Raw genomic sequence first — 81,735 nt, 5'->3', positions numbered from 1 at the left:
GGATGTCAACATATCTGGCGTTGACTTTTGGCACGCTGTTGAGTTCTCAAGGAACGGACACTTCCTTCGGACCGCCTTCCAGCGGGCCCTCCGGGCGCTTCGTTCTTTCGTGTTCCCAGCTTACCAGATGTTTTCCGCTCCGTTTTCCGGAGTTTCATTCATCCGACCTGGCTGGTCAGGTCCGCTTTTCTGCGGCGACCTCCACATTAGCGCATTTCGAGACTTGCTCGAAATTCCCCGCTTTCACTGGTCGACGAAAATGCCAACCGACCCAACCGAATGGGCATCGAGTGAAAGTTAGGACTTGCTGAGTGTGATGGCCGCTCCGGCCGGTCCGCGGTGGCCTCTCGGCCTCTCCGTGCACCTGCCCGCTTCAAGCGACTCGTCCAACACTAGGCCAGCCGGACGGCCGCGTCAAACACCGAGGGCCGGATCTGTCCAGATCCGGCCCTCGGTGTTCAGAACCGCAGGTCAGCGGTCATGCGGTTTCAGCCACCCTCAGCCGGCCGCGACCAGCTCAGCCGCGGCGAGGTTGCGCTTGCCGCGGCGCAGCACGAGCCAGCGGCCGTGCAGCAGGTCGGCCTCGGTGGGCACGGCCTCCTCGTCCGTCACCTTGACGTTGTTGAGGTAGGCACCGCCCTCCTTGATCGTCCGGCGGGCCGCGGAGCGGCTGGGCGCCAGGCCGACGGCGACCAACAGGTCGACCACGGGCTGGAGTTCGGCGACCTCGGCCTTGGGGACCTCGGCCAGCGAGGCGGCCAGGGTCGGCGCCTCCAGGTCGGCGAGGTCGCCCTGGCCGAACAGTGCCTTCGAGGCGGCGACGGCGCGCTCGTACTGATCGGCGCCGTGGACCAGCGTGGTGAGCTCCTCGGCCAGCGCACGCTGCGCGAGGCGGGCGGCCGGGCGCTCGGCGGTCTCGCGCTCCAGCTCCTCGATCTCCTCCTTCGAGCGGAAGCTGAAGATCCGCAGGAAGTTGGGGACGTCCCGGTCGTCGGCGTTCAGCCAGAACTGGTAGAAGGCGTACGGGGTGGTCAGCTCGGGGTCGAGCCAGACCGTGCCGGACTCCGTCTTGCCGAACTTGGTGCCGTCGGCCTTGACGATCAGCGGGGTGGCCAGCGCGTGCACCGACTTGCCGTCCGCCTTGCGGATGAGGTCCGTGCCGGCGGTGAGGTTGCCCCACTGGTCGCTGCCGCCGGTCTGCAGGGCGCAGCCGTAGCGGCGGTTCAGCTCCAGGTAGTCCATGCCCTGGAGGATCTGGTAGCTGAACTCGGTGTAGCTGATACCCGCGTCGGAGTTGAGCCGCCGCGCGACGGCCTCCTTCGCGATCATGTTGTTGACGCGGAAGTACTTGCCCACGTCGCGCAGCAGGCTGATGGCCGACATCCCGGAGGTCCAGTCCAGGTTGTTGACCATGCGCGCGGCGTAGGGGCCCTCGAAGTCGAGGAAGCGCGAGATCTGGCCACGCAGGCGCTCGACCCAGCCGGCCACCGTCTCGGGGTCGTTGAGCACGCGCTCGGCGGTGGGCTTCGGGTCGCCGATCAGGCCGGTGGCGCCGCCGACCAGGCCGAGCGGGAGGTTCCCCGCCTGCTGGATGCGGCGCATGGTCAGGATCTGCACCAGGTTCCCGAGGTGCAGGCTGGGGGCCGTCGGGTCGAAGCCGCAATAGAACGTGACCGGGCCGTCCGCGAACGCCTTGCGCAGTGCGTCCTCGTCAGTGGAAAGGGCGATCAGCCCGCGCCACTGCAGCTCGTCGACGATGTCCGTCACGGTCACGCTTCTCCTTCGGTCGGGCGTCCGCCCGGTGCGGACCCGGTTCTGTCGGGCCCCGGTGCGGAACGGCTCCAGCGTTGTAGAGCCTACGCGGTCCCGGCCAGCGGGTTTTCGCCGAGGCGGCCCGCGGGGAGGGTGCCGCCGACCGCCACGCCCCTGTCCGACACCGGAAATTCCGTTGTTCGTCGGCCCCGGGCCCCTTCAGAGTGGTTCCACCGCCGTGCGGCGGCAGTGACGTGTGTGGAGACGGTCGTGCCGCCGTGGCACGCCTCTGGAAAGGGTGGGCCGAGGTGCGCAGCACGCTGGTTCTGAACGCAAGCTACGAGCCCCTGACGACGGTGTCCCTCCAGCGTGCCGTGGTCCTGGTACTCCAGGACAAGGCCGTGGTGGAGCAGGCCCACCCGCTGCGGAGCGTCCGCGGGACGGGCATCACCGTCCCGGTGCCCCGGGTGATCAGACTGCAACGGTACGTACGGGTGCCGTTCCGACAACAGGCTCCGTGGTCGCGTCGTGGCGTGCTGGTCCGGGACCAGCACCTGTGCGCCTACTGCGGGCGCCGGGCGACCACCGTGGACCACCTGCAGCCCCGGTCGCGCGGCGGGGCGGACAGTTGGATGAACACCGTGGCCGCGTGTGCCGAGGACAACCAGCGCAAGGCGGACCGGACGCCGGAGCAGGCCGGGATGAAGCTGCTGCGGAAGCCTTTCGTACCGACGCCGCAGGCCACCCTCATGATGGCCCTGGGCCTGCGCGGCTCGGACGTCCGTGAACTGGCCGAGTGGCTGCCGACGGTGGCCCCGGCGCCCTCCGCCGCGTAGCCGGGGCGGGGCCGGGCCGGGGCAAAGGACCGGGCCGGAGCAAGGGACCGGGCCGGGGCAGGGACTGGAGCTGCCGACCGCCCTCGGCGCGCGCTCAGCCCTTGGCCTGGTACCCGGCCGCCGTGCCGAAGGTGGCCGCGTGCTCGGGCACCGCGACGACCTGGCCGCCGCCGATCAGCACCCGGCCGGAGACCAGGAGCGAGCCGGTGCCGGCCGGGAAGTTGCCGCCGACCGCCTCCTGGCCGTTCGCCAGGGCGAAGCGGCTGAGGTGGGCCGGCTGGTCACGGCGTTCGTCGGCGGCGAGCACCAGCGCGCCGCCGTCGACGCCCACCGCCCGGACGACGCCCTTCTCGCCGGCGGCCGTCTTCCAGCGCTGCCGACCGGTGTCCAGGTCGTAGCCGACGACGGAGACCGCACCGCCACCGCTCGCCGGTGCCAGCGTGGTGACCATCGTCCGGTCCTGGAAGAAGACATCGGGGGTGGCCGAGAACGTGCCGTGCGCGACGTCCAACCGGCCCTCCGCCGCCCGCACGGGGATCTCGGCGGCCGGGTCACCGGTCGGGCCCCAGGCGAACACCTTGTCGTCCTCGGGCTTCTCACCGGTGGTGAGGACGACGGACGGCTCGGCGGAGAGCACCGTCACCGTCTTCGGCTGGTTGTTCAGACCCCGCCACCAGCTCACCTTGCCGTCGGCGGTGCCGATCGAGACGGCCTGGTCGACGGGGGTTGAGTCCGCGCAGGAGCTGGCAACCATGACGGTCTTGCCCGCGACACCGCCGGAGAGCGTGCAGAACTTGCCCTGACCGGTGTACTGCCAGACGTCCTTGCCGTCGGCGGACTCCCAGGCGACGGCGCGGTCGTCGCCGACCGCGATCACCTTGTCGTCGGTGACGCCGACGTGGGCGTTGTAGGTGCCTTTGGCGTCGGAGACGGTCTTGGTCCAGGCGTTCTTGCCGGTCTTGGTGTCCACGGCGGCCACCAGTGTGCACGGGCTCTTCGGGTCCGCCTGGGTGCGGAACAGGGCGGCGCCGAGGCCGGCCTGGTTGACGTTCGGCGAGAGGCCGCAGGGGACGGCGCCGGCGGCCGGCGGCTCGACCGACCAGGTCGGCTTGCCGTCCGTGCGGTCGTAGGCGTGGACGCCGGTCGCGTCCGCGCGCACCACGGCGTCGGCCAGCGCCCAGCTGCCGACCAGGGTGTCGTCGGCGCCCGACTGGAGCGCGGCGGCGGGCTGGGCGGACCAGGCCTTGGCGTGGGCGACGGCGAAGCCGGGCTCACCGCCGGCGTTGTCGGCGGAGGCACTGCCGCCGCCCTCGACACCGACCATCAGTGCGGCCACCACCAGCACGCCGAGTGCGGCGACACCGGCGCCGGCGCGGATCGTCAGGGCGCGGCGGCTGGGCGCGTGCTCGGCGGAGACCACCGCGTCGGCGGCGGCCCGGGCCCTTGCCGCGAGCCCGCTCCGCGCGGACCCGTCCCCGTCGCGACCGGCGTCCCCGTCGCGACCGGCCTTGCCGTCACGACCGCCGGCGTTCGCGTCTCCGTCGCCGTTCCCGGCGGGAGCGCCGCCCCGGCGCCCGGACGCCCGGCGGGCGGGCGGTTCCGTCCCTGCGACCGGTGCGAGCGGTTCGGGTGCCGGGTCGCGGTCCGCCTCCCGGTCCGGCTCGGGATCGAGCTGCACGTACCCGTCGGCGGAGTACGCGGCACCCACCGGGGCGTACAGCTCCTCACCGGCCGGCTGCTGCGGGACGGCGTACGGGGCGTACTGCTGCTGCTCGTGCTCGGCGTACTGGTGGTACGGCTGGTACTGCCCGTCCGGGTAGCCGCTGCCCTGCGCGTACCCGGTCTCCCCGTACCCGGCCTGGGCGTACCCGGTCTCCCCGTACCCGGCCTGGGCGTAGCCGCTCTGGCCGTGGCCGGTCTCGCCGTAACCACCCTGGCCGTAACCGCTCTGGCCGTAGTCGCTCCGGGCATGACCGGTCCGGTCGTAGCCCTGGGCGTCGTGCCCGTCGGCGGTACCGGTGGTGGATCCGTACCCCTGGGCGACCTGCCACTGCTGCTGCTCCGGGTACCCGGCGGGCCACTCCTGCTGTGCCTGCTGCGGGTACCACGGCTGCTGCTGGGCGTCTCCGAGGGGATCCTGAGCCATCCGTTCCGTCCCTCCCGACCGCCAGCAGTGCGGCAGTCAGCATCTCACGCCGCTCCGGGAGCCTCCCGGGTGCCCCGGAACGCCCCCTTCCGGCCTCGACGCGGACGCGACACGGACGCGGCACGGACGCGGCACGAGCGCGGCACGGACACCCCCCCGGGCGCGGCCCGGGGTGAACGCCGCTCAGGCGGTCTCGGCGCTCAACGCGGTGTCGATCCGGGCGGCGAGGGTGAAGTCGAGGGTGGTGAGACCGCCGGCGCTGTGGGTGGAGAGCGCGAAGCGGAGGGTGCGCCAGCGGATGTCGATGTCGGGGTGGTGGTCCAGCGCCTCGGCCTGCTCGGCGACCGCGACGACGACCCGGATCGCCGCCGGGAAGTCCCGGGCGTCGGCGGTGCGGACGATGGTGTCTCCGCCCTCGCGGGTCCACTGCGGCAGGCCGGCCAGCGCGGCCGTGATCTCGTCCTCGGTCAGGCGTGCTCTGCTGCTCATCGGACCGCTCCCGTGCGTCGGATGAAAGCCCGGCCCGGAGGTCTGGGTGAGCCAGGCGGAGGTCAGGGTGGGGCGTCAGGCCTTCCGGCGCGGACGGGGCACCAGCTCGCCGCCGCAGTTCGGGCAGGTTGCGGCCATCGCCCCGGTGCAGTCCGCGCAGAAGCTGCACTCGAAGGAGCATATGAAGGCGGGGCCGTCCAGGGCGAGCGACACCTCGCAACGCTCGCAGGTGTCGCGCATCTCCAGCGCCATGGCGTCTCCCAGAGTAAGAAGAGCTGATGAATGATCAGCTGACGAGCAGCTTGGTGACGGCCGCCAGGCCGACCACCACGATGATCCCGCGCAGCGCCGGCGCCGGCAGCTTGCGGCCGACCTTGGCGCCGAGCAGGCCGCCGCAGAGCGAGCCGACGGCGATCAGGCCCGCGGCGGCCCAGTTGACGGTCGAGGTGAAGAGGAAGAAGACCGCGGCGACGCCGTTGACGATCATCGCCAGGGCGTTCTTGACGGCGTTGATCCGCTGGAGGTCCTCCTGGAGCAGCATGCCCATCAGCGCCATCAGCAGGACGCCCTGGGCCGCGCCGAAGTAGCCGCCGTAGATTCCGGTCAGGAAGACCCCGCCGAGCAGCACCAGGCCGCCGTCCGGGTCTCCCCCGGGCCTGCGGCGGGCGGCGACCGCCTTGGCCACCCGCGGCTGGATCACCACCAGGACGAGGGCCAGCAGGATCAGCACCGGCACGATCGCGTCGAACGCCGAGCTCGGCAGCTCGATCAGCAGCACCGCACCGACCAGACCGCCGAGCAGCGAGGCGGAGCCGAGGCGCAGCAGCCGTCGGCCCTGGTCGGCCAGCTCGCGGCGGTAGCCGATCACGCCGCTGAGCGAACCGGGCACCAGGCCGAAGGAGTTGGAGACGTTGGCGGTGACCGGCGGGATGCCGATGGCGAGCAGGACGGGGAAGGTGATCAGGGTTCCGGAGCCGACGATCACGTTGATCATCCCGGCTCCGGCGCCCGCCACCAGGACGGCGATCGCCTCCCAGAGCGTCATGGGTCATCTCTCCTCTCGGTCCTGTCCTGCCCGGTCCTGTCCGGTCCTCTCGGTCCCGTCCGGGGCGATCATGCCGGACGGGGGCCGGGCCTACCAGAGCCGCCCATGATTCGGGATGCACAACACACCCCCGGAAGGCCGGAAACGGCCGGAAACAGGTGGGAACGGGCCGGGAACAGGTGGGAACGGACCGGGAACGGCCGAGGGCCCGCCTCCCGTACGGAACGGGGGCGGGCCCTCGGCGCGCGGTGGCCCGGCCACTCGGCCGGCCTGCCGGTCAGACGGTCACTCGGGGTCGATCTTGCGGTACTCGCGGGCCGGGTCGACCCGGGGGCGGGCGGCGCCCTTGGTGTCGGTGTCGAGCGGGCGCGGGCCGGCCGCCGGGTCCAGCGGGACCTGGGTGGCGGCCGGGGCCGGCACGCTGGGCGCGGCGACCGCGCCGCCGTTCGCGCCGCCGTTGCCGGCCAGGCCGGTGAACGCGCCGCCGAGGCCCTTGAGGGCGTCGCCGACCTCGCTCGGGATGATCCACAGCTTGTTGGAGTCGCCCTTGGCCAGCTCGGGCAGGGTCTGCAGGTACTGGTAGGCGAGCAGCTTCTGGTCGGCGTCGCCGTCGTGGATCGCCTCGAAGACCGTCCGGATCGCGGCCGCCTCACCGTCCGCGCGCAGCACCGCGGCCTGGGCCTCACCCTCGGCCTTGAGCACCTCGGCCTGCTTCTCACCCTCGGCCCGCAGGATCTGGGCCTGCCGGGAGCCCTCGGCGGTGAGGATCGCGGCGCGCTTGTCACGGTCGGCGCGCATCTGCTTCTCCATCGAGTCCTGGATGGAGGTCGGCGGCTCGATCGCCTTCAGCTCGACGCGGTTGACGCGGATGCCCCACTTGCCGGTGGCCTCGTCCAGGACGCCGCGCAGGCCGGCGTTGATGACCTCACGGGAGGTCAGGGTGGATTCGAGGTCCATCGAGCCGATGATGTTGCGCAGCGTGGTGACGGTGAGCTGCTCGATGGCCTGGATGTAGCTGGCGACCTCGTAGGTGGCGGCCCGCGGGTCGGTCACCTGGTAGTAGATCACCGTGTCGATGTTGACGACCAGGTTGTCCTGGGTGATCACCGGCTGCGGCGGGAAGGGCACGACCTGCTCGCGCAGGTCGATCCGGTTGCGGACCCGGTCGATGAACGGGACGACGATGTTCAGGCCGGCGTTGAGCGTCCGGGTGTAGCGGCCGAAGCGCTCCACGATCGCGGCGCTGGCCTGCGGGATGACCTGGATCGTCTTGATCAGCGCGATGAATGCCACCACGACCAGGACGACCAGGACGATAAGGACGGGTTCCACGGACTCTCCCCTAGACGACCAGGGCGGTCGCGCCCTGGATTTCGACGACGTCGACCTGCTGCCCCGGCTGGTACACACTGCCGGGGTTGAGCGCGCGGGCCGACCAGATCTCGCCGTTGAGCTTGATCCGCCCGCCCTCCCCGTCGACCTGTTCCGCGACGACCGCGGTGGCGCCCTTCAGCGCCTCGATGCCCATCTTGACCTGCGGGCCCTTCGTCATCTGCCGGTAGGCGATGGGCCGGACCACGACCAGCAGCCCGGCCGAGACCGCGACGAAGGCCAGGACCTGCCACACCACCCCGGCGCCCAGCCCGGCGACACCGGCCGCGGCGAGCGCGCCCACCGCGAACATGGCGAACTCCGGCATCGCGGTGATCACCAGCGGTATGCCGAGGCCGACGGCGGCGAGGAGCCACCAGATCCAGCTGTCCACGTGTCCATCCTAGGGAGCGAAGGGCCTTCGAGGCGGACAGTTCCCGCAGGTGGAGGGACGGAAACCGGTCGCACGTGCGACCGGTCCCAGTTCAGCGGAGTTCAGTGGCGTACGGCGGCTCCGGCGTGGGCCCGGCGGGCCCGGCCGCGGGCCTCAGCCGAGCGGCAGGCCCTGCGCGGACCAGCGGTCCCCGTGCCGCTCCAGGGTCAGCGGCAGGCCGAAGCACTTGGAGAGGTTGCGCGCGGTCAGCTCGGTGTCGATCGGGCCGGCGGTGAGCACCTTGCCCTGACGGATCATCAGGACGTGGGTGAAGCCGGGGGCGATCTCCTCGACGTGGTGGGTGACCATGGCCATGGCCGGCGCGAACTCGTCCTGGGCCAGCGCGCCGAGGCGGCGGACCAGGTCCTCGCGGCCGCCGAGGTCGAGGCCGGCCGCCGGCTCGTCCAGCAGCAGCAGCTCGGGGTCGGTCATAAGGGCGCGCGCGATCAGGGTGCGCTTCTTCTCGCCCTCGGAGAGGGTGCCGAACTTGCGTGCGGTCAGGTTCGACATGCCCAGGCGGTCCAGCAGCACCAGCGCGCGGGACTCGTCGGTCTGCTCGTACTGCTCCTGCCAGCTGACCGTCATGCCGTACGCGGCCGTCATCACCGTCTGCAGCACGGTCTGCTCGGCGGGCAGCTTGTCGAACATCGCGGCGCCGGCCAGGCCGATCCGGGAGCGCAGCTCGAAGACGTCGACCTCGCCGAGCTTCTCGCCCAGGACGGACACCTTGCCGGAGGTCGGGAAGAGGTACGTGGAGGCGATCTGCAGCAGGGTCGTCTTGCCGGCGCCGTTGGGGCCGAGGATGACCCAGCGCTCGCCCTCCGAGATGGACCACGAGACCTGGTCGACCAGCGCGTGCCCCTCCCGGACCACGGATACGTCCACCAGCTCCAGCACGTCGCTCATGCCTACGCCTTCCCCAAACTCGAATCACGGCCGTCGGTGCGGGCGGGCAGCCTACTCCGGCGGCCGGGTGGCACGGAGTGGGTGCGCCGCACACGCATGGGCAAACCTACGCCACGCGGATGACCGCCGATTCCGTAGGCTGGCCGGATGCTCGCGACTCCTGCCGACAATCCGTACGAAGAGCCCCGTTCAGGGCGGCTGACCGCCTGGGGCAACGCCCTGCTGGCCGGTCTGGTGCCGCCCGACAACGCCGCCGCGGCCGTCCTCGGGGCCGACGAGAGCCACCGGGTGACCGGGCTCCCCGGGGACGCCCCGGGCGAGCGGCACGGGCTCACCTGGGCACTCGGACGGCTGCGCGTCCTCGGCGTGAAGGGCCTGCGGCTGGCCCTGCCGAGCGCCGGGCACCCGCTCGGGCTGACCGGCCCGCCGGCGTTCAACGACCGCGCGCTCGGCGCGGGCGAGGCCGTGCTGGCGGTCGGCGTTCCGCTCGGGCTCGTCCCCGAGGTCGAGGTGTTCGGCCCGGCCGGGGACCGCTCGGCGACGGTGCTCTGGCGCTGCGCCGAGGTGAACGACACCCCGCCGGCCGACGTGCCCTCGCTGTACGAGGCCGAGCGCGAGATGGCGGACGGCCTGCGCGAGGCCACCCTGCTGCTCACCCGCCTCGACGTCGCCGGCGCCGGCCCGGAGGCGCTGCGCGCCCTGGAGGCCTACCGCCGCCGCGGCCACGTCGAGCTGCTCGCGCCCGGCTACCCGCCGCGGGCCGTGCGCGTCCTGGAGTCGGCGCGGCAGGTCTCCGCGCTGCTCGCGATCGCCTCCGACAGCCACGGCGCCGCGGTCAGCGCCTCCGAGATGGCCTCCCGCCAGGCCGTCCTGGACCCCCTGCGCCGCACCGCGCGCCGTGCCCAGGTGGCGGCGTACAACGCCCTGGTGGACGAGCGCGACGCCCGCTGACCCGGCACTCAGCCGGCGGACTCCCCGCGCCAGGGGTCGGCGGCGTAGCGCGCCAGCACCTCGGCGCGGTCGTAGCGGCCGTCCGGTCCGCGGGTCAGGCCGCCGCGGGCGGCGAAGAGCTGCAGGCGGCGCGCGGACCAGCCGAGCTCCTCGGCGGCCTCGGCCTCCGAGAGGCTGTCCGCCAGCCGTCGGGTCCGGGCCTGCGCCTCGGCTTCGGCGGCGGCCTCGACCCTGACCAGCCGGGTGGCGACCACCTCCTCCAGCGCCTCGGCCGGCACCGCCGCGAGGGCCTCCTGGCTGTACGTCGGCCACCCCTTGTACTCGCCGGCGGCCCGGAGCACGCCCGCCTCCGCCAGCTGCTGGACGTCCGCGGCCGTCACCTCCAGGCCGGTGGAGTCCGCCAGCGCCCTGGCCGCCTTGACGGCCCCCACCCGGGGGCCGTCCCCCAGCGCGGCGAGGATCCGTGGCAGACCCGCCCTCAGCCCGGCCTCGACGGCCGCCGACCAGTGGCCGCCCTCGACGTCCGGCTCCGGGACCAGCCCCCGCTCCCGTGCCTCGGCGAACTGCCAGCCCACCAGGCCGAGCCGCCGCCGCAGCACCTCCGGCCCGTAGTCGTCCCGCTCGCGGGCCGTCTCCTCGGCCAGCCGCGCGGCCCGCGCGGCCTCCTCCGCCGCGAGCTCCGCGGCGATGTCGTCGCGCCGCTCCACCAACGCCTCGGCCGCCGCCCGCGACCAGCGCCCGCCCTCGACGTCCGGCTCCGGCACGTGGCCCAGCCGCCGGGCCCGGCGCATCAGACGCTGCGACAGGCCCAGCTCCTCGCCCAGCATGCCCGGACCGTACTCGCTGCGCGGTGTCCTCATCCGGCACCTCCCCCGTGGTCGTCGACGTCCCAGGCTCGCACACGCCACTGACAGTCCGTCAGTCGGCTCTCCCCCGGCTGCGGCCGACGCCCCTGCGGCTACCGTCCCTCCCGGGCCTCCCCGTGCCGGACCGCCCAGAGCGCGGCCTGGGTGCGGTCGGCGAGGTCCAGCTTCATCAGGATGTTGGAGACGTGCGTCTTCACCGTCTTCTCGGACAGGTGCAGGCTGCGGGCGATCTCCCGGTTGGAGCGGCCGTCGGCGATGTGGCCGAGCACTTCGCGCTCACGCTCGGTCAGGGTGCCGCCGCGTCCCTGCGGCGGGCGCGGGCCGTCGTCGGAGAGCAACGCCTCGGCCAGCTCGGGCTGGAGCAGCACGTGCCCGGCGTGCACCGAGCGGATCGCGCCGGCCAGCGCCTCCGGGTCGACGTCCTTGTACACGTACCCGGCGGCGCCGGCCCGCAGCGCGGGGACCATGGTGCGGTGCTCGGTGAAGCTGGTGACGATCAGGATCCGGGCCCGGCTGCCCTCGCCCTTGAGCGTGCGCAGCGCCTCGATGCCGTCCATCCCGGGCATCTTGAGGTCCATCAGGACGACGTCCGGGTCGAGTTCGCGGGCCCGGTCGACGCCCTCGGCGCCGTCGGCGGCCTCGCCGACCACCTCGATGTCGTCCTGCACCTCCAGGAAGGTGCGCAGGCCGCGACGGACGACCTGGTGGTCGTCGACCAGCAGGACGCGGATCGCTGGCGTGGTGTCAGGCACCGGGGACCTCCATCTCGACGACCGTCCCCGCGCCGGGGGCCGAGTCCAGGGTGAGCGAGCCGCCGACCGCGGAGGCGCGGTCGCGCATCGAGGCCAGGCCGAGGTGGCGGCCGGCCCGGCGGACGGAGTCGGGGTCGAAGCCGCGCCCGTCGTCCCGGACCCGCAGGACGGCGCCGCGTCCCGGCGTGCCGGTCAGCGTGACGGTCACCCGCCGGGCGCCGGAGTGGCGCAGCGCGTTGTGCAGGGCCTCCTGGGCGACCCGCAGCAGCGCCGCCTCCTGGGCGGGCGGCAGGGCGCGCACTCCGTCGGCGGCGAAGGCGACGTCGGCGCTGTGGGCGCGGTCGAGGACCTGCACCTGGGAGGCGAGGGTGGCGCTGAGGCCGTCCTCCTCCAGGGCGGCGGGCCGCAGTTCGACGACGACGGCGCGCAGTTCGTCGGCGGCCTCGGCGGCGAGCCGGGCGACCTCGGCGAGTTCGGCGCGGGCGCGCGCCGGGTCGCGCTCGACCAGGGTGGCGGCGGCCTTGGCGGTGAGGCGCAGCGAGAAGAGCTTCTGCGAGACGGCGTCGTGCAGGTCGTGGGCGATCCGGGCGCGCTCGCCGGCCAGGGTGAGCTCCCGGCTGCGCTCGTAGAGGCGGGCGTTGGAGAGGGCGAGGGCGGCGTGGGCGGCGAGGATCCGCAGCAGCTCCTCGTCGTGGTCGGTGAAGCCGCCGCCGCCACGCTTGTTGGCGAGGAAGATGACGCCCATGACGAGCGGTTCGTCCTCGGTCGCGTCGGTGTCGAGGACGGGCATGCCGAGGAAGGCGCCGAGCTCCGGGTGGGCGGCCGGCCAGCCCTCGAACGCGGGCGCCCTGCGGACGTCGGCGAGCCGGGTGGGACCGGTCTCGTGGAGCATCTTGGCGAGGACGCCGTGCTGGCGGGGAAGCGGGCCGATGGCCTTCCACTGCTCGTCGGTGACGCCGTCCACGACGAACTGGGCGAAGCCCCCGTGGTCGTCGGGCACGCCGAGGGCGGCGTACTCGGCGTCGAGCAGGCCGCGGGCGGAGGCGGTGATCCGGCGCAGGACCTCGCGCACCTCCAGGTGGCGGCTCATCGCGAGCAGGGCCCGGCTGACGGCCTCGATGCCGGCGAGGCAGGGCTCGCAGGCGGGCAGCGGGCCGTCGGGCGGCGGGCCGACCGGGATCCGGTCGACGGGCAGCAGGCCGGCCCGGGGGCGGCGGTCGGTGGGCGGGGTGGGCATACCGCCAAACTACCGCCGCCGGACGGGCCGCCGCGTCGGTCCGGGGGCGCGCGGGGAGCAGGTCCGCAGACCTAGGGCGCCGGGCCCTCCGAGGGGGCCGGGTACGCCGAGGGGGCCGGGTACGCCGAGGGGGCCGGGTACGCCGAGGGCGCCGGGCCCTCCGAGGAGGCCGGGTACGCCGAGGGGCGGCCCTCCCCGTCCCCGGGATGGGCCGCCCCTGTCGAGCGGTGGAGGGCGTCAGCCCTTCTGCATGACCTCGGGCTCGTGGCGGCGCTGGAGCCGCGTGATGACGATGCCGAGGACGACCGAGATCGCCACCAGTGCGCCGGCGTCGATCAGCAGCTGGCCGACGCTGTGGTCCCACAGCGGGTCGTACTCGGGGTTCTTGAAGTCCTTGTTCCACGGACCGAGCAGGTGCGAGAGGTCCAGCGTGGTGGCGACCATGCCGGTGCCCCAGCGGGCCGGCATCAGCCAGGCGGCCTGCTCCAGACCGGGCTTGCCGAAGATCTGGAAGAGGCAGCCGGTGAAGACGACCTGGACGATGGCGAACATGACCAGCAGCGGCATGGTCTTCTCGGCGGTCTTCACCAGCGCGGAGATCATCAGGCCGAACATCATCGCGGCGAAGCTCAGCAGGATCATGCCGATGGTCATCTCGATGAGCGGCATGTTCTTGACGATCAGGCCGTGCTCGGGGAGCTTGCGCGGCAGGAAGCCAACGGCGGAGATGATCGCGCCCTGGATCACGCTGAAGACGCCCAGCACGATGATCTTGGACATCATGTACGCCGAGCGGGACAGGCCGGTGGCCCGTTCTCGCTCGTAGATCGCCCGCTCCTTGATCAACTCGCGGACCGAGTTGGCCGCGCCGGAGAAGCAGGCGCCGATCGCCATGATCAGCATGATCGTCGCGGCCCCGCTGTTGATCCCGAGCTGGCTCTTCGGGTTCGGCGCCAGGCCCGCCGCGTTGGGGATCAGCACGCTGACCGCACCGATGACCGCGGGCAGCAGCACCGACAGCGCGAGGAAGCCGCGGTCGGAGGCGAGCACGGACATGTAGCGCCGCATCAGCGTCCACAGCTGGGAGCCCCAGCTCTGCGGCTTCGGCGGCCGGACGGCCTCCTGGGCCACCTGCACGTGCTGCACCTCGCCCGCCTCCACGGTGGGGGCGGAGTACTGCTGGTAGTGCACCGAACCGCGGTAGCGGCCGGCCCAGTCGTGGTCCGGGTAGTTCTCGAAGGCCTGGAAGACGTCGGCCCAGGTCTCGTACCCGAAGAAGTGCAGCGCCTCGTCCGGCGGGCCGAAGTAGGCCACCGAGCCGCCCGGCGCCATCACCAGCAGCCGGTCGCAGAGCGCGAGTTCGGCCACCGAGTGGGTCACCACGAGGATGGTGCGGCCGTCGTCGGCGAGGCCGCGCAGCATCTGCATGACCTCGCGGTCCATGCCCGGGTCGAGGCCCGAGGTGGGCTCGTCCAGGAAGATCAGCGACGGCTTGGTGAGCAGCTCCAGGGCGACCGAGACACGCTTCTGCTGGCCGCCGGAGAGCGCGGTGATCTTGTTGTCGGCACGCTTGTCGAGGCGCAGCTCGTACAGCACCTCGTCGATCCGCGCCTCGCGCTCGCGGGCCTCGGTGTCGCCGGGGAAGCGCAGCCGGGCCGCGTACTTGAGGCCGGTGCGGACCGTCAGCTCCTTGTGCAGGATCTCCGACTGCGGCACCAGGCCGATGCGCGAGCGCAGTTCGGCGAACTGCTTGTAGAGGTTGCGGCCGTCGTACAGGACGTCGCCGCGGTCGGCCGGGCGGTAGCCGGTGAGGGCACGCAGCAGGGTCGACTTTCCGGAGCCGGACGGGCCGATGACCGCGACCAGGGACTTCTCCGGGACGCCGAAGGAGACGTCGTTGAGCAGGACCTTCTTGCCGCTCTTGAAGTCGACCTCGACGGTCAGGTGGCGGGCGGAGAAGGAGACGGCGCCGTTGTCGACGAACTCCTGCAGCTGGTCGCCGACCAGGACGAAGCTGGAGTGGCCGACGGTCAGGCGGTCCTGCGGGCCCATCAGCTGACGCTGGACGCGCATGCCGTTGAGGAAGATGCCGTTGTGGCTGCCGAGGTCGACGATCTCGTACCGGCCGTCGGGCAGCTGGCGCAGCTCGGCGTGGTGACGGGAGACCTGGAGGTCGGAGACCACGATGTCGTTGTCGAGCGCGCGGCCGATCCGGACGGTGTTCATCCCGGCGCTCAGGCTGCGGATCATCGTCGGCTGCGGGCCGCCGGCGTCGTGCCTCGGGGCCTGCTGCTGGGCCTGCTGCTGGGGGAAGCCGCCCTGCGGGCCCGGCTGCGGGAAGCCCTGCTGCTGCGGGAAGGGCTGCGGCTGCGCCTGCGGCTGTCCGCCCCACTGCTGCTGGGGCTGCTGGGACTGCTGCTGGACCGGGGGCTGCTGGGCCCACGGCTGCTGCTGGGCGGGCGCCTGGGGCTCCGGGGCGTGGGCACGGCTGGTGGCGGCCTCGTGCCAGGCGGGAGCCTGCGCGGCGGCCTGGGCGGGCGCGGAGAAGCCGAGCCGCGGCCCGTTCTCGGCGTTGCCGAGGTTGACCACGGCACCGGGGAAGAGCTGGGCCTGCATGGTGCGGGCGCCACCGGTGTACGTACCGTTGGTGCTCCCGTGGTCGTCGAGCTGCCAACCCGCCCCGTTGAAGGAGATGGTGGCGTGGTGCCAGGAGACCCTGGCGTCGTCGAACGGGAAGTCCGACTGCGGGTTGCGCCCGATGGTGTAGGACCGCCCCGGCTCCAGAGTCCGCTGCTGCCCGTTGATCTCAATGACGAGTTGCGGCACTGCTCGCCTGCCCCGCTCTCTCGGTCCCCCGATTGTGGCCCCCGACCGGGGGTGCAATGATCCTGAATCTGACGGGCGAATCATTCCAGCCCGTCGCCCGTTGACGAAAGTCACCCCCGGTGACTGTGACCAGGCGGCAACGATTCGCGGACGGCCCCGCCACCACCCCCGGCCGTCACCTCTGCGCAACCGCCCGGTCACCGGGGTGGCGCGCGCCCGCTCCGCGCCTCCTCCACCGGCCCGTCCACGACGCGGACGGGTGCCGTGACCTCGCCGGACGCCCGGTAGCGTGGGAGGCATCATGAACGCATCGCCCTTGGCCGCCGAGCCGTTCCCCGCCCCGCAGCCCCGGACCGAGGACGAGCGCACCCTGCTCGTCAAGGTGTTCGGCAAGGACCGCCCCGGCATCACCGCCGGCCTCTTCGCCACCCTGGCCGGGTTCGGTGTCGACGTGATCGACATCGAGCAGGTCGTCACCCGTGGCCGGATAACGCTGTGCGCCCTGGTGACCCCGCCGGCCGGCGGCGCCCCCGGTGCCGAGGGCGAGCTGCGCTCCACCGTGCACCGCTGGGCTGAGGAGCAGAAGCTCCAGGCCGAGATCATCTCCGGCATCGGCGACAACCGGCCGCGCCGCGAGGGCCGCTCGCACGTCACCGTGCTCGGCCACCCGCTGACCGCCTCCGCCGTCTCCGCGCTCACCTCCCGCATCACCGCCTCGGGCGGCAACATCGACCGCGTCTTCCGGCTGGCCAAGTACCCGGTGACCGCGGTCGAGCTCGCCGTCTCGGGTGTCGCCACCGACGAGCTGCGCGCCGAGCTGGCCCAGGAGGCGGCCACCCAGCGGGTGGACATCGCCGTCGTCGCGGCCGGGCTGGAGCGCCGGGCGAAGCGGCTGATCGTGATGGACGTCGACTCGACCCTGATCCAGGACGAGGTGATCGAGCTGTTCGCCGCCCACGCGGGCTGCGAGGAGAAGGTCGCCGAGGTGACGGCCGCGGCGATGCGCGGCGAGCTGGACTTCGCCGAGTCGCTGCGGGCCCGGGTGGCGCTGCTGGCCGGCCTGGACGCCGCCGTGACCGAGAAGGTGCGCGCGGAGGTCCGGTTCACACCGGGGGCGCGCACCCTGATCCGGACGCTCCAGCGGCTGGGCTTCCAGGTCGCGGTGGTCTCCGGCGGGTTCACCCAGGTCACCGACCACCTGGTGGAGCAGCTGGGGCTGGACTACGCGGCCGCCAACACCCTGGAGGTGGTGGACGGGAAGTTCACCGGCCGGGTCGTCGGCGAGATCGTGGACCGGGCCGGCAAGGCCCGCTGGCTCGCCCGCTTCGCCGAGCAGGCCAAGGTGCCGCTGGAGCAGACGGTGGCGATCGGTGACGGCGCCAACGACCTCGACATGCTGAACGCGGCCGGGCTGGGCGTGGCCTTCAACGCCAAGCCGGTGGTGCGCGAGGCCGCCGACACCGCGGTGAACGTGCCCTTCCTCGACACCGTCCTCTACCTGCTGGGCATCACCCGCGAAGAGGTCGAGGCGGCCGACGTGCTGCACGGCACTCCGACGGAGTAGCTCCCGCAGGGGCGTGAGGGGCGCGGGGCATCATCCCCGCGCCCCTCACGTGCATCCGGTCAGTCCTGCGGGGTGTGGTACGAGACCAGTGCGGCCACGCCCGGCTCGACGCCCTTCCACGAACCGCTGAAGCTGAGGACGGCGATCGCGGCGGTCGGGAAGCCGCCGAGCCGCAGCCGCTCCAGCGCGTCCCGGTCGCCCTCGTCCCCGGCCAGCACCTGGGTCAGCCCGAGCACGCCGGGGTTGTGGCCGACCAGCACCAGATCGGCGTACTCCTCCGGGGTCTCCTGGAGGACGGTGATGATCTCGCCGGGGCTGGCCTCGTAGACCCGGTCCTCGTACACCGTCTTCCGGGAGCGCTTCGGCAGCTCGTGCGCGGCGAGCTTCCACGTCTCCCGGGTGCGCAGGGCGGTGGAGCAGAGCACGTAGTCGGGGTTGATGCCGGAGTCGGCGAGCCAGCGACCGGCGTCCGGGGCCTGATGGCGGCCCCGGTCGGCCAGCGGCCGCTCGTGGTCGTCGACGCCGTTGGGCCAGTCGGCCTTGGCATGGCGGAGAACGATGATCCTGCGGGGCGTGTCGGCGCTCATACCCAGCAAGCTTGGCAGAAAAGCCGCCGGGGGGCGCGATGCTCCCGGTTGCCGCCACCCTCAGGAGTGGAGGGTGCCATCATGCGGCGTTCGCCGGGGCTTCCCGTGCCGGCCAACGGCAGGTCGCCGGACGGTCGGGCGCAGGTCGTGGGCGGTCGGCCCGGGGCCGCCGGACGGCCGCGGGAAGATCGCCGCCGGCCGGCCGGCCGGGTTCCGGGGCGGACGTCAGCCGAGGTTCTTGGCGACGGTGGCGACGATGATCAGCAGGACGACGATGCCGGCGATCGCCGCGGCGAGCTGGCCGAGCTTCTTGTGGCCGTCGGTGGGGTTCGGTTCGAGTACGGGCATGACCGGATTCTCCCACTCCGGCCGTGCCCGCCGGGAACCGGCCCCTCGGAGCGGGTCGCCCCTCGGGACGGGCCACCCCTCGGACCCGCCCGTCGTCCGTCGCCCGCGCCCGTCAGGCCTTGGCGGGGGCCGCGGGGCGCACCGCCTCGTCCTCGATGTGCCGGGCCAGCGCCGCCCGCAGGCCGAACAGCATCTGAGGCACCAGCAGCAGCGCGAGGAAGCCCAGCGGCAGGTACCAGTCCCCGGTGGCCTGGTACAGCCGGCCGATCAGGATCGGGCCGGGGATGGAGATCAGGTAGCCGACGCCCTGGGCGAAGGCGGAGAGCTGGGCCACGCCGCCGGCGGTCCGAGCGCGCAGGCCGATCATGGTGAGCACCAGCGGGAACGCGCAGTTGGAGAGACCCACCAGGGTCGCCCAGACCCACGGCGCGGCGGCCGGGGCGAGGGCCAGGCCGGCGTACCCGGCGATGCCGCAGGAGGCGAGCACCACCACGAAGAGCCGCTGGTCGCCGCGGCGGGCGGCGAGGTTGGGCAGCACGAAGGAGACCGGGACGCCGATCACCATGGTCAGCGCCAGCAGCACCCCGGAGGTGCCCTCGGAGACGCCGGCGTCCTGGAAGATCTTCGGCAGCCAGCCCATCACCACGTACGCGCCGGTGGCCTGGAGGCCGAAGAAGCAGGCCATCGCCCAGGCCGTCCGGCTGCGGGTGATCGGCAGCCGGTCGGTGGCGGCGCCGCCGCCGGCCCGCTCGCCGCGCTCGCGCTTGAACACCAGGACCGCCAGCCAGAGCAGCAGCGCGACCCCGGCGAGCCCGGCCCAGACCCCCAGGCCGACCCGCCAGTCGCCGCCGAGCGCGCCGGTCAGCGGCACGGTGACGGCCGCGGCGAGCGAGGTGCCCGCCGACAGCGACATGGAGTACAGGCCGATCATCGGACCGACCTTCTCCGGGAAGTAACGCTTGATCACCACCGGGATGAGCACGTTGGAGACCGCCACGCCCGCCAGCGCCAGCGCGGTGAGCAGCAGGAAGACCGCCGTCCCGCCGGCGAACGAGCGGGCCAGCACGCCCGCGGTGATCGCGCCCATGCCGGCGGTGATCACGGCGACCGGGCCGAGCCGCCGGGCCATGCCGGGCGCGGCGAAGCCGAAGAGCGCGAAGCAGAGCGAGGGGACGGCGGTGAGCAGGCCGGCGACCGTCGGGTTCATCCCGAGGTCGGCGCGGACCTGGTCGAGCAGCGGCCCGAGGCTGGTGACGACGGGGCGGAGGTTGAACGCGGCGGCGGCGATCGCGACGGCGAAGAGCCAGCCGAGGTACCTGCTCCGGGGTGAACGCGGCTGCTCGGTCTGCGGCCGGACCCCGGAGCGCGGGGCGGTGGTGGTGTCTGCTGCGGGAGGCATGCGGGCCATCATAGAATGATGGGATGAATTAGCGCACCTTGGAATTGGCATGATGTCCCGACCCCCGGAAACACGGCCCGCCCCCGTAGCACCGCCCGACCCCCGTAGCACCGCCCGCCGAACGCCAACCCACCCACCGGCCGCCGCCCCCACCGTCGCCGACCGAAGCCGCAAGGAGTCCCCGTGGCGCTGTCCTCTCCGAGGCGCACCCCGCTGTCCGACCAGGTGATCGCGCAGCTGCGCGCCCAGATCACCTCGGGCGAGTGGCCCGTCGGCTCGCGCATCCCCACCGAGGCCGCCCTGGTCGAGCAGCTCGGTGTCGCCCGCAACACCGTCCGCGAGGCCGTCCGCGCCCTCGCCCACAACGGCCTGCTGGACATCCGCCAGGGCTCGGGCACCTACGTCCTCGCCACCAGCGAGCTGGCCGGGGTGATGCACCGCCGCTTCGCCGACGCCGACCAGGCCCAGGTCGCCGAGCTGCGGATCACCCTGGAGACCTCCGCCGCCGGCCTGGCCGCCACCCGCCGCACCGACCGCGACCTCGCCCTGCTCGACGCGGCCCTCGCCCGCCGTGAGGAGGCCTGGCAGTCCGGCGACGCCGAGGACTTCGTCCAGGCCGACGCCGCCTTCCACCAGGCCGTCGTCGCCGCCGCCCACAACGACGTCCTCGCCGCCCTCTACGCCGACCTCGGCGAGGTCACCCGCGCCCACCTGCGCCACGACGTCGGCCCGGAGCTGATCGCCGAGCGCTACCTCGGCCACGACGAGATCCTCGACGCCATCCGCGCCGGCGACTCCCAGCGCGCCTCCTTCGAAGCCGGCCGGGCCATCGGCGCCTGCGCCCCCACCGACTCCTGACCCCGGAGCCCGGGGCCCGCCCCCGGGCCCCGGACCCACCGGCCGACGACCCGCACGGCGGCACCGACGCCCGTCACCCCGGCGGGCACGGCGGGCGCCCACCGCCCCCGGCCGATCAGGACCTCACCACCGCAATCCCGCCTCGACGTCCGCGCGATCCACTCGTCACTCCCCGCGGCGATCCGAGCACAGGGCGTGCCGGCCGGCGGTGACGTGCGGGTGAGGGCGGCGGTTCCACGTGTACGGAACGTCTTCCCGCGGCCGGGTTTTGGCGTGCTAACGTCCCGTGGAAAAATTTGCGGGCGGTCAAGGGCCGGCCAAGGACGGGCAAAGCGGGGAGATTCGATGGCTGATCCGGACGCGAAGCCGGGCGGGGTTCCGACGCAGGTGTCGACGGGTGCGCTCGACAAGGCCGCCACCTCGCTGGACGGCATCGCCAACGACAGCACCGCCGCGGGCAAGACGGCCGACGAGGGCACGGCGGCCGCGGCGACGCAGTTGAGCGGCTGGGACACCGCGGGGGCACTGCGCGGGGCGCTGCAGGAGTGGCACGAGCAGGTCGCGCAGCTCAACGGACGCCTCAACCAGGAGGCCGGGATGATGCGGCAGACCCACACCAACTACGTCAGCGTCGAGCACGGCATCGCGTCGTCGTTCACCGGAGGGGCGTGAGCATGCTCGGGTTCGAAGACGTCATGAAGGCCGACCTGTCGGGCATGGCCAAGGCCGCCGCCGACTGGACCGAGATGGCCCGGAAGTACGAGGCCGTCCAGCACCGGCTGGAGAACGAGGTGCTCTCGGTCACCGGAAACGGCGGCCTCTGGCTGGGCTCCACCGCGTCCGCCGCCAACCAGCACGTCCTGTTCACCAAGCAGCAGACCATCGACGCGCAGACCGAGGCGAAGGCCGTCGCCTCGATCATCACCGACGCGCACGGCGACTTCGAGTCGGCGCAGAACAAGCTGAAGCAGACCGTCGAGGACGCCCGGAACGACGGCATGAAGGTGACCGGCACCGGCGCCGTCGTGTTCGACGTCGGTGCGCTCGACCCCGCGACCAAGGCCGCCTACCGCCACGAGCCGGACTACCAGCGCGAGCGCAACGAGGCCGCCGGCAGGTGGGCGCAGAAGATCAAGGTGTACCTGGAGGAGGCCACCGCCGCCGACCAGCGAGCCGCCCTCAAGCTGCGCCGCGCGGCGAAGGTCGGTGACCTCGTCAACCAGTTCAACGGCCAGGCGGTGGGCGGCGGTGACGTCGCCGACGGCACGCGCGCCGCCGAACTCGCCCAGCGGCTCAAGGACGGCGGCAAGCTCAGCCCGGAGGAGCTCGCCGAGCTCAACAACCTGATGAAGGCCAACTCGGGCAGTCCCGAGTACGGCCGGACCCTCCTGACCGCGCTCGGCCCGGAGGGCACCCTGCTGCTCGCCGACGAGCTGGAGCTGCGGATCAACGACCGGGACGGCAAACTCAAGGGCGAGTACGGCGAGTTGCAGACCAACCTCGCCAACACCGTCGCCGGTGCCACCCGTGACCCGAAGAGCCCGTTCTACCAGGAGTTCCGCAAGGGCCTTCAGGAGGCCGGCGTCAAGAACATCAACAAGCGCCACTTCGGCGGCGGCGCGGAGCCGATCTACGGCTACCAGACCCTCGCCACCCTGCTCCAGCACGGGAACGCCGGGTACGGCAAGGAGTTCCTGAACGACCTCGGCACCGACATCGTCAACGCCGAGCGGGGCGACAAGAACCGCTGGTCCTCGCACCAGTTCAACGGCCCGCGCCCGGACCTCGTGCACGACCCCGTCGACGGCGTGCTGAAGCTGATGGGCCAGAACCCCGAGGCCGCGACGATGTTCCTGGACCCGAAGTCGCCCGGCGCCGACGACCGGCTGAAGTACCTGCTGCGCGACCGCGAGTGGCCGACCTCGTACGTCAACACCCTGTACGGCCCGCCGATCATGGACAAGACCACCCACCAGGCCGGGCTCGCCGCCGCGTTGGAGGCGGCCGCCACCGGCGACGTCCCCGGCGAGGGCACCCACCACGGTGGTCCGCACACCCCCGCGCAGGCCCGCGTGATGCAGGGCGCGATCGACGCGCTGGACGCGGACGGCAAGGGGGCCGAGGTCCACGAGGACCTGCGCCGGCCGCTGGCCAACGCCCTCTCGGACTACGTGGACGACACGCACCGGATCCTGAGCGAGCACGTCAGCAACGCCGCCCACGACGGGGCCTGGGAGGAGAGCGGCGCCGGCCACCTCGGCGGCACCAGCGACCACCTGGTCCGGGTCATCCGCGGCGTCTCCGAGGAGCCCGAGGCGTACGCCACCCTCTACAACGCCGAGCGCGCCAAGTCCGCGGAGATCGTCTCCGGCCTGCCGGCCGACCCCCGGGTCAACGACGGCGACCGGACGCTGCCCGGCCAGCGGGTCGGCACCGCGCTCGGGGCGTACGACGCCGTCCGCTCGTCCGTCTTCCTGGACGAGAAGGACGACCGGATGGAGTGGGCCGAGAAGACCGGCGAGCTGGTCTCCTCGATCAGCGGCACCGCGACCGGCTTCATCCCCGAGGCCGGCGACGTCGTCGGCGGGCTGGCCGACCAGGGGATCAACTCCTGGGTGGACCACGTCAAGGAGGAGGCGCAGCACAAGGGCAACCTGGACACCTCCAACGGGCACCAGGCCAGCCTGACCCAGAGCAAGCAGATGGTCCTGGAGTGGGGCACCGACCACGGGTACGGCGAGAACGCGCAGATCGTCGACCAGATCTCGGCGTCCATGGACACCGGCCACGACACCGGGTACAACAACGCGGCGATCGCCCTCGGACGGAACGGTCAGAAGTGAGCCCCTCCCGCCGCGCCCGGCGTGTGCTGCTGATCGTCGTCCCGGTCCTCGTCCTCGCCCTGGGGGCCGGCGGCTACGCGGCCTGGCGCTACACCGACCTCTTCACCCCGGACCGGCTCTGCGGGGGCGCCGTCGCGACCGGGGACGTGCAGAAGGTGCTGGGCGGCGGGAGGGTGAAGGTCGTCGACAGCAGCTTCTCGAAGGACCGGGCCGACCCACAGGCCGCCTGCATCATCGACGTCGGGGAGGACGGCGGGACGGCCGCCGAGCTCACGCTGCGGACCCACCGGGTCGACGCCCTCGACCGCGACGTCACGGTCGACCCGGGGATGTCCCAGCCCGACCGGGGACCGGTCGGCGCGTTCTCCAACGGCACCGGCTGGCTGATGCTGCCGCCCGGCTGCCGGCTGCCCGTCCGCGACCGTGACCGCCTGGCCGCCCGGGACGCCGACGTGCTCACCGTGGACGTGCACCACCGCGGGAAGCTCACCGACTGGCAGGACGTGCCCGCCAAGGAGACCCCCTCGCCCGAGACCCGGGCCGCGCTCGCCCGGCTGGCCGCCGGGTTCGGGGCGACGGTCGCGAAGTCCTCCGGCTGCGGCACGGCCGACGTGCCGGACGTCCACCTGACGGCGGCCGGCACGTCCTGGCAGCCCGCCGTCGACGGGCAGCTCTGCGGCCTGCCGGGCACGGGCACCGGCACCGGCGCCCAGGGCCTGGTCCAACGGGTCAGCGACCCGGCGGCGCCGATCCGGACCTGCTGGGTCTACGACGGGACCCTGAACGAGCCCGCGATCCGGTTCACCAGCAGCACCGCGGCCCGGTACCCGGCGCTCGTGGCCGGGCCGGAGTCCCTCGACAAGCCCCTGCCGGCGGGCTGGCGGGGCAAGGGCTCGGACAGCGTCGTGCTCGCCCCGTGCGGGAACGGCAACGTGTTCCTCCACCTGGCCGGGCGCGATCCCTACCTCGACCCGGCGGTCCCGACCCGCGACACCCCGCTGTTCCGGTCCTGGGCCGACGCCACCGGCACCGGCCTCGGCTGCGGGCCCCTCACCCCGGGGTGACCCGCCCGGCACGCTCGGCGTGACCCGTACAGCACGCTGCCCGGCACCCCTCGCGGGGGTACCGGGCAGCGGCGTCCGTGCGTGCGGACCGTCAGGCGCCGATGGCGTGCAGGCCGCCGTCCACGTGGACGATCTCACCGGTGGTCTTCGGGAACCAGTCCGACAGCAGGGCGACGACACCGCGGCCGGCCGGCTCCGGGTCGCTCAGGTCCCACTTCAGCGGGGAACGGGCGTCCCAGGTGGCGGCGAGGTCGCCGAAGCCCGGGATGGACTTGGCGGCCATCGAGCCGATCGGGCCGGCCGAGATCAGGTTGCAGCGGATGTCCCGCTCGCCCAGGTAGCGCGCCAGGTAGCGGTTGGTCGACTCCAGCGCGGCCTTGGCCGGGCCCATCCAGTCGTACTGCGGCCAGGCGAACTGCGCGTCGAAGGTCAGGCCGACCACCGCGCCGCCGTCCTGCATCAGCGGCAGCAGCGCCATGGTCAGCGACTTCAGCGAGTACGCCGAGACGTGCATGGCGGTGGCCACGGACTCCCACGGGGTGTCCAGGAAGTTGCCGCCCAGGGCGTCCTGCGGGGCGAAGCCGATCGAGTGGACGATGCCGTCCAGGCTCGGCAGGTGCTCGCGGACCTTGTCGGCGATGCCCGCCAGGTCCTCCTCGCTGGAGACGTCCAGCGACAGCACGGTGACCGGCTTCGGCAGCTTCTTGGCGATCCGCTCGGTCAGGCTCGGGCGCGGGAAGGCGGTGAGGATGATCTCGGCGCCCTGCTCCTGGGCGAGCTTCGCGGTGTGGAACGCGATGGAGGACTCCATCAGCACTCCGGTGATCAGGATCCGCTTGCCCTCAAGGATTCCACTCATGTTCAGTGACCCATGCCCAATCCGCCGTCGACGGGAATGACGGCTCCAGTGATGTACGCGGCCTCGTCCGAACCGAGGAACCGCACGGTGGAGGCGACCTCGGCGGGCGCCGCGTAGCGGCCCAGCGGCACGCCCGAGACGATCTCCGCGCGGCGCTCGTCACTGAGCACTGCGGTCATGTCGGTGTCCACGAAGCCGGGGGCGACCACGTTGACGGTGATGTTGCGCGGGCCCAGCTCGCGCGCCAGCGAGCGCGCGAAGCCCACCAGGCCGGCCTTGGAGGCGGCGTAGTTGGCCTGGCCCGGCGAGCCGGACAGGCCGACCACCGAGGAGATCAGCACGACCCGGCCCTTGCGGGCGCGCATCATCAGCTTCGAGGCGCGCTTGACCACCCGGAACGTGCCAGTGAGGTTGGTGTCGACGACGGAGGTGAAGTCCTCCTCGGACATGCGCAGCAGCAGGGTGTCGTGGGTGATGCCGGCGTTGGCGACCAGCACCTCCACGCCGCCGTGCTTGGCCTCGACCTCGGTGAACGCCGCGTCCACCTGGGCGGCGTCGGTGATGTCGCAGCGCACCGCGAGGACGTCGTACTTGGCCAGCTCCGCGGGGACCTCACCCGAGCGGCTGGTGATGGCGACCTTGTCGCCCGCCTCGGCGAAGGCCAGGGCGATCGCGAGGCCGATGCCCCGGTTTCCTCCGGTGACGAGAACCGAGCGGCTCAACGATCCACCTCTCTCCGTAAGTGTGCGCACGTCGGAATGCGTACGCAGTGTGACGCTATCGGTCGTCCCGGGGCTCGGACGCATCGGTCTCCCACAGCGCCGCCCCGGAGGAACTGTCGCAATCCGACAATCCGTGCCCATGCCGGTTCCCCGGATCCCACACCGGGCCACACCGGGCCACACCGGCACCGTACCTCCACCGCCGGTGCCGTTGTGGCCCCCCGCGGTCCCCCGGGGCCCCGCCGCCGCCGCTCCCCCCGCCCCACCGGGCCCGGTGCCGCACGGCGCCGGCGGCCCGGCCGGCCCGCCGGGAACACGCGCCGCGGCGTACCCGTTCCCCCCGGTGGTGCGGGACCACCGGGGCCGACCGCACCGCTTCCCTGGAAGGGCCCCGGCGGCCCGGCGATTCACGGGGCCGACGAGCGAAGGCAGAGCGCGGATGATCGAGGGACTGCCCGGTACCACCAACCGACGCGGACGACTGCTGGCCCTGGCCGCCCTGGCCGCAGGAGCGGGAGCCGCCGCCTGGGCCCTGCGCGACCTGCCGGCCGCGTTCGGACGGCGGCCGGACGGCGGGCGCGAGGAGCGGGTGCGCGACTCGCCGCAGTACCGCGACGGGGTCTTCCACAACGCGCCGTCCACGGTGGCCCGCGCCAAGTCCACCCCCGACTTCGACCGCGACACCGTGCGCCGGATGCTGTTCCAGCGCGAGGGCCGGGTACCCGCGCACCCGGTGCCGACCGTCCGCCCGCCCGGCGGGTCGCGCCCGGCCGCCGAGGGCGTGGAGATCACCTGGTACGGGCACGCCTCGGCGCTGGTCGAGATCCAGGGCACCCGGGTGCTGCTCGACCCGATCTGGAGCGAGCGCTGCTCCCCGTCCGCGCACGTCGGCCCCAAGCGGCTGCACCCGGTGCCGGTGGAGCTGGAGGAGCTGCCGCAGGTCGACGCGGTGCTGATCTCGCACGACCACTACGACCACCTGGACATGGCGACGGTCAAGCGGCTGGTCCGCAGCCAGTCGGCGCCGTTCGCGGTGCCGCTCGGCATCGGCGGGCACCTGCGCCGCTGGGGCGTCCCGGAGCACCGGATCATCGAGCTGGACTGGGACGAGACCTGCAACCTCGGCGAGCTGGCGGTCACCCTGACCTCGGCCCACCACTTCTCCGGCCGCGGCCTGACCCGCAACACCACGCTCTGGGGTTCCTGGGTGATCGCCGGGCCCACCCGCAAGGTCTTCTACACCGGGGACTCCGGCTACTTCGAGGGCTACGCGAAGATCGGCGCGCAGCACGGCCCGTTCGACGCCGCGCTGGTCCAGATCGGCGCCTACGACGCGGCCTGGGCGGACATCCACATGACCCCGGAGGACGCCGTCCTCGCCCACCGCGAGCTGAACGCCGGCCTGCTGGTGCCCGTCCACTGGTGCACCTTCAACCTGGGCCTGCACCCGTGGTCCGAGCCGATCGAGCGCCTGCTGGCGGAGGCCAAGCAGCAGGCCGTGCCACTGGTGGTCCCGCGCCCCGGCGAGCGCGTCGACGTCGACAACCCGCCCGAGCTGGAGGGCTGGTGGGAGAGCGTCGTCTGACGCCCGCACCGCGGCGGCCCGGCCGGGCGGCGGGCCGGTCGCCCGGGCCCGGCGTCAACCGACGCGTGTCACCGGGGAAATGCGCTGGCCGAAACCCTGTCCACGGGCAATGATGCGGTGCGGGTACCCCTGTCCGGGGCCGCCCGCACCGCCGCCCCTCCGACCAGGGAGCCCGATTGCCTCCGATCCCCCCGACCAGCAGTGCCGGCGCCGCGCACGGGCGCGCCGTCGACCCGCTGTTCCTCGCCTACCCGCTGCACGCCCTGGCCGACGCCGCCCTCACCCGGGCGCGTGAACTCGGCGCCGAACACGCCGACTTCCGGCTGGAGCGGGTCCGCAGCGCCTCCTGGCGGCTGCGCGACGCCCGGCCGGCCGGCACCTCCGACAGCGTGCAGCTCGGCTTCGCCGTCCGGGTGCTGCTGGACGGCGCCTGGGGCTTCGCCGCCGGGGTGGACCTCACCACGGCCGCGGCGGCGAAGGTCGCCGAGCAGGCCGTCGCGGTGGCCCGGCTCTCCGGCGGGATCAGCCGGGCGGCCGGGTCGAAGGAGCGGGTCGACCTGGCGGACGAGCCGGTCTACCCGGACGCCACCTGGGTCTCCGCGTACGAGGTGAACCCCTTCGAGGTGCCGGACGCGGAGAAGACGGCGCTGCTCGCCGACTGGAGCTCGCGGCTGCTGGCCGCCGAGGGCGTCTCGCACGTCCAGGCCACGCTGCTGACGGTGCAGGAGAACAAGTTCTACGCCGACACCGCCGGCACCGTGACCACCCAGCAGCGCATCCGGCTGCACCCGACGCTGGAGGCCACCTCGGTGGACGAGCGCACCGGGGCGTTCGACTCGATGCGCACCCTGGCCCCGCCGGTCGGGCGCGGCTTCGAGTACCTCCGGGGCACCGGCTGGGACTGGGACGCCGAGCTGGCCGAGCTGCCCGTCCTGCTGGCCGAGAAGATGAAGGCCCCGAGCGTCGAGGCCGGCCGCTACGACCTGGTGATCGACCCGTCCAACCTCTGGCTGACCATCCACGAGTCGATCGGCCACGCCACCGAGCTGGACCGGGCGCTCGGCTACGAGGCCGCCTACGCCGGCACCTCCTTCGCCACCTTCGACCGGCTGGGTTCGCTGAAGTACGGCTCCGAGCTGATGCACGTCACCGGCGACCGCACCGCCGAGCACGGTCTCTCCACCATCGGCTACGACGACGAGGGCGTCGCCACCCAGTCCTGGGACCTCGTCAAGGACGGCGTCCTGGTCGGCTACCAGCTGGACCGCGGGATGGCGAAGCTGAAGGGCTTCGACCGTTCCAACGGCTGCGCCTTCGCCGACTCCCCCGCACACGTCCCGGTGCAGCGGATGGCCAACGTCTCGCTGCAGCCGGCCGCCGGCGGCCCCGACACCGAGGGCCTGTTCGCGGGCGTGGAGAACGGCCTGTACATCGTCGGCGACCGCTCCTGGTCGATCGACATGCAGCGCTACAACTTCCAGTTCACCGGCCAGCGCGCCTACGCCATCAGGAACGGCGAACTCGCGGGCCAGGTCAAGGACTTCGCCTACCAGGCCACCACCACCGACTTCTGGGGTTCGATGGCGGCCGTCGGCGGCCCGCAGACCTACGTCCTCGACGGAGCCTTCAACTGCGGCAAGGCGCAGCCCGGCCAGGTCGCGGCGGTCAGCCACGGCTGCCCCTCGGCGCTGTTCCGCAACGTCAACGTGCTCAACACCCAGCAGGAGGCGGGTCACTGATGGCCGCGATGCAGCCCCACGAACTCGTCGAGCTGGCGCTCGGCCTCTCCCGCGCCGACGGCTGCGTGGTGATCGCCGACGAGGAGTCGACCGCCAACCTCCGCTGGGCCGGCAACGCGCTCACCACCAACGGCGTCACCCGGGGCCGCCGGCTCACCGTGATCGCCACGGTGGCCGGCGCCGAGGGCACCGCCTCCGGGGTGGTCGCCCGCGAGGCCGTCGTTGCGGACGAGGTGGAGAGCCTGGTCCGGGCCGCCGAGGAGGCCGCCCGGGCGGCCGGGCCGGCCGAGGACGCCCAGCCGCTGGTGGCCGACCGGCCGTCCTCGCCGGACTTCACCCGGCCGCCGGCCGAGACCTCGATCGACGTCTTCGCCGACTTCGCGCCCGCCCTCGGCGAGGCCTTCGCCCGGGCCGGCGCGCAGGGCGAGCTGCTGTACGGCTTCGCCCGGCACGAGCTCGTCTCCAGCTACCTGGGCACCTCCACCGGCCTGCGGCTGCGCCACGACCAGCCGACCGGCACGGTCGAGCTGAACGCCAAGACCGCCGACCTCTCGGGCTCGGCCTGGGCCGGCGCCGCCACCCGGGACTTCACCGACGTGGACGTCACCGACCTGCACGCCCAGCTGACCAGGCGGCTGGCCTGGGGCGCGCGCAAGGTCGACCTGCCGGCCGGCCGGTACGAGACGCTGCTGCCGCCCTCGGCGGTGGCCGACCTCATGGTCTACCTGAGCTGGTCCTCCGGCGGCCGGGACGCCTTCGAGGGGCGGACGGTGTTCTCCAAGCCCGGCGGCGGCACGCGGATCGGCGACAAGCTGGCCAAGCTGCCGCTGACGCTGCGCTCCGACCCGGCGGAGCCGGGCCTGGAGTCGGCGCCGTTCGTGCTGGCGCACTCCACCGGCGGGGACTCCTCGGTCTTCGACAACGGCGTGCCGCTGACCGCCACCGACTGGGTCCGGGACGGCGAGCTGGCCGAGCTGATCACCACCCGGCACTCGGCCGGCCTCACCGGCCTGCCGCTGAAGCCGGCGATCGACAACCTCGTCCTGGAGACGGCCGACCAGGAGGCCGCACCGACCCTGGACGAGATGATCGCCCGCACCGAGCGCGGCCTGCTGCTCACCTGCCTCTGGTACATCCGCGAGGTGGACCCGGCGACGCTGCTGCTCACCGGCCTCACCCGGGACGGCGTCTACCTGGTGGAGAACGGCGAGGTCGTCGGCGCGGTGAACAACTTCCGGTTCAACGAGTCGCCGGTCGAGCTGCTCGGCCGGATCACCGAGGTGGGCCGCACCGAACGCTGCCTGCCGCGCGAGTGGAGCGACTGGTTCACCCGGGCGGCGATGCCGCCGGTGCGGATCGCGGACTTCAACATGAGTTCGGTCAGCCAGGCCTCGTAGCCCGGCTGCCGGGGAAGGAACGAAACGGAGTGGACGAGAAGGTCACGGTCAGGACCAGCAAGATGCTGGCGCGCATCCTGCGGCACGAGCCCGAGCGGATCGGGGTCACCCTGGACGCGGCCGGCTGGGTCCGGGTGGACGTCCTACTGGCCGCGCTGGCGGCCAAGGGAAAGCGGCTGTCCAGGGCCGAGCTGGACCACGTGGTGGCGACCAACAACAAGCGCCGGTTCGCCTACTCCGACGACGGGCTCTCGATCCGGGCCAGCCAGGGGCACACGGTGGCGGTCGACCTCGGTCTGGCCGCCGCCGAGCCCCCGGCGGTGCTGTTCCACGGCACCGCCTCCCGGAACCTGCCGTCGATATTCCGTGAGGGCCTGCGGGCGATGGCCCGGCAGGACGTCCACCTCTCGGCCGACACCGACACGGCGACCCGGGTCGGCGCCCGGCACGGCCGCCCGGTGGTGCTGTCGGTCGACGCCGCGGCGATGGCGGCGGCCGGCCACGAGTTCCGGATCAGCGCCAACGGCGTCTGGCTGACCGACGCGGTGCCGCCGGAGTACCTCTCTCAGCCCTGACGGGCGCGTGTCCCCCGGACCCGGTCTCGTCGCCGGCCCCCTCGCGGCGTACCGTGAGGAGGCCGCGCGGCGAGACGCGCGGTCGCGTGGACGAGGGCGGTAAGGACATGGGCAAGAGCGCCGGCGGTGGAGAGGTCCACCGGATCACGGGGGCGCGCAGCAGCCTCACCGAGGACGTCCGCGGGCGGCAGCGCCGCTACGTGGCCTCGATGCTGCTGCGCACGGCCTGCGTGCTGCTGGGGGTGATCCTCTGGGACGTCCAGCGGTGGCTGGCGCTCGTGGCGCTGGTGGGCGCCGTGCTGCTGCCGTACTTCGCGGTGCTGATAGCCAATGCGGGCAGGGAGCGGGCGCCGGGTCTGCCGAGCACCTTCGACGTGCCGCCGGACGTGCCGCTGATGCTCGGCCCCGGTGGTTCCGGTGGGGCTGGTGCGTCGCAAGGTACGGATGTGGCAAAGGGTGTACCCACCAATTCTCCACAGAATCCGAGCTGACTGTCCGTTTTATGAGGGTTTTCACCAACCCCTCGGGTAGAAAGCTCAAAAGAAGCTCAGATTAATCATGCAAGACCTCCCCATCCGGGTGTCCTGCCGTGACATACTGCGTACGCGCTCCGCATCCCCCGTCGGAGCGACGGACCGACGCCGGGCGGCTCCCCCCGTGGCTGCCCGGCGTCGCCATGCCCTCCCCCGGACGGCAGGAGGCCCGCCTCCGGGCACGTGAGCGGTCGCGTGAAAGACTGGCGGTGCAGACCCACCCGCCAGCACCCGAGGACGACCTGATGGATTCGCCGGACTCCCCGCAGACGCAGACGCAGACCCCGGTCTGCTCCGCCAAGGGCTGCCGGGCGGACGCCCGCTGGGTCCTGGTCTGGAACAACCCCAAGCTGCACGCCCCGGACCGCCGCAAGACCTGGGCGGCCTGCGAGGAGCACCGCGAGCACCTGTCGCAGTTCCTCGGTGTGCGCGGCTTCCTCAAGGAGGTCGTCGCCTTCGCCGACTGGACCCCCGAGGACGGCGCCTAGCTCCCCCGGGGGCCACCCCGGTCCGGCAGGCCGCCACCTCTGTCCGGTACGCCGCTCGGCCGTCGCCGGGCCGTCGCTCAGCTGCCGGGCCGTCGCTCAGCCGCCGATGGCCGACATCGGGCGGTCGGGCTGGAGGAACTCCGGGGCGTCGATCCCGGCCCCCGCCTTCTTGCCCCACATCGCCGCACGCCACAGCTCGCCGATCTCGGCGTCGGTGCCGCCCGAGCGCAGCGCCGTCCGGAGGTCGGTCTCCCCCGTCGCGAAGAGGCAGTTGCGCACCTGCCCGTCGGCGGTCAGCCTGGTCCGGTCGCAGGCCCGGCAGAACGGCCGGGTGACGGAGGCGATCACGCCCACCCGGCCCGGGCCGCCGTCGACCAGCCAGCGTTCGGCCGGCGCCGCGCCGCGGCGGGCGGAGGGCTCGGGGGTGAGCGTGAAACGGCCGGCGAGCCGGTCCAGGATCTCCTCGGCGGTGACCATCGCGGAGCGGTCCCAGCCGTGCTGGGCGTCCAGCGGCATCTGCTCGATGAACCGCAGCTCGTAGCCGCGCTCCAGGCACCAGGCGAGCAGTCCGGGCGCCTCGTGGTCGTTGACCCCGCGCATCAGCACGGCGTTGAGCTTGACCGGCGTCAGCCCGGCGGCCTCGGCGGCGGCCAGCCCGTCCAGGACGTCCTGGTGGCGGTGGCGGCGGGTGAGCGTGTGGAAGGTGTCCGGGTCGAGGGTGTCGAGCGAGACGTTGACCCGGTCCAGGCCGGCGGCCTTCAGTGCCGCGGCCGTCCGGGCGAGGCCGATCCCGTTGGTGGTGAGGGAGAGCTCGGGGCGCGGTTCGAGCGCCGCGCAGGCGTCCACTATGCCGACCAGTCCGGGCCGCAGCAGCGGCTCGCCGCCGGTGAACCGGACCTCCCGTACCCCGAGGTCACGGACGGCGACCGTCACCAGCCGGACGATCTCCTCGTCGGTGAGCAGGTCCGGCTTGGCCAGCCACTGCAGGCCTTCCTCCGGCATGCAGTAGGTGCAGCGCAGGTTGCACCTGTCCGTGAGGGAGACCCGCAGGTCGACGGCCTGCCGGCCGAACGTGTCGAGGAGCACGGCGGTCCTTCCCGGATTGTGCGGCCGGCCCCGGGAACGCGGCCGGCCCGGCCGCCGCAACCGGCGGGCCGGGCCAGCTTAGTCACCGCCCCCGTGTCAGTGGGCGCCCAGTCCGGTCAGCGAGCGGACCTCAAGTTCAGCGTACTTCGCCGGGTCGGCCTTCTCCCCGGAGAGCAGGGTCCCGATCCAGCCCGCCAGGAATCCGACCGGGATGGAGACCAGGCCGGGGTTCTCCAGCGGGAACCAGTGGAAGTCGGAGTGCGGGAAGAGCGAGTTCTTGCCGCCGGAGACGACCGGCGAGAACAGCACCAGCGTCACCGAGGTGATCAGGCCGGCGTAGACCGAGCTGACCGCACCCGTCGTGTTGAACCGCTTCCAGAACAGCGAGTACAGCAGCGTCGGCAGGTTGGCCGAGGCGGCGACGGCGAAGGCCAGCGCGACCAGGGCGGCGGTGTTGAGCTTCCCCGCGAAGAGACTGAGCACGATGGCGACCGCGCCGATCGCGACGGCGGCCCACTTCGCCGAGAGCACCTCCTCCCGCTCGGTGGCCTTGCCACGCCGGATCACGTTGGCGTACAGGTCATGGGCGAAGGATGCCGAGGAAGCGAGGGTGAGGCCGGCCACCACGGCCAGGATGGTGGCGAAGGCGACCGCGGAGATCACCGCCAGCAGGATCGCGCCGCCGGTGGTGCCCGCGCCGCCGCCGAGCTCCTCGGCCAGCTGCGGGGCCGCGGTGTTGCCGGCCGCGTTCGCCGCCTTGATCGCCTTGGGCCCGACCAGCGCCGCCGCGCCGAAGCCGAGCGCGAGGGTCATCAGGTAGAAGCCGCCGATGATGCCGATCGCCCAGAGCACGGACTTCCGGGCCGCCCTGGCGGTGGGCACGGTGTAGAAGCGGACCAGGATGTGCGGGAGCCCGGCGGTGCCGAGGACGAGAGCGATCCCGAGGCTGATGAAGTCGAGTTTGCTGGTGCCGTTCGCGCCGTACTTGAGCCCCGGCTCCAGGAACGCCGCCCCCTTGCCGCTGGCGCTGGCGGCGGCGCCGAGCAGCTCGGAGGGGTTGAAGTGGTACTTGGCCAGCACCAGGACGGTCATCAGCGCGGTGCCGGCGATCAGCAGCACGGCCTTGATGATCTGCACCCAGGTGGTGCCCTTCATCCCGCCGATCACCACGTAGACCACCATCAGCGCGCCGACCGCCACGATGGTCGCCTGCTTGGCCCGGTCCCCGCTGACGCCGAGCAGCAGGGCCACCAGCGTCCCGGCACCGACCATCTGGGCGAGCAGGTAGAAGATCGACACCACGATGGTGGAGATGCCGGCGGCGGTGCGCACCGGGCGCTGGCGCATCCGGAACGCGAGCACGTCCGCCATGGTGTAGCGGCCGGAGTTGCGCAGCGGTTCGGCGACCAGCAGAAGCGCGACCAGCCAGGCGACCAGGAAGCCGATCGAGTAGAGGAAGCCGTCGTAGCCGGAGAGCGCGATGGCGCCGGCGATGCCGAGGAAGGAGGCGGCGGACATGTAGTCGCCGGAGATGGCCAGACCGTTCTGGAAGCCGGTGAAGCTGCGGCCGCCGGCGTAGAAGTCCGCGGCGTCCTTGGTCTGCCGCCCCGCCCAGACGGTGATGGCCAGGGTTGCCAGCACGAAGAACCCGAACAGGGTCAGCGTGAGCGGGCGGTGCTCGGTGGCAGTACTGGCGAGCGTCATCATTCGGCGGCCTCCCGGGGGGCGTGGACCACGGCGCCGCGTGCCTCGCGGATCGCGGCGGCGGCCGGGTCGAGCCGCCGGTCCGCGTAGCGCGCGTACCAGGCCGCGATGGCGAAGGTGGTGACGAACTGCAGGAGCCCGAGGACCAGGGCGACGTTGACGTGCCCGGCCACCTTGGTGCCCATCAGGCCGGGCGCGTAGCAGGAGAGCAGGACGTAGAGCAGGTACCAGAGGACGAAGCCGATGGTGACGGGGAACGCGTAGCTCCGGAACGAGCTCCGCAGTGTTCGGAACTCCTCGCTGTCTTCGATGAGTTCGACTTCCGTAGGGGCAGTGGTGATCGGCGGCGAATCCACTCTGTCTCTCCTCACTCCTTCGGCGTACGGTCGCACAAGGGGAACGATCGAACGTGAGGGGCGTCACAATCCGGGTGCGCGCCGCGCAATGCTAGGAGCGTCGTGCCCGCCCCGAAAGGGGTTGACCGCGATCAGCCAGCCGTTCACCCCCTCGAACTATCCAATTGGCTGAAATCAGACCATCCCCCCGGGCCCCGAGGCGTACGAGCGACCCCCATCCGTACGGCCGGCGCGCGGTGGTCGCGTCCGGCAGCTCAAGTGATCCTCGCGATCCGGACGTTCACAAGGGCACACCCGATCGCCGTCCGACTGGTCGTCATGTCGATCGCACGACGCCGGCCTGTGCCCCCCGGGGGGGCACAGGCCGGCGTCGTGCGATCGGCGGACCGGTCAGAAGGCGATCCGCACCTTCAGGGCGGAGCGGTCGTCCATCGCGCGGTAGCCGTCTGGGACTTCGTCCAGGCCGATGGTGCGGTCGAAGACCAGGCCGGGCTCGATGGCGCCGGAGAGGACGTCCGGCAGGAGCTCGGGGATGTAGGCGCGGGCCGGGGCGACACCGCCGTTGAGCGAAACGTTCCGGCCGAACATCTGACCGATGTCGACGCCCGCGCTGCCACCGTGCGGCACCCCGACGTAGCCGACCGCGCCGCCGTCGCGGGCGATCGAGACGGCCGTACGCATCGACTCCTCGGTGCCGACCGCCTCCAGCACGGCGTGCGCGCCCTGGCCGCCGGTCAGCTCCTTGACCGCCTCGACCGCGGCCTCGCCGCGCTCGGCGACCACGTCCGTCGCCCCGAACCGCCGGGCCAGGTCCGTACGGGCGGTGTGCCGGCCGAGCGCGATGATCCGGCCCGCGCCGAGCCGGTGCGCCGCCAGCACGCCGCACAGGCCCACCGCACCGTCGCCGACCACTGCCACGGTCGCGCCCGGCCGCACGCCCGCCGAGACGGCGGCGTGGTGCCCGGTGGCCATCACGTCGGAGAGGGCGAGCAGGCTGGGCAGCAGCTTCTCGTCGCCCGCCGCGTCCTTGGGCAGGGCCACCAGCGTGCCGTCGGCGAACGGGACGCGCACCGCCTCGCCCTGGCCGCCGTCCGAGCCGACCTGGCCCCAGAAGCCGCCGTGCGGGCAGGAGGTCTGCAGGCCCTCGCGGCAGAAGTCACAGTTGCCGTCCGACCAGACGAACGGGGCCACCACCAGGTCGCCCCGCTTGAATCCGGTCACCTCGGAACCGGTCTCCTCGACCACGCCGAGGAACTCGTGCCCGATCCGCTGCCCGGCCACCCGGGCGGCGACGCCCCGGTACGCCCAGAGGTCGCTGCCGCAGATGCAGGCGTTGACCACACGGACCACGGCGTCGGTCGGGTGCTGGATCACCGGGTCCGGTACGGACTCGATCCGGATGTCGTGGGGGCCGTGGATCACGGTGGCGCGCATGGGGGTTCGTCCTTCGGAAAATCGGCCGCGCGGGGGGTGTTGAGCGGCCCGGGAATATTCGACTGGGTGTACGACGAATACGCTGCCCACTCTATTCCGGCCCGCCGGACCGCTCACTCCGAGCGGCCTTCACCACATTTCGACCGGCCCCCGCCGCCGCGGCCCTTATTCTGTTTGACCATGCATGCGATCCAGCCCGAGACGTCCGGCGAGCCGTGGACCCTCCCCGTCCCCGCCCAGCGCTCCGCCGCCCCCGCCGAGGGCTTCGCGGTGGTGGACGTCGAGACCACCGGCCTCGGCCGCTCGGACCGCGTCATCTCGGCGGGCGTCTACCAGCTGGACACCGAGGGCGAGGTGACCGACCACTGGTACACGCTCGTCAACCCCGAGCGCGACCCCGGCCCGGTCTGGATCCACGGCCTCACCGACGAACTGCTGGCAGGTGCGCCGACCTTCCCCGAGATCGCCGACGAGTTCGCCGAGCGGCTGCGCGGCCGGGTCCTGGTCGCCCACAACGCGCTCTTCGACTGGAACATGATCTCCCGCGAGTTCTCCCGGGCCGGCCGGAACGCCCCGGTCGACCAGCGGCTCTGCACCATGGTGCTCTCCCGCGACCTGCGCCTGCCGCTGCCCAACGGCAAGCTGTCCTCGCTCGCCGCGTACTTCGGCGTCCAGCAGCGCCAGGCGCACAACGCCCTCGACGACGCCCGGGTGCTGGCCGAGGCGTTCCGCCCCAGCCTGCACCTGGCCCGCAGCGGGGGCGTCCCGCTGCCGCTGCAGAACTGCGTCGCCGTCACCGACCTCGGCGACGACGAGCCCGTCTCCGCCGCCCGCAGCTCGTGGACGGGCTCGTCCTACCGGCAGGCGAAGAAGCGCCCGCCGTGCCCGTACCCGAACCCCGGGCGCTGGGAGGACGGCAAGCCGCTGGTGCAGGGCATGCGGGTGGCGTTCACCGGCGACACCGCGACCGACCGCGAGCTGCTGGAGGACCGCGCCGTCGAGGCCGGCCTGCACATCGCCACCTCCGTGAGCCGGCTCACCAGCCTGCTGGTCACCAACGAGCCCGGCAGCTGGAGCGGCAAGGCCCGCAAGGCCCGCGAGGTCGGCACCCCGGTGGTCGGCGAGGACGCCTTCCTCCAACTGCTGCGCGAGGTCGCCCCGCACCCCGGTGCGTGATCCGGTTGTGAGGTGGGCGTACCGTGCCCGTGTGTACCGTTTTCTCCTCTCCCGGCGCTGGCTGATCACCCTGCTGATCGCCGTGCTGCTGATCCCCGCCACCATCCGGCTGGGGTTCTGGCAGCTGCACCGCCACGAGGCGCGGGTGGACCGCAACCAGCTGATCGCCCGGGCCCTCACCGACCCGTCCGTGCCGTACGACAGCCTGTCGGCCACGCCCGGATTCGCCGTCCCCAAGGACCTGACCTGGCGCGCCGTGACGGCCGCCGGGCAGTACGACCCGGCGCACGAGTTCGTGGTCCGCAAGCGGACCGACTCCAGCGGCGACAAGATCGGCTACTTCGTCGTCACCCCGCTGGTGCTCGCCGACGGCAAGGGCACCGTCCTGGTCAACCGCGGCTGGGTGCCGTCCGGCGAGTCCGCCGCCGCCTACCCGCCGGTCCCGGCCGCACCGTCCGGCGAGGTCACCCTGACCGGCCGGCTGCGCCCCGACGAGGCCGCCACCGGCAGCATCAAGGACCGGGCCGGCCTGCCGGACCGGCAGTACACCCTGATCAGCACCGTGCAGCAGGCCAAGGAGACCGGCGCCACCCTGCTCGGCGGCTACCTGGAGCTCACCGCCACGGCCCCGGCCCCGGCCGACCAGCCCGAGCTGCTGCCCGAGCCCAACCACTCGGACATCGGTCCGCACATGGCGTACGCGATCCAGTGGTGGCTGTTCACCGCGATGATCCCGGTCGGGGTCTGGGTGATGGTCCGCCGGGAGGCCAAGGACCGCCGCAAGGAGGCCGCCGAGGCCGAGGTGGCGCTGGAGGCCGTACCGGCGTAGCCGCCGGCCGCTGGACGCGCGCCGCGGTACGCCCGCCGCGGTACGCCCACGGCGGTGCGCCCGCCGTCGCAGGCGCGTTACAGCACGTCCTCCAGCTCGCGCAGCAGCCGGGCCTTGGCGCGGGCTCCGACCACGGCCTTCACCGGCTCGCCGCCCCGGAACACCATCAGCGTCGGCATCGACAGCACGCCGTACGCGGCCTGCGTCTGCGGGTTCCGGTCCACGTCCAGGCTGACCACCGTCAGCCGGTGGGCCTCCTCCCGCGCGATGTCCGCCAGCACCGGCACCATCTGGCGGCACGGCGGGCACCAGTCCGCCGTGAAGTCCACCAGCACCGGCCCCTGCGCCGCCAGCACCTCCGCCGCGAACGTCTCGTCCGTGACCGCCGGCACACCCGTGATCCGCACCATCTACCGCTCCTCCCGCTCGATCGCCAACTCGCACTGCGGCACCTGTCCGGCGGCCTCCGCCGCCAGTTCGTCCCGGGCCTGCTCGGCCCGGGCGAACTGCTCGGCCACCTGCGTACGGACCTCCTGCAACCGGCCGATGCACGCGTCCAGCTCGGCCAGCTTGCGCCGGTAGACCTCCAGCGAGGCCGGGCAGGAGTCCCCTTCCGGGTGGCCCGCCTGGAGGCACTCCACGAACGGACGGGTCTCCTCCAGCCCGAACCCGAAGTCCTGGAGGGTGCGGATCTGCCGGAGCAGCCGCAGGTCGTCCTCGCCGTACGCGCGGTAGCCGTTGCCGGCCCGCCGGGCGGGCAGCAGCCCGAGCTGCTCGTAGTACCGCAGCGCCCGGGTGGTCGTCCCCGCCCGCTGCGCCAGCTCGCCGATCCGCATCACCGCACCCGCCCTTCCGGCCGCGCTCCGAAGGCCGCCGGGAACGACGGTAGACCTTGACGCCGACGTCAAGGCCAGCCGGACCGCCCGGGCTTCTAGTGCCGGGTGTTGTAGAAGCCGATCAGCACCGCACCCCACCAGCCGGCCTGCGAGACCAGGGCCGAAGCGGCGCCCCTGGTCAGCAGCGGGGCGGGCGGGCGGCGGTCGCCGTAGGCGGTCAGCCGACGGTGCAGCGTGCTCGCGTACACCCCGTTGAGCGCGATCAGCAGGACGAGCCCCAGCTTCACCTGGGTCAGTCCGGAGGAGAGGTCCGGCTCCAGCATCACTCCGCTGAGCACCAGCCCGGCCAGCCCGCCCCAGACCGGGACGTGCAGCGGCGTGGTGAAGTCCACCACCTGGCGCAGCGTGCGGCGGCCGAGCAGCCAGAGCAGCCCGTAGTAGTCGATGGCCAGCACCGCGCCCAGGCCCACCACCAGTGCCACCAGGTGCAGGAAAAGTGCGACCGTGTGCAGCGCCGGGTCGGCGTGCAGGTGCCCGGCGGTCCAGGCGCTGGCGGCCCAGAGCAGGCAGACGGCCGCGGCCGCGGCGCCAACCCGAAGTCTGCGCTGGACGTCGTCCGGGACGGCCCCGGCTCCCCCGTGGGCCGGGACGGCCGCGGCTCCCCCCTGGGCCCGGACGGTGGGGTGACGCTTGGACATGACGGTGCTCCGCGATCGGGGGAGGTACAGGGCGGACAAGCAAGGGTAGGTTTCCCTAACTTCGTTTCGCCGTCAACTTTCGGCCACCCGGGACACCGATCCGGCCATGAGGCGACCGCCGCCGCCACTCCGGCCCCGGCCGGTGCCCCGGCTCCCCCCACCCGGCAGGATGGGGCCATGGATCTTGGACTGAAGGACAAGGTGTACGTGGTCACCGGCGCCACCCGGGGCCTCGGCTTCGCGGCCGCCCGGGAGCTGGCCGCCGACGGGGCCCGGGTGCTGGTCAGCGGCCGCAGCGAGGCGTCCGTGGGCGCCGCCGTCACCGAACTCGACGCCCTCGGCGGCCCCGGCGCCGCGCACGGCCTGGTGGCCGACAACTCCGACCCCGGGGCCGCCGACCGCCTGCTCACGGCGGCCGTCGAGCGCTTCGGCCGGCTGGACGGCGTGCTGATCAGCGTCGGCGGCCCGCAGGCCGGCCCGGTGACGACCGTCCCCGAGGAGGCCTGGCGCGACGCCTTCGAGTCGGTCTTCCTGGGCGCCCTGCGCATCGCCCGCGCCGCGGCCGCCGCGCTCGGCGAGGGCGGCGTGATCGGCTTCGTGCTCTCCGGCTCGGTCCGCCAGCCGATCCCCGGCCTCGGCGTCTCGAACGGCCTGCGGCCCGGCCTCGCGATGGCCGCCAAGTCGCTCGCCGACGAGCTGGGGCCGCGCGGCATCCGGGTGGTCGGGCTGCTCCCGGCCCGGATCGACACCGACCGGGTGCGCGAACTGGACGCCCTCGGCGGCGACGCCGATGCGGCCCGCGCCCAGCACAGCGCCGCCATCCCGCTCGGCCGCTACGGCACCCCGGAGGAGTTCGGCAAGGTCGCCGCCTTCCTGCTCTCCCCCGCCGCCTCCTACCTGACCGGTGTGATGGTGCCGGTCGACGGCGGCGCCCTGCGCACCCTCTGACCGACCGGCCCCGCCGGGCTACCGCACCCGCGGGTGCTTGCGCCGGCCACCGCGCCCCGGGGCGGCCGGCTTCGCCGCCACCACCCGTACGCGCAGGTCGGCGGGCAGCTCGGCGAGGCCGAGGCTGGTCCGGGCGTCGGTGCGCGGGCCGGTCTCGAAGTGCTCGACCAGCGCCGCCGGATCGCCCCCGGGCGTCAGCCGCACGGCGGCGCGCAACCGCGGGTGCCGCGGGCCCCGGACCAGGTGGACGTCGGCCCGGTCGACCTCCGGGAGCGCGACCGCGCCGGTCTCCAGCACCTCCTCCAGCGCCCGGCTGCGCAGCCGCAGCCGCAGCCCGGACGCACCGGGTGTGGGCACGCCGACGGTCGCCGGGCCGCTGCGCCGCAACTGCGCGAAGAGCCACCAGGCCGCTCCGGCCACCACGACGACCAGCCCCCCGATCACGGCGGGCCACCACCAGCTCTGGTCGGACCAGTGGGTCCGCGACCCGACGCTGACCACCGGCTGGTCCGGCGAGGTGAGCGGCCACCAGCCCGGCGGGTCCACGCCCAGCCGCCCGTAAAGGTCGAGGCCGCCCGCCAGGACCAGCACCCCGACGACGAACAGCCCCAGCCCGGCCACCCCGAGCAGCACACGGTTGACCGTGGTCCGGCTCATCCCGCCCCTCCCGCCCCGGACGCTCCGGCGTCCCGCGTGCCGTTCTGCGTGCCGTCCTGCCCGCCGTTCTGCGTGCCGTCCGCCGCGCCGTCCTGTGCGCCGTCCTCCGCGCCCGCTGCCGTACCCGCCTGCGCTCCCGTTCCCGTGCCGGACCCCGTGCCGGACCCCGCACCGACCGCCGACCCCGTCCCCGCAGCGGACCCCACGCCCGCCGGCCCACCCGTCCCCCCGTCCGCCGCCGCTCCCGTTCCCGCACCCGCCTCTGCACCGGCCCCGACCGCGGTGTCGGCCACCGCACCCGTATCCGCATCCACATCCGCGTCCGAACCGCCACGACGCGCGCGGCCGCGCCGGGTCTGAACGTCGAGCCGGAGCGGCCGGGCCAGGGTGACCCGTGCCAGCTCCTCCCGCAGCTGCCGCTGCAGGCTGGCCGGGTCGGCCGGCCCCCGGAGGAGGACCTTCACCCGGCGGCGGTTGATCCGCAGGGTGAGGTGCTCGACGCCCGGCAGCCCGGCAGCCCGGTCGAGCAGCAGGGTGCCCACACCGGCCCGGTCGATGGCGGCCGCGGTGTCGCCGTGCGGGCGCAGCGACAGCCAGCGGCGCAGCCCGGGGGCGAACGCGAGCCAGAGCAGCCAGGCCCCGAGCAGGGCGGCGACCCCGGCACCGAGCAGGACCCAGGGGTCGTCCAGGTGACGGGTGGCCAGTTCGTCGGCGATCTCGGCGCGCCAGCGGCGGGCGGAGTGGCCGGTGCGCACGGCGATCACGTCGTAGAGCAGGGCCACGCCGACCACCAGCACCACGGTGGCGACCCCCACCGCGGCGAACGTGCGCGGGGCCCGCAGCCGGGGCACGTTCACCGCCCCGGGCTGGGGCGGTTCGGCCGTCGGCTCCACCGGCGGTGCTTCCGGCGGGGCTTCCGGCGGGGCTTCCGGCGGCCGCTCGGTCATCCCGCTCCCCTCGGCACCAGCTTCTCGACGACCACCACCACCTCGCTGACGCGCGTCCCGGTCAGCCCGCGGACCTCGGCGGTGATGCGGTCGCGGACGGCGCGGGCGAGCGCGGCGAAGTCGGCGGGGAAGGGCAGGTCGACGGCGACGTGGACGAGGACGGTGGAGCCGGGCGTGGAGACGGACACCTTCGGCGGACCTCCCCGCTCGGCCCGGCCGCGCCAGGCGTCGGCGAGTGCGTCGCGGGCGGCCCGGGCGGCGATCCGGGCGTAGACCCGGTCGGCGATCCGCAACCGGCCGCGGGCACCGGGCTCGCGCCGGCGGACGCCGGAGGGGGACGGGGTGAGGGCCGCCATCAGCGGTGCCGGTCGCGGCCGCGCAGCAGGTCGCCGAGTTCGCCGAGTTCGATGTCGCCCTCCAGCAGCCTTCCGGCCACGAAGCCGACCACGCCCAGCGCGGCCACCAGCAGGAACGCCGCGAACCCGCCGAAATAGCCGGCGAAGCCGAGGGCCATACCCACCACCATGCCGATGAGGGCCAGGTTCATCCGCTCCACCTCGTCTTCCGCTGCTTCCCCGCCGCGCGGGCTGCCCCGACCCCGTCACCTCGACGCGGGCCGCTACCTCAGCTTCGGCCGCTGGCCGGAGGAGGGGGTCTCCTCTTCCTCCTCCTCGACGTCAGGCTCGTCGGGGAGGTGGACGTCGTTGACCGCGATGTTGACCTCGACCACTTCCAGGCCGGTCATCCGCTCGACGGCGTCGATGATGTTCTCCCGCACCTGGCGGGCCAGCTCGGGGATGACCACGCCGTACTCGACGACCAGGGCGATGTCGATGGCGGTCTGCTTCTCCCCGACCTCGGCCTTGATGCCGCGCCCGATGCTGGACTTGCCGCCGGGCACCCGGTCGCGCATCGCCCCGAAGGTCCGGGAGAGGCCCGAGCCGAGGGCGTGGATGCCAGAGACCTCACGGGCGGCCATGCCGGCGATCTTCTCGACCACGCCGACGGCCAGCGCGGTGCGGCCGCGCTCACCGAGTGGCTTGCTGCTGTCGCTGCTGGAGGGCGTGGCGGCAGCAGGGGCGGTCGAGGGGTTCTTGTGCAGGGTGGCGGGCGTCGGAGTGTCAGGCATGGGCGCTTCTCCCGTCGTACGGCTCCAGCTATATCGCAAATCGGTCCAACTCTGGCATTTCGCCACGATTCCCGCCCCCGGAGAGCCGCCTCGCGGGGCGGGAACGCCGAAGGCCCGGCTCGCGGGAGCGCCCCCGCGGGCCGGGCCTTCCGGCAGTGGCCGGCGATCAGTCGCCGATGCCCGCCAGGTCGCGCAGCCGGCGGGCCTGGGCCACCCGCTCGGCCGACCGCTGCTCGTCGTAGGAGCGGTCGCCCGCCCCCTGGAGCAGGGCCTTGGTCTCGATGACGGCGCTGCGCGGCGCGGCCAGCAGTGCGGCGGCGAGGTCACGGGCGGCGCCGTCGAGCTCCTCGGCGGGGACGGCCAGGTTGGCCAGGCCGGTGGCGGCGGCCTCCTCGGCGCCGACCCAGCGGCCGGTGGCGCAGATCTCCAGCGCCCGGGCGTAGCCGACCAGATCGGTGAGCGGCTTGGTGCCGGCCAGGTCGGGGACGAGGCCGAGCGAGGTCTCCTTCATGGAGAACTGGACGTCCTCGGCGACGACCCGCAGGTCGCAGCCGAGGGCGAGCTGGAAGCCGGCACCGACGGCGTGGCCCTGGACGGCGGCGATGGAGACCAGGTCGGGGCGGCGCCACCAGGCGAAGGCCTCCTGGTAGGAGGCGATGGTGTCGTCGAGGTCCTTGTCCTCGGCGGCGGCCAGCTGGAGGAAGGTGCGCTCGCCGGGGATGCCCTCGGCGGTGAACATCGCGCGGTCCAGGCCGGCCGAGAAGGAGACGCCCTCGGCGCGCAGCAGCACCACCCGGACGCTGCCGGGCAGCCGGCGGCCGGCCTCGGTCAGGGCGCGCCACATCGCGGGGGACTGGGCGTTGCGCCGCTTGGGCTGACAGAGGGTGACGACGGCGAGCTCGCCGTCGATCTCCAGGCGGACGCCGTCCTGCTCCCAGCTCGGAGCCTGCGGTTCGGTGACGGGGGCGGTCATGCGGGGACCTCCGGTGGCGGGGGACTTGGCTACCGGAGAGTAACAAACCTGCGCGCGCAGCGGCAGGGCGGCGGCGCACGACATCACGAAGGGAAGGGGGGCGCCGGCCTGCGGCGCGGGCGGACATGACGATCGGCGGCCGGTTCGCACGGGCCGGGGGCGGACGACCAACTGTCGTCTCCCCGGTCGGCGCCCTGCCGCCGAGTCATCCGCCGATGGACTGACGGACCGTCAGGAGCTGGCTCCAGCAGTAGCTTTGTTCTTGCCCCGCGTGGCACCACCGCGGCCCCGGAGGATCACTCCGGACTCGCTCAGCATCCGGTGCACGAAGCCGTACGAACGACCGGTCTCCTCCGCGAGAGCGCGAATGCTCGCCCCGGAGTCGTACTTCTTCTTGAGATCGGCCGCGAGCTTCTCACGCGCGGCACCGGTCACCCGGCTGCCCTTTTTCAGAGTCTCGGCCACCCGTGCCTCCTCGTAGCGTTGCTCGGTCAGATTCCCATGATCACCCATCCACAGCGTCCTGGCCACCCATTCGACAAGGTCGATGTCGGGAATGCGTGGTCCGCCGGTGGTGATCAGAGCGCACAAGGGCGCTCACGCAGAGTGCACGCCCCCGGGGCGATTGCGCCATCCGGCGCGAAAGGGCTGATCAGCAGCGTCGGCCCGACCACGATCGAGTGGCGGGCCGACGGAAGCTCCTCAAACGGAATCCGGGACCTCTTCATTCCCGGACACGCCGTAAGTACTGGTTTTTCTGGTCCAAAGAGTGGACCCGATGTCTACCTCAGGTCAGGCGAGGGAGACCAGATCGGCGTAGGCCGGGCTCCAGAGGTCCTCCACGCCGTCCGGCAGCAGGATGATCCGCTCCGGCTGGAGCGCGTCGACCGCGCCCTCGTCGTGGGTGACCAGCACGACCGCGCCGGTGAACTCGCGCAGCGCGCCGAGGATCTCCTCGCGGCTGGCCGGGTCGAGGTTGTTGGTGGGCTCGTCGAGCAGCAGCACGTTGGCGCTGGAGACCACCAGCGAGGCCAGCGCGAGCCGGGTCTTCTCACCGCCGGAGAGCACCCCGGCCGGCTTGTCGACGTCGTCGCCCGAGAAGAGGAACGAGCCGAGGATCTTGCGGATCTGCACCAGGTCGGTGTCGGGGGCCGAGGAGCGCATGTTCTCCAGCACCGTGCGCTCCGGGTCCAGGGTCTCGTGCTCCTGGGCGTAGTAGCCGATCTTCAGGCCGTGGCCCGGGATCACCTCGCCGGTGTCCGGCTCCTCCACCCCGGCCAGCATCCGCAGCAGGGTGGTCTTGCCCGCGCCGTTGAGACCCAGCACGACGACCCGCGAACCGCGGTCGATGGCCAGGTCGACACCGGCGAAGATCTCCAGCGAGCCGTAGGACTTGGAGAGGTCGGCGGCGGTCAGCGGGGTCTTGCCGCAGGGGGCCGGGTCGGGGAAGCGCAGCTTGGCGACCTTGTCGCTCAGCCGGACCTGCTCCAGACCGGAGAGCAGCTTCTCGGCGCGGCGGGCCATGTTCTGCGCGGCGACCGTCTTGGTCGCCTTGGCGCGCATCTTGTCGGCCTGCGCGTTCAGCGTCGCGGCCTTCTTCTCGGCGTTGGCCCGCTCGCGCTTGCGGCGCTTCTCGTCGTCCTCGCGCTGCTGCTGGTACTGCTTCCAGCCCATGTTGTAGACGTCGATCGCGGAGCGGTTGGCGTCCAGGTAGAAGACCTTGTTGACGACCGTCTCGACCAGGTCGACGTCGTGCGAGATGACGATGAAGCCGCCCTTGTACGTCTTCAGGAAGTCCCGCAGCCAGGCGATCGAGTCGGCGTCGAGGTGGTTGGTGGGCTCGTCGAGGAGCAGCACGTCGGAGTCGGAGAAGAGGATCCGGGCCAGCTCCACGCGGCGGCGCTGACCACCGGAGAGGGTGTGCAGCTGCTGGCCCAGGATGCGGTCCGGCAGGCCCAGCGCGGCGGCGATGGTGGCGGCCTCGGCCTCGGCGGCGTACCCGCCCTTGGTGAGGAACTCCGTCTCCAGGCGCGCGTACTTCTTCATCGCGTTCTCCTGGGTGGCGCCCTTGCCGTTCGCCATCCGGTCCTCGTTCTCGCGCATCTTCTTCAGCACGGTGTCGAGGCCGCGGGCGGAGAGGATGCGGTCCTTGGCGAGGACGTCGAGGTCGCCGGTGCGCGGGTCCTGCGGGAGGTAGCCGACCTCACCGGACCGGGTGACCGTGCCCGCGGCCGGCAGGCCCTCGCCGGCCAGCACCTTGGTGAGGGTGGTCTTCCCGGCGCCGTTGCGCCCGACCAGGCCGATCCGGTCGCCGGGGGCGACCTTGAAGCTCGCGGACTCGATCAGGATCCGGGCACCGGCGCGCAGCTCAAGGGCGTTGGCGGAAATCATGGCTGGGGACTACTCCTGGGACGTGGGCGGGCACCTGGGCGGGGCACAGGGCCTGGGCGGCGGAAGGGGGCGTCGTCGGTGGACCGGCAGACCGCTCGGGGCGGCGCCGCTCGCCTGCTTAGTGCCCGGAGAGAACAGCCATGACGGCAAGTCTACCGGGCCCCGCGAGGGGGCCCGGAGGAATACCGGCCCGGCCGCCGCGCAGGGGGGCCGGGCCGTGACGGGCACCCGCGGCTACGGCTGCCCGGTGGCCTCCGCGGCCGCGCAGGTGCCCTGCGGGCGGACGGCGGCGAACGGCTCGGACGGGCTGCCGCACGCCGACTCGGGGGCGGCGGCCTTGGTGTCGAACACCTTGGGGCCGACGATCGGGCCGTCCGAGATCAGCACCCGGCGGCCGTCCAGGGCCTTCAGCGAGACGGCCGGGCCGGCGCTGAGCTGCCAGCCGGTGCTGTCCAGCCGGTAGCCGCTGATGCCGCCGGAGACCGGCTGGCCGGTGCTGTTGGTGCAGCTGCGCGGGACGAGCACCGCGTAGTCGGTGCCGACCGTGCGCATCGGGTCGTAGACGCAGTTGCCGGCCGGCTTGGAGTTGTAGCGCAGGTCACCGTCGGCGTCGCGGAAACCCATCGTCAGGTTCGGTGTGACCACCGCCACCCAGGGGGCGGTCTGCTGGACGGTGTGCAGGGCCGCGGCGGCGCGCTCCGTCGCCAGCTGCTTGCGCTGCTCCTCGGTGCGCTTGTCCGCGCCCGGCTCGCCGTCGCCGCGCAGCCAGTCCGCCAGGCCGGGCACCGCGCGGTGCCAGCGCACCTCGTGGTCGCCGGGGCGCACCGACGTGACCAGGCCGTCGTCCCAGACCACCACGGCGTTCTCCCCCGCCATCGACAGGTAGAGCGCGGTGGCGCCCTCACGGCGGTAGGACCAGGCGTGGTCGCCGGTGGCGCGGTTGTACGCCTCCAGGCCGGGGCCCACCTTCAGCTCCAGATCGGCCGCGCTCAGCGACTGCGCGTCGACCGGGCTGGCGTCCGCTCCGCCCGGCTCGGCCACCCGGTCCCCGAACGGCACCGGCTTGTTGGCGTGCGCGGCCGCGCCCGCCACAAGGACCAGCAGCACCGCCAGGGCAGGGAGGATCGATCGGGGGGTGAGGACACGCAGCGGCTTCCAGGACACGGGCGGAGCGTACCTTTCAGCACCCGCACGAGTCAGCCGGACTTCGCCGGGCGTCCGACGGACGGAACGCGGGATGGCCGGATCACGCCCCTCGCCCGGACCCACCCGCCGACCTGCGCCGTCGGGCCCGCCGCCGCCCCGCGCGGCCCGCCGGGGTAGGACTCCCACGGCCTTCCGGACTGTTACAGAGGTGATACACGCCACGTTGCCGCGGACAACGTTCGAATATCGCCCACTTTAGGGTGACATTCGGCTTTTCCGACGCCCGATGGGCCTACTGTCTGCAATCGGGGCACCACGGTCCGTCCTTCCGGCCCCGGTTCCGCGACACCGGAGACGCCCGGAGGAGACACCATGCGATACGGCCGCCTGACGCTGGCCGCCGCCGCCCTGCTGCTGCTGACCACCGCGAGCGTCCCCGCCGGGACGCCGCTCAGCCAGACCGAACGGCACAGCCTCTCCTCCGACGCCGTACAGCCGCGCGGCGCGGCCCCCAGACCGGTCGTCCAGCGGCCGCAGCACGAGCCGCCGTTCGGCGCCTTCGTCGGCTCCTGGGACAACTACATCCCCCAGCTCGGCCGGTACGCGCAGTGGCTGAACAACGCCAACATGCAGGTCGGCCACACCTATCTGGCCGGAAACAGCTGGGCCGACATCGAGGGCGACCCGGTGGTGCTCGGCATGTGGTCGCAGTGGCGGCTGGCCGACCCGTCCCGGATGCTCGTCCTCGGCGTGCCGATGCTGGTCCCGAACGAGGCCGGCGTCCCGGACGCCGAGGTGGCGAGGCTACTGGCCCAGGGCGCCCACGGGGACTTCGACCGGTACTTCCTCAAGCTGGCCCGCCGGCTGGTCGCGCTCGGCGGGGCGGACACCGTGCTCACCCTCGGCTGGGAGATGAACGGCGTCACCTACACCCACCGCTGCAAGCCCGACCCGGCCGCCTGGAAGACGTACTGGCGGCGGATCGTCTCGGTGATGCGCTCGGTGCCCGGGCAGCGGTTCCGCTTCGACTTCACGCCGAACCGGGGGGCCGACGCCATCCCGTGGACCAGGTGCTACCCCGGGGACGACGTGGTCGACATCATCGGCATGGACAGCTACGACCAGCCGGCCGGCGCCACCTTCGACGACTACGTGCGCGAGCCGTACGGCCTCCAGGACCAGGTGGAGTTCGCGGCCAAGCGCGGCAAGCCGGTCTCGTACCCGGAGTGGGGGCTGTTCCGGAACGGGGACAACCCGGAGTTCGTGCAGCGGATGGTGGAGTGGATGCGGACCCACGACACCAGCTACCAGACCGTTACCGACTACTGCCCGCACGGGTTCTGGCAGTGCGACAGGAACCCGCGTTCCAGCGCCCGGTTCAAGCAGCTGATGGCCGGCTCCAAGGGGACGCCGGCCACCCCGCCGCCGGCCACCCCGGCGCCCGCCCCGTCAGCTGTTCCGTCGCCTTCCCTCCCGGCCGCCCCGTCTGCCGCTCCGTCGCCGTCCGCCCCGTCGCCGTCCGCCCCGCCGTCGTCCGCTCAGGCCACCGCCGCACCGGGCGCCTCCGCGAGCCCGACGCCGGCCGCCACGACGGGTGCCCCGTCCGGCTCCCCGGCGGTCGCCCCGTCGGGGACCCCGACCACGGCCTCGCCGGCACCGGCGCCGGGCGGCGTACCCGCCCGGCGCTGAGGACGGACGGCGGGCCGCCCACGGGTCCGCCCTGCCGCTGGAACACCCCGCTCCCCCGGTCAGCTCCGGCGGCGGGCCAGGAGCGCTTCCTTGAGCCTCGGCAGGCGGGTGTCGAGCACGTGCACCACGACCTGCCGGGCCCGCACCAGGCCGGCCCGGACGGCGGCGGCCGGGGCCGGGCCGCGCGGGCCGAACAGCAGCCGCTGGTTCGGCAGCTGGTCCGGCCGCCAGCGCTGCTTGTACGGCTCCTGGCCGCGCAGCAGGCCTATCACCGGGACTCCGGCCGAGACCGTCTCCTCCAGCGCCGCGTTGAACAGCAGCCCGGCGATGTCCAGCCGCTCGCGCAGCTTCGGGTGCGCGCCGTACAGGTAGAGGCCGCTGAAGGACGGGCACAGCATCAGCAGGTTCACCGCGACCAGCTCGCCGTCCAGCCAGAAACGGTGGACCGCGGCGCGGCCGCCGGCGACCAGGCCGGTGGTGGACTCGGCGAGGTGGCGGGCGAACCGCCCGGTGCGGTGCTCCGGGGTGACGCCGCGCTCCTGCCACTGCAGGAAGTGCAGCCGCAGCAGGCCCTCCACCGCCTCCGGCACCTCCTCCGGCGGCGTCGAGCGGACCTCGACCCCGACTTCGGCGATCTTGCGCAGCTTCACCCGGTTGCGCTGGGCGGTCTTGCCCTTCAGCCGGGTGAGCAGCTGGTCCATCGGCACACCGGGCAGGTACTGGCAGAGCGAGTCGGCGAACCGGCTCCGGCTGCCCCGCCAGTGCTCGAACACCCGCTGCACGGCCGCCTCGGGGTGCACCTCGCGCAGCTCCAGGCTGTGCCAGGGGCGGGTCAGCGGGAGGGCGGCGGCGAACTCGGCGGCGGCCCGGTCGGCGCAGTCGTCGTCGAGCAGGACGTCGGTGAAGTCGATCAGGCCGCCGCCGAGGCCGGTCAGGCCGCCGAGCGGACCGCCGCGCCGCCGGAACGCCCCGGCGCCGACCAACCGGCCCTCCCGGCGGACCAGCAGCACCACCAACCCGCCCGGGCGGCCGTACTGGCGCCACCAGGACCGCTGCCAGGCGGCGGCCTGGAAGAAGGTGGCCGTCCGGCAGCGGCGGGCCAGGTCGTCCCACTCCTCGGCGAGGGTGTCGAGGGCGTCGTCCTCCCCGCGCAGCTCGGTGGTCCAGCGCGGTGCGGCGGACCGGGCGGGCAGACCGGTCCCCCGGGCGGCCTTGGTGCTCACCGCCCGCTCCCGGCGGCGGCCTTCTCGCCCTTCCCGGACCTCTCCGACTTCTCCGACTTCTCGCCCCTCGCGGGCCGCTCGGGGGCCCCGGGCTCCTCCGGCTTCGCCGCCCGCTCCGCCGGGGCGTCGTCCCGGGCCGGGGGCTCCTCGCCGCGCGGGCGCAAGGTGGTCGGCAGGGGCCCGGCGACCGGCCCGGACCCGGTGCCACCGCGGCGGCGGGTCGTCATCACCAGCGCGCCGATCAGCAGGCCGGCCGCGCCGCCGACGGCGACGTCCAGCTGGGCGGAGGGGGTGGTCGGCCGGTCCGGCTCGGCGGCGGGGGCCAGCGGGACCAGCCTGACACCGGTCTCCTTGCTGCTGGCGTTGGCGAAGGCGACCAGCGAGCGGGCCACCGCGTCGGCGGCCTCGACGGCCTCCTGCGGCCGCCCGCCGGTGCCGGTGATCTCGATCATCGGGGCGTCCGGCGAGGTGGTCCCGTGCACCAGGGACTCCAGCCTGGTCCGGCTGTGACCGGTCTCGGCGGCGGCCACCGCGAGCACCTGGGGCTGGCCGGCCAGCCGGCCGTACGCCTGGGCGAAGTTGACCGCGGTGGCGTTCTCCCCCGGGTTCTGCGGCACCACGATCACGTAGGAGTTGGCGGCGTACGAGGGGTGGGCCACCGCGGCGTACCCGGCGCCGCCGGCGGCGCCCAGCGGCACCGCGAGGAGCAGCGGCCACCAGCGGCGGGCCAGGCTGCGGGCGCTTCGGCGCGGTTCGGACATGGGGTGCTCCTTGGGTACGGGGGCCGAACGGCCGGCGAGGGGTGTTCCGGGGGCGGCCGGCGGCTCAAGCGGGGGCCAGGCGGTCGTAGAGGGCGCCGAGGTCGGCGGCCACCCGGGCGATGTCGTAGTGGCCGACGGCCGGGGGCCGGGGCAGCGGGTCGTTGCTGTGGTCGTTGAGGTGGCGCAGCTCGCCCAGCGCGGCGGCGTAGGCGGCGGCGTCGGAAGGGATCCGGCGGGCCTGCGGGGCGGCGGTGGGCGGGAGTTCGTCCAGTGCCGGACAGGCGCTGTGACGGACGGGAAGGCCCGCGGCGAGACCCTCCAGGACGCCGAGGCCGAAGGTCTCCGCGGTCGAGGGGGCGGCCAGCACGTCCAGGGCGGTGAGGAGTTCGGGCACGTCGTCGCGCTCGCCGGTGAGGACCAGGCGGTCCCGGACGCCGAGTTCGGCGGCCCGCCGTTCCAGGGCGGCGCGCTCGGGGCCCTCGCCGACCAGGACGAGGCGGGCCGCGCCGTCCAGCTCGGCGAGCGCCTCCAGCAGGACGTGGAAGCGTTTGCCCGGCACCAGGCGGCCGACCCCGCCCACCACCCAGGCGCCCGGCGGGAGGCCGAGCTCGGCGCGCAACCGCGCCCGGACGACGGCCCGGTCGGCGTCCGGCCGGTGGTAGCGGGCGGAGTCGATGCCGTTGGGGATGAGCTCGACCCGGGCCTGCGGGACGCCCCACGCGTGCAGGGCCTGGGCGACCTGCCGGGAGACCGCCACGGTGGTGGTGCCGAGGCGTTCGGCGGCCAGGTAGAGGCCCTTGACGCCCCGGGTGACCGGCCGGCCCTCGATCACCCCGGCGTGCAGCGAGTGCTCGGTGGCCACCACCGCCCGGACCCCGGCGAGGCGGGCGGCGAGGCGCCCGTAGAGGCCGGCCCGGTAGAGGTGGGTGTGCACCACGTCGTAGCGGCCGGCCCGGATCAGCCGGACCAGCCGGGGCAGTGCGCCGACGTCCCGGTTGCCGCGCATGGCGAGGTGGTGGACGGTGACGCCCTCGGCCCGCAGCGCGGCGGCGACCGTGCCGGGGTTGGTCAGCGCGACCACCTCGCAGTGCTGGTGCGCCGGCAGGTGCCGCAGCAGCAGCTGCAACTGGCGCTCGGCGCCGCCGGAGGCGAGGCCGGTGACGATGTGCAGCACCCTCACCGCCCGGCCCCCCTGCTGCGCCGCAGCTCGGTGACGGTGTCGCGGAACCGGTGCCGGCCGCGCTTGGCGCGCAGCCGCCAGGCACCGTCGCGGTCGCCGACGTAGCAGCGGGGCAGCGCGTAGCGGCCGGTCAGCGGCGAGTGGGCGATGGCGCAGGCGTAGTCGTAGCCGGCGTCGCGGACGGCCTGGGCGGCGGGCAGGTCCACCGCGCCGTACGGGTAGCAGAAGCCGGTGACCGGACCGCCGACGACCTCCTCCAGGGCCCGGCGGCTCTCCCGGGTCTGGGTGGCGAGGGCGGCGGCGGGCAGGCCGGGGAGCGACTGGTGGCCGAGGCCGTGCGAACCGATCTCCCATCCGGCGGAGGCGAGTTCGGTGACCTCCTGGACGGTGAGCAGCTTCTTGCGGGGGCCCTCGACGTCCCAGTCGTTGGCCCGGCCGAGCAGGTCGGCGACCACGTAGGCGGTGGCGGTGAAGCCGTACGCCTGGAGAATCGGTACGGCGTACCGGGCGAAGTCGGCGTAGCCGTCGTCGAAGGTGAGGCCGACCAGCCGGTCGTCCTGGCCGGCGGCCCGGGCGCGCATCAGCTCGCGGACCGAGACGCCGCGGCGGCCGCGCCGGTGGAGCCAGGCGATCTGCTCGGCGAACCGCTCGGGGCTGACGGTCAGCTGGTACGGGTCCTCCTCCTCGACGGCCACCGAGTGGTACATCAGGATCCACGGCGAGGGGCCCTGTGGGCCGGGCGGGGCGGCGGCGGGGCGGCGGCTTCCGGGCAGCTGTGCCTGGGGACGGCGGACGCCGGTGCGCGGCGCTTCGGCGCGTGGGCCGCCCGCCGTCGGCACGGCTGCGCGGCGAACGCCCGACAGGGCCGAACGGACGGAACCCCGTTCAACGTCCATGGGGAAGCTTCCCTTCATCGGCAACAGGTGGCGGGCACAGGGCCCGGACGGCGGCGAGGACCGGTCCGCGCACCTCGCGGGCACCGAGGCCGGTGCCGAGGGCGGCGAAGGCCAGCGCCACGGTGAGGCCCCCGAGCAGCGTCGAGAGCAGGGGGCCGGCGGCGAGCGCCGCCACGGGGGTTCCGAGGGCCGCCGCGCCGACGGCGGCGGCCAGCAGCCGGGCGTGGCCGCCGAGGACCAGCCGCAGGCGCAGCGCGATGCCGCGCAGGACCAGGCCGCGCAGCAGCAGCGCGGCGGCGGCGGTGATGCCGGCCGCGTTGCCGGCGGCCAGGCCGAGGGCGCCGAGGCGGGGGGTGGTGAGCAGCCCGACGGTGACGGTGACGACCAGGCCGAGCACCATGGCGCCGGCCGGGTACCAGTCGAGCAGCCGGCGGCCGCCGTCGTCGCTGCCCGGGTCGCCGGCCCGGCGGACCACGGGACGGAGCGAGAAGTACGGGCGGATCATCACGCCGATCAGCGCCTGGGCGGGCAGGCCGAAGCTGTAGACCCGGATGACGGCGGCGGTGGCGGCGGTGTCCTGCGGGCCGAAGGCGCCGCGCTCGAAGAGCAGCGCGACCACCGAGGGCGCGCAGGCGAGCAGGAAGGCGGTGCCGAGCAGGACGACGGCGGCGGCCTGTCCGAGGTCCTTCTCGACCCGGTCCCGGGCGGCGGTGAGGTCCCCGGCGGCGAGCGCCCGGGCGACCAGCGGGAAGGTGACGGTGCAGATCAGGATGGCCGCGGTCATGGCGAGCTGGGAGACCTTGGCGGCGTAGTTGAGGTGCGAGATGGTGCCGGGCGGCAGCCCGGAGCCGAGGAAGCGCTCGATGAAGACCTGGGCCTGCCGGGTCAGGGTGAACGCGGCCACCGGCAGCAGGGCGAACGGGATCAGCACCAGCGCGTGGGGCGAGCGGCGGCCCGTGGCGGGACGGCCGGAGCGCAGCCGGCGCAGGAACGGGGCGACCAGCAGGCCGGCCATCAGCAGGCTGCCGAGCGCGACGCCGATCGCGGCGGAGCGCACGCCCCAGAGCGCGTGGCAGCCGAGCAGCACGCCGAGGATGCCGAGGTTGTACGCGACGTAGATGCCCGCCGGGGCGGTGAAGCAGTGATGGGCCCTCAGCGCGGCGGCGAGGTAGCCGGCCACGCCGAAGGGCAGCACGGTGAACGCGGTGATCCGGGTGCAGGTGACGGCGAGTCCCGGGTCGGCCAGGCCGGGGGCGAGCAGGTCGACCAGCCGGTCGGCGCCGAGTGCCGTGCCGAGGGAGAGCGCGCTCAGGGCGAGCAGCAGCCAGGGCAGGGTGGCGCGGACCAGTTGGCGGACCGGGTCGGGGCCGTCGGGGCGCTCCTCGCGCAGCACCAGGGCGAGGGCGAAGGCGGGCACCATGAGGAAGGACATGGCGTCCTCGATCAGCAGCGGTGCGGCGGTCTCCGGCACGGTCCAGGCGACCAGGAAGGCGTCGGTGCCCTGGTTGGCGCCGAAGTAGCGGGCCAGGAGCAGGTCGCGGAGCAGGCCGAGGCCGGAGCCGGCGGCGCTGAGCACGGCGGTGACGCCGAAGGCCTTGGCGAGGAAACCGCGCCGGGGGGCGGCGTGGGTCTCGGCCGCGGGTACCGGCCGGGAGGCCGGGAGGGTGGGGGTGAGCGCGGCCGGCCGGTCGGTGCTCATCGGGCGGCCTCCGGGCCGGCGGCGCGCGCGGCACGGGCGGCGAGGCCGAGGACGACGGAGGTCAGCACGGTGGTGGTGCCGCCGATGTCCGCGTAGAGGAAGTCGACCAGCACCCAGACCAGCAGGGCCAGTGCCGCCAGGCCGGGGCCGGTGGCGCGGCGCAGGCACCCGAGGAGCAGGCCGAGGAAGAGGGCGAGGTAGGCGACGATGCCGATCAGGCCCTGTTCGCTGAGGACCAGGAAGTACATGTTGTGCGGGGAGAGCAGCGGTTCGCGCTGGAAGCCGATGGTGGCGTCGGCGGCGTCGCTGCCGGAGGAGAGCCGCAGCGGGGCGCGGCTGTCGCGCAGTTGCTGGAAGGCCTTGGGCCCGGCGCCGCCGACCGGGTGGTCCTGCCAGATGCGTCCGGCGGTGGACCAGAGGTCGTAGCGGTCGGAGACGGACTGGTCGGGGGCCGCCGACACGGAGCCGATCGACGTGAGGCGGGCGGTGACGCCCGAGCCGCCGAGGCCGAGACCGCCGATCAGCACCACGCCGGCGGCCAGGGCGAGGACGGCGCTGCGGACGGCGAGCCGAGCGTCGGCGCGCAGCAGCAGGACGGTGGCGGCGGCCCCGGTGGCGATCCAGCTGCCGCGGCTGAAGGAGACGGCGAGCGGGAAGGCGAGGAAGGCGGCCGCCGCGTACATGGCGCGGCGCAGCCGCCGGTCGCCGCCGGGGTGCCGTTCGCCGAGGGCGAGGGCGAGGGCGGCGAGGAGGCCGTAGCTGACGACGGTGGACATCGCCATGATGTCGAGCGCGCCGAAGGTGCCAACGGCCCGGATCGGCCGGCCGGTGTAGGAGGCGCCGGTCCGGGTGAGGTACTGGTGGGCGCCGACCACGCCCTGGACCAGCGCGGCCGCGACGAAGGAGCCGAGGACCAGGCGCTGGTCGGTGCGGTCGCGCAGGGCGCAGAGGACGGCGACGGGCACCAGGACGAAGACCTGGGCGAGCCGGACGAAGCCGGTGAGGCTGGTGGCCGGGTCGATCGAGCCGATGGTGGCGACGGCGGCGGCGACCACGATCGCGCCGAAGCGGACGGCGGCGGTCCGGCCGATCGCGGGGGTACGGCCGCGCACCAGGTCGGCGGCGGTGAGGGCGACCAGGGCGAGCGAGGCGAGGTCGGCGGCGGTGATGTGGACGGCGGCGGTGACGTCCTTCTCGCCGGTGGGGACGCAGACCAGCAGGACGGTGGCGGCGGCGAGGAGGCTGGGCCGTTCCAGGAGGGCCGTCCCGGCCCGGCGTAAGGCCCGGGCGGGTTCGGGGACGGCGGTGAGGGTCAGGGCCACGCTGGGTCAGCTCCCGTCCGGGTGGAGCATCAGGGCCGCGGTGCGGCACAGGATCTTGACGTCCTGCCAGAGGCTCCAGCTCTCGATGTAGCGGTTGTCGAAGCGGGCCCGGTCCTCGATCGAGGTGTCCCCGCGCAGGCCGTTTACCTGGGCGAGGCCGGTGAGGCCGACCGGGACGCGGTGGCGGTCCGCGTACTCGGGGTAGGCCTGGCTGAACCGCATGACGAAGTAGGGGCGCTCGGGACGCGGGCCGACCAGGCTCATGTCGCCGCGCAGGACGTTCCACAGCTGCGGCAGCTCGTCCAGGGAGCTGCGGCGCATCAACTTGCCGACGGCGCCCATCCGGTGGTCCTGGGAGATGTTCCAGCGGGTCGCCGACTCGTGCTCGTTGCTGGGGCGCAGGGTGCGGAACTTGAGGACGGTGAAGACCCGGCCGTCCAGCCCGGTGCGCTGCTGGCGGAAGAGCACGCCGGGGCCGGTGTCGAAGCGGACGGCGAGTGCGCACAGCACGAGCACGGGGGCGAGGGCGAGCAGGCCGAGGCCGGCTGCGGTGACGTCCAGGGCGCGCTTGGCGGCCCAGCCGGGGCGGCGCATCGCCGGGCGGCCGACCCGCAGGCAGGGGAAGCCCCAGAGGTGGTCGCCGCCGGTGTGGCGGCCGGTCTCCAGCGAGCCGTGCTCGCGCAGGGCGGGGACCAGCCAGACCTGGCAGCCGAGCCGAGCCGCGTCGCGCAGGGCGGCGGCGGTCTCGGCCTCGTCGGCGGCGCCGGCGGTGGCGACGACGTGGTGGACGCGGTGGCGGCGGATCTCGCGCTCCAGCACCTCGCGGCCGCCGAGCACCGGCAGGTCGGTGTCGCCGGCCAGCAGCGGCGGGTCGGGGTCGAGGAAGCCGACGGGGCGCATCCCGTACTCGCCGCGCTCGCTGAGGGCGGCGGCGACCCGGCGGCCGAGCCGGCCGGCGCCGAGGACCAGGACGGGGCTGGGGCGGCTGCGGCGGAGCCGGCGGACCAGGTGGTAGAGCAGGGCGCGGCCGCAGACGGCGAGCAGCAGCTGGGCGCCGAGCAGGGCGGTGAGCCGGGCCGGGGTGGCGGGTCCGCAGTCGGGCCAGCGTCCGCCGAGGCAGCCGGCGAGGGTGACGGCGAAGGCGGTGGCGACCACGGCCCGGACGGTCAGCGCGGGGAGTTCGTCGAGGACGGAGAGGGTGAGCCGGGTGCGGTAGAGGCCGGCGGCCAGGTTGAGCACGAGCAGCAGCGGAAGCAGGGCGGCCACGCCGAGCAGCGGCTCGACCCGGGCGGCCGGGTCGAGGGCGCGGTTGGCGATCCCGGTGGCCGTGCACAGCGCGAGGGCGTCGACCGCGGCCAGGGCGGCGGGCAGGGCGAGCCGGGAGCGGACCGGCCGCCGGTGGCGGCGGACCGGCGGGGCGCTGCGGGTCTGGGCGGACCGGGCCGGGCGGTCGAGCAGCCCGGTGGCGGGCCGACGCTGGCCGGACAGGGGCCGGCCGGGCCGTGGCACGCTGTCGTGGTCAATGGTCATCAGCGCACGAACTCCCCTGCTGTGTGCCCGGGGTGACGGCTTCCCGGCACCGGTTGGCCCGGAGCAGCCGCCCCGGCCCGGCGGGCTCGGTCCTGACAGCGCCTGCTGCCGCCGGCGGCTTTCGGTTCTCTCGTGAATTCCCGGTATGAAATCGAAACGATGCAGGCGAAATCAGACATTACCGACCGCGGACTGGAATGCCGGAAGGTGACTTGCCATTTCATTCCAGCCGCCCATTAATAGGTATTTCTGACTTCACATCCCGCCCACAACCGGTTGCGGGTGCGAATTGCGGCAGCGCCGGAGCGGCCGTCATTCACGGCATGTGAAACGATCAGATCCGCTGCGGGACACGGGCGCGGCGGCGCCCCGCAGCCGGCCCCGCCCCCAGCAGGTCCCGGTAGAGCGCGTCCACCTGTTCGACCACCGATCGCACGTCATGGCGGGCCGCGGCATGGTCACGCAGGCGCACACCGCGTCGCTCGCACTCGATCGGATCTGACAGCGCTTCGGCCATTCGGGTGGCGAGCGCCCCGGCATCCTCCGGCGGCACCACGGCCTGCTTCCGCTCAGCCGGCGGAAGGCATTCCCGGGCTCCGGGAACATCGGTCAGCAACACCGGGCGGCCCATCGCCATCGCCTCCAGCGGAGCCAGCGCCATCCCCTCCCAGCGCGACGGCAGCACCACCAGGTCCGCCGCCGCCAACCACGGCCGCGGGTCCGGGACGTCCCCGGCCAGCCGGACCCGGGACGGCTCGGCGGACTCCCGCACGGTGTCGGCCAGGACGGCCCCGTCCGGACCGCCGCCGACCAGCGCCAGCCGCGCCTGCGGCACCCGGCGCAGCACCTCGGGCCAGGCGGCGAGCAGCACGTCCTGGCCCTTCTGCCGGCAGAGCCGGCCCACGCAGACCGCCAGCGGGGCGTCCAGGTCCAGCCCGAGTGCGATCCGGGCGGAGCGCCGCTCGGCCGGCGCGTAATGGCGGACGTCCACACCGTTGGGCACCACCGCCCAGTCGGCGTGCAGGCCGGCCGCGACGCCGTCGGCCCGCTCCTGGACGCTGACGCAGAGCAGCCGGTGCGCCCAGCGCGTCGCGTACCGCTCCCAGTGCAGGGTGGCGGCCGCCAACGCGCCGTCAACCGCGGCGAACGACCAGGCGTGCGGCTGGAAGACGGTCGGAACCGCACCCCGGATGGCCAGCCGGCCCGCCAGGCCGGCCTTGGCACTGTGCAGGTGGACCATGTCGGGCGCGGCGGCCCGGACGATCCGGCGCAGCCGCCACGTCTCGGCGGCGGTGGCCGGGCCGGGCGCACGGCGGGCGGGCCAGTCGAGGACCAGCGCGCCGACGGCGGCGGCCTCCTCGGCCAGCCGGCCACCGCGCGGACAGGCCACCAGCACCCGGTGTCCGGCCTCGCGCTGGCCGCGGACCAGGTCGACGACGACGCGGGCGACTCCGCCGTCGACGGGCTGTGAAATGTGAAGGATCGTCATATGCACGGCGGCGAGCCTAGGGTGGCTCCGCCGCGCCGGGGGGCCGCCGTCACCCTCAGGTGGCGGCCGTCCACCCGTACGGCTTGGTGGTCGTACGGGTGGACGGCCCGCTCGAAGAAACGCCCGATTCGGGCGGCGGGGTCAGCGGACCTCGGCGGCCAGGTTGGCCAGCACCTCGTCGTGGATCCGGTTCAGGCCCTTGGGGGCGAAGGTCCGCTCGAAGAAGCCGCCGATACCGCCGGCACCCTGCCAGGTCGCCGAGACGGTCACCTTGGACCGGCCCTCGCCGACGGCGGAGACCTTCCAGGTGATCACCATGCTGGAGTTGGCGTCCTTCTCCACCAGCTGGTCCGGCGTCGGCGCCGAGACGGTGAACAGGCAGTCCCGGACCCGCTTCTCGGTGGCCTGGAGCTTCCAGTGCACCTGGGTGCCCGCACCGGTCCCGCCGACCCGGACCTCGTACTCGCTGTACTGCGCGGGCAGCAGCTTGGGGCGGGTCACCTGGTAGTCGGCCAGCGCCTCGTACACCCGCTCGGGGGCGGCGTCGTAAACCCGCTCGGTGGTGGCCTGCACCTGTCCCATGGTCCTGCTCTCCTTCGTCCTCGGACTGCCGTTTCACCGGCAAGCCAACCACAGCGAGGGGGTGGGACCGACCAGGCCCCGGGCCGGCCTAGGCCAGCCGGAGGCCTCCGGTCCGCTGGGCCCGGGCCTCGCCGAGGCGCAGCGCCACGGCCGCACCCGCCAGCAGCAGGACGCAGAGCGCCGCCAGCCAGGCCAGGCCCGGCGCCAGCTCGCCGAGCCCCTCGCCCTCCAGCAGGGCGCCGCGGACCACGGCCAGGCTGCCGGTCAGCGGCAGCGCCGCGCCGAGCACCCGCAGCACGCCGGGCAGGGCGAAGACGGGCAGCCGGACGCCGGCGACGAACCACATCGGGTCATCCAGCACGGTGTAGACGAACGCGGAGTCCCGGGAGAAGACCATCAGGCTGTTGAGCAGCGCGCCCCAGGCCACCGCGGGCAGCAGCAGGGCCAGCAGCACCACCGGGTACATCCACGGCCCGGCGACGTCCAGCTCGCCGAAGCCGAACGCGGCGGCGCCCAGGAAGCAGGTCAGCAGCCAGGCGTTCTGCACCAGCGCGCCGGCGCCGTTGGCCAGCATCAGGACCAGCCGGTCGGCGGGTGAGAGGAAGAGCAGCTCGAGGGTGCCGGTGGTGCGCTCGTAGGCGAAGTTCCAGGCGGACTGGACGAGCGAGAAGAAGAACGCCCAGGCCAGCGCACCGGTGGCGAGGAAGCCGAGCAGCCGGCCCGGGTCGGCGGCGAGCGGCCACCGGGCGGCGGCGGCCGACCCGGCCGCGATCGGGTGCAGCGTGTAGTAGGTGGCGGCGAGCTGGAGCAGCGGCCAGACCAGCATCGACGCGACCACGAGCGGCTGGCCGAACATCGTGCGGTGCTGCTTCAGCGCCTCGGCGGCGAACACCTTGCCGGCGTGCCGCAGGGTGCGGCCCCCGTCCCGGCTCCCGGGCCGCGGCCGGGGGCGGCGGGTGGTGCCGGGGCGCGGCGGCGGGAGGGTGCGGCCGGCGGCGTGGGGCGGCCACAGGCTCCGATCGGCCAGGCCGAGCAGCTGCACCTCGGTGGACGGCAGGCCGGTCACGCGGCCACCGCCGACCGGGGGTGCGCGGGGGCCGGCGCCGCCCCGGTGAGCGCGAGGACGGCGTCCTCCAGGCTGGCCTCGGTGACCTCCAGGCCGCCGATCGCCCCTCCGGCGGCGACGATCGCCCCGGCCAACGGCCCGGCCACGTCCTCCGGGTGGCGGACGGTGACCAGCAGGGCGCCCTCCTCGGTGGTCTCCAGCTGCGCGCGGACGCCCAGGCCGGCCGTGAAGCCGGTGACCGCGGACTCCAGCGCGGGCGAAGGGTTGGTGACGGTGACCCGGACGCTGCGGTGACTGCCGGTCGCCGCCTTGAGCTCCGCCGGGCTGCCGGCCGCGAGGTGGCGGCCGCCGGAGATCACGTAGACGTGCTCGCAGAGCTCCTCGACCTCGGTCAGGTAGTGCGAGGTGAGCAGCACGCCCCGGCCCTCGGCGGCGAGGGAGGCGACCACCCGGCGCAGGTCGCGGGCGATCGGCGCGTCCAGCCCGAGGGTGGGCTCGTCCAGCAGCAGGTACGCGGGGTCGTTGATCAGGCCGCGGGCGATCGAGAGCCGCTGCGTCATGCCGCGCGAGTACCGCTCGACCGGGGTGTCGGCGGCGTCGGTGAGGCCGACCAGCTCCAGCAGCTCACCGATCCGGGGACGCAGCACGGGGTTGGGGACGTCGTAGAGGTGGCCGAAGTAACGGAGGTTCTCGGCGCCGGTGAGCTTGGCGTAGACCATCCGCTCGCCGCCGGCGATCAGGTTGATCCGGCGCCGGGCCTCGCGGGCGTACTCGACCACGTCCAGGCCGTCCAGGGTGACGGTGCCGGAGGTGGGCCGGAGCAGGGTGGCGAGGATCTTGATGGTGGAGGTCTTGCCGGCGCCGTTCAGGCCGAGCAGGCCGGTGACCCGGCCGGGCGGGATCTCCAGGTCGAGGCCGTCCACGGCGGTCTTCACGGTGCGCGGGCCGAACAGGCCCTTGTCCCGGGTGCGGAAGGTCTTGCGCAGGGCGCGGGTGCGGATCACGTCAGCGGCTCCTCGAAGTCGGCGGCGGGGTGCGGTGCGGGTGCGGTCGGCGGTGCGGTGCGGTCGGCGGTCGGCGCGGGCCGGCGGTGCGGGCGCGGACCGGCGGTGGGGGTCGTCCGGCGGTGCGGGTCGTCCGGTTCAGGGGTCAGAAGCCCCGTTCGACGGCGCGGCGTTCGGCGGCGGGCAGCAGCCGCAGACCGAGCAGCAGGTAGCCGGCGCTGAGGGCGAGGCAGGTGACGAGCCGCGGGAGCAGGTCGCTGAACGGCCGCCCCTGGCCGAGCGCGTCGCGCAGGACGTCCATCGCCGGGGTGACGGGCAGCAGCTCGGCCAGCCACTGGGCGGGCGCCGGGAGGTAGCTGTTGGGGAAGGTGATGCCGCACAGCAGCGAGACGGCGAGGAAGACGGTGTTCTGCGAGATGTGCGCCTCGCCCGCGACGATCATCAGCGCGCCGAGCACGACCGCGACCGCGAAGACCGCGGCGGTCAGCGCCACCACCCCGGCCAGGGCGGCCAGCGGGTGCCAGGCGGGCAGGGTGATCCCCAGGACGGCCGCGAACCCGCCGAGCAGTCCGACCTCGACGGCGGTGTTGAGCAGTGCGAAGCCGGTGAAACCGAGCAGGTACGGCAGCCGCCCGGCCGGGGCGATCAGCAGCGCCCCCAGGGTGCCCTGGCGCTGTTCGGTGATCAGCGCCTTGCTGCTCCAGAGCAGCATCCGGACGGTGAACATGTAACCCGCGGCGCCGATCGCAACGTAGCCGAGGTAGTCGGCGCCGCCGGTGCGGGCGGTGAAGTCCTCGGCCACCGAGCCCCCGCCGATGGCGTGCAGGCCCAGGTAGGACAGGCCGATGGTGAACACCCCGATCAGCAGGCAGCCGATGGCGTACGACCACGGGTAGGCCCGGCTGGTCATCGTCCAGGTCCGGCGCAGGGTCGCCCAGGCGACGGGCATGTGCCCCCCTCTCACTCTTCAGGATTGAGTTCCGAAAGGGAACTTACAAGTTCCCTTTCGGAACTTGCAAGGGGGGTGCGAGGATGGGACGTCCTGATGGCGAGGAGGGGCAACGGTGCTCAAAGACGTGCCAGAGCGCGACGCAAGCTGTGCGATCGCCCAGTCGGCGGCGGTGATCGGCGACTGGTGGAGCATCCTGATCGTCCGCGAGACGGCGCGCGGCCGGCTGCGCTTCGACGAGCTCCAGCACGAGCTGGGCATCTCCCGGAAGGTCCTCACCGAGCGGCTCGGCCACCTCACCGAGGCCGGCGTCCTGGAACGGGTGCCCTACCAGAGCGGGCCGGTGCGGTACGAGTACCGGCTCACCGAGTCCGGACGCGGGCTGCTGCCGGTACTGGTGGCGATGCAGGACTGGGCCGACCGCTGGCTGCTCGGCGACGGCACGCTCTCCGGCTCGGCCGCACCCGACAGCGCCGAGACCGCCCGCCTCGCCGCGCTGCCCGGCACCCGGCTGCCGGAGCTCACCCTGCCCGCGCACACCGGCGGCGAGCTGGACCCGGTCGACCCGGCGGCCGGCGCCACCGTGCTGTTCTGCTACCCCGCCACCGGGCGGCCCGCGCCGTTGCCGGCCGGCTGGGGGGACATCCCCGGCGCGGTCGGCTGCACGCTGGAGAACCGGCTGTTCCGTGAGGCGTACCCCGAGTTCCGCGCGGCCGGCCTGGCGCTGCGCGGAGTCTCCACCCAACGGCCGGACGAGCAGAGGGAGTTCGCCGAGGCCGAGGCCATCCCGTTCCCACTCCTCTCCGACCTCGACGTCCGGCTGACGGCCGCACTGCGACTGCCCACCTTCCACGTCGGCCAGGGCCTGCGGCTGAAGCGGGCGGTGCTGGTGCTGGACCGCGAACGGGTGGTGCGCCGGGCGATCTTCCCGGTCACCGACATCCCGGGCGCCGTCCGGCAGGCGCTCGCGGACGCCCGAGAGGTGGCCCTCCGCACACCGTGCCCGCCGGGTTAGGGTGGCCGGTGTGCTCGATCAGGTGACAGCAGTGCGCTACGTCGACCCGCTGCGGGCCGGCGGCTCCGTGCCCGGCGTCGTGGAGACCGACGACCTGGGCACGTACGTGGTCAAGTTCACCGGCGCCGCCCAGGGGCGCAAGGCCCTGGTGGCCGAGGTGATCGTCGGTGAACTGGCCCGGCGGCTCGGCCTGCCGGTGCCGGAACTGCGGCTGGTCGACTTCGACCCGGCGGTCGCCGACGGCGAGCCGGACGCCGAGATCCAGGACATCCTCAGGGCCAGCGGCGGGCTCAACCTCGGGATGGACCTGCTGCCCGGTGCCCGCGACTACCGGCCCGGGATGATCCCGGTCGACCCGGTCCAGGCCGGCCGGGTGGTCTGGCTGGACGCGCTCACCGGCAACGTCGACCGCACCGTGCACAACCCCAACCTGATGGTCTGGCACGGGAAGCTCTGGCTGATCGACAACGGCGCCGCACTGGTCTTCCACCACCGCTGGTCCGCCGCCGGCTCCGCCGTCGCCAAGCGGTACGACCTCAGCGCCCACGCCCTCGGCGGCTGCGCCCCCGACGTCACTCAGGCCGACGCCGCGCTCGGGCCGCTGGTCACCCCCGGGCTGCTGGAGGAGGTGCTGGCGCTCGTCCCGGACGAGTGGCTGGCCGACGAGCCCGGCTTCGACTCGGTGGACGCGCTGCGGAACGCGTACGTCACGCACCTGGCCGCCCGCGTGGCGCTCTCCGCGCAGTGGCTGCCGGACGGGTTCCCCACCCCCGAACAGCTGCGAGAGGCCGAGCTCCGGCGGGCCGAGCGGACCAGGGCCGGCCGGCCCGCCTGGCTCCAGGAGGTGCCGGACCTGCACGGCAAGCCGTCGGTCGACACGGTCTGGGACCACCACTTCGAGTGACGGGCCCGCAGGCCTGCTGCGGCCCGACCCGGACGGCCCGTCGCGGGGCCCCGGGCCGGTGCGGCCCCGCAGGCCTGGCGCGGACCGGTGCGGACCGGTGCGGACCGGTGCGGACCCGTGCGGGCTCAGCCCATCGCCGGGCGGATCCAGGTGAAGTACTCGACCGCCGTGCCGAGGAGCAGGCCGGTGCAGTGCAGCGCGAAGAGCGCGCCCGCGTTGGTCCGGCGCACCGCGGGCACCAGCAGCAGCAGGGCCGGCACCGCCACGCCGAGCAACGGGCCGAGCGCCAGCATCAGGGCCAGGAGCAGCACGTCGGCCGCCGTCGAACCGGAGGCGAGCCCCATGACGCCGGCCACCAGGCCGCCGCCGGCCATCATCGTCAGCATCGGCGCCGCGGCGAGCACCTCGGCGGCCCCCACCAGCAGCCACGGCCAGACCCGCCCGCCGCGCCGGGGGGCCGGGGTCTGCTGCCAGCCGGTGAAGGTCTGTGCCATGGGGGTTCCGCTCCTCGAACAGGGCCTGGTCGCGCTTGCGGATCCATCCTGCCGACCCGGTCCGGGCGGCCGCCTGAGTACCCGTACTCAAACGACGGTGGGGAGCGGGACCGGAGTCCCGCTCCCCACCGGAGCGTGTGCGTTCAGCCGGTCACCCGGTCAGCGCGTCAGCGCCACCACTGGACCGCCTTCTCGGCGTTGATGATGCCGGCGCCGTAGAAGCCGTTGTCGTTCTCGCCGCCCTCGCAGGTGGCGTTCCACTCACCGGCACCGCCCGGGTTGAACGGGGCCGACGGGCAGGCGTGCGACTCGGCCTGGTTGGTGAGCAGCTCGGTCAGCTCCTCCGGGCTGGCCCACGGGTGGGTGCTGGCGAGCAGCGCGAGCACACCGGCGACGTGCGGCGAGGCCATCGAAGTGCCCTGCATGTAGCCGTAGCCGCCACCGGGGATGGTGGACAGGGTGCGGCCGTTCTTGTCCGGGGTGTCCGGGATCTGGTAGCGGCGGTCGCCACCGGGGGCGGCGACGGTCACCTTGCCCTTGCCGTAGCTGGAGTAGTAGGCCTTGTCACCGTTGACGCCCACCGAGGAGGCGACGACGACGCCGTCCAGCTCGGTCGGCAGGCTCAGGCAGTCGGTGGTGACCGGACGGGTGCCGGGCGTGGTGTCGTCCGGGCTGGTGACGTCGGTGGTCTTGTGGGCGAGGTCGATGTTCTCGTTGCCCGCCGCGGCCACGTTGAGGACGCCCTTGCGCTGCGAGAACTCGACCGCGCGACGGACGGCGGTGGTGATCGCCGCCTGGTCCGCGTCGTTCTGGCAGTTGAACATCCACGGGTCGACGTAGTAGCTGTTGTTGGTCACGTTGAACTTGTGCTCACCGGCCCAGACGAAGCCGCAGATCGCGTACTCCGGGTAGATGAACTGGTTGTCGTCGACGACCCGGACCGCGGCCAGCTTGACGTTCGGGGCGATGCCCTCGATGCCCTTGCCGTTCTTGGCGGCGGCGATGGTGCCGGCCACGTGGGTGCCGTGGTCGCCGTCGACGCCCGGCTGCCAGGCCTTCCAGTCGGTGTTCGGCTTGCCGCCGTCGATGCAGGAGACCGACTGCGAGGCGTCCACGTTGGCCGCGAGGTCCTCGTGGGTGGCGTCGATGCCGGAGTCCAGCACGCCGACGGTGACGTTGCGGCTGCCGAGCGAGATCTTGTGGGCCTTGTCCACGCCGATCTGGCGCATGTCCCACTGGTTGGCCCAGTTGGGCTCCTGGCCGGCGGCGGCGGCAGCGGCGGCAGCGGCGGCGGTCGGCGCGGGGGCGGCCTCGGCCTTCTGGGTGTCGGCGGCGGTGATGCCCTTGGTGCGGCTGGCGCCGACCGACTGGACACCCTTGGCCTGACGCAGCTTGGAGGCGAACTTGGTGTCGTTCGAGCGGGCGATCACCACGCCGATCTGCTCGTACGAGTACACCACGGACCCGCCGAGGGTCGTGATGGCCTTCTCGACCTTCTGCACCTGGCCGTGGTTGGCCTGGGTGTTGACGACGTAGCTGAGCAGCGGCCCGGTCGTCGGCTCGGCCCCGGTGGCCGCGACGGCGGTACCGGCGGGCAGCGCCAGGGCACCGGCCGTGGCGAGAACGACGCCCACCGCGGCGTACCGGGTCCGGCTGATCCGAGGAACACTCATAGGGGTTGGCCCTCCCGAGTCGACGTGCAGCTGCGGCTGGCAGATGCAGTGGAATGATCGGGACGCTAGTGAACATGCGTTGCAATCCGCAAGAGGTAGTCATCTAATCGACACCGTTCGATCACTTCCGAGTGTTGCCACTCCTCCGTTGTCGACTCATCGTCAATCCATAAAGTGAATATCCGGCCTTCTGCTGATATCCCGTGCCCGGCCGTGGACGATCCACAATTTCCGGAGGGTGGGAGGCCCGGCGCCGCTGCGCCGTGAGGGGACCAGTGCCGAGGTCAGAGCCGGTACAGGCGGCGGGCGTTGTCGGCGGCCACCTGACGGGCGAGGCGCTGGGCGTCGGCCGCCGAGCAGGCGCCGTCGGCCCGCCAGCGGTCCAGCAGGGCGCCCAGGCCGTGCCGGAACTGCGCCGCACCGGCCAGGTACAACTCCGGCAGTCCGTAGGCGTCGGTGGAGAAGAGCAGTTTTCCGAACGGCGCGAGTTCCAGCATCTCGCCGAGCACGGCCGCCACCCGGGGGCCGACGTAGGAGGCGGTCAGCCCGAGGTCGGTGTACACCTGCGGGAAGGCCTGGGCCAGCCAGGCCGCCTGCCGGTGGTACGGGTAGCCGTGCAGCAGCACCAGCGGCACGCCGAAGGGTTCGGCGGCCCGGACGAAGTCGGTGAGCAGCGACGGGTCGGCCCGGTGCAGGGTGAGGTCCGGATCACCGAAGCCGGTGTGCAGTTGGAGCGGCAGGCCGAGCCCGGCGCAGACGTCCAGGGCCGTCCAGAGCAGGTGGTGCAGCAGCACGGGATCGGTCATCCGGCCGCGCCCGGCACGCTGCCACCGCCCCGCGGCGGCCGTCACCGCCGCCGTGGAGGGCCGTTCGCCGGGCACCGCCAGTTCGTGCCGGTAGGCCACCACCGACTTGACCGCCACCGCCCCGGTGGCCGCGGCCGCCAACGCTCCGCGGACGGCGAGCGGCCAGGCTCCGGCGCCCGTCGGCACGGACTCGGCGACGGACTCCAGCCGGACCACTTCGCGCACCCGGGCGCCGGCCGCGTCGGCGAACTCGCTGAGCGGCAGCAGCGGACGGCCCGCCGCCTCGGTCAGCCCGGTGTCCACCAGGCAGGTGTCCAGGGCGGCCGCGGCCAGCAGCCGGCGGGTGGCCTCGGGGGCGCCCAGCTCGCGCCGGCGGGCCAGGTAGTCGGCCGCGGGGGTGTGCGCGGGCAGGCCGAGTGCGGGCGGGCACCAGCGGCGGACGGCCAGGCCGAGCGCGCTGTCGAACGGCGAGGTGCCGGGCGCGGGCGGCCGGTCGGACTCGGTGAGCAGCCCGGTCAGGGCGTCGTCGGACAGGTCGGCCGCCACCACGCTGTGGCAGTGGTGGTCGACCAGGGCCGGGACGTCCAGCGAGGGCACCGCTCAGTACCGCCAGCGGGTGGCCGCGACCAGCTCCTGCGGCGTGGCGTCGGCGTACTGCTCGCTCTCGGCCGTCCGGACGGCCAGCACCGCCTCGTACAGCGGCTCGCCCATCGCCTCGCGGAGCACCGCCGACTTCCGGTACGCCGCGATCGCCTCGGCCGGGCCGGCCGGCAGCCGGGGCACCGTGCCGGGCGTGGCGGCGGCCGGGTCACCGGTGAACTCCGGTGGCAGTGCGAGTCGTTGGTCCAGCCCGGCGAGTCCGGTGGCGAGCACGGCGCCGACCGCCAGGTACGGGTTGGCGGTGGCGTCGAAGCACTTGATCTCGGCGTTGGCGGCGGTGGACCGCTCCCCGGAGGAGCCGGTGACCAGCCGCAGCGCGGCCTCCCGGTTCTCCAGGCCCCAGCACTGGTAGGCGCCAGCCCAGTGCGAGGGCACCAGCCGCAGGTAGCCGGCCGGGCTGGAGGATCCGAGCACCAGCAGCTCCGGCAGCGCGCCGAGCACCCCGGCGAGGAAGCCCTCGGCCTCGGCCGTCAGCCCGTGCGGGCCGGAGCCGCCGCGGGCGAGGTTGTGCCCGTCGCGCCAGAGGCTGAGGTGGAGGTGCCCGCCGTTGCCGACCGAGCCGGCCTCGACCACCGGGGCGAAGGAGGCCCGCAGGCCGTGCCGGGCGGAGACGGCCCGGATGGTCTGGCGGACCAGGACGGTGGTGTCGGCGGCCTCGACGGGCCCCTCGGGGGCGACGGAGACCTCGAACTGGCCCGGGGCGTACTCGGGGTGGATCTGCAGCACCGTCAGGCCCTGCTCGGCGAGGGCGCGCAGCACCTCGCGCAGGTAGTCGGAGAGGTCCGTCAGCCGGTGCATGCCGTAGGCGGGGCCCGCGGTCGGGAAGCGGGGCTCCTCCTGCGGCTCCCCGGCGAGCGCCACCACCCACTCGACCTCGATGCCGGCCTTGAGGGTCAGCCCGCGCCCGGCGGCGGCGGCCGTCATCCGGCGGGCGAACAGCCGCTGGCAGCCCGGGTGCGGGGAGCCCGCCTGGGTGTACCGCTCACCGGGCGCCCAGGCCCAGCCGGGCTGGGCGGCCAGCGGGACCAGCCGGTCGAGGTCCGGGTAGAGCCGGAGGTCGCCGGTGGGGCCGCCGATCAGGCGGCTGGTGACGATCGTGTCGTCGGCGAGGAAGACGTCGAAGCAGGGCGCCGCGCCGACGCCCCACTGGGCGGCGTGCACCAGGCCGGACAGCGGGACGGCCTTCACCCGCGCGATGCCCGCGTTGTCCACCCAGGTCACGGCCACCGCGTCGACCCCGGCGGGGCCGAGCCGCCCGACCGCCTCCTGCGCCCGCGCGGCGCGCTCGGCGCGCGGCGGCAGGGCGACGGCGCCGAGGGGCCCGCCGGAGGGGGCGGCGGCCCCGCCGGCCGGCCCGCCCTCGGGCTCGGAGGGATCGGCGAGGCCGGCTGACGCGACGGTTCCGGTGCTCATGTCTCCATGCTGCCCCGGAGGTTGGGCCCGCGGAACTCCCCTATCGGGTGGTCCGGCCGGACACCCGTCCGCCGGTTCACTCGTCCGGGGCGAACAGGGCCACCAGGTCCCCCGCGGTGAGCCGCTCCAGGGTGTCCGGCGCCGCGTCCAGCCCGCCCGGGTAGAGCCGGTACAGGGCGCCGCCGAGGCCGGCCGGGGCGGGCACGTCGGCGTGCACCAGGGCGGTGAACGCCCGGGCGCCGGTGAGCCGTCCGGCCAGGACGAGGGCGGTGTCGTCGGGCGGGGCGTCCTGGCGGCCGTCGGGCAGGTGCCGGGCGCGCAGCCGCTCGGCGAAGTCCGCCACCGGCTCGTCCGCGGCGCGGCGGTAGCTGTCGATCGCCCCGCCACGGGTGCGGACCAGCACCTCGTCGGTCCGGGCGGCCGCGGTCGCGCAGGAGAGGTCCCAGAGCGTGGCGCGGGTGCCCTCGGCGAAGTGCGCCAGCACGTCGGCGGCCAGCGTGCCGATCCGCTCCCGGTGCCGCCGGACGTTGTGGAAGCCCCCGGAGGCGCTGGTGTTGAGGTCGGTCCAGGTGTAGCTGCGCCCCGTCAGGTCGACGATCATCGGCACGCAGACCTTGGCGTCGCCGCCGAGGTCCAGCCGCTGCCGGACGGCCTTCGGGCGGAAGTGGTCCTTGCGGCCGCGTGCGGACGCCTCGTCCAGCTCCATGAAGCCGGCGAAGGCGTCGGAGAGGTCCTCGAAGGGGATGTCGTTGTAGGCGAAGACGACGACCACGGCGTACCGGTCGCCGCCCGCGGCCAGCGCCGGCAGGTCGAGGTCGACGAACTCCGTGGCGCCGTGCGGCGGCGGGGCCGAGGTGAGGTCGCCGGAGTGCACCGCGGCCCGCGGTCCGTGCACCAGGTGCGTGTAGTCGCAGAGTCCGGTGAACTGCCAGTGCTCGTCGTACAGCGCGACCGAGAGGTCGAGGTCGACCCGCTGGTGCGGCTTCTGCATCCAGTGCAGGAAGAGCCGGACCCGGCGGCCGTCCGGCAGCCGCTGGACGCTGCCGCGGGGCACCGCGACCAGCGTCCTGGCGCCGGCCCGCTCGGCGAACGGCACCACCAGGTCGGCGAGGCCCTCGTCCAGCACCGCGAGGTCGAGGCGCCCGTGCCGACCGGCGCGGCGCAGCAGTTCGGCCTCGATCAGGGTGCAGACGGGTGCACTGAGCGCCGCCGGGACCTCGGTGCCCCAGTCGTCGCGGGCGTGCGCCAGCGCGACCCGCCCGCGCGGGAAGTAGAGCCGGCGCTCACCCGCCTCGCGCGGAGCGCGCAGCCGCCCGTACGCGCCGAGCAGCGGGCCGGGCGCGACCCTGCGCAGCGCGGCCGGGAGCACCCCGGCGAGCTCGGCGGGCAGCGGCTCGCCGGGGCTCCAGGAGGCGTGCACCCGCAGCAGGTGGTGCAGCCGGCGGACCAGCTCGCCCGGACGGCCGGCCAGCAGCCGGACGGCGGCGGGCACGTCACCGCCGGCCAGGGCCCGCTCGACCTTGGCGGCGAAGGTGGTGACCACCAGTCGGGTGTGGCCGGCCGGGGTCTCGTTCACCCGCAGCGGCGCGGGCGCCTCGCGCAGCCGCGGGCCGAGGCCGTGGAGGTCGAGGTCGCTCCGGCGCAGGACGGCGAAGGCGGCCGCCGCGTACGGGAAGCGGTCGCGGTGCTCGTACGGGTGCAGCAGCTCGCCGGCGCGCAGCCAGGCCTGGCGGTGCCGGCCGAGGTCCTCGGCGAGGGTGCCGAGCGGGAACGCGTCGAGGACGGCCAGCAGGTCGCGGCGGAGCGGGCGGGGCAGGTTGCGCAGTCGCAGACCCCTGGCGGTGGCGGGCAGCAGGTCGGGCTCGGCGCCGGACCAGGCCCAGACCAGCCGGAGCACGTCGGTGGCGGTCGTGAGGTGGTCGGCGAGCAGTGGACGGACGGCGTCCCGGTCCCGGTGGAGGAGGGCCGCCAGGACGGTGGCGCGGCTCTCCCGGACGGGGATGTCGGCGGGCAGCCAGCCGGCCGGGTCGGCCGGGGCGTGGCGGAGCAGCACCGCGAGGTCCTCGCGGTCCTGCGGGTTCAGCGGGGTGCGGCGTTCCAGCAGCCGGGCCAGCTCGACGGCGGCGACGGCGGCCGGGTCGCAGCCGTCGGCGAGCCGGAGCGGGCGGAGCAGCGCGTCGGCGGCGTGCTCGCGGGCGGCGTTGCGGACGGCCCGGGCGTCCAGCGGGAGGTACGTCTCCTCGTCGATCGGGACGTCGCAGAGCGGGCAGCGCCCGTGGCCGGCCAGCTCCTCGTGGCACTCGGCGCAGAGCAGGTGGGCGCAGGGCGCGAGGGCGCCGATGCCGGCCTCGGCGCCGGGGCGGGCGCAGCAGCAGCACGGCTGGTTCGGCTGGTTCAGCAGGAAGGCCCGCACGTGTGCCGAGTAGAGGCTGCGGGCGTGCCGCGGCACGCCGTCGGGGAAGGTGCGGAACAGCGGCTTGTGACTGCGGTCGGCGCCGAGTGCGGCGTCGACGCGGCGCAGCAGGGCGCCGCCGGTGTCGGCCAGGGCGGCCGGCCGCAGCCGGGCAAGTGCGGCGCGCAGCGGCCCGGTCAGGAGGTACCCGCGCTGGGCGAGGTCGGCCTCCAGGGCCACCAGCCCCTGCGCGCTCCACGGATCCGGCTCCCCCGCGGACGCCCCGCCCTCGACGACGACGGCCCCGTTCCTGCGCAGCAGCAGCGGGTCGAGACCGGTGTCGGGCGTGGCGGCGTTCTGCTTCTTCACTGGTTCTTCCCCCGGCGGATACGACGAAGCGGGGGCGGAGAGTGGGCGCACTCGGGTTCATTTACAGTGAATGGAGAAGGAAGCACGCCGCGGAGCCGCCCCCGCGCCGCCACCCTAGCGAACCCCCCTCGATCGCCCCGAACGAATTTCCGTTCCGTCGGCGCCCGACCTCTTCCTACTGGTGGGTAGCTTCGCTACAGTGGCCGCACGCACCACCGTCGGGCTTCGGGAGCCGCACCGACGGGGTCGTCCGCAGGCGCGTACACCGCGCGGGGCGGGCGACGGTTGACGGTGCCTCCTTCACCGGCCGGTGCCGCGGATCGCGGCTGGGCCGGGCTTCTTCCCTCGTATCAGAGCCGCTTCCTTCACCTCGAGCGCCTGAGTACCACGGCACACCCGCAGCACGGCCGGAGCGGACCGGCGGCTGCGCCGGTGGCCGCAACCGTCATCTCCCAAGCCCCGCGCGCGGACCCTCCTCCGACGGCGCGTCCGTCGGAGCGCGCGCGGGCCCTCATGACAAGGAGTCAGGACACATGGAGCGTCCCTTCCCCACGGTCGCCGTGGTCGGCCTCGGCACGATGGGTGCCGGCGTCGCGGTGGCGGTCGCGAAGAGCGGCCGCCGGGTGATCGGCATCGAGGCCAACGAGGACTCCGCCGCCCGGGCGCTGGCCCGGATCGAGGAGGCGACCGCGCACGCGGTGGCCCGGGAGCGGATCACCGCGGAGGAGCGGGCCGGACTGCTCGCGCGGATCTCGGTGGGCCACGGCCTGGCGGCCGCCGCCGAGGCCGACCTGGTGATCGAGGAGGTGCCCGAGCAGCTGGAGCTGAAGCGGGAGGTCTTCGCCGAGCTGGACCGGATCTGCCCGGAGAGCACCGTGCTGGCGACCGGTACCACCGCGCTGTCGGTGACCCGGATCGCCGCCGCCACCGCCCGCCCGGAGCGCGTGCTGGGCCTGCACTTCTTCAACCCGGTGCACACCATGAAGCTGGTCGAGGTGGTCCGCACCGTGCTGACCGCCCCGCAGGTGGCCGAGGACGCCGCGGCGTTCGCCCGGGACCTCGGCAAGGAGCCGGTGGCCGCCGGCGACCGGGCCGGCTTCGTGGTGAACGGACTGCTCTTCGCGTACCTGAACCAGGCCGCCGCGATGTACGAGTCCAGGTACGCCACCCGGGAGGACATCGACGCCGCGATGCGGCTCGGCTGCGGCCTGCCGATGGGCCCGCTGGCCCTGCTCGACCTGATCGGCGTGGACACCGCCCGGACGGTGCTGGAGGCGATGTACGAGCAGTCCCGGGACCGGCTGCACGCGCCCGCGCCGATCCTCGGCCAGCTGGTCTCCGCCGGGCTGCTGGGCCGCAAGTCCGGCCGGGGCTTCTACACCTACGAGGCGCCGGGCTCATCCCGGGCGGTCGACGCCGCCACCGGGCCGGCGCGGGCGCAGGTGCCGGGCCGCGAGGTGCGCAGCGTCGGCGTCTGCGGCTCGGGCACGATGGCCACCGGCATCGTCGAGGTGTTCGCCAAGGCCGGGTACCGGGTGCTGCTGGCCGCCCGCAGCCTGGAGAAGGCCGAGAAGGCCAAGGCGCAGCTGGCCAGGTCGCTGGAGCGCTCCGTCGCCAAGGGCCGGATGACCGCGGAGCAGCGGGACGCGGCGCTGGGGCTGGTGACGCCGGTCGGGCAGTACGCCGAGCTGGCCGAGGTCGACCTGGTGGTCGAGGCGGTCGCCGAGAACCTGGAGGTCAAGCGCGAGCTGTTCGCCACCCTGGACAAGATCGTCAAGCCGGGCGCGGTGCTCGCCACCACCACCTCCTCGCTGCCGGTGATCAGCTGCGCCTCGGCGACCTCGCGGCCGCAGGACGTCATCGGCATGCACTTCTTCAACCCGGCGCCGGCCATGAAGCTGGTCGAGGTGGTGTCCACCGTGCTGACCGCGCCGGACGTCACCGCGACCGTGCTGGAGCTGTGCGCCAAGGTGCGCAAGCACCCGGTGGAGTGCGGCGACCGGGCCGGTTTCATCGTGAACGCGCTGCTCTTCCCGTACCTGAACGACGCGGTGCGGATGCTCCAGGAGCACTACGCGACGGTGGACGACATCGACACCGCGATGAAGCTGGGCTGCGGCTACCCGATGGGCCCGTTCGAGCTGCTGGACGTGGTCGGCCTGGACGTCTCGCTGACCATCGAGAAGGTGCTGCACCAGGAGTTCCGCGAGCCGGGCCTGGCGGCGGCGCCGCTGCTGGAGCACCTGGTGGCGGCCGGCTGCCTCGGCCGCAAGACCGGCCGCGGCTTCCGCGACCACGCCCGCCGGTGACCGCGCCCCCGACGGGCGGCCCGGTGGCCGGCGGATCGGCGGCCTACGGGCCGTCACGGCCGGGCTGGAGCCCCGGGACGGTGTCGGCCCGCTGGCCCAGACCTGCCGTGACCGGCCCGGTCGCGCCGGTGCGGCGGGGAAGGCCCGCGGCGCCGGCCGCCGGGACGTGTAGCGTTCCGGGCATGGATCGGGTTCAGTCAGCCTCCCCGCAGCACGCCGCCGCCCCGCGCGGCGCCGACCGGCCGGCCGGGTCCGGCCCCGCCGCCCCCGACGGGGGCCCTGGCAGCCGCCGGGCGGCAGCACAGCGCCAGCAGATGCGCCAGGACCTGGCCACCGCCGCGATGGAGCTGTTCGCCTCGCAGGGCTACGAGGAGACGACGGTCGACCAGATCGCCGCGGCCGCCGGGGTGGCCCGGCGGACCTTCTTCCGGTACTTCCGGTCCAAGGAGGAGGCGATCTTCCCGGACCACGACGACACCCTGGTCCGGGTGGCCGACCTGCTGGCCAGCGCCGAGCCCGAGGAGCACCCGCTGGACGTGGTCTGCCGGGGCATCAAGGAGGTGCTGCGGATGTACGCCTCCACTCCGGCCGTCTCGGTCGCGCGGTACCAGCTGATCCGCCAGGTGCCGGCGCTGCGCGAGCGGGAGATCGCCGTGGTGGCCCGGTACGAGCGGCTGTTCACCCGGTACCTGCTCGGGCGCTTCGACACCTCGGGGGAGATCCCGGCGGGCTGGCAGCACGGCGGCGAGGACGACTCGATGCTCGCCGAGGTGTCGGCGGCGGCCGTCGTCGCCGCCCACAACCACGTGCTGCGGCGCTGGCTGCGGGCCGGCGGCCGGGGGGACGTGGAGGCACAGCTGGACCACTCCTTCGAGGTGATCCGGCGGACCTTCTGGGCGTCCTCCGCACCCGGTGCCCGCCGGCGCGGGTCGCTCGTGGCACCCGGTGCCAGTGTGACGGGACTGGAGGAGGCTGCCGCGAGCGCACTGAGTGCCAGCCCCGGAGGTGAGGTACTCATCACAGTGGCCCGGACCGACGCTCCGCTGGACGTCGTGGTGGACAGCATCAGGGCCGCGCTGAGCGGCGCCAGGGAGTCCTGACCTCTCACGTATTCGCAGGTCAGAGCAGTTCAACGCGGTTTCGAGGGCCCGTACCGGAGTGCCGGTACGGGCCCTTTCCGTGTCCGCCCGCGGCCGCTCGCACGCGGATTCGGTTCACCTGAATTGATGACACCCGGTGTCTTTACGAGTGGCACAGGGTGCCACTACGTTGTTACCCACCAGTCAGCGGCGCCGCGGCTCCCCACCTCGGCGCGCCGTCGTCCGGTGCTCCCACACCCCGGGAGCAGTGCCCAGCACTCCAGGCCCACCAGCCACACCACCCACCACCCACCTCAGCGAAGCCGGTGTCCGCTCCCGGCTCCCCCAGACGCCCTGTGCCCCCCTCACACAGGTACGCCTTCGGAGGCAGCCATGCAGGAAATCCTCGACGCGATCCTCAGCAACGACGCCACGTCGGAGGACTACGCCGCCATCAAGCTCCCCGAGTCCTACCGGGCGGTCACGCTCCACAAGGACGAGGAGCAGATGTTCGCGGGTCTCGACAGCCGCGACAAGGACCCGCGCAAGTCCCTTCACCTCGACGACGTCGCCCTGCCCGAGCTGGGCCCGGGCGAGGCCCTGGTCGCCGTCATGGCGAGCTCGGTGAACTACAACACCGTGTGGAGCTCGATCTTCGAGCCGGTCTCCACCTTCGGCTTCCTGGAGCGCTACGGCCGCCTGTCGCCGCTGACCAAGCGTCACGACCTGCCGTACCACATCCTCGGCTCGGACCTCGCGGGCGTCGTCCTGCGCACCGGCGCCGGCGTCAACGCCTGGAAGCCGGGCGACGAGGTCGTCGCCCACTGCCTCTCGGTCGAGCTGGAGTCCCCGGACGGCCACAACGACACGATGATGGACCCGGAGCAGCGCATCTGGGGCTTCGAGACCAACTTCGGCGGCCTGGCCCAGCTCGCGCTGGTGAAGACCAACCAGCTGCTGCCCAAGCCGAAGCACCTCACCTGGGAGGAGGCCGCCTCCCCCGGCCTGGTCAACTCCACCGCCTACCGCCAGCTCGTCTCGCAGAACGGCGCGGGCATGAAGCAGGGCGACAACGTGCTGATCTGGGGCGCCAGCGGCGGCCTCGGCTCGTACGCCACCCAGTACGCGCTGGCCGGCGGCGCCACCCCGATCTGCGTGGTCTCCAGCGAGTCCAAGGCCGAGATCTGCCGCGCCATGGGCGCCGAGGCGATCATCGACCGCTCCGCCGAGGGCTACAAGTTCTGGAAGGACGAGAACAACCAGGACCCGCGCGAGTGGAAGCGCCTGGGCTCCAAGATCCGCGAGTTCACCGGCGGCGAGGACGTGGACATCGTCTTCGAGCACCCGGGCCGCGAGACCTTCGGTGCCTCGGTCTACGTCACCCGCAAGGGCGGCACCATCGTCACCTGCGCCTCGACCTCCGGCTTCATGCACCAGTACGACAACCGCTACCTGTGGATGTCGCTGAAGCGCATCGTCGGCTCGCACTTCGCCAACTACCGCGAGGCGTTCGAGGCCAACCGCCTGGTCGCCAAGGGCAAGATCCACCCGACCCTGTCCAAGGTCTACTCCCTGGAGGAGACCGGCCAGGCCGCCCTCGACGTGCACCAGAACAAGCACCAGGGCAAGGTCGGCGTCCTCTGCCTGGCGCCCGAGGAGGGCATGGGCGTGCGCGACCACGAGCTGCGCGCCAAGCACCTCCCGGCGATCAACCGCTTCCGGGACGTCTGACATGGCCGACCGTGACCGTCCCTGGCTGATGCGCACGTACGCGGGGCACTCGACCGCGAGCGACTCCAACGCGCTCTACCGGCGGAACCTCGCGAAGGGCCAGACCGGCCTCTCGGTCGCCTTCGACCTGCCGACCCAGACCGGCTACGACTCCGACCACATCCTCGCCCGCGGCGAGGTCGGCCGGGTCGGCGTGCCGGTGGGCCACGTCGGGGACATGCGCACCCTGTTCGACGGCATCCCGCTCGAACAGACCAACACCTCGATGACGATCAACGCCACCGCGATGTGGCTGCTGGCGCTCTACCAGGTGGTCGCCGAGGAGCAGGGCGCCGACGTCGCCAGGCTCACCGGCACCACCCAGAACGACATCGTCAAGGAGTACCTCTCGCGCGGGACGCACGTCTTCCCGCCCGGGCCGTCGGTGCGCCTGATCACCGACATGATCGCCTACACGGTCGGCAACATCCCCAAGTGGAACCCGATCAACATCTGCAGCTACCACCTCCAGGAGGCCGGGGCCACCCCGGTCCAGGAGATCGCCTACGCGATGTGCACCGCCATCTCGGTGCTGGACGCGGTCCGCGACTCCGGCCAGGTGCCGGCCGAGCGGATGGGCGAGGTGGTCGCCCGGATCTCCTTCTTCGTCAACGCCGGCGTGCGCTTCGTCGAGGAGATGTGCAAGATGCGCGCCTTCGCCCAGCTCTGGGAGAAGGTCACGCTGGAGCGGTACGGCATCCAGGACGCCAAGCAGCGGCGGTTCCGCTACGGCGTCCAGGTCAACTCGCTGGGCCTGACCGAGGCGCAGCCGGAGAACAACGTCCAGCGGATCGTGCTGGAGATGCTCGCCGTCACCCTCTCCAAGGACGCCCGCGCCCGGGCCGTCCAGCTGCCGGCCTGGAACGAGGCCCTCGGCCTGCCCCGGCCGTGGGACCAGCAGTGGTCGCTGCGCATCCAGCAGGTGCTCGCCTACGAGTCCGACCTGCTGGAGTACGGGGACATCTTCAACGGCTCGGAGGTGATCGAGGCCAAGACCGCCGCGCTGCTCGCCGGCGCCGAGGCCGAGATCGCCAAGGTGCTGGAGATGGGCGGGGTGATCCCCGCCGTCGAGTCCGGCTACCTGAAGTCCAACCTGGTCGCCTCGCACGCCGCCCGCCGGGCCCGGATCGAGTCCGGCGAGGACAAGATCATCGGTGTCAACTGCTTCGACACCACCGAGGAGAGCCCGCTCACGGCCGACCTCGACACCGCGATCATGGTGGTCGACCCGGCCTCCGAGCAGTCCGTCCTCGCCAACCTGGAGAAGTGGCGCGCGCAGCGCGACGAGAGCGCCGCCCTGCGCGCCCTGGAGGAGCTCAAGGCCGTCGCCGCCACCGACGCCAACCTGATGGCCCCGACGCTCGCCTGCGCCCGTGCCGGGGTCACCACCGGCGAGTGGTCCTTCGCCCTGCGCGAGGTCTTCGGCGAGTACCGCGCGCCCACCGGCGTCGGCGGCGCCCCGGTCGCGGCCGCGGCCGAGCCCGGCGGCGAGCTGGCCGCGGTCCGCGAGGCGGTCGCCGCTACCGCCGCCGAGCTGGGCAGCGGCAAGCTGCGCCTACTGGTCGGCAAGCCCGGCCTGGACGGGCACTCCAACGGCGCCGAGCAGATCGCCGTGCGGGCCCGCGACGCCGGGTTCGAGGTGGTCTACCAGGGCATCCGGCTGACGCCCGAGCAGATCGTCTCCGCCGCCGTCGCGGAGGACGTGCACTGCGTCGGCCTGTCGATCCTCTCGGGGGCCCACTCCGAGCTCGTGCCCGACGTCCTGCACCGGCTGCGCCGGGCCGGGGTGGAGGATGTCCCGGTGATCGTGGGTGGCATCATCCCGGCAGCGGACGGCGAGGCCCTCAAGGCCGCCGGCGTCGCCGCCGTGTTCACCCCGAAGGACTTCGGCATCACGACCATCATCGGCCGGATCGTGGACGAGATCCGGCTGGCCAACCGGCTCCAGCCCTGGACGCCCGCACCCGCGACCACCAGCTGACCACTGGAAGGAACTGAACCACCCTCATGAGCAACGTCAACCGTCTGCGCCCCCGCCGCTCCTGCCTCGCCGTGCCGGGCTCCAACCCGCGCTTCCTGGAGAAGGCCCAGGGCCTCCCGGCCGACCAGGTCTTCCTGGACCTGGAGGACGCCTGCGCCCCCCTGGTCAAGGAGAGCGCCCGGCACAACATCGTCGACGCGCTGAACAACGGCGACTGGGGCAAGAAGACCAAGGTCGTCCGGGTCAACGACTGGACCACCCACTGGACGTACCGCGACGTGATCACGGTCGTCGAGGGCGCCGGCCCGAACCTCGACTGCATCATGCTGCCCAAGGTCCAGGACGCCGAGCAGGTCAAGGCGCTCGACCTGCTGCTCACCCAGATCGAGAAGACCATGGGCTTCGAGGTCGGCAAGATCGGCATCGAGGCGCAGATCGAGAACGCCAAGGGCCTGATCAACGTCGACGCGATCGCCGAGGCCTCCCCGCGGCTGGAGACCATCATCTTCGGCCCGGCCGACTTCATGGCCTCGATCAACATGAAGTCCCTGGTGGTCGGCGAGCAGCCGGCGGGCTACCCGGCCGACGCCTACCACTACATCCTGATGCGCATCCTGATGGCCGCCCGCGCCAACGACCTCCAGGCGATCGACGGCCCCTACCTGCAGATCCGCAACCAGGAGGGCTACCGCGAGGTGGCCGGCCGCGCCGCCGCGCTCGGCTTCGACGGCAAGTGGGTGCTCCACCCGGACCAGGTCGCCGCCGCGAACGAGATCTTCTCGCCCTCGCAGGAGGACTACGACCACGCCGAGCTGATCCTCGACGCGTACGACTGGTGCACCTCCGAGGCGGGCGGCGCCAAGGGCTCCGCGATGCTCGGCGACGAGATGATCGACGAGGCCAGCCGCAAGATGGCCCTGGTCATCGCGGGCAAGGGCCGGGCCGCCGGTTTCCAGCGCACCTCCAAGTTCGAGCCCCCGCAGGCCTGACCCCCTAAGG

The 81,735-nt window shown here is 73.7% G+C and carries 74 protein-coding genes; 24 read left to right on the top strand and 50 right to left on the bottom strand.

Features of this window, described 5'->3' with window-relative positions:
• Positions 1-498 precede the first annotated feature (498 nt).
• Positions 499-1,767, bottom strand: coding sequence for a tyrosine--tRNA ligase (tyrS, locus tag J5Y04_RS11510; protein ID WP_148642376.1), 1,269 nt, complete (start codon positions 1,765-1,767; stop codon positions 499-501).
• A gap of 293 nt (positions 1,768-2,060) precedes the next feature.
• Here tyrS and J5Y04_RS11505 point away from each other — a divergent pair, with 293 nt between their 5' ends.
• Positions 2,061-2,588: an HNH endonuclease gene (locus J5Y04_RS11505; protein ID WP_209411846.1), complete on the top strand. Its 528-nt coding sequence runs from the start codon at positions 2,061-2,063 to the stop codon at positions 2,586-2,588.
• A gap of 94 nt (positions 2,589-2,682) precedes the next feature.
• On the opposite strand, the gene J5Y04_RS42840 is transcribed toward J5Y04_RS11505, so the two are convergent.
• The 7 genes from J5Y04_RS42840 to J5Y04_RS11470 all read right to left on the bottom strand — a co-directional run bounded on the left by J5Y04_RS42840 (position 2,683) and on the right by J5Y04_RS11470 (position 8,978).
• Positions 2,683-4,734 (bottom strand): PQQ-binding-like beta-propeller repeat protein, encoded by a 2,052-nt coding sequence (locus J5Y04_RS42840; RefSeq protein WP_209411845.1) that lies wholly within the window; start codon positions 4,732-4,734, stop codon positions 2,683-2,685.
• Between the two features lie 183 nt (positions 4,735-4,917).
• On the bottom strand, positions 4,918-5,223 hold the full coding sequence (locus tag J5Y04_RS11495; protein WP_209411844.1) for a 4a-hydroxytetrahydrobiopterin dehydratase: 306 nt from the start codon (positions 5,221-5,223) through the stop codon (positions 4,918-4,920).
• A 75-nt stretch (positions 5,224-5,298) separates the two neighbouring features.
• Positions 5,299-5,475, bottom strand: a complete 177-nt coding sequence (locus J5Y04_RS11490) for a DUF1272 domain-containing protein (RefSeq protein WP_209411843.1) — start codon at positions 5,473-5,475, stop codon at positions 5,299-5,301.
• 34 nt (positions 5,476-5,509) lie between these two features.
• Positions 5,510-6,268 (bottom strand): sulfite exporter TauE/SafE family protein, encoded by a 759-nt coding sequence (locus J5Y04_RS11485; RefSeq protein WP_209411842.1) that lies wholly within the window; start codon positions 6,266-6,268, stop codon positions 5,510-5,512.
• A gap of 285 nt (positions 6,269-6,553) precedes the next feature.
• Positions 6,554-7,600, bottom strand: a complete 1,047-nt coding sequence (locus J5Y04_RS11480) for an SPFH domain-containing protein (protein ID WP_209411841.1) — start codon at positions 7,598-7,600, stop codon at positions 6,554-6,556.
• 10 nt (positions 7,601-7,610) lie between these two features.
• On the bottom strand, positions 7,611-8,033 hold the full coding sequence (locus tag J5Y04_RS11475) for an NfeD family protein (protein WP_148642383.1): 423 nt from the start codon (positions 8,031-8,033) through the stop codon (positions 7,611-7,613).
• A gap of 153 nt (positions 8,034-8,186) precedes the next feature.
• The gene (locus tag J5Y04_RS11470) at positions 8,187-8,978 is read right to left on the bottom strand and encodes an ABC transporter ATP-binding protein (protein ID WP_209411840.1); all 792 of its coding nucleotides are present in this window, start codon (positions 8,976-8,978) and stop codon (positions 8,187-8,189) included.
• 147 nt (positions 8,979-9,125) lie between these two features.
• Between J5Y04_RS11470 and J5Y04_RS11465 the strand changes: the two genes are divergently transcribed.
• Positions 9,126-9,929, top strand: a complete 804-nt coding sequence (locus tag J5Y04_RS11465; RefSeq protein ID WP_209411839.1) for a hypothetical protein — start codon at positions 9,126-9,128, stop codon at positions 9,927-9,929.
• Between the two features lie 8 nt (positions 9,930-9,937).
• On the opposite strand, the gene J5Y04_RS11460 is transcribed toward J5Y04_RS11465, so the two are convergent.
• The 4 genes from J5Y04_RS11460 to J5Y04_RS11445 form a co-directional block, all read right to left on the bottom strand.
• On the bottom strand, positions 9,938-10,789 hold the full coding sequence (locus tag J5Y04_RS11460; protein WP_209411838.1) for a hypothetical protein: 852 nt from the start codon (positions 10,787-10,789) through the stop codon (positions 9,938-9,940).
• A gap of 98 nt (positions 10,790-10,887) precedes the next feature.
• Positions 10,888-11,547 (bottom strand): response regulator transcription factor, encoded by a 660-nt coding sequence (locus J5Y04_RS11455; protein ID WP_209411837.1) that lies wholly within the window; start codon positions 11,545-11,547, stop codon positions 10,888-10,890.
• On the bottom strand, positions 11,540-12,637 hold the full coding sequence (locus tag J5Y04_RS11450) for a GAF domain-containing sensor histidine kinase (protein ID WP_245204666.1): 1,098 nt from the start codon (positions 12,635-12,637) through the stop codon (positions 11,540-11,542). The genes J5Y04_RS11455 and J5Y04_RS11450 overlap by 8 nt, the downstream gene beginning before the upstream one ends.
• Positions 12,638-13,021: 384 nt before the next feature.
• Positions 13,022-15,610, bottom strand: a complete 2,589-nt coding sequence (locus tag J5Y04_RS11445; protein ID WP_307853060.1) for an FHA domain-containing protein — start codon at positions 15,608-15,610, stop codon at positions 13,022-13,024.
• 301 nt (positions 15,611-15,911) lie between these two features.
• On the opposite strand from J5Y04_RS11445, the gene serB reads away from it, so the two are divergent.
• Complete coding sequence (serB, locus tag J5Y04_RS11440; protein WP_209411834.1) at positions 15,912-17,174, top strand: phosphoserine phosphatase SerB; 1,263 nt, start codon at positions 15,912-15,914, stop codon at positions 17,172-17,174.
• 59 nt (positions 17,175-17,233) lie between these two features.
• Here serB and J5Y04_RS11435 read toward each other — a convergent pair whose 3' ends face one another.
• The 3 genes from J5Y04_RS11435 to J5Y04_RS11430 all read right to left on the bottom strand — a co-directional run bounded on the left by J5Y04_RS11435 (position 17,234) and on the right by J5Y04_RS11430 (position 19,508).
• The gene (locus J5Y04_RS11435; protein ID WP_209411833.1) at positions 17,234-17,761 is read right to left on the bottom strand and encodes a histidine phosphatase family protein; all 528 of its coding nucleotides are present in this window, start codon (positions 17,759-17,761) and stop codon (positions 17,234-17,236) included.
• A 225-nt stretch (positions 17,762-17,986) separates the two neighbouring features.
• Positions 17,987-18,109, bottom strand: coding sequence for an SGM_5486 family transporter-associated protein (locus tag J5Y04_RS42835; RefSeq protein WP_256463477.1), 123 nt, complete (start codon positions 18,107-18,109; stop codon positions 17,987-17,989).
• Positions 18,110-18,221: 112 nt separating this feature from the next.
• The gene (locus J5Y04_RS11430) at positions 18,222-19,508 is read right to left on the bottom strand and encodes an MFS transporter (protein WP_245204597.1); all 1,287 of its coding nucleotides are present in this window, start codon (positions 19,506-19,508) and stop codon (positions 18,222-18,224) included.
• 183 nt (positions 19,509-19,691) lie between these two features.
• Here J5Y04_RS11430 and J5Y04_RS11425 point away from each other — a divergent pair, with 183 nt between their 5' ends.
• The 4 genes from J5Y04_RS11425 (at position 19,692) to J5Y04_RS11410 (ending at position 24,273) form a co-directional block, all read left to right on the top strand.
• Entirely contained in the window at positions 19,692-20,366 is a 675-nt protein-coding gene (locus tag J5Y04_RS11425; RefSeq protein WP_209411831.1) for a FadR/GntR family transcriptional regulator, read from the top strand.
• Positions 20,367-20,711: 345 nt separating this feature from the next.
• Positions 20,712-21,038 carry a hypothetical protein gene (locus tag J5Y04_RS11420; RefSeq protein WP_209411830.1) on the top strand — a complete coding sequence of 109 codons (327 nt, stop codon included), beginning with the start codon at positions 20,712-20,714 and terminating at the stop codon, positions 21,036-21,038.
• A 2-nt stretch (positions 21,039-21,040) separates the two neighbouring features.
• Complete coding sequence (locus tag J5Y04_RS11415; RefSeq protein WP_209411829.1) at positions 21,041-23,209, top strand: DUF6571 family protein; 2,169 nt, start codon at positions 21,041-21,043, stop codon at positions 23,207-23,209.
• Complete coding sequence (locus J5Y04_RS11410; protein WP_209411828.1) at positions 23,206-24,273, top strand: hypothetical protein; 1,068 nt, start codon at positions 23,206-23,208, stop codon at positions 24,271-24,273. The genes J5Y04_RS11415 and J5Y04_RS11410 overlap by 4 nt, the downstream gene beginning before the upstream one ends.
• Positions 24,274-24,364: 91 nt before the next feature.
• Here the strand turns inward: J5Y04_RS11410 and fabI are convergent, their stop codons facing one another.
• Together fabI and fabG are read right to left on the bottom strand one after the other, a co-directional pair.
• A complete protein-coding gene (gene fabI, locus J5Y04_RS11405) occupies positions 24,365-25,132 on the bottom strand; it encodes an enoyl-ACP reductase FabI (protein WP_148642395.1) in 768 nt (255 codons plus the stop codon).
• A gap of 2 nt (positions 25,133-25,134) precedes the next feature.
• Complete coding sequence (gene fabG, locus J5Y04_RS11400) at positions 25,135-25,854, bottom strand: 3-oxoacyl-[acyl-carrier-protein] reductase (protein WP_148642396.1); 720 nt, start codon at positions 25,852-25,854, stop codon at positions 25,135-25,137.
• Between the two features lie 439 nt (positions 25,855-26,293).
• Between fabG and J5Y04_RS11395 the strand changes: the two genes are divergently transcribed.
• The 6 genes from J5Y04_RS11395 to J5Y04_RS11370 all read left to right on the top strand — a co-directional run bounded on the left by J5Y04_RS11395 (position 26,294) and on the right by J5Y04_RS11370 (position 32,171).
• Positions 26,294-27,439, top strand: coding sequence for an MBL fold metallo-hydrolase (locus J5Y04_RS11395; RefSeq protein ID WP_209411827.1), 1,146 nt, complete (start codon positions 26,294-26,296; stop codon positions 27,437-27,439).
• 185 nt (positions 27,440-27,624) lie between these two features.
• Complete coding sequence (locus J5Y04_RS11390; RefSeq protein WP_209411882.1) at positions 27,625-29,178, top strand: TldD/PmbA family protein; 1,554 nt, start codon at positions 27,625-27,627, stop codon at positions 29,176-29,178.
• Positions 29,178-30,575 (top strand): metallopeptidase TldD-related protein, encoded by a 1,398-nt coding sequence (locus J5Y04_RS11385; RefSeq protein WP_209411826.1) that lies wholly within the window; start codon positions 29,178-29,180, stop codon positions 30,573-30,575. The genes J5Y04_RS11390 and J5Y04_RS11385 overlap by 1 nt, the downstream gene beginning before the upstream one ends.
• Before the next feature lie 29 nt (positions 30,576-30,604).
• Entirely contained in the window at positions 30,605-31,150 is a 546-nt protein-coding gene (locus J5Y04_RS11380; protein WP_209411825.1) for an RNA 2'-phosphotransferase, read from the top strand.
• A gap of 107 nt (positions 31,151-31,257) precedes the next feature.
• Positions 31,258-31,641: a DUF3099 domain-containing protein gene (locus tag J5Y04_RS11375; protein ID WP_209411824.1), complete on the top strand. Its 384-nt coding sequence runs from the start codon at positions 31,258-31,260 to the stop codon at positions 31,639-31,641.
• A 287-nt stretch (positions 31,642-31,928) separates the two neighbouring features.
• A complete protein-coding gene (locus J5Y04_RS11370; RefSeq protein ID WP_209411823.1) occupies positions 31,929-32,171 on the top strand; it encodes a hypothetical protein in 243 nt (80 codons plus the stop codon).
• Positions 32,172-32,267: 96 nt separating this feature from the next.
• Here J5Y04_RS11370 and moaA read toward each other — a convergent pair whose 3' ends face one another.
• From moaA to J5Y04_RS11350, 4 genes are all read right to left on the bottom strand, one after another.
• Positions 32,268-33,257, bottom strand: coding sequence for a GTP 3',8-cyclase MoaA (gene moaA / locus J5Y04_RS11365; RefSeq protein ID WP_307853059.1), 990 nt, complete (start codon positions 33,255-33,257; stop codon positions 32,268-32,270).
• 96 nt (positions 33,258-33,353) lie between these two features.
• Positions 33,354-34,964 (bottom strand): cation acetate symporter, encoded by a 1,611-nt coding sequence (locus J5Y04_RS11360; protein ID WP_209411821.1) that lies wholly within the window; start codon positions 34,962-34,964, stop codon positions 33,354-33,356.
• Positions 34,961-35,317, bottom strand: a complete 357-nt coding sequence (locus tag J5Y04_RS11355; protein WP_307853058.1) for a DUF485 domain-containing protein — start codon at positions 35,315-35,317, stop codon at positions 34,961-34,963. Before J5Y04_RS11355 ends, J5Y04_RS11360 begins: the two co-directional genes overlap by 4 nt.
• 390 nt (positions 35,318-35,707) lie before the next feature.
• Entirely contained in the window at positions 35,708-36,751 is a 1,044-nt protein-coding gene (locus tag J5Y04_RS11350) for a zinc-dependent alcohol dehydrogenase family protein (RefSeq protein WP_209411819.1), read from the bottom strand.
• A 180-nt stretch (positions 36,752-36,931) separates the two neighbouring features.
• Between J5Y04_RS11350 and J5Y04_RS11345 the strand changes: the two genes are divergently transcribed.
• Positions 36,932-37,927: a DEDDh family exonuclease gene (locus tag J5Y04_RS11345; RefSeq protein WP_209411818.1), complete on the top strand. Its 996-nt coding sequence runs from the start codon at positions 36,932-36,934 to the stop codon at positions 37,925-37,927.
• 31 nt (positions 37,928-37,958) lie between these two features.
• The gene (locus J5Y04_RS11340) at positions 37,959-38,756 is read left to right on the top strand and encodes an SURF1 family protein (RefSeq protein WP_209411817.1); all 798 of its coding nucleotides are present in this window, start codon (positions 37,959-37,961) and stop codon (positions 38,754-38,756) included.
• Between the two features lie 77 nt (positions 38,757-38,833).
• Here the strand turns inward: J5Y04_RS11340 and trxA are convergent, their stop codons facing one another.
• The 3 genes from trxA to J5Y04_RS11325 form a co-directional block, all read right to left on the bottom strand.
• A complete protein-coding gene (trxA, locus tag J5Y04_RS11335; protein WP_245204595.1) occupies positions 38,834-39,166 on the bottom strand; it encodes a thioredoxin in 333 nt (110 codons plus the stop codon).
• On the bottom strand, positions 39,167-39,592 hold the full coding sequence (locus J5Y04_RS11330) for a MerR family transcriptional regulator (protein ID WP_148642410.1): 426 nt from the start codon (positions 39,590-39,592) through the stop codon (positions 39,167-39,169).
• Positions 39,593-39,687: 95 nt separating this feature from the next.
• A complete protein-coding gene (locus J5Y04_RS11325; protein ID WP_209411816.1) occupies positions 39,688-40,290 on the bottom strand; it encodes a hypothetical protein in 603 nt (200 codons plus the stop codon).
• Positions 40,291-40,467: 177 nt separating this feature from the next.
• Between J5Y04_RS11325 and J5Y04_RS11320 the strand changes: the two genes are divergently transcribed.
• Positions 40,468-41,238 carry an SDR family oxidoreductase gene (locus tag J5Y04_RS11320; RefSeq protein ID WP_209411815.1) on the top strand — a complete coding sequence of 257 codons (771 nt, stop codon included), beginning with the start codon at positions 40,468-40,470 and terminating at the stop codon, positions 41,236-41,238.
• An 18-nt stretch (positions 41,239-41,256) separates the two neighbouring features.
• Here the strand turns inward: J5Y04_RS11320 and J5Y04_RS11315 are convergent, their stop codons facing one another.
• From J5Y04_RS11315 to J5Y04_RS11275, 9 genes are all read right to left on the bottom strand, one after another.
• Positions 41,257-41,895, bottom strand: a complete 639-nt coding sequence (locus tag J5Y04_RS11315; RefSeq protein WP_209411814.1) for an alkaline shock response membrane anchor protein AmaP — start codon at positions 41,893-41,895, stop codon at positions 41,257-41,259.
• On the bottom strand, positions 41,892-42,842 hold the full coding sequence (locus J5Y04_RS11310) for a DUF6286 domain-containing protein (RefSeq protein WP_209411813.1): 951 nt from the start codon (positions 42,840-42,842) through the stop codon (positions 41,892-41,894). The genes J5Y04_RS11315 and J5Y04_RS11310 overlap by 4 nt, the downstream gene beginning before the upstream one ends.
• Positions 42,839-43,198, bottom strand: a complete 360-nt coding sequence (locus J5Y04_RS11305; RefSeq protein ID WP_209411812.1) for a hypothetical protein — start codon at positions 43,196-43,198, stop codon at positions 42,839-42,841. The genes J5Y04_RS11310 and J5Y04_RS11305 overlap by 4 nt, the downstream gene beginning before the upstream one ends.
• Complete coding sequence (locus J5Y04_RS11300) at positions 43,198-43,389, bottom strand: hypothetical protein (protein ID WP_209411811.1); 192 nt, start codon at positions 43,387-43,389, stop codon at positions 43,198-43,200. The genes J5Y04_RS11305 and J5Y04_RS11300 overlap by 1 nt, the downstream gene beginning before the upstream one ends.
• 72 nt (positions 43,390-43,461) lie before the next feature.
• Positions 43,462-43,971: an Asp23/Gls24 family envelope stress response protein gene (locus J5Y04_RS11295; protein ID WP_209411810.1), complete on the bottom strand. Its 510-nt coding sequence runs from the start codon at positions 43,969-43,971 to the stop codon at positions 43,462-43,464.
• A 166-nt stretch (positions 43,972-44,137) separates the two neighbouring features.
• Complete coding sequence (locus tag J5Y04_RS11290; protein ID WP_209411809.1) at positions 44,138-44,944, bottom strand: enoyl-CoA hydratase/isomerase family protein; 807 nt, start codon at positions 44,942-44,944, stop codon at positions 44,138-44,140.
• 231 nt (positions 44,945-45,175) lie between these two features.
• Positions 45,176-45,409: a helix-turn-helix domain-containing protein gene (locus tag J5Y04_RS11285; protein WP_049658450.1), complete on the bottom strand. Its 234-nt coding sequence runs from the start codon at positions 45,407-45,409 to the stop codon at positions 45,176-45,178.
• Positions 45,410-45,736: 327 nt separating this feature from the next.
• Positions 45,737-47,335: an ABC-F family ATP-binding cassette domain-containing protein gene (locus J5Y04_RS11280; RefSeq protein WP_209411808.1), complete on the bottom strand. Its 1,599-nt coding sequence runs from the start codon at positions 47,333-47,335 to the stop codon at positions 45,737-45,739.
• Positions 47,336-47,569: 234 nt separating this feature from the next.
• A complete protein-coding gene (locus tag J5Y04_RS11275) occupies positions 47,570-48,499 on the bottom strand; it encodes a hypothetical protein (RefSeq protein WP_209411807.1) in 930 nt (309 codons plus the stop codon).
• Positions 48,500-48,853: 354 nt separating this feature from the next.
• Between J5Y04_RS11275 and J5Y04_RS11270 the strand changes: the two genes are divergently transcribed.
• Complete coding sequence (locus J5Y04_RS11270; RefSeq protein ID WP_245204594.1) at positions 48,854-50,170, top strand: glycoside hydrolase family 26 protein; 1,317 nt, start codon at positions 48,854-48,856, stop codon at positions 50,168-50,170.
• 59 nt (positions 50,171-50,229) lie between these two features.
• On the opposite strand, the gene J5Y04_RS43500 is transcribed toward J5Y04_RS11270, so the two are convergent.
• From J5Y04_RS43500 to J5Y04_RS11210, 12 genes are all read right to left on the bottom strand, one after another.
• Entirely contained in the window at positions 50,230-51,393 is a 1,164-nt protein-coding gene (locus tag J5Y04_RS43500; protein ID WP_209411806.1) for a GNAT family N-acetyltransferase, read from the bottom strand.
• Positions 51,390-52,154 (bottom strand): hypothetical protein, encoded by a 765-nt coding sequence (locus J5Y04_RS11260; RefSeq protein ID WP_209411805.1) that lies wholly within the window; start codon positions 52,152-52,154, stop codon positions 51,390-51,392. Before J5Y04_RS11260 ends, J5Y04_RS43500 begins: the two co-directional genes overlap by 4 nt.
• 64 nt (positions 52,155-52,218) lie before the next feature.
• Positions 52,219-53,334, bottom strand: coding sequence for a glycosyltransferase (locus J5Y04_RS11255; RefSeq protein WP_209411804.1), 1,116 nt, complete (start codon positions 53,332-53,334; stop codon positions 52,219-52,221).
• A complete protein-coding gene (locus tag J5Y04_RS11250) occupies positions 53,331-54,230 on the bottom strand; it encodes a polysaccharide deacetylase family protein (protein WP_245204593.1) in 900 nt (299 codons plus the stop codon). Before J5Y04_RS11250 ends, J5Y04_RS11255 begins: the two co-directional genes overlap by 4 nt.
• A complete protein-coding gene (locus J5Y04_RS11245) occupies positions 54,220-55,929 on the bottom strand; it encodes a lipid II flippase MurJ (RefSeq protein WP_209411803.1) in 1,710 nt (569 codons plus the stop codon). The genes J5Y04_RS11250 and J5Y04_RS11245 overlap by 11 nt, the downstream gene beginning before the upstream one ends.
• On the bottom strand, positions 55,926-57,251 hold the full coding sequence (locus tag J5Y04_RS11240) for an O-antigen ligase (protein ID WP_209411802.1): 1,326 nt from the start codon (positions 57,249-57,251) through the stop codon (positions 55,926-55,928). The genes J5Y04_RS11245 and J5Y04_RS11240 overlap by 4 nt, the downstream gene beginning before the upstream one ends.
• A 6-nt stretch (positions 57,252-57,257) precedes the next feature.
• Positions 57,258-58,781, bottom strand: a complete 1,524-nt coding sequence (locus J5Y04_RS11235) for an exopolysaccharide biosynthesis polyprenyl glycosylphosphotransferase (RefSeq protein WP_209411801.1) — start codon at positions 58,779-58,781, stop codon at positions 57,258-57,260.
• A gap of 334 nt (positions 58,782-59,115) precedes the next feature.
• A complete protein-coding gene (locus tag J5Y04_RS11230) occupies positions 59,116-60,270 on the bottom strand; it encodes a glycosyltransferase (protein ID WP_209411800.1) in 1,155 nt (384 codons plus the stop codon).
• Positions 60,271-60,411: 141 nt separating this feature from the next.
• A complete protein-coding gene (locus J5Y04_RS11225; RefSeq protein ID WP_209411799.1) occupies positions 60,412-60,852 on the bottom strand; it encodes an SRPBCC family protein in 441 nt (146 codons plus the stop codon).
• Positions 60,853-60,940: 88 nt separating this feature from the next.
• A complete protein-coding gene (locus tag J5Y04_RS11220) occupies positions 60,941-61,918 on the bottom strand; it encodes an ABC transporter permease (protein ID WP_307853057.1) in 978 nt (325 codons plus the stop codon).
• Positions 61,915-62,922, bottom strand: coding sequence for an ABC transporter ATP-binding protein (locus J5Y04_RS11215; protein ID WP_209411798.1), 1,008 nt, complete (start codon positions 62,920-62,922; stop codon positions 61,915-61,917). Before J5Y04_RS11215 ends, J5Y04_RS11220 begins: the two co-directional genes overlap by 4 nt.
• Positions 62,923-63,067: 145 nt before the next feature.
• Positions 63,068-63,871, bottom strand: coding sequence for an ABC transporter permease (locus J5Y04_RS11210; protein ID WP_209411797.1), 804 nt, complete (start codon positions 63,869-63,871; stop codon positions 63,068-63,070).
• Between the two features lie 127 nt (positions 63,872-63,998).
• Between J5Y04_RS11210 and J5Y04_RS11205 the strand changes: the two genes are divergently transcribed.
• The gene (locus J5Y04_RS11205) at positions 63,999-64,886 is read left to right on the top strand and encodes a winged helix-turn-helix transcriptional regulator (protein ID WP_209411796.1); all 888 of its coding nucleotides are present in this window, start codon (positions 63,999-64,001) and stop codon (positions 64,884-64,886) included.
• A gap of 10 nt (positions 64,887-64,896) precedes the next feature.
• The gene (locus J5Y04_RS11200; protein WP_209411795.1) at positions 64,897-65,790 is read left to right on the top strand and encodes a HipA family kinase; all 894 of its coding nucleotides are present in this window, start codon (positions 64,897-64,899) and stop codon (positions 65,788-65,790) included.
• A gap of 125 nt (positions 65,791-65,915) precedes the next feature.
• Here J5Y04_RS11200 and J5Y04_RS11195 read toward each other — a convergent pair whose 3' ends face one another.
• The 5 genes from J5Y04_RS11195 to J5Y04_RS11175 all read right to left on the bottom strand — a co-directional run bounded on the left by J5Y04_RS11195 (position 65,916) and on the right by J5Y04_RS11175 (position 73,597).
• Positions 65,916-66,284, bottom strand: a complete 369-nt coding sequence (locus tag J5Y04_RS11195) for a hypothetical protein (protein WP_209411794.1) — start codon at positions 66,282-66,284, stop codon at positions 65,916-65,918.
• Positions 66,285-66,451: 167 nt separating this feature from the next.
• Positions 66,452-67,957 carry a S8 family serine peptidase gene (locus J5Y04_RS11190; protein WP_209411793.1) on the bottom strand — a complete coding sequence of 502 codons (1,506 nt, stop codon included), beginning with the start codon at positions 67,955-67,957 and terminating at the stop codon, positions 66,452-66,454.
• A gap of 284 nt (positions 67,958-68,241) precedes the next feature.
• The gene (locus J5Y04_RS11185; protein WP_307853056.1) at positions 68,242-69,360 is read right to left on the bottom strand and encodes an amidohydrolase family protein; all 1,119 of its coding nucleotides are present in this window, start codon (positions 69,358-69,360) and stop codon (positions 68,242-68,244) included.
• Positions 69,361-69,363: 3 nt separating this feature from the next.
• Positions 69,364-70,836, bottom strand: coding sequence for a glutamine synthetase family protein (locus J5Y04_RS11180; RefSeq protein ID WP_209411792.1), 1,473 nt, complete (start codon positions 70,834-70,836; stop codon positions 69,364-69,366).
• A gap of 76 nt (positions 70,837-70,912) precedes the next feature.
• Positions 70,913-73,597, bottom strand: coding sequence for an MXAN_6230/SCO0854 family RING domain-containing protein (locus J5Y04_RS11175; RefSeq protein ID WP_307853055.1), 2,685 nt, complete (start codon positions 73,595-73,597; stop codon positions 70,913-70,915).
• A 533-nt stretch (positions 73,598-74,130) separates the two neighbouring features.
• Between J5Y04_RS11175 and J5Y04_RS11170 the strand changes: the two genes are divergently transcribed.
• From J5Y04_RS11170 to J5Y04_RS11150, 5 genes are all read left to right on the top strand, one after another.
• Positions 74,131-75,906 (top strand): 3-hydroxyacyl-CoA dehydrogenase family protein, encoded by a 1,776-nt coding sequence (locus tag J5Y04_RS11170; RefSeq protein WP_209411791.1) that lies wholly within the window; start codon positions 74,131-74,133, stop codon positions 75,904-75,906.
• Between the two features lie 182 nt (positions 75,907-76,088).
• Positions 76,089-77,006 (top strand): TetR family transcriptional regulator, encoded by a 918-nt coding sequence (locus J5Y04_RS11165; RefSeq protein WP_209411790.1) that lies wholly within the window; start codon positions 76,089-76,091, stop codon positions 77,004-77,006.
• A 372-nt stretch (positions 77,007-77,378) separates the two neighbouring features.
• Positions 77,379-78,716: a crotonyl-CoA carboxylase/reductase gene (gene ccrA / locus J5Y04_RS11160; RefSeq protein ID WP_209411789.1), complete on the top strand. Its 1,338-nt coding sequence runs from the start codon at positions 77,379-77,381 to the stop codon at positions 78,714-78,716.
• A 1-nt stretch (position 78,717) separates the two neighbouring features.
• Positions 78,718-80,736 carry a protein meaA gene (locus J5Y04_RS11155; protein ID WP_209411788.1) on the top strand — a complete coding sequence of 673 codons (2,019 nt, stop codon included), beginning with the start codon at positions 78,718-78,720 and terminating at the stop codon, positions 80,734-80,736.
• Between the two features lie 26 nt (positions 80,737-80,762).
• Positions 80,763-81,725, top strand: a complete 963-nt coding sequence (locus J5Y04_RS11150; RefSeq protein ID WP_148642439.1) for a CoA ester lyase — start codon at positions 80,763-80,765, stop codon at positions 81,723-81,725.
• Positions 81,726-81,735: the final 10 nt, after the last annotated feature.

The sequence above is a fragment of the Kitasatospora sp. RG8 genome, assembly GCF_017813315.1.
Lineage (GTDB): Bacteria > Actinomycetota > Actinomycetes > Streptomycetales > Streptomycetaceae > Kitasatospora.
Note: the sequence above shows the minus strand (reverse complement) of the source record. Positions and strands in the feature narration are given on the sequence as shown.

Excerpts from the sequence above, each read along its gene's own strand:
- J5Y04_RS11360 (WP_209411821.1), bottom strand. The coding sequence starts at position 34,964 with ATGATGACGCTCGCCAGTACTGCCACCGAGCACCGCCCGCTCACGCTG.
- J5Y04_RS11495 (WP_209411844.1), bottom strand. The coding sequence starts at position 5,223 with ATGAGCAGCAGAGCACGCCTGACCGAGGACGAGATCACGGCCGCGCTG.
- J5Y04_RS11260 (WP_209411805.1), bottom strand. The coding sequence starts at position 52,154 with ATGTCCGAACCGCGCCGAAGCGCCCGCAGCCTGGCCCGCCGCTGGTGG.
- J5Y04_RS11375 (WP_209411824.1), top strand. The coding sequence starts at position 31,258 with ATGGGCAAGAGCGCCGGCGGTGGAGAGGTCCACCGGATCACGGGGGCG.
- J5Y04_RS11385 (WP_209411826.1), top strand. The coding sequence starts at position 29,178 with ATGGCCGCGATGCAGCCCCACGAACTCGTCGAGCTGGCGCTCGGCCTC.
- J5Y04_RS11250 (WP_245204593.1), bottom strand. The coding sequence starts at position 54,230 with ATGGACGTTGAACGGGGTTCCGTCCGTTCGGCCCTGTCGGGCGTTCGC.
- J5Y04_RS11460 (WP_209411838.1), bottom strand. The coding sequence starts at position 10,789 with ATGAGGACACCGCGCAGCGAGTACGGTCCGGGCATGCTGGGCGAGGAG.
- J5Y04_RS11180 (WP_209411792.1), bottom strand. The coding sequence starts at position 70,836 with ATGAGCACCGGAACCGTCGCGTCAGCCGGCCTCGCCGATCCCTCCGAG.
- J5Y04_RS11210 (WP_209411797.1), bottom strand. The coding sequence starts at position 63,871 with ATGCCCGTCGCCTGGGCGACCCTGCGCCGGACCTGGACGATGACCAGC.
- J5Y04_RS11245 (WP_209411803.1), bottom strand. The coding sequence starts at position 55,929 with ATGAGCACCGACCGGCCGGCCGCGCTCACCCCCACCCTCCCGGCCTCC.
- J5Y04_RS11450 (WP_245204666.1), bottom strand. The coding sequence starts at position 12,637 with ATGAGCCGCCACCTGGAGGTGCGCGAGGTCCTGCGCCGGATCACCGCC.
- J5Y04_RS11490 (WP_209411843.1), bottom strand. The coding sequence starts at position 5,475 with ATGGCGCTGGAGATGCGCGACACCTGCGAGCGTTGCGAGGTGTCGCTC.
- J5Y04_RS11195 (WP_209411794.1), bottom strand. The coding sequence starts at position 66,284 with ATGGCACAGACCTTCACCGGCTGGCAGCAGACCCCGGCCCCCCGGCGC.
- J5Y04_RS11300 (WP_209411811.1), bottom strand. The coding sequence starts at position 43,389 with ATGAACCTGGCCCTCATCGGCATGGTGGTGGGTATGGCCCTCGGCTTC.
- J5Y04_RS11415 (WP_209411829.1), top strand. The coding sequence starts at position 21,041 with ATGCTCGGGTTCGAAGACGTCATGAAGGCCGACCTGTCGGGCATGGCC.
- J5Y04_RS11470 (WP_209411840.1), bottom strand. The coding sequence starts at position 8,978 with ATGAGCGACGTGCTGGAGCTGGTGGACGTATCCGTGGTCCGGGAGGGG.
- J5Y04_RS11225 (WP_209411799.1), bottom strand. The coding sequence starts at position 60,852 with ATGGGACAGGTGCAGGCCACCACCGAGCGGGTTTACGACGCCGCCCCC.
- J5Y04_RS11315 (WP_209411814.1), bottom strand. The coding sequence starts at position 41,895 with ATGAGCCGGACCACGGTCAACCGTGTGCTGCTCGGGGTGGCCGGGCTG.
- J5Y04_RS11270 (WP_245204594.1), top strand. The coding sequence starts at position 48,854 with ATGCGATACGGCCGCCTGACGCTGGCCGCCGCCGCCCTGCTGCTGCTG.
- J5Y04_RS11485 (WP_209411842.1), bottom strand. The coding sequence starts at position 6,268 with ATGACGCTCTGGGAGGCGATCGCCGTCCTGGTGGCGGGCGCCGGAGCC.
- serB (WP_209411834.1), top strand. The coding sequence starts at position 15,912 with ATGAACGCATCGCCCTTGGCCGCCGAGCCGTTCCCCGCCCCGCAGCCC.
- J5Y04_RS11290 (WP_209411809.1), bottom strand. The coding sequence starts at position 44,944 with ATGACCGCCCCCGTCACCGAACCGCAGGCTCCGAGCTGGGAGCAGGAC.
- J5Y04_RS11430 (WP_245204597.1), bottom strand. The coding sequence starts at position 19,508 with ATGCCTCCCGCAGCAGACACCACCACCGCCCCGCGCTCCGGGGTCCGG.
- J5Y04_RS11420 (WP_209411830.1), top strand. The coding sequence starts at position 20,712 with ATGGCTGATCCGGACGCGAAGCCGGGCGGGGTTCCGACGCAGGTGTCG.
- J5Y04_RS11320 (WP_209411815.1), top strand. The coding sequence starts at position 40,468 with ATGGATCTTGGACTGAAGGACAAGGTGTACGTGGTCACCGGCGCCACC.
- J5Y04_RS11280 (WP_209411808.1), bottom strand. The coding sequence starts at position 47,335 with ATGATTTCCGCCAACGCCCTTGAGCTGCGCGCCGGTGCCCGGATCCTG.
- J5Y04_RS42835 (WP_256463477.1), bottom strand. The coding sequence starts at position 18,109 with ATGCCCGTACTCGAACCGAACCCCACCGACGGCCACAAGAAGCTCGGC.
- J5Y04_RS11235 (WP_209411801.1), bottom strand. The coding sequence starts at position 58,781 with ATGACCATTGACCACGACAGCGTGCCACGGCCCGGCCGGCCCCTGTCC.
- J5Y04_RS11435 (WP_209411833.1), bottom strand. The coding sequence starts at position 17,761 with ATGAGCGCCGACACGCCCCGCAGGATCATCGTTCTCCGCCATGCCAAG.
- J5Y04_RS11170 (WP_209411791.1), top strand. The coding sequence starts at position 74,131 with ATGGAGCGTCCCTTCCCCACGGTCGCCGTGGTCGGCCTCGGCACGATG.
- J5Y04_RS11305 (WP_209411812.1), bottom strand. The coding sequence starts at position 43,198 with ATGGCGGCCCTCACCCCGTCCCCCTCCGGCGTCCGCCGGCGCGAGCCC.
- fabI (WP_148642395.1), bottom strand. The coding sequence starts at position 25,132 with ATGAGTGGAATCCTTGAGGGCAAGCGGATCCTGATCACCGGAGTGCTG.
- J5Y04_RS11155 (WP_209411788.1), top strand. The coding sequence starts at position 78,718 with ATGGCCGACCGTGACCGTCCCTGGCTGATGCGCACGTACGCGGGGCAC.
- J5Y04_RS11310 (WP_209411813.1), bottom strand. The coding sequence starts at position 42,842 with ATGACCGAGCGGCCGCCGGAAGCCCCGCCGGAAGCCCCGCCGGAAGCA.
- J5Y04_RS11395 (WP_209411827.1), top strand. The coding sequence starts at position 26,294 with ATGATCGAGGGACTGCCCGGTACCACCAACCGACGCGGACGACTGCTG.
- J5Y04_RS11325 (WP_209411816.1), bottom strand. The coding sequence starts at position 40,290 with ATGTCCAAGCGTCACCCCACCGTCCGGGCCCAGGGGGGAGCCGCGGCC.
- trxA (WP_245204595.1), bottom strand. The coding sequence starts at position 39,166 with ATGGTGCGGATCACGGGTGTGCCGGCGGTCACGGACGAGACGTTCGCG.
- ccrA (WP_209411789.1), top strand. The coding sequence starts at position 77,379 with ATGCAGGAAATCCTCGACGCGATCCTCAGCAACGACGCCACGTCGGAG.
- J5Y04_RS11465 (WP_209411839.1), top strand. The coding sequence starts at position 9,126 with ATGCTCGCGACTCCTGCCGACAATCCGTACGAAGAGCCCCGTTCAGGG.
- J5Y04_RS11370 (WP_209411823.1), top strand. The coding sequence starts at position 31,929 with ATGGATTCGCCGGACTCCCCGCAGACGCAGACGCAGACCCCGGTCTGC.
- J5Y04_RS11345 (WP_209411818.1), top strand. The coding sequence starts at position 36,932 with ATGCATGCGATCCAGCCCGAGACGTCCGGCGAGCCGTGGACCCTCCCC.
- J5Y04_RS11295 (WP_209411810.1), bottom strand. The coding sequence starts at position 43,971 with ATGCCTGACACTCCGACGCCCGCCACCCTGCACAAGAACCCCTCGACC.
- J5Y04_RS11350 (WP_209411819.1), bottom strand. The coding sequence starts at position 36,751 with ATGCGCGCCACCGTGATCCACGGCCCCCACGACATCCGGATCGAGTCC.
- J5Y04_RS11150 (WP_148642439.1), top strand. The coding sequence starts at position 80,763 with ATGAGCAACGTCAACCGTCTGCGCCCCCGCCGCTCCTGCCTCGCCGTG.
- J5Y04_RS11165 (WP_209411790.1), top strand. The coding sequence starts at position 76,089 with ATGGATCGGGTTCAGTCAGCCTCCCCGCAGCACGCCGCCGCCCCGCGC.
- J5Y04_RS11190 (WP_209411793.1), bottom strand. The coding sequence starts at position 67,957 with ATGAGTGTTCCTCGGATCAGCCGGACCCGGTACGCCGCGGTGGGCGTC.
- J5Y04_RS42840 (WP_209411845.1), bottom strand. The coding sequence starts at position 4,734 with ATGGCTCAGGATCCCCTCGGAGACGCCCAGCAGCAGCCGTGGTACCCG.
- J5Y04_RS11230 (WP_209411800.1), bottom strand. The coding sequence starts at position 60,270 with ATGACGATCCTTCACATTTCACAGCCCGTCGACGGCGGAGTCGCCCGC.
- J5Y04_RS11330 (WP_148642410.1), bottom strand. The coding sequence starts at position 39,592 with ATGCGGATCGGCGAGCTGGCGCAGCGGGCGGGGACGACCACCCGGGCG.